We start from the raw sequence: 95,698 nt of genomic DNA, 5'->3' as shown, positions 1-95,698 counted from the left end.
CCAGTGGCTCCAGTGGCTCCAGTAGCGCCGGTGGCTCCAGTAGCTCCAGTAGCTCCAGTGGCTCCAGTGGCTCCAGTCGCTCCAGTGGCTCCAGTGGCTCCAGTAGCGCCCGTGGCTCCAGTAGCGCCCGTGGCCCCAGTCGCCCCAGTGGCTCCAGTCGCTCCAGTGGCTCCAGTGGCTCCAGTGGCTCCAGTCGCTCCAGTGGCTCCAGTCGCCCCAGTGGCTCCAGTGGCTCCAGTCGCTCCGAAAGGAGTAGCTCTGATCAAAGAAATTTCGTCCACAACCACACTTGCCGAGCCGGCAAGAGGAGACTTATCAATGGTCAAAAGTGCAAATGCTGCACCGGCAGGCACTGGGGCAGTCACTTCAAGAATGCTCTGCCACGTACCGTTCGCTGCATTAGGCAGCGTTCCGGGAGCGAGGAAGGTTGTAAGCCCAGTGGAAATGAAAGTGAATGAAGCATCGAAATAGTTTACAAAAATATTTACCTGCGGATTCGTTCCTGCCCCGATTGCTGCGAAAGAGGCGGAAAGGGTGTAACTTTCGCCCGGGATCGCTGCTACTGCCTGCAGAATGGCTGAATCTGTGGCTGCAGATTGAAGAATCGCAGCGAAGAAGTTTGTTTTTTTGGCAGACAAGTTCGTGACGATCGTATTTACTCCAGCCCATGGAGCAAGAGAACCTGTTTCAAAATCCCCGTTGATAATCAGGTTAGTGAATAATACGGTCATTGTGCCTCACCTCCTTTCGATACTCCTATTAAATGCAGTTGGTGAGGAACATGGAACGTACAATTGAAGGAGGGAAATAGTGTAAAATTTCAGTTCACATTTTGGACACATTTTTTTAAGCTTCTATTAAAGGGACTTTAAGCTTGGTTTATACCTGCAGAACTACGATAAATTCATACTGAGTTAAAGGGAACTTTATTTTGACGAACTGGCGTCAGGCTGACAGCCATGATGCCGCATATTGCACAGAAAGGATGGGGTGAATGCTTGAAGTAAATCAATTAAGCAAAAGGTTTGAAGGGGGACGCGGTGTCGGAGAACTGAACTTCTCCATGCAGCGGGGAGAGATCGTCGGTTTTCTCGGGCCGAACGGAGCAGGTAAAACGACCTCCATGCGATTGATTACAGGTTATTTGCAGCCGACCAAGGGGCAGGTTTTGCTCGACAGCCTATCGGTTCACGACCAGGGACGCAGGGCGCGCTCGCGCATCGGTTATTTGCCGGAAAATCCGCCGCTCTATCATGACATGACCGTTTTCGGCTATTTGAGCTTTGTAGCAAGATTGCGGGATGTGCCGGCCAGGGAGCAGAAGGCCAGAATCAGCGAAATGATCAGCAGGCTCGGATTAAACGAACGGGAGCGCCAGCTGGTACGCAGCCTGTCCAAAGGCTACAAGCAGAGGCTGGGACTGGCTGGAGCCATTATTCACAAGCCTGATCTGCTCGTACTGGATGAGCCTACTTCCGGTCTGGACCCCAATCAGATTCTGGAAATCCGTCAGCTGATCCGTGAGCTTGGAGAGCAGCATACGGTGCTGCTCAGCACACATATCCTGCCGGAGGTGAGCACACTGTGCAGCCGGGTACTCATTATTAATCAGGGCAAGCTTGTTTTGGATGGCGCACCTGATTCCATCGGCAGCAGAGGAGATGAGCCGTTTAAAGTGGCCGTTGAGCTGAAGGGTGAAGAAAGCCGTATTAAAAGCGTGTTGGATGAGTGGGAGCATGCCAGCGCGGAAGTGTTGAAAGATAACCCGGAAACGGATGTTCAAGGAACAGTCCGTCTTCGTTTGACCGGGCGCTCAACCGAGGATTTCCGTGAGCCGCTTTTTTATCTGCTGTCAGAGGCCGGCATTCCTGTATTGGAAATGAAGAAAGAGAATATGAGTCTGGAGCAGATTTTCCAAAAGCTGACCACCAGCGAAGCATCAGCCGAGCTTGCGGCGGTTGACGGGAAGGAGGCGCAGGATGAAGAGAATGCTGGCCATTTGTCGTAAGGAGCTGCATGCTTATTTTTGGACCCCGGCCTCTTATTTTATACTGGCCGTGTACATGCTCATTTCCGGCTTGTTTTTTTATACTGGCTTTGTGTTTTATCAGCCCAGCATCGTAGACTACAGACTTGTGCTTGGAGATACACTTTCGCTGCTCATGTTTGTCATTCCGCTGCTTACGATGAGGCTCATGGCAGAGGAATTCCGCCAGGGAACGGACGAGCTGCTGCTGACATCGCCGGCCAGTGCCGCGGAAATTATTTTTGGCAAGTATCTGGCTTCTTTGATCATGATGGCTGCGCTTGTTTTGCTGAGCCTGCTCTACCCGGTCATTATGTCCTTTTTTGGCAAGCTTGATTACAATACCGTGTTTACTTCGGCACTGGGCTTGTTTCTGCTCGGCGCAGGCATGATGGCCGTCGGGCTGTTTGCCTCCACGCTGTCCCAGCACCAGATGGTGGCTGCCGTTTCAGGTATTATTCTGCTGGTGGGCCTTTGGATGCTGGATTCCTTCGGAAGCGGGGACAAACTGCGGGAATGGCTTGAGCCGTTTTCGCTGTCTGCACGTTTTGACGGTTTTATCAAAGGGCTTATCAATGGCTCGGATGTTCTATTTTATATTACGCTTGCCGTTCTGTTCCTGCTGCTCAGCATACAGGTTGTCGAGCGGAAAAGGTGGAGGTGATCGGCATGAAAAAATGGTTAAGCCGGACCAACAGCCTGATCCTGTCGGCGGCTCTCATCGGCATCTTCATTTTGCTGACACTGTTTCTGCGTTCTGTGAGCGGCTTTCAGCTGGATTTGTCGGCAGGCAAGCAATATACATTGTCAGACCAGACACTGACTGCGTTGAAGAACCTTGGCAGCGATGTACGCATCATTGCTTTTACGGTAGGCTCATCGGCTAATCAGCGCTTGAATCAGGACGTTTCGGATATGCTGGATGAATATAAAAAGCACAGCAGCAAGCTGAAAATCGAACAGTATGATTTGAACCAGGAGCCGGCGCTGGCGCAGCAGTACGGAGTTTCTTCCGCATCCATTGTGCTGGAGCAGGGGGAACAGCGGCGGACGATTGATATCGGAACGCTTTTCCGGGCTGTCGATCAGGAAGGCAACTATGAATTTTCCGGCGAGGAACAGCTGACCTCGGCTTTGATGACCTTATCCTCCGACGAGAAGCACAAGGTGGCTTTCCTTACAGGGCACGAAGAAATTCCGCTGACGAGCCTGACGAGCCTGAGTTCCTCACTTCAGCAAAGCAATGTCACCGCGGAGGAGATACAGCTTAACCGTGACGGCGCAGTGCCTAAGGATGCGGAAGTGCTGGCAATTATAGGGCCGCAGCGCGACATCAGCGCGACAGAGCTAAAGGCAATTCGTACCTATCTCGGCAACGGGGGCAAGCTGCTGTTAGCGCTCGGTTTTAATCAGGATATGTCTTCTGCTTGGAAAAACCTTGATGCGCTTGCTTCCGACTATGGGGTGACCGATCTTCATGCCGTAACCGTGGACAACAAGCAGACCAGCACCCTTGGTCCGCTGTGGGTCGTCCCCAGCTTTGGCGACCATGATATTACACGCAAGCTGGCTGAGTCCAATCTGTTTCCCATGCTGTCGCTATCCATCGGGGTTAAAGCGGAGGAGCAGTCCAAATGGCAGCTGACGTCGCTGCTGCAGTCCTCGGATGACAGCTATGCGGAGACCAACATTCAAGGTCTGATCAATAACGAAACCAAGTATAACGAAGGGCAGGACACGAAGGGACCCGTCGATTTGGGTTTTGCGGCAGATACGAAGGAAGGAAAACCGAAAGCGGTCGTTTTGGGCACTTCCTCGCTGTTTAGCGATACGGAATTTATGAATGGCGGGAACCGGGATTTTGCGCTGAATACCTTCAATTATTTGCGGGAACAATCGAATGATCTCACCATTCGGCCCCGTCAGCAGCAAAATTACGAATATGCCTACTTGACGCCTGTTCAGGCGAGAAGTGTTTTCATAATCGCGGTTGCTGTTATACCTCTGCTGTTTGCCGCAGTGGGCCTGCTTCTGTGGTGGAGGAGACGTAAAGCATGAGAAAATGGATGCCTACGCTGGTGCTGGTGCTCATTTTTGCTGCTGGTGTCGTGTATGCGAGCAGCCATAATTTCTTTCGCGAATCTGCTCCGGCACCGCAAAAGCTGGTGGCGGTCGGACGCGATGCCGTAACCGGGATCAGGATCGATAAGACGGGAAGTGAGCCCGTAGAATTGGTCATGCAAAACGGCAAGTGGGTTATGAAGCTGCCTCAAACGTACCCGTTAAACAGCTATGCTGTTGATAACTGGTTGAACGCGCTTGAAGCAGCGACGGCCGGTGATGTCATAGAGGGGCAGCCCAAGGATCCAGCGAAATACGGTATTGGCGGCGGGAATGGCTGGAACATTACTGTAACAGATAGTGACGGTAACGCTCATAAACTGGCGGTGGGAAGCACACTGCCAGCAGGCGGCTCATCTTATGTCCAACTGGAGAGCGGGGCGGTCATTTCCGTTGCGCAGGATAGTTTGTCGGGGCTATTGTTAAGCGTAACCGAATTTACCGATACCACTCCTTTTGAATGGGACAAGGATCATTTGTCGTCGTTGGAGTGGGAAGGCGCATCATCCTCCTGGGTGCTGAAACGCGGGGAGTCCGGTTCAGACTGGAAACTTAATGGAAAGAAAGTCAAGGAGGAGGACGTCTCATCATTATCAGACAAGCTTATTAATATCGCCACGTCTGAACAGCTTCGCAGCACATCTGAGCTCAAAAATGAATCCCACCGTTTTACATTGACCGTAACTTTGAACGACGATAAGGCCCCAAAGGTTTATCAGGGCTGGACAACGCCAGATCAGACGGACACGGTATGGATTATACCGCCTGACAGCAATTGGGCTTATGCGGTTTCTGCAGCCAATGTTGAAGAAATAGAGCAGACAGCCAAATCTATCAAACCCGCCGAGCCCGAGTCAGGGTCGGATTCAGGCCAGTAATAATATTTTTGCTGTAGCATTTGGTGTTACTATCTGTCAACTGATGAAACGATGTTGTCTTATAAACTTCGAAGCACATGCTTCTAAAACCGTAAGAAAAACTTACGCTATACGCTGTCTGCCTTCTTTGAAAGTCGATACGTATTACAAAAGCCGAGAACGGGAATTAACTGTTCTCGGCCTTTTTTTAAACCTATAAGCCCCCTTCCGGACGGCGATTTCTTTTTTTGCATTAAGGTGGGGGTTTGCACGCAGCAGCGGAGAGAACGAAGCAATTCCGGATAAAGCGTCAGCGTCCGCCTTTGTCCCCAAATTTCTTCCCCTAAAAATAAATCCATAGAAAATTTGGGGACAACAGCCGGTTGGAGGAATGCTTCGTTCTCGGAGCGTCATGAGAAAATCCCCCTTATGCACGAGAAAAATCGCCGTCTTCCCATCCAGAACATCTCAGGATAATCCCCAATTCCGACGCGCATCCTATAGCCTGTCTTCACATACTAACTTCATGGAGGATGAACTGATGCCTGGAGCAAAAAAAGTAATCACATTGTCCGTGTCGGCGGCTTTGATTGCCAGTATGTTCGGGATTGCAGGCTGCGGCTACCGTGATAACGGCAACGGCGTCCGTACCCAAAGCACCCGTTATGGCGTGACGGATACCAACCGAATCAACCGGTTTGGCGTCAATTCCACCGATATGAGGAACAATCTGGCCCCAAACGCAGTTGGTAATCGGAATTTGGACAACATGCGGTATAGTGCAGAGCTGTCCCGGCGTATTTCGGAAATGAAAGGCATCCGCAACGCCACCGTGCTGGTGAACGATCACAGTGCCTATGTAGCCGTTTCCCAGGAAGGGCAGCGCGGTACAAACACATCGATGCGGACACGCGCGACGGATATGGGGAATATGGGCGTTCGCGGTATAACTGGCACAGGTACAACAGGTACAAGAGCTCCATATACCACGAGCGGCACAGCCCCGGGTTTGACGGGCAATAACTATGGCCCCGCTCCGCGCCGCTCTGTAGCTGACGACAACGGATTATACGGAACTTCCGGAACAGGCACTCTCGGTCTTATGCGTGGAATGGTAAATAATACGAACCGAAACGGTTACAATGGTATAATGAATGGAACGGATACAGGTGCTTATACTGGAAGAAATACTACAGGATTAAGACCTTATAGTACTGGGATTGGTACAGATGGTACGGGCTTGGGCCCAGCAACAGGAAGAGGCACAACAATGGGTACAGGCACAACAGCTTTGCCAAGCAGCATCCGCAACAAAGTGGCTAACAAAATTAAACAGTACGCTCCGCATATTCAGAATGTCTATGTTTCCAATGACCCTGATTTTGTGACCCGTATGGGCGGTTACGCCCGTGATTTGGGGAATGGGCATCCTTTTAGCAGAATGAGTAATGATTTCCGGACGTTGACAGATCGTCTTTTCCCGACGGGAACAACCGGTATGGATGGATTTGGTCCTAGACCGGGTACCATCAACCGTGGAAATTCCACACTTGGCGGCAATCGGTAACTTCTTTGCAACGCATCTGAACTAACAAGCCGCGTTCCATGAAAGGGCGCGGCTTGCCTGCGCTCCTTAAAAGTCAAAAATGATTGTATAGAAAATGTTGAGCAATAACAGCTACAATATATTTCGTTGTTATTATATCTGATAACATATGGGGAATATACAAACACATACAAGAAAACGGCGATTTTGATACATGAAGGAGGCTTTAAAATATGCGCAAACTGCTGCCATATCTGCTCATCCTGCTAGGAGGACTGATCATCATCACTCCCAAGCTGCTCGAGTGGAAGGAAGATCATGAGCAGAATGAATTAATGCAGATGACTAAGCAATGGGAAGCCAAGCAGCAAAACGCCGGGCAGAATTCATCCTTAACTGTTGAATTCCAGCGGGCATCCCGCCTTCTGGCCGAAGCGGAAACAGATGAATCCGTTCCCGCTCTTCAGCCCGAGCTGATGAGCAGCGTAGACGGGGAGACACCCATTGCGGTCATTGAGATTCCCGTTATCGGAGTCAAGCTTCCCGTGCTGGAAGGGGCTACCCAGGAGAACATGCGTCATGCTGCCGTACATATGTCCGGAACCGCAGCGCCTGGAGCTGCAGGGAATGCGGCAATCGCAGCTCATCGGGCAAGAACGGAAGGACGTCTTTTCAACAGGCTGGATAAAGTGAAAAATGGTGATACCATTTCGATCACCACCCCGTCAGGCAAGTTTGTTTACGCCATCGATGGGATCAAAATCGTGGAACCGACCGATCTATCCGTCCTGTCCAACCGAGGGGAGGAGTCGATTTTGACGCTGATTACCTGCACGCCCGGAGGTAAACAGCGCCTGATCGTTCAAGCCAAATTACAGCCCTGAACATATTTTTACCGATTAGCTCACAATAATACAGGGTGCCTGCAAACCATTATGGCCACAGGCACCCTGCTCTTTTTTAAGATTCCAGACTTTCATGCCGCTTCGCAGCACCACTGATGAATTGAAGTCATCAATCCCGCTGCTGATCAAAAATTATATGCCTTGCGGCGCTAGCGGCTTGCCCTGGATCCAGACAGATTTCAGATCCAGATCAGGTCCCAGAAAAAGAACGTCAGCCTGCTTGCCCGCCTCAAGCGACCCTGTCCGCTTGTCGATTCCGATGGACATCGCCGGGTTCAAGCTTGCGGCAAGGGACGCTTCGGTAATGCTCAGACCAACCTTCTGCACAAGAAAGCGGAAACCTTCAATCATCGTTAAAGTGCTGCCAGCAAGCGTGACTCCATCCTCCAGACGCGCAACCCCTCCCTGTACGACAACAGGAAGATCACCGAGCGTGTAGTTTCCATCCTCAAGACCGACGGCGGACATCGCATCAGTAATGAGGATCAGGTTATGATCCCGCTTTAGTCGGGTCAATACTGCAACGGCTGCAGGATGCACATGAATGCCGTCCGCGATGACTTCCGCTTCGATGCGCTGGTCATACATGACGGCTCCAACCACGCCCGGTTTGCGGTGATGAAGAGGCGTCATCGCGTTAAAGGTATGAACGGCATGGCGCAGCCCTGCTTCCACTGCGGCTTCCACATCTTCAAAGGATGCATCGGTATGTCCCAACGCAGGAGTAATATCATGATCCCTGAGCCAGGAAATGAGTTCCAAAGCCCCCTCACGTTCCGGGGCGAGCGTAAGCTGTTTGATCAAGCCTGGATAGCTGTTGTGCCATTCCTGAACCCAGCTTACATTGGGAGCCGCGATATGCTCCGGGTTTTGCGCTCCAGGCCATTTGGGGCTGATAAACGGCCCTTCGAGGTGAACCCCTGCAAGCTGTGCAAAATCCGAGCCTTTGGAGATGTATGCGTTCACTTCAGCCAAAACATGTTCAATACGGTCTTTAGGAGCGGTCATCGTTGTTGCCAGCATGGAAGTGGTCCCTTGCGAAGCATGAAAGGAAGTGATCCGATCCAGCGTACCCTGGCTTGCGTCCATAAAATCTGCGCCGTTTCCGCCATGTACATGGATATCGATAAATCCGGGCAGCAGGTAGCCGCTTCGTGTCTCACGCTGTCTGGCTTCCTTTTTCAGCGCTGCCGGGATGTCTGCGGCGGTTCCCACATACTGCAGGATGCCGTCCTGCATCACAAGCGCTCCATCTTCGATGATTCCTGCAGGCGTAACGACAGACCCGTATAATAGTTCGGGTTGATTGTTGTTCGTGGTACTCATGACATCAATCCTCCTGCTTCACGGTCGAGCAGAACGACCACATTCGGGTGGCATTGCAGCAGAGAAGCGGGACATTCGGTCGTAATAGGGCCCGTTAGCGCACGATGAATAATCTCCGCTTTTTCCGCCCCGCGTGCTACCAGCAGGATCTGCTTGGCCTTCAGTATGGATGCGACACCCATCGTAATGGCTTGAGCCGGGACTTCATCTATAGACGAGAAAAAGCGGGCGTTCGCCTGGCGAGTCCGTTCCACCAGATCCACAACATGTGTGCCTCCAACCAGACGTGGCCCAGGCTCATTAAAACCGATATGCCCGTTATGCCCGATGCCGAGAAGCTGCAGGTCCACAGGACCGATTTCGTCAATCAGCCGATCATAAGCCGCGCATTCTGCTTTAAGATCAGCCGCATTGCCGTCAGGCACATGGGTATTGGCGGGATTGATATCCACATGGTTAAACAGATGATGATTCATAAAGGTGCGGTAGCTTTCGGGATGGCCTTCCGGAAGACCTACATATTCATCGAGATTGACGGTTGACGCCTGCGCAAAGCTTACAAGACCGCGCCGGTGCATATCTGTCAAATGACGGTAAATGCCGACAGGCGAGCTGCCCGTGGCAAGCCCGAGCACTGAGCGTGGTTTGCTTTGCAGCAGACTGGCGATAATGCCGGCCCCCGTGGAATTCAGGTCGTTTTCATGATCAAAAGTGCAGATGTTCATTACATATTCTCCTCCTTTTTTTTGCGGATAGTGCGGACGTTGCGGTAGGACTGTTCAAGCTTTGGAATATAGCGGTTAAAACCTGCGCTTACCATTCCGGTGAACAATATATCAATGACATGAAGCTGGGCGATGCGGGACGCCATATCTCCCCTGCGCATGCCTTCTTCCAGGGAAGAGGAGAACAGCGGGATATCAGCGATGCCAGCCAGTGTATTGCTGCCATAAGAAGTGAGCGACATGGTATGGGCACCGTTTGCTTTGGCGAGCCGCAGCGCATCGATCGTCTCGGGTGTTTCACCGGAGTAGGATACGGCAAGGGCCACATCCCCGGGACCGAGCGAGGAAGCGGATGTAATTTGCATATGGGAGTCGGGAAATGCCGTGCTGTTGGCTCCGATCCGGATCAGCTTCTGGTAGAAATCCTGCGCCACAATGGAGGAGGTCGCCATGCCGTAAAGGTCGATTCTGCCTGCACTGCAGAGCAGCTGTACCGCCTGCTCCAGCCGTTCCAAATCAAGCAGGCGGGTCGTGTCGGTGATGGAAGCGATATGATTGGCCTCAATCGCCTGCACGATCATCGAAAGCGGATTGCCCGCCACAATATCCTGATAGGTCGCCTCTCCCGCCGGCTGGCTGATCTCGGCGGCCAGCTTCATTTTAAAATCGGGATAACCCTTAAAATGAAGGGATTTGCAAAAACGGGTTACCGTCGCAGGGCTGACACCGCCTTCTTCGGCCAGCTCTTTGATGCCAAGCCTTAAGACCGCACCAGGAGAAGCCAAAATCGTTTCGGCAAGCCTGCGCTCCTGCAGAGGAAGGGCGGCCAGCTCTCTTTGCAGCGTCTTCAAAATGGCGGACATGGGATGATCACCTCCTTATTCCGTGAAAAACATTTTAGTATAAAACTGTACTTATGAGAAAAATATTTTCATAACCATCATAAGAAATTACAGTGTTAAAATCAACAGGGGGAGCAAGAAATGATGAACTTCTGTTTTGTGTGACAAATTATTACATTTTACGCTATTGACGAATGCCCTTTGGGAGGAGCTATAATTGTATATAGTTCCATGTATGGAATTAGAAGGAGAATTTCGCCTGTTTTATTGCTGTAATTGTATCTTTGCCATGCTTATGACTTGCCGGGCGGATCATCCAGAGAAGCTCGCCTGCGCCCCGCCCCTCGCTTGCCGGCCGTTCGGCCGCCAAAGAAAAGGAGGAGGAATCGAAATGCAGAGCCAAGTAATCCGCATGATCAGTGAAGTGAAGGAAGACCCGGAACTCGCCGGGAAGCTGGACGGCACCTCGGATATTATTCATGACGCAGGCCTGGATTCCCTGCAGCTGGTGCACTTTATGCTGAAGATTGAAGATGAATTTGACGTGGAAATCGATTTTGACGATTTTGAACTGGAATACTTGAGTTCGATTGATACCTTCTGCGGTTATATCCGGGAAATGAAGGAAAACTCCGGATTTGCGGAGACAACGGAGATCGGGACAGTATGACGGCATGACGCGTTAAAGCTCCATCAAATCGATAAGCGAGGTGCAAAACGATGCAGCCCAAAAGCCATGTATTGATTGACGAAAAGGCGTTCAAGCTGATCAAAAGAAATTTGAAAAACGCTTCCGTTTCCTACCGCAACTCCGTAAAGGATCCTTCCTTCAGGACGGACATGCCCCATACGATCGGCATCAAGCTGACCAACCGCTGTAATCTCCGCTGTACCCACTGCTTTGAATGGAATGAAGAAGGCTACCACCATCAGATGGACAAGGAAGAACAGAATATGGATTTGGATCCCGCGCTGCTCAGACAAATATTACAGGAGACCAAAGAGGTCAAATCCCGTTTGTATATGTGGGGCGGAGAACCGATGTTCCACCGCCGCTTTGATGAAATTTTGGACGTGCTGGCCGAAGATCGGCGGGAGATGACGTTTTGCACGAATGGCCTGCTGATCGACAAACATCTGGACCGTATTCTGGACTTATCGGAAAATCTGGAACTGCTGATCGCCGTCGAGGGCTTTGAGCGGGAGCATGATCTGATCCGCGGCAAAGGCACCTTCAAAAAAACGATGGCGCAAATGCAGCGGTTGATCGAGCTTCGCGACCAAGGCCTGTATAAAGGCAGAGTAACCGTGCATGCGGTCATTAACGATAACATGATCGGACGGATGTTCGAATTCCTCGAAATGTTTGAAAGCATGAAGCTGGATCTCGTTCTGCTTACTTTCCCATGGTATATCTCCAAAGAAACCTCACTCAAAATGGACGACTATTTTTCCCGTAACTTCTCCTGGCTGCGCGAGCTTGAGGAAAACAATATCAGCAGCTGGCATGCCTTTAAGTACAAAATTAATCCTGACAATATCGAGCCGCTTATGCAGGAGCTTCGCCGCATCAATGAGCGTGTATGGAATATCCGTGTCCGCTATCAGCCAGGTCTCGATTTCGAGGAAATCGGCAAATTCATTCATGGTGAAGAAATGGTCAGCCGCTGCTCATCACGCTGTCTTGCCCTGAATTCACGCACAGACATTTTGCCGGATGGTAAAGTCATGCCCTGCAAGTTTTTCAGCGAGTTCACGATCGGCAGCCTGCGGGAGCACAGCCTGAAGGAAATCTGGGAATCCGACAAATATGAAAAGACCCGCTCCATCATCAACGAAAACGGGCTGACGCCTGTATGCTCCAAATGCAGCGTGCTTTATCTCCATGGAGCCGGATCGCTGAAATATATTTGAGCGGCGGCCGAACCGGCAGAGCAGCTTTTAAAAGGAGATGCACAGGATGGATCTTGCTTCGGATGTGAATTTGTTGAGTGCGCTTTCAAGAGACCGCAGTCAGCATGTGTTCGTCTGGCTGTTCAATATTGGCGCCGAAGAAGTATGGCATCCCGGTTCACGGGCAATTGCCGATCCGGCGGAGCAGACCGTGGTGAACCGGATGGAGGAAATGAATCTGCTGCTTTGCCGCAGGCAGGATATTCTCGTGCTGCGGGAGCAGCCGCAGCCGCATTTTCTGGAGATGCTGCAGCAAATGGGATTCGCCATTCCCCGGATCGAGGTGCCGGAGTCTTCCGACCCGCTGACGCCCATTACCGAGCTGGTGCTTGCCGATGAAGGGCTGCTGCAGCGTCTGCGGACCGAATCAGAGGCAGCGGGTGGCGCTTATCTGGTGCCATATGCCGTCACGTGGAAGGAAGAAGAGGTTGCGGCACGCTGCTCCCTGACCTTGCTCGGAGCGGACTCGGATTTGTGCGCACGTGTGAATGACAAGATTTTCAGCCGCCGCATGGCCGAAGATCTCGGCTTTCCGGTGACGGAGGGTGCCGTGTGCAGGAATGAAACGGAGGTTCAGGAAGCGTGCGGCCGCATCGCAGCCGCCGCCGTAAGCCCCGTCCGTTTTATTATCAAGCAGCCGCACGGAGCCTCCGGCAAAGGCATGCTTCTTGTCGAGGACTTGTCCCGGCTGAATGCCGTTTTGAATGTCATGAAGCGCTTTGCCGGACGCAATTCTCTTGCAGATGGTTGGCTGGTGGAACGGTGGTATGGCAAACAGCTGGATTTGAACTACCAGATTTATATCAGCCCTGAAGGAGAAGTGACCATGTTCTCGCTGAAGGTGCAGCAGCTTGCCGGAACGGTGTATACCGGCTCCCGTATGCCTGCAGAGCTGGAAAAGGGGCTGGAGGAGGAGGTCCGCGGCTGTGCGGAACAGCTCGGCGTCTCCCTGTTTGCCGCCGGATATTCCGGGATTGCATCCATTGACGGTTTTGTGGATGAGGATGGCCAGCTCTTTCCGGTGATTGAGATCAACGGCAGGTTTACACTATCGACCTATATATCGTTTGTATCCGCCGTGCTTGGAGAACGCAGGTTTTTGTCCCGTTATTACCGGGTTGTCTCTGTTGAGCCGCTTACGTATGAAGCCCTGTGCGCCCTGCTCCGGGAGAACGGGCTGCTGTACGGCCCCGAACACCGGGAAGGGGTGATTGTGTATACGGCGGGCACCCTTTCCGCAGCACGTCTGAAGCAGGGCTTCATCAACCGCATTTTTACGCTGATCGCCGCGGACAACTGGGAGGAGGCCGAGGATTACGCACGCCGGCTGGAGTGGTTGTTCGCCGTTCAGCAGCAGGTACAGGCCCGGAACTCAATATGAAAATAAACAGTCTTCATTAAGAAGGCTCTGAACATACCAAAGAATGGAGGAGTATGAATGGAGACAGGTGTAAGCATCGTGCTGCCTTTACTGGAAAGGGTGCTGAAGCTGCCTGCAGGCGAGCTGGCCGGAATGGAAGCGGACCGGGATTTGCGGAGCCTGGGATTGAATTCGCTGTCCGCCGTGGAATTGATTGTGGAATTGGAGAACGAGCTCAACATTATCATCGATGACGATGATCTGCTGCTGGATAATTTGTCTACTCTGAACGAGATTGAACAGCTGCTGGGCAGATATGTATAAGGCCGGGGCAGCTTTGCACGGGCAATCCGTGCCGGGAACAGGGCGGGTAGGCAAGCATTGCCTTTATTCTTCACTGTGCGGCTTGCTGCTGCGTCGAGGCATTGCAGCCGCCGAGGCCGATTTGTTCCTATTGGCGGGCAGCATGAACGCGGAATATGAGGGCGAGCTGCGTCCGTTTGGTCCGGGAACCTTCGGGAATCAGCTGCGCAGAATCACGGCTTCCGGAGGTCCTGCCATCCGGGTCGAAGCCTGGGACCCGCAGGACCGTGATCCGTACAAGCTGTTGAAGGTACTGCACAACGGGTATGGCACGATGCTGCACGTATCCAGCGCGGCCCTGACGTATCACCAGATTTACGTCATCAATCGCGCACGCGGACATGTGATCGAGCTGCATGGTTTGGATGAAAAATCACGGACTGCCCATGTATCGGACAGCTTCCTGCTGGACTCATCAGGCCAGGCATTTCAATACACGGGGGCTGCCCGCCTTGACGACATATTGGGCGGAGTGCTGGATTATGCCTGGCTGGCGCTCCCGCCAGCCGCGCTTTCGCCAGCGAGGATGTATCAAGCGTGTGCCCGGCATATCCGGGATTATTTGACAGGCCGGAGCGACGAGCCCCGGTTCCGAAAAGGGGATGCGGCTTATCGCGCCTTTATCGCGGATTTTCAGCTGCTGACCGATATGAACGACCAGGAATTCCGGTACCATTGTGGAGAGATTTATTATCAGCTGCGGATCGGCACTGCGCTTACCCTGGCGGACTATCTCCAGGATTATGCGCTGCTCCATCAGGACACGCTGGGAGCGGAAGCGCGTTTAATTGCTAACGGGGCCGCAGAGCTTTATGCCGGCTGGCATCGCCTGAATCTGCAAATTTACAAGACAGGCCTGCAGCTTGGCAGACACCGTGTGCAGACACTGATCAGCCGCGCGAACGAGCTGGCCGATCAGCAGTATCGGCTGCTTGAACAGCTTCTGCCGCTTGTGGAAGCCGCTGCACAAGATTAAGGAGGGAATCGTTTTGCCGGTGATTACACTGAACCGATTGTCGAAAACATTTACGTACTACAAAAAAGAACCGGGCGTGCGCAAATCGCTGCAAAACCTGTTCCGCAGGGAAAAGCTGGCCAAGGAAGCCGTCAAGGACGTCAGCTTTTCCGTCAGGGAAGGCGAAATGGTCGGTTTTCTCGGACCGAACGGGGCGGGCAAAACGACGACTCTGAAAATGCTGTCAGGCATTCTGCATCCGAGCAGCGGCGAAGCTTCCGTACTGGGATTCACACCCTGGAAGCGGCAGAAGGAATTCAAACGGCAGTTCTCCATCGTCATGGGCCAGAAAAACCAGCTGTGGTGGGATCTGCCTGCAAGCGAATCCTTTGCGCTGAACAAGCTGATTTACGAAATCGGCGACCATGAATTCCGCGCTTCACTGGATGAACTGGTCACGCTGCTTGGTGTGGAGGAGCAGCTGCATGTGCAGGTGCGGCGGCTGTCGCTCGGGGAGCGCATGAAAATGGAGCTCATTGCCGCGCTGCTGCATCGGCCCAAGGTGATTTTGCTGGATGAGCCGACGATCGGTCTGGATATGGTATCCCAGCGCCGGATCCGGGAATTCTTTAAGGCGTACAACCGGCAGCACCGGACAACGGTGCTGCTGACCAGCCATTACATGAAGGATATTGAGGATTTATGCTCACGAGCAATTATCATCAGCGGCGGAACACTTGTCTATGACGGGGACCTGAAGAGCGTCAACGAACGGCTTGGGGCACGCAAGCTGCTTAAAGTCAGGCTGGCCGAGCCTGTCGCCCAGAAGCAGCTCGCGGGTCTCGGCAGCGTCCGGTCGAGCAGCCAAGTGGAGGCTGTTTTTGAGGTGGATGCGGAAGACACGCTCGGATGGTCGAAAAAAGTGCTTGATGCGCTGCCTGTCACGGATTTTACCATTGAGGATGTCCCGCTGGAGGAAGGTATTGAAAATCTGTACAACGAAGGCAGATGGGCTGATGCGAAATAATCCGCTCGAACATAACAAATATGTCAAAGTGTTTCTGCTCGGCATGCAGAACGAGATGGAGTACAGGACGAACTATTGGCTGCAGCTGTTTTCGTTCATCCTGCCCTTGATGACGCAGGTTTTTCTCTGGCTTGCCGTCTTCGGCTCTTCGGGAGAACGAAGGCTGCTTGGCTATTCCCTGGAGGAAATGCTTGTTTATGCCGTGATGGCAGCAGTGACCGGCAGGCTGATTGCGGCCGGTTTTGAATACGAGATTGCGGCGGATATCAAGGAGGGCGGGCTTGGCAAATTCCTTGTGCAGCCTGTTCATTATTTTGCCTACCGCTTTTTCCGGTTTGCCGGCGCCAAAGCTGTGCAGAGCGCCGTGATTTGGATGGGCGCTGTCTGTATGCTGGCCGGGCTCAGCCTGTGGGGCGGCACCGGCTTTTCAATGACGCATCTTTTACTGTATATGCTGACCCTTCCCGGGGCGCTGCTGCTAAATTTTCTAGTCTATTATACCCTTAGCGGCATGGCTTTCTGGATTACGGAAGCCACGGGGCTGTTCTATACATTGTCCCTCGTCATCTACGTTGCGAGCGGAACCGTCTTTCCGCTGACTATTTTCGGGGAGGCGGTGGGCAGGCTGCTGAGCCTGCTGCCGTTTGCTTATACAGTGTTTTTTCCCGTGAACGCGGTCACCGGAAAACTGAACGGCTCCCTCATTGCGGCAGGCATCGGGCTGCAGGCTTTCTGGATTGCCGTACTCCTGATTCTTTCGAGGGTGGTATGGCGCGCGGGTGTCAGACGTTTTGTGTCAGTTGGAGGATAAAACATGAGCAATTTGCTTCGGACCTGCATCCGCTATGCCAGGCTGTATGCGCGGTTCGTCAAATTTTCCGTCATATCGCAAATGGAATACCGGATTAATTTCATCACCGCTTTTCTGGTGGAGACGGCATACCTGCTGATCAAGCTGCTCTATGCTTCAGTCCCTTACCGGACAGGCACGGACATCAACGGATGGTCCCCGGATGCGGTGCTCCTGTATATCGGGGTATTCACGATCATGAGCGGCCTGTACAGCGGGCTTTTTTACAGCAATTTTACCGGGCTGCCGGCCAAAATCCGCACAGGCTCACTGGATGTGCTGATGACCCAGCCGGTCTCCCTGCAGTTTATTGTCACCCTGCGGCAGTTCGATCTCGGCTATACCATCCCCAATGTTGTTGGGGGCGGCATTATGGCAGGCATCGGCTGGCATCGTCTGCAGCTGCCGTTCACCTGGGAAGCGATTGGCGGTTTTGCCCTGCTGCTGGCAGCCGGTGTGTTTACCGCTTATTCTGTCTTTCTGCTGCCGCAAATGCTGGGCTTCTGGACCATCCGCACGAACGGGGTGACGGAATTATCGAACAGCCTGTTTGACACGAATACCGTGCCGATGTCGGTTTACAGCAATCTCATTCAGAGGATCGGCATTTTTGTGCTGCCGGTATTCGTTATCTGCAATTTTCCGCCCATGTTTGTGCTGGGCATGATGAATGGCAGCCTGCTGTTGTGGGCTGTATTGGCACCGCTTTGGCTTCTGCTGGTCGTGCGATTGCTCTGGCAGTTTGCGCTGCGTGGTTATACGAGCGCCAGTCAATGACCGGAGCGGGAAAAGAGCTGCATTCTATTTTTCGGGGAGGAAGAGTGAATGGCATCGGATGTACCTGCGCTGAAGCGCATTTATATGGGAACCTTTGAGGCTGAAGCTTATTGGAAAGATCCGGATACGGCATCCCTGCCCGCTCTGCCGGACCGGTCCGGCGCGTCGATTGTCGCCGCGATGGATGAGCTGCTGTTTTGCTTCTGCGGACAGGGGGATGTGCTGCTTACACGTTATGCCATGTCCCATGTACACAGGCAGTATATATCCGGATTCGGCTTCAGGCCCGTTGTTAATGAGCATGATCTGTCCAGTGATGAAACCGCTGTGCCGGACTCTTCTGCTTCTGTCTTCGAGCTGCTCTGCAGGCGCCGGGAAGACGGTTGGCCGGGGCTTCCGGAATTGCAGGATGGCCTGCTCGCCCCGTTTGCATATCTTCCGTACACGGAGCAGGCGGCAAAAGCCTGGGGCATCCGCCTTCATCAGCCGTCACTTGAGACGGTCCGCCAAGTGAATGCCAAGACCTACTCGTCCAAGTTAAAAAGAAGCCTCGGATTGGCTAATCCCGGCCAGATCGTTACGAGCGCAGCTGCATTGGAGCAGGAAGGGCGGAAGCTGCTGATCGAAGGCACTTTTCTGGTAAAGGATGATTTTGGCGTGTCCGGCAAAGGCAATCTGCACATCACTTCCCTGCAAATGCTGGAGCGGATCGTGGCGTATCTGGGGCAGCAGGAGCGGAAGGGAAAGAGGGTTTGTTTTATATTGGAGCCTTTCCTGGAGAAAGAGCAGGATTTTTCCTGCCAATTTGTCATTTCCGAAGCAGGGGAAGTGGAGATTGTGTCCGTGCAGCTGCTGGCCAATTCGAGCTTTTCCTATAGGGAGTCGCTGCTGCCTGATCCGGGATTCATGGAGATGCTTGAAGAAAAGGGTTATTTTTCGCTGATGAAGGCAGTCGGAAGGCAGCTGTGGGCGGATGGTTATTTCGGGGATGTGTGTGTCGATTCAATGACCCTCAGGGACGGAAGTCTTGAAGAAATTGTGGAGATCAACGCGCGGCGTTCCATGAGTCTGATCAAGCACCGCATTGATTTGCTTCTGGCGGAACGGTCGCTGCGCGGCAGCATGACCAATTATACGCTGTCCCATCAGGGGATGCTGCCGTATGAGGTTCTGCTGGACAAGCTGGAGCGGGCGGAGCTGCTATTCACGGAGAGCCGTGAAGAAGGTGTGATGCCTCTTTCGGCCAATACGCTTTATGTGAATACAGGAGGAAGGGATGTGCCCAATCCTGCCAACGATGTGAATGGAGACGCAGGCACGGGACGAAAAGGAAAAGGGCGGCTCTACCTGGCGATGATCGCTGAGAATCAGGACAGAAAGGTGCAATTGACACAGCGGCTGGAGCGTTTTTTTGCTGAGAACCGGTTTGCTGTACTAAATTAGCTGACATGGGTGACAGGTAATTTATTTTTTGAAAAGCTGGGGGGAAGGGAAATGAAGGTTACGATATTATGCTCCGGTTTCGGGTTGGGATTCTATACGCCCGGATTGCTGATTGAAGCGGGACTGCACAGACTTGGCATCGGGACAGCCGTTCATGTATTCGAGAATGTGCTGCCGGAATCCGCCCGTACCAAGGTGGATCAGAATCGTAAAGCCTATCATGACAACTTCAAGATTGCGCTGATGTCACAAAAAATCCCGCAGGATATGAGCGAATCCATCGATCCGGAAGCGCTGGAGCAGCTTCTGACCCTATGGTGCGAGGAGGATCGCCGCCATTTTATCTGTCTGTCAGGCCATTGGTTGTACGTCCTGGAGCAATACCGGTCCCGTCGGAACGGGGTTCCCCTTCACATCGAACTGCTGTACATGGATTCTACGCCGTCCCCTTCCTGGAAGAATATTGAGCGGTATCGGCCGCAATTTGCCGAAGGCTGCGGTCAGCTTACTCTGTTTGACCGCGCCACAGGCAGCATAAGCTGCTATATCGACGTGCCTGTTCCACTTGTGCCCTATGAGGAGCGGGAGCATCGGCTGTTCATTCACGGCGGCGGCTGGGGCATGGGCACCTATCGCGACAAGCTGGACGAGCTGGAAGCCGCCGGTTATGGGCTGGATATCATGCTGTATAACGATGATGCTCCTGACGCACAGGCAGGCAGCCGCAGATATTACCGGATGGATCCGCATTGGCGGACATGGCAGACGGGAGTGGACGGAAGGCACATCTTCCCTCCGTTTGCCGAGGTCCACTCGGACGAAGAAACCCTGTACCGCAATCAGGAAGAATATCACCTCTTGTATGTACGGCAGCGCCGGATGAAGGCCATTGTCAGCAAGCCCGGAGGGGGCACCATGACGGATTCGTTTGCATCCGCGACGCCGCTGATCATGCTGGAGCCTTTCGGTGCACATGAGAAGGATAATGCGGATCTGTGGGAGGAGCTTGGATTCGGCATCCGTTACGAGCGCTGGGTTTCGGAATACGGGGGCGGTGCGGATATTCTGGAGAAGATGCATACGGACTTGCTTGAGGCGAAAAAGCGGACTCCGGAATGCTCGCGGCTGATCGCTCAGCGCCTTGGCCTGTACTCCACTCAGACCGTTCCCGGTGTGAAGGAGGGGAGCCGATGAACGCTGCCGCCGCATTTGCGCCGCCTTCCCCGGTTGGAAAGCCTGTCCGGTTTGGCGTCATTGGCTGCTCGTCCATCGTGCCGCGCGCCCTGCTAGAGCCTGCCCGTTATGTTGAGCATTCGGCTGTTGTGGCTGTCGCGAACCGGACTGCCGCCAAAGCCGAGTTGATGGCGGAGCAGTACGGCATCGGCACGGTGCACCGGACTCCTGCAGAGTTATTAAACGACAGTGAGGTGGATGCCGTATATATCGCGCTCAGCAATGATCTGCATGCCGAGTGGATTGCAAGGGCGATGAAGGCCGGCAAGCACGTGCTGGTCGAAAAGCCGCTGTGCCTGCACACAGAGGAATTGGACCTGATTGAGTCGGCTCTGCAGGAGGACGGGCCATCTCTGCTGGAAGGGGTGATGGTCAGACATCATCCCTGGCAGGACAAGCTCCGTACCATGATCACCGATCACAGCTTCGGCAGGTTGCGATCGGTGGAAACCAGTCTGTGCATTCCGGCCAAAAACGGGCACAAGGACAATTACCGCAGCCGCCCGGAGCAGGGAGGGGGCTGCTTCAGAGATCTTGGTGTTTACTGGCTGCAGTTTCTGCAGACGCTGCTTGGACTGGAAGGGGCCGACTTTCAGGGGCAATCCTCCTTCGATGGGCCTGGAGGCTGCGACTGGACCTTTCAGGCGCAGGCGAAATACCCGGACGGCTTGAGGGCGGCAGTCCTTTGCTCATTCGAGCGGCCTTACCGCTGCTCCCACACCCTGACCTTCGACGATGCGGTTGTTTCTTTGAATGATTGCTTCCGCTCAAATCTTGGATTTTATAAAATGACGCTGCGTATCCGCCGGTCCGGCGGGCTGCCCGCCAAAGCCGAATTCCGGCCCATGAATTATTATGTGAATCAGCTCGACTACTTTTGCCGGATCGTGCGCGGGATGGCCGTGCCTGTCCCTTTCCGGGAATCGGCGGAACGGATCAGGCTGCTGGATTCTATTTATCAATCGGCCCGCCAGAGCAGGGTGAAGTGAAGGGAGAGAATTTCGTGAATTTAACGGATGATCAGCTGTTGTCCTTAATCCGGAGCCACAGGACCCCGTTCTTTCTGTATGACGGAGATGCCCTGTGCTCCCATGTGAGCAGCATACTCGCCCGCCTGCATCCGGCCGTCAAGCTGCATTATGCGCTGAAAGCGAACGGGAATGTCAGCATTGCTGCGCTGCTCCGCTCCCTTGGCTGCGGGGCGGAGATTGCCTCGTCAGGAGAGCTGTATACAGCGCTTAAAGCAGGTTATGAGCCGGAGGATATTATTTTTGCCGGGCCGGGGAAAACGGAATCCGAGCTGAATGAAGCTGCAGAGACGGGAATCGGGTGTATCAATGTTGAATCGGTCCGCGAGCTGAGGCTGCTGGAAAAAGCGGCGGAGCGCAGCGGTGTCCGTGTACGGGCAGCCGTCCGTATTAATCCTGATGCGGATGTATCCGGGGCCACGATTAAAATGGGTGGGGCAGCCCGCCCGTTTGGTGTGGATGAATCCCAGCTGGACGTTTTCTTTGCAGCTTTGCGGGAATGTGGGCATATTCAATTTCAGGGCATCCAGATCTATACGGGCACCCAGATGCTGAAGGCGGAGGAGATTATCGGATCGTTTGCGAATACCATCAGGCTTGCCGGAGAAATTGGCGAGAAATACAGCCTGCCTATTCATAGCATTAATCTGGGCGGCGGCTTTGGCATTCCTTATTTTGCTCATGAACAGCCGCTCGATATGGATCAGGTGCTCCAGCACCTCAACAGACTGGCGGCAGAGGCGGTGCAGCGTATGCCCGGCGTTCGTCTGATCATCGAGAGCGGAAGGTATCTGGTCGCTTGTTCCGGAATGTATATGACAAAGGTGCTGTATACCAAAACGTCCAAGGGAGAAAGGTTTGCCGTCACGGACGGAGGCATGAACCATTACGCTTCGGCAGCTTTCCGGGGCCGCAGGCTGCGCGACAATTTTCCGGTGAAGGTCTTCAGTGCACACAAGAAGCAGCAGGACGTGGATCATGCCGAAGAGGCCGGGCAGCAGGAAGAGGAGGTCACCGTAGTCGGCCCGCTGTGCACACCCGAGGATTGTCTTGTACGGAAAGCAAAGCTGCCGCTTATCAGGGAGGATGACTACATCGGTATTCCCAATGCGGGTGCATACGGCCTCAGTTACAGTCCAGTTGATTTTCTCGGCCATCCGGCTCCGGCAGAGCTGCTTGCGGCAGGCGGGCAGGTATATGTGATCCGGGAACACGGCAACCGGACGGATGCTCTGCGCCATCAGCGTCTGATCGTGCCTAAGACGCTCCAACAGATATAAATAAGAATGTATATTCTTTATTTAGGGTTATCATCCATATGTGTTTTTTTTGCAAGCCCATTAAATCCCTTTTTTTCAGCCCGCGCCGGCATGGCAGCGGGTTTTTTGCGCATAGGCATCCTCCCTTGCCCATTTTTCTTCTCATACAGAACCAACCCTGTCATCTTTACATAAAATATGTTGACTGTATCCCTTAACCTTGTTACACCACATAAACCCGGGCAAGGAGGGGTGAACTTGAAGGGTAGCGACCATAAGAGCAAATTTTTGTTAACTCACCGTGAACGTGAAGTATTTGAACTGCTGGTGCAGGACAAGACGACACGTGACATAGCTGGCCAGCTATTCATTAGCGAGAAGACGGTGCGTAATCATATCTCCAATGTCATGCAGAAGTTGAATGTTAAGGGTCGTTCACAAGCGGTCGTAGAGCTGATTAAGCTCGGAGAGCTTAAAATCTAGATACTTACGCCTCAAGTAGAGGCATAGCCCTCTCTCACTATCCTTCCGGCAGGATAGTGGAGAGGGTTTTTGTTGCGTCAATCTCTAAATCTATTAAAAATGTGCAATCTTCCAACGGCATTCAACGATGCATTCATAGATTGTGAACATAGAATATACTATCCGATGCAGAAAGGAGGTATACAACAATGGCCATCCTGTTACCGCAACAATCTTTCATTCTCGCTGCCGGTGTGGGTCAATCCTACTTTGAGGATCTCAGAGGAGGAGACAACGCAAGCGTTACTGTTCAGAATAACAGTACCTTCCCCGTAAACCTCGTGCTCACTGCTGTAAACGCACCAGTTACTACGTACACCATTTCACCAGGCAACTCCCGTACAATCGCCGTTAACCTTCTGCTTGTCGCCGCGTTGCAGGCTACTGCCGCTGGTGCCGCTTTCGGATTCATCCAAGTAGCCCTTGCAGACTTCTAAAGAGCCATGTTCTCGCATCAGCCGTTCTCCGGATTTACGGGGAACGGCTTGTTTTTTTGTTGTAAAGAAAAAAATGTATTTCCGAATAATCCGAGATTAGGATATAATAACGTAAGTGCTTTGTTTCCATGGGAATATATCCCTCAAGCCCTTATAAATAGGGGAACTCATTGATGTTTTTTCACGTTTGTAGTACATTAGCAGAGAATCCAAAGGAGGCTTCTAATGTACGGTAATAGACAAGAGGATACATTATACATCATGACATACACCTTGAACAGTGGCATCAAGGGCACTGTGCCTTTGTCTAATCAACAGATCCGGGAATGGATGGATTGTTACCGAAACGGGCGCAAGTTCGTCACCGAGATCGGTAAAGAATTCTTCGGTCTGCATTCGGAGCTGGTTGCCGATTTTAAGGTGCATAATGCCCATTCGAGCTATCAGGAAGTACTTGCTCCTGTACAGCAGCAGCACGATCACAGTATGAAGCAATTATCGAACGCTTATAAAGCTTCGGAGATTCTCATCAAAATCGACTGCAAATGCGGAACGGCCTACGTTACGGAATCACCCTTCAAGAGAACGAAATGGTACTGCACGAAATGCAGGGAAATCGTATTCCTGGACAGCAAAAAGGGAATGGTTGAGACATCCAGGGGCGAAGCTTACTACATGACGAATAAATACTTTGTGGAACGGGGAACAACTGGCTGAGCCGGTTGTTTTTTGTTTGTGAATCTTTGTCAGCATTTTGGAGATACTATGATTCCCCAAGCAGCCGAAATTCTTAGGTGACAATGAAGACCTTTTTGTGATTAAATGTTTCTAAAACCGATTTTAAACAGATAACAAATGACTTCTCTCCGAAGTCGGAATGTAGGGTGCATAGCGGTGGAGAAATGGTGGAAAAGGAAAAAAAACAATAAAGGCAATAAAATCAGATATGCGGGTTCAAGGTATGTTTACGACTGGAACGATGTTAAAGAGGTGCTGAGCCTCGCCCTTCTTTTGGGAGCGTTAATCGGCTGGCCTGTTTTCAGTCTCATTTTTTGGATGCTTGGTCATTCTTTTTTAGGCCCGGTATCGCTGATTTGTTCGATCTTGGGGGCATACATCCTGTACAGGGGCCTCACTAAATGAAAAATACGTTATCTCCAGCCAAAATGTGAAAGGCATCCCACAGCACATCATGCTCAGGGATGCCTTATTTGTACCGGGATTACAGCGCTTTTAAATACTCTACAATCGTCAGCAGGCCTTTATCGAAGTTTTCCAGATGAAAATGCTCGTTTGGCGCATGAAGGTTCTCTTCCGGCAGGCCGAAGCCCATAAGTACGACCGGAGCTGTCAGCACGCGGGAGAAAGTCTCGACAATCGGAATGGAGCCTCCATCTTTGGTGAAGACGGCCCGCGTTCCATATACGCGTTCAAAAGCGTCAGCCGCAGATTGCAGCAGCGGATGGGATGGATCGATGTTAAACGCGTTCGCCTTTTCACCCTGAATCACTTCAAGACGGGCTCCAGGCTGGATATGCTCATGCAGGTGACGCTCGATTTTATCCAGAATATCCTGCGGATTTTGATTGGCTACAAGACGGCATGTAATTTTCGCATGAGCTTCCTTCGGGATGACAGTTTTCGTGCCTTCCCCCTGGAAGCCGCCGTATACACCGTTCAGCTCAAGCGTAGGCCGTGCCCCTACACGTTCCACGAAGCTGTAGTCTCCTTCGCCATAAAGGGTATCAAGCCCGAGATCGGTCCGCAGTTTTTCCTCATTAAGCCCCTGCTTGGTAAATTCCGCCTTCATGGCAGGAGAGAGCGGTTCAACATCATCATAAAAACCCGCTACACTGACCTCTCCTTTGTCATTATGAAGGGAAGCGAGCAGGGACACCATGGCATGCAGCGCGTTGGGCACACCACCTCCGAAGGACCCTGAATGCAAGTCGGTATTTGCCGTATGTACTGCCACTTCAAGCGAGCATAGGCCGCGCAGCCCCGTGCAGATGGCAGGTTTGCCTTTTTCAATCAAGGCGGTATCCGAAATCAGTACCGCATCCGCAGTCAAACGTTCTGCATCGTTAGAAAGGTATGCAAGCAGGTTGGGGCTGGAAATTTCCTCTTCCCCTTCAATGAAGAATTTGATGTTGACCGGAAGCTGCCCCTCCTGGCGCAAAATAGCCTCAACTGCCTTGATATGCATGAAGACCTGACCTTTGTCATCGGTTGCCCCGCGCGCATAAATTTTGTTGTCACGGATCGAAGGCTCGAACGGAGGCGTCTCCCATAGATGAAGCGGGTCCACGGGCTGCACGTCGTAATGTCCGTATACGAGCAGCGTCGGCTTGCCCGGAGCATGCAGATGATCGGCATAAACGAGCGGATGCCCTTTTGTCGGAATAATCTCAACATTCTCCAGACCTGCCTGTGTCAATTTGTCAGCCAGCCAGGAAGCGGCATGGTTAACATCCTCTTTATGCTCCGACAGGGCGGAAATGCTGGGAATGGAAAGCCATTGCTTCAGCTCATCCAGATGTTTTTCCCTGTTTTGTTCAAAATAAACGGAGTAATTCATCGTCGTTATCCTCCTAATATAGTAGTTAAATTATATAGTACTACGTTTTGCGCGGATCGCAAAAACAGGTTACGGAAAATTGGTGCGGGAACATTGGAAAAAGGGGCGGTCCCGGGTTAATAAGATTTTTTGGGACGCCCCTTTGTTCAGGTCATACGGTTTGTTGATCAGACGCGGATGTCCAGCTTGCCGCCCAAATTCGGCTGCACGCTCTTTTCCATCATTTGAATCATGGCCTGTCCCTGGGCTTCAGCCATATCTTTGGACATGCTTAATACCTTGAAGCCTGCATTCAGTTTCAGGCTGCTCTGACTGAGCGCCATAGATGCGGATCCGATATCCATATTCTCCCCTCCTTGGACCGTTCTCATTTTTAATATCGGCAGAAGGGCGGAATTAGAATAATTCAAGCTGCTCCGGGTCCTCGTCAGTGTCCCGGTCCAGACGGGCGGGAAAGGGCTTGGGGTCCATGCCCATCAGCGTCATCAGCTGCTTCGCATTGGCTGCCGCGTCTCCGCCCGAGTTGTTGTTGAAAATGACGCACACCTCTTGGCTCTGGCGGGCAAGCTCTGAAATGATGTCCTTCCACTCCAGCAGCTCCTGCTCGTTATAGCGGTAAAGGTAGCGGATTTCCCGCCAGTTGGGCGCACCGCTCTGATTCCAGCCTTCAAGGTTGCGGCCGTGCATTCTTACAAGGGTCAGGCCTTCATCCGTCGCATGAGGAACGGTTGGCACGGAACCAACACCGGCCTGAGGCTCATCGCATACGCTGTGGATCCAGCCCTCCCGACGCATGAAGCTGAGCGTCCGCTCCCTGAATTCAGGAGCGAACCAGCTTTGATGGCGGAATTCCAGAATGCAGGGAAGCTCCTTCATTCTCTGTTTGGCCGAGCGAAGAATCTGTACATTTTCCCTCGTACAATCAAACCAGGGCGGGAACTGGAACAGAATTCCCTTCAGCTTGCCGGCCCGGGTCAAGGGTTCGACGGAGCCCAGAAACGCGTCGTACATATCCTCCTCAGTCGCAAAAAAGGGGATTTTTCCCCGTGTATGTCCTGTCATGCCCTGATACGCCTTCACGATAAAGGAAAAGTGCTCTGGAGTCTCCTCAGCCCAGCGTTCCATTCGCTCGGCTGGCTGTACCGCGTAAAAAGAGCTGTCCATTTCCACGACGGAAAAGTGGGAGGCATATACGTGCAGCTTGCCCGCAGGTTTGGTGCCGTATGGATACAAATCGTCATGATCTCCCCAGCCCGTAAGTCCGATTCGGATCATTAGCGGATCACTTCCTTCCTGCTGTTCAGGTATACAGTTGGTGCCCAGTCTCTGCTGTCTGCAGTCCAATTGTAGCATGAAAAGGATTGAAATGATGAGCAAAGGCCTTTATCATGAGCGTGTGCACGACTGGCGGAAGGAAATTGCTGTAACTGCGAGAAATACATTGCAGAAAGTTTTCGATATACGATGAGAACCCGATCGTTTTAGGAGGAGAAGATTGATGAAGCTGCCCGAATGGACCCGCTTTGAAGAGGAAGGAATTATTCAGGTGAAAATTACGATGGCCTTTCCGCTGCGGTGGGTTAACAGCTATATTGTGCCCGGGGATGATGGTATAACGGTCGTGGATGCCGGACCGCATTCGCCAGTGGCTGTGGAGAACTGGGAACATGTGCTGAAGGAGCTGAACTGGTCAGCCAAGGATATTACCCGCATCATGATCACCCATCATCATCCTGATCATTATGGATTGGCGGGATGGCTTCAGGAGCGAAGCGGGGCGCCGGTGCTGATGTCAACCAGAAGCCTGCAGGAAGCCCGCTTTATGTGGGGAGAGGAAGGCGGGACAGAGGAAAGGTTTGTCCGTTTTTTTCAAGCCCATGGACTGCCCCGGGAGCTGTCGGAGCCGATGCGTGAGCATCTGCTCGGAGCGTACAGAGATGTTCTGCCCCAGCCGGCAGTTACCTGTGTGAATGAAGGGGACAGCTTCGAAATGGGAGGCAGGGCGTGGGAGCTGATCATGACAGGCGGCCATGCGCCTGGCCATCTGTCGCTGTATCAGTGTGACAGGGAGATTATATTGTGCGGTGACGCCGTGCTGCCGCAAATTTCTCCCAATGTAAGCCTGCTGCCGGGCAGCGACGCGCACCCCCTTGCAGCTTACATGGACGGTTTGCAGAAGCTTGGACAATATGAGGTGCGTCAAGCCTTCCCAGGGCACCGTCATCCGTTCGGCCATTTCAGGGACCGTACTGTTCATCTGCTTGAGCATCATGAAGAAAGGCTGAACCGGTTTGCACAGCTGCTGGATGAAAAGCCGCGCAGCGCTTATGAGCTGTGCCTTGCCATGTTCGGGGACAAGCTTACGGTCCATCAGCTGCGTTTTGCGCTCTCTGAAACGCTGGCTCACCTTGACGAACTGATGGCAAGGGGGCAGGTTGAAGAGCAGGCAGGCACACTAACCACAGCATATGCTGCCATTTCTAACCGATAGAGCTAGGTTAAAGTGCAACGGAAGCAGAAGAGGCTCAAGCCAATTGTGCAGGATTGACTTGAGCTGAGGCTCTCACTGTATGATTTTCCGCTTAAGCCTATACGGACTTCGAGTAGACATAAAAGCCGCTGCGCTGCTCCCAGCCATTTGCTGACCAGAAGCGCTTGCCCGTTTCATTGTCGCTGATGACGAAAATGTGGCACTTATCTATTCCTTCCTGCCTCAGGGCCTCCAGCGCATATTCAACAAGCTGGCTTGCAATGCCGCGGCCGCGGTAAGCCGGGTCCACCGCCAGGTGGTACATATATCCCCTGCGGCCGTCATGGCCGGACAGAAGTGTGCCTGCAATGCGTCCCTCCATAGCGCATACGAAGCTGAGTCCGCGGTTCCGCTCCAGGTACCGCCCGAGCTGCTCGGGGGAATCCGCTTCGCTGACAGCCAGGCCCTCCACGCTGTGCCAGAGCTCCAGCGCCTCTTCATAATCATCCATGGACATGCTGCGAATTTGAATTTCCTCTCCCATCGGTTTCCTCCTCAATCGGGGGCACTGCCGTCCCCGACGCTTTCTTCTCCCAAAGCCTTCTCCCTTTCAGCCTGCTTGCGGTGGGCAATACGGCTGCTGGCGGAGGCGGCGACTGCACCTACGATATCGTCCAGGAAGGTATGGATCGGTTCGTCGTTCTTGTCGTTCAGCCTTTCAAGCACACCCGGCTTCAACTTATCCACATAGCCGTAGTTGGTAAAACCGATACTCCCGTAAACGTTCACGATTGAGAAAGCCAGGATTTCATCAACCCCGTACAAGCTCTCATCATTCTCTATCATTTCCTGCAGCGGTGAAATCAGCGCGCCCTGCTCAGCAAGAATATCCAGCTGAATTCCGGTAAGGACCGCATTTTGCACCTCCCGCTTGCTGAGCACCTTCTCAACGTTATGGACACACTCTTCCATCGTGAGGTCCGGGTAATATTTCTTCTGCAGCAGCATGACCAGCTCTGCGATCTCGTCAACGGTTACGCCGCGTTTATGCAGCCACTCTTTAGTAGCGTCCGCGACTTTTTTGCTGTTCAGGCTATAGGGGATTTTCTCGGGATTCAACTTTATCACCTCTCGCTATGATGTCTTGTACAGTATAACCAATCCTCCCATGATTCCCTTGCCGCTGATCCGGTACAGTCAAATTTCTTCCTTGAATGTACACCGATAGATATTTTTCTTACGCATGTTTTGCGGAGGGGCTCGTATACATATTAGTACAAACTGAACAAAATTGTTAGGAAGGAGCTTCAACGATGAGGGGTAAACCATCATGGCGGACAGGATCCGCCGTCTGTATCCTGTCGTCTGTGCTGCTGCTGAGCGCTTGCGGGGATTGGAGCACAGGTGCGGAGCCTATCGATCCGCCTCCTGCTGCCGTGGAAGAGGCCATGCTCGCAGCGGCGGAATCCCACGGGAAAGAGGCTGTTGCAGGAACAAAGCTTGAGGAAGTTTACCTTCAGGACAACAATGGATTCCTGGTGCCGGTGTCGCTCCCTGTTCCGGGAGGCACGGCTGAGGTCAACGCCAAAGCGTCTCTTGAAATGCTGGTTAACGGCGGACCCTATGCAGGAACCCTTCCCGACGGTTTTGCGGGCGTTCTTCCACAGGGGACCGAAGTGCAGAGCGTAACCATTGACAAGAATGGAAAGCTGGCCGTCGTCGAATTTACAAAGCCTTTTACGGAATATAAGAAAGCGGATGAACGAAAAATTGTAGAGGCCGTGACATGGACGCTGACGGAACAGCCCGATATACAAAATGTGCAAATTTGGGTGGACGGACAGAAGCTGAGCGAGATGCCGAAGGGCGGAATGCCGCTGGACCATCTCCTGACGCGGGGAATTGGTATTAACCTGCAACTGGGACAGGGGGCTTCCTATACATCCTCCAGGCCTGTTACGGTATATTTCTCGGCCTCTTCTCCCGCTGGCATTCAGTATTACGTTCCTGTGACGAGACTTGTCCCGCCTGGCGAGGATAAGATGAAGGCCTCTCTGGAAGAACTGATCCGCGGCCCGCGGCCGGAGGATGGTCTGAATCAGGTGATGACTTCGGAGACGGTGCTTAAATCCGTGGAGCAATCTCCGGAAGGTATTGTAAAAGTATCTATGGATGATAATATGTTCGCCCAAGGCGAGGTGGTGCCTGCCGAATTTTTACAGTCTGTCGTCCTGACGGCCTCCGAAAATGCGGGCAATAGCTCCGCCAAAGTACAAATTGTGCTGAACGGAGAAACCAACGTGCTGGGCGAGGACAATATAAACTATGGCAAACCAGCGGCCAAACCGCAGCATCTCAACGAAATTCCCATTTGATCGCACCGCATATTCATCATCCAGTGGCATTTGTTTTTGGATTTTTCAAAACTCCTCTGGTAAAATAGGGTGAACATACAGGACGCATTTACGTAGGAGGCACTTACATGAGAGCTAACGGCCGGAACGGCGATGAGCTGCGCCCGATGAATTTGACAACGGGTGTTAATAAATATGCGGAAGGCTCCGTCTTCATTGAAGTCGGGGACACCAAGGTAATCTGCACCGCGAGTGTGGAAGAAAGGGTCCCGCCCTTCATGAAAGGCCAGGGCAGGGGCTGGGTAACCGCAGAGTATTCCATGCTGCCGCGGGCGACCCATACCCGCAACCAGAGAGAAGCGGCCCGCGGCAAGCTGGGTGGCCGAACGATGGAAATCCAGCGGCTGATCGGCAGAGCGCTCCGTTCGGTGGTTGATCTGCATGCGCTGGGTGAGCGGACGGTCACCCTGGATTGTGACGTGATTCAGGCGGACGGTGGAACACGGACCACTTCGATCACTGGCTCATTTGTAGCCATGGCGATCGCCATCAATAAAATTGCCGAGCAGCACAAGCTGCAGCGCTTCCCCATCACGGATTTTCTGGCGTCCGTCAGTGTGGGCGTGGTAGGCGGGCAGCCGCTGCTTGATTTGAACTATGAAGAGGATTCAAAAGCCAAGGTAGATATGAATTTGGTCATGACAGGCGGCGGAAAATTTGTCGAGCTTCAGGGGACCGGAGAGGAAAGTCCTTTTGACCGCAAGGAGCTTGACCTGATGCTTTCGCTTGGCGAGCAGGGTATCCTGCAAATGATTGAGCGGCAAAAGGAAGTGCTTGGACCGATCGCGCTCAAGATTGGCACAGGCCAGGCGGGGGTGCGGGCCTGATGCGGCTTGAGCAGTCGGTGATCGTAGTAGCCACCAAAAATAAAGGCAAAATCCGTGAATTCGCACATGCTTTTGCACCCTTTGGCAAGCAGGTCAAAAGCATGTACGACTATCCGGAGCTGCCGGATATTGTTGAAGACGGGAAAACCTTTGCGGAGAATGCTTTCAAGAAGGCCAAGGCTGTTGGAGATGCGCTCAGGCTGCCTGTGCTTGCGGACGATTCGGGCCTGTGCGTGGACGCGCTGAACGGGGAGCCTGGCGTCTATTCGGCACGCTTTGCCGGCGAAGGCGCCAGCGACCAGGAAAACAACCTCAAGCTGCTGGATATGCTTGAATCCAGGCAGCTCGGGGATGATACGGAGCAGCCGCTGCTGAGTCCCGCCCGTTTTGTGTGCGCCTTGATATTGTACGATCCTGCGTCAGGAGAGACTCTTGAAGCGGAAGGCAGCGTCGAAGGGTGGATCACCTCGGACACCGCCGGCAGCGGCGGTTTTGGCTACGATCCGCTGTTCTATTTGGCGGAGTATGGTAAAACGATGGCAGAGCTGACGCTGGAGGAGAAGCAGGCGATCAGCCATCGCGGAGCGGCGCTGCGGCAGCTGGCTGCCAAGCTTGAGAAGCAGTTGTAGCTTTGAATACACGAGTGTAACCCGGCTCCATGAACAGGAGCCGGGTTTTTCGCATGTAAATCAGCGGATCGCCACACGATAGGTTTTCAGCCAATGATTCACCTGCACGAGATAGGCGAACAGCTGCGGACCTGACATCAGCTGACCGAACCACGGCAGATTCGAAGAAGCGTCAGGCGAGTCGGCAATCTCCCGGATGCGCTTGGCATCAATCAAGGAGAGGATGGGGGAGGAGGAATCGGCAAGCATGTCGAGCGCCTGCTGCCTCACGGTATGAAGATAAGCCGGATTATGGGTTTTCGGATAAGGGCTCTTTTTGCGGTAAAGCACGTCATCCGGCAAAACACCTTCCAGCGCCTTGCGCAGGAGGCCCTTCTCACGTCCTCCGGTGATTTTGATTTCCCACGGAATGTTCCATACATATTGCACGAGGCGGTGATCACAGTACGGAACTCGGACTTCCAGTCCCACGCCCATGCTCATTCGGTCTTTGCGGTCAAGCAGTGTAGGCATGAATCGTGTGATGTTCAGATATGACATGACTCTCATTTGGGCCGCCTTGCCCGTTTCACCCGCCAATTTCGGCACCTCGCCGACAGCTTCGGCATAGCGGTCATTCAGGTACTCGATCGGCCTGATCCATTCCCTGACTTCAGGATTCAGCAGGCTTGCGCGCAGCTCCGGTGCCACAGCCCATGGAAAAGTTCCGGAGTCCAGCATTTCGTCCCGGTGGAACCATGGATATCCCCCGAACACCTCGTCGGCTGCTTCCCCGGAGATCGCGACGGTTGCATGTTTTTTAATCTCCTGGCAGAACAGATAGAGCGAGGAATCCACATCCGTCATTCCCGGCAGATCACGCGCTTCGGTCGATGCATTAAGTGCTTCAACCACTTCGTGCGTATCAAACTCGATCCAATGGTGGTTGGTGCCAAGCTCATCCACCATGCGTCTGATCCACGGTCCGTCAGCTCCAGGCTGGAAGGAGTGCTCCTTGAAATGCTTGTCATTATCGACATAGTCCACAGAGAATGTATCGATGATCCCTTGCTCTGTCCTTGTATAGTAGCTGACGGCAAGGGCGGATAATGCGCTCGAATCAAGCCCGCCTGACAGCAGGGAGCACACGGGCACGTCGGAGGCGAGCTGGCGCTCAAGCGTATCCTGCAGCAGCTCTCGTACCCGGAGAGCGGTCTGTTCGGTATCATCTTCATGCGGGATGCTTTCCAGCTTCCAGAAGGCGCGGATTTTCGTTCCGCTTCGGTCATGAATCAGCGTATGCCCAGGACGAAGCTCACGGATGGAGGCGTAAACTCCGTGCCCGGGAGTACGCGCCGGCCCGATGATGAAGATCTCGGCAAGGCCGTCCGCATGCACGACAGGCTCAACTTCGGGATGCTTGAGCAGCGCTTTGGGCTCGGAGCCAAAGATGAGTCCGTCCTGGATTTCACTGTAAAAAAGCGGCTTGACCCCCAGACGGTCTCTTGCCATGAAAACATGCTGCCTTTTTTCATCCCACACCGCAAAAGCAAAAATGCCGTTCAGCCTGTCGACACAATCCGGGCCCCATTCGATATAGGAAGCAAGCAGCACCTCCGTGTCGCATTTGGTTAAAAAGACGTGTCCCCGCTGCTGAAGCTCTGTTTTCAGCTCGGGAGCATTGTACAGCTCCCCGTTATATACCAGCGTATAAGTATAGTCATCCCGATGGCGGATCATGGGCTGAGCCCCATTCTCGGGATCCATGACACTGAGACGGCGATGTCCAAAGGCGCACGGATTGGATATCCACGTTCCCGCCGCATCCGGCCCCCGATGGGACAACGTACGCGTCATGTCGGACAGCAGCTCCGATTGTACCGTTAAATCCTTATTCCACTGTATAAATCCAGTAATTCCGCACATGTAGGTTCATCCCTTCCTTGTCTTCCTGCTCTCGCTAGGGAGTTCATCCCCGGCCGTAAAAGTATAAACAAACATATGCCGGATGAGGGCATAAAATGTCTGTCCTTACCGAAAACTACGAACATAGAAAGGCTGGCGGCTGACACGGACGAGCCCATGCTTCCGAAGTGAGTTTTGTACGAAGTCGATTTAAGAAGTAACGCTCACAAAACTTTTAGGAGGATGTGTATGTATACGATTAAAGATGTAAAAATCCGGAGATTTACTGAGATTGACGGTGTGCGCTGCGCGGAAATCGAGGTGAATTCGGCAAGTGTGGATGATACAGGGCTGCTTGTATATCTTGCTCCTGCCGAAGGAGAGCATGGCTACAGGATGCTGCGCATGATCCGCAATGACGCGGATATGGAGCTCGACTGGTACGACAACAATCTTCATTCCGCTTTCGAGGAAGTGACGGATGTCGTATTCCGCGATGCTAACGGGAAGGATTTGCACGAGAAGCGGGGACGATTCACACGCGAGCTGCTATCCCATGGCAAGGTGGACAGCGAGCTGGCGGCAGAGTTTGCGAAATGAAGCTGCCATGCTGCAGTATGCTTCGACTGGTGATTCTGATCCGCCGCAATCCGCTGCGGTTCATGAAGGGCGGATCCCGTGATTCGGGCGGGAGTGCAGGGTAAAAAGCAAAATGCCCCAAAAGCAGCGGTTTGATGGCCCGGTTTTGGGGCATTTTCCATAAAATCAAGCATATTCACGCAATGACTGAATGCCCTTGTAGATGTTGTATACAAACACCACAAGATAGACTATGCCAAACAGAAGGAGAAAGGTGACAAATAACCCCGGCCTTTGTGAAACAAGCGAGTAAAGCAGCGGGATGACGGTCAGCACGGGAAAGAAATGCGAGAGAAGCGCGCGCTTGGCGTGACTTTGCACGTAGCTATCCCTGACCGCGATCCATACGATGACCGGAAACAGGAAGGGGGCGAAAAAAATGCTGAAATAACAGAGCGAGGATAAAAGGTTCCTCATGGCAGACACTCCTTTCGTTTCCATACTTACGATATAACCAGGTGTAGTGTTGCAGAATCCCGGCGAAAGATTAATTTCAAAAAAACTCTTCCCATACCACCATAAAATATGTTATACTCATTAATGCGCTGTCATACATAACCTTTAAGTCCCAGTAGCTCAGCTGGATAGAGCAACGGCCTTCTAAGCCGTCGGTCGGGGGTTCGAATCCCTCCTGGGACGTAAAAAAAAGAGGAACTTCCATCAGGAAGTTTCTCTTTTTACGTCCGGGGATGAGAACCCCCAGGGGTTCGTCGGAGCATAAGCATCGGTAGGAATACATCGCAGTCGGCCCTGAAAGGGCCGTACCCCGACTGGGACGCAAGAAGCTTCCCTCCGGGGAGTTTTTTTACGTCTAGGGGATGAGAACCCCCTCAGGGTTCGTCGGAGCATAAGCATCGGATGATTCGGACCGTTGACTCTTTCGTAAGACAACTTGTAGCTCCGATCCTTTCGGATTTCCACAAAGGCTCCGGTTTTCGAGCAGATTTTGCGCCTGCAGGAAACCTAACGGGTGCAGCAGCTGCTATTTTACAAAAAAAGACCTTTTCAAACTTCTTACGGTTGTGACCGACGTTATTTGCCTAAATCCAAGCGAAAATGCCCCGATCAAGTGAAATAAGCGACATGGCAACCGCTAGAATTTGAAATCAACGTTTTTGGAACCAATAGCGGCTGTGGCAACCGTTAGAATAGTTTAGAAATATGCCTTGCTAAAAAAGCCACGGCTCTGCTGTTTCAGCAGCACCGTGGCTTTGCTCATTTTTTGCCGTATATCGGCTGTATCCCTTGTCAAATCATACCTTGAATTTGCCGATGATTTCCTGCAGCTCCTGCGCCATCTTGCTGAGCGCTTCTGCGGACGCTGACACCTCTTCCATGGAGGCGCTCTGCTGCTCCGTTGAAGCCGCTACATTTTGCGTATTTCCGGCGGACTGCTGCGCAATGCTGGCTACGTCCTCAGCCAGATTGCTCATATTCTGGGTGCTTGCATTCACCTGCTCCACGATGGAGGATACATCCAGGGACTCCGCGGCTACCTGCTCAATGGAAGACACGATATCATTGAAGGCTATGCCGGTCAAGCTAACCATATCAATCCCTTTTTGCACAACATCAGTTCCCTCGTTCATGGATTGAACCGCTTTTTCAGCCTCGGATTGGACCTCTTGAATCAGGCCGCGGATTTGGCCTGCCGCCGTTCCGGTTTGTTCTGCAAGCTTTCTGACTTCATCGGCAACGACTGCAAAGCCTTTGCCATTCTCCCCGGCTCTTGCGGCTTCAATGGCTGCGTTCAAAGCCAGGAGGTTCGTTTGGCTCGCAATCTCCGTAATCAGGCCTACAATATTGCCGATTTCCTGCGTTTTGTCTCCCAGGGCATGAACGACGCCGGCTGTATGGCTGACGGTATTGTGGATCGTATTCATTTGTTCAACGGTTTGAATGACTACGTTGTTGCCGTTCAGAGCCTTTTTATTCGCCTCGACAGTTAATTGGGAAACCGATTGAATCGATTCGGAGGCCCGTTCCATACCGCTGGATATTTCGGAAGCGGCCTGGGCGAAATCAAGCGCGCTTTTCACCTGATTTTCAGCACCAGAGGCAATTTCCTGTATAGATGCGGAAATATGCTCAGCGGTGACACGGGTCTGCTCGGAGCTGGCCGACAGTTCCTCGGAAGTCTGCGTTACCTGCTCGGTATTTACGCTCACCTGTTTGATCAGATGACGCAGATTGGCAGTCATCTGGTTCACAGAGGAAGAGAGATGGCCAAGCTCGTCTTTTGACAGGATGGAAACTTCCTCCGTCAAATCACCGTCGGCAATTTTCTTCGTCACATGCATCAGTTTTTTCAACGGCGAATTAATGGAACGGATGACCCACCAGACAATCAGCATGCCCAGAAGTACGGCCACAACAATTACGATGGTGGTTGTAATCAGGATGCCCCGGCTGGCCTTTAATACCTCATCCAGATCAATCGTTCCGACAATGGTCCAGCCTGTTTGTTCATTGGTTGAGTATACTGCGATTTTTTGCTTGCCGCCGGCTTCGTAATTACTGGTCCCCGCGGGCTGTTTTCCAAGATCAGCAACAAAAGCTGCCGTTTCTTCCGTTCCCGCCGCAGCTGTCGGATGTGTCAAATATTTATGCTCCTGGTCCAGGATAGCGACATAACCGGTTTCCCCGACCTTAATGGCGTTAACCTCTTTAGCAAGATTGCTCAGGCTCAGTACAACGCTGACCACTCCTGATCCGTCCTCAGTCGCTTTGGAGGGAACGACGATAACCTTGCCGTCCTGGCTGATAATCGGGCTGTTTACGAATGATTGTCCTTTATTTTGAATAGCGTTGCTGTACCACGCGCGTTCCCTCGGGTCAAAGCCTTCCGCGAAGGTCTGCTGGGGAGAATTCAGAAGCACGCCGTCCGTTGTTGCAAACTGGACATGGTCGTACTCCGCTTTCACCGCTTTAATAGGATCCAGAATACGTCTCAGCTCAGGGCTTTCCGGACCGTCAACCATGCCGGCATTTACAGTGGCTGCGAGATAGTCCAAATCATTAAAGCTTGTTGTAATCAAACCGGAAACCTGCTTGTTTACAGATTCAACCGTTTGCTGGGTATTGCTCAAAATTTGTGCTGTTATATCGTCTTTGGCCGTTTGATAAGATAACCAGCCCAGAATTGCGGGTGGCAGAAGCAGAATAGCCACAAATGCTATGCGCAGACGGCCATTAATGGTCAAGTGCGTAAAATTTTTTAGCTGTATTGACGGTTTATTAGGCAGTTTTAACTTCGCTTTCATTTCATTTCCCCCTGCATTTTGATCTTCCCTCTCTGCTGTGTCCGTTAACATCGGATAAATGCCGAAATTGCCAACCTTGTTTATTTGTCGGATGACACCCGTCAATATTTTAGCTTTTTCGACAAAAAAATATATATAAAGTCCTACTCTTTAGAGATTCAGTGTGAAAAAGATATAGTTACAAAGGCGTGACAAAAGGTTTTTTTTACTCTTTAACCTAGTTATACATAGGCCTATAGATATATTTTGAAATTGACAGAGTGCATATTTATGGTATATTGGTTGGATACGGATTATCACATTACGACTTAGGGGTGTTAGACTGCATGAAGAATTTCTTACGAACTGGGAAAAAAACGTCCCGAGCACTGCTCAGCCTGCTTGCTGTTCAGGTATTGACTGCAGCCATCAGTGCGGAAGCCTTAGCTGCCAAGCCGGAGTCTGTATCGCCTAATGGGGTAAAAACATTGTCTCCGGAAGGTGGCATTCAATCGACAGGCCCTTGGGATTTGGGAACTCGTGCCGGTGATTATGTTTATGTGGCGGGGATGCGGGGAATCGATCCTGCTACGAATAAACTGGTCGCAGACGAGGAAGGACGAATCCGTCAGGCCTTCATGAACATGAAGCTGGTGGCGGAGTCGGAAGGAGCTTCATTGCAGGATGCTACCCGTCTGGTTGTATACGTAACGGATATGTACAGATATCGTCCCATCGTGAACAAGGTCCAGGAAGAGCTGTGGGGAGAAGGGCCATACCCGCCGCGTACGATCATCGAAGTGGATCGCCTGAACCAGGATGATATCGTGGAGGTGGAAGGCACCTTCTATGCGCCGAAGAATAAAGCTGCCGCTACCAAAAAAGACAGCAATGTGTCTCCAAACGGGGTGAAAACATTGTCTCCTGAGGGAGGCATCCAATCGACCGGACCATGGGATTTGGGAACTCGTGCAGGTGACAATATTTATGTGGCGGGTATGCGGGGAATCGATCCTGCTACGAATAAACTGGTGGCAGATGAGGAAGGACGAATCCGTCAGGCCTTCATGAACATGAAGCTGGTGGCGGAGTCGGAAGGAGCTTCATTGCAGGATGCCACCCGTCTGGTTGTATACGTAACGGATATGTACAGATATCGTCCCATCGTGAACAAGGTCCAGGAAGAGCTGTGGGGAGAAGGGCCATACCCGCCGCGTACGATCATCGAAGTGGATCGCCTGAACCAGGATGATATCGTGGAGGTGGAAGGCACCTTCTATGCGCCGAAGAATAAAGCTGCCGCTACCAAAAAAGACAGCAATGTGTCTCCAAACGGGGTGAAAACATTGTCTCCTGAGGGAGGCATCCAATCGACCGGACCATGGGATTTGGGAACTCGTGCAGGTGACAATATTTATGTGGCGGGGATGCGGGGAATCGATCCTGCAACCAACACGCTTGTTGCCGATGAAGAAGGGCGAATCCGCCAGGCCTTCATGAACATGAAGCTGGTGGCGGAGTCGGAAGGAGCTTCATTGCAAGATGCTACTCGTCTGGTTGTCTATGTAACGGATATGTACAGATATCGTCCCATCGTGAACAAAGTTCAGGAAGAGCTGTGGGGAGAAGGGCCATACCCGCCGCGTACGATTATCGAAGTGGATCGTCTGAACCAGGATGATATTGTGGAGGTGGAAGGCACTTTCCATGCGGCAGTAAAAGGGAATAAATAATTAACCCATTGAAATCTAGGAACAAGCAGGAGCTCTCGACAGAGGGCTCTTTTTTAGGGCTTTTTAGGCGGGCGACTAACTCCCCTATAGATATATCCTATCGAGTTTATTTATTTTATATATTTTTGCAATCAAAAGAAGCATGACATAATTAAGGATAGCAGGACACTTATGGAGGAGGGTTTTGGATGACATCGAATGTGTGGCAGCCGGATTTTTACGATACTAAGCTTGGATTTGTGGCCCAATACGGAAAAGAGGTTGTGAAGCTGCTTGCTTCCGAGCCGGGAGAGCGAATTTTGGATCTGGGCTGCGGAACCGGGGAGCTGAGCAATGAAATTGCCGGTCGAGGAGTGAAGGTCATTGGACTGGATTATTCATCAGAAATGATTGCTAAGGCGAAGGCCAAATACCCTGCATTGGACTTTGTCGTGGGTCATGCGCAAAATTTTACATTTGATGAACCGTTTGATGCGGTATTTTCCAATGCTGCTCTGCATTGGGTGCCGGAGGCGGAGGAGACGGCGGCATGTATATGGAATGCGTTAAAGCCGGGCGGGCGGTTTGTGGCTGAATTTGGTGGCAAGGGGAATGTTGGAGAAATTGTAAAAGCGATATCCGAGGTAATCACCGATGATTTCGGCAGGGACGCTGACAAACTTAACCCCTGGTACTTCCCCACCATCGGCGAGTATGCCTCTTTGCTGGAGCGCCAGGGCTTCCGTGTACTGTTTGCTTCGCATTTTGATCGCCCGACTCCGTTAGCGGATGGGGAACACGGGATTTTTCACTGGCTGGCCGGATTTGCCGGAAACTCGTTTCTAGCTTCTTTCGGGGAAGACGAAAAACAGCATATCTATGAAAAGATCGCTGAACGTGCCAAACAGAGCCTGTTTCAGGAGGGTGTATGGATCGCAGACTACAAACGAATCAGAATAGCCGCAGTAAAGCCAGCCTAATTTGCCCAAAAGCCGGATGTTTGGTTAATATGGAGTTGAAATACATATCTGAAAGGAGTGCATATCGGTGAAATTCAGAAAGTTAGGGAGAACCGGGCTGGAAGTGTCGGTCGTCGGTGTAGGGACCTGGCAGTTCGGGGGAGAATGGGGCCTGAATTATACCCAGGCTGAAGCTGATGCGATCTTGGATAAGGCGGCTGAACTTCATATCAATCTGATCGACACGGCGGAATGTTACGGGGATCATTTGTCGGAATCGTTTATCGGGGATTACCTCAGCAGACGCAAACGGGAAGACTGGATTGTGGCGACCAAGTTTGGGCACCAATTTCACGACCTGTTCTCTCGGACGGATGCCTTTAAGCCGGAGGAAGTACTGGCTCAACTGGACGCATCGCTGAAAGCGCTCCGTACGGATTATGTGGATCTGTATCAGTTTCACTCGGGTCCCGACCAGGTTTTCGATAATGATGACTTGTGGACGCTGCTGGATAAGCAGGTTCAGGCCGGGAAAATCAGACATCTGGGCATTTCCATTGGAAGCAACGACAATCTCCATCAGACAGCGCAGGCGACCAAGGTCAATGCGGACGTGATCCAGGTGGTGTACAACCGATTGGACCGGGTACCGGAGCAGCGGGTTTTTCCTTCCTGTGAGGAGCAAAATCTCGGTGTCCTGGCACGTGTGCCGCTTGCGAGCGGATACTTAAGCGGAAAATACAAGCCAGGCGCTGAGTTTCAGCAAAATGATGTGCGGAACAATCATGATGCGGAGCAGCGTAATGAAAAGCTGAAACTCGTGGAGGAGATCCGGCGGAACGAGGTACCGGAAGGCGTGCCGATGGCCGAGTGGGCCTTGGCCTGGTGTCTGCAGCACCCTGCCGTTACGAGTGTTATCCCGGGATGCAAAACTCCCGAGCAGGTTGAATCGAATGCACGAGCGGCTGACCTGGAGCTGTCGGTTGAAAAGGCTTGACAATGTGATGCGGTCTAATGTAATTTTATAGAAAATTATGAAGAAAAGATATCCAAAGGTGTTGAACGGGACCATATGCTCCGATTCGGCTGCCGGCAGAGAAGAAACCCTTGGCTGTAAGGTTTCGCGGCACGGTCGTACGCATCCTATCCCGCTAGCCGCTCACTTGCCGGGTCGTTCCGTTATCAACATGAGAAGAGAAGCGCATGTTTTATGTAAAATCTGAAGCCTGCGCCGAATAAGGGTGGTACCACGACGCATTCGTCCCTTGACGAATGCGTCTTTTTGCGTTTGGGCAGGGAGCGGGGTTTCCTGTAACTCAAGCATACAAAAAACGCCCATGGCTCACGGATTTCATTCCGTTTTGTACCCTGGGCGAAGCGAAAGGAATGGGGATAAGGATGAGACAGACTCAGATTGCTGTTCCTACATGGAGAGAAGCAACTGCGGATACGGAATCTGCAGGACATCGTTATCTGCTGCGAAGCGGTATGATCCGGCAGCTGGCGGCAGGGGTGTACACCTATCTGCCATTGGGCTTCCGCGTATTGTCTAAAATATCCGCCATTATTCGTCAAGAGCTTAGTCATGCAGGAGCACAGGAGATGCTGATGCCCTGCACTGCAGCCCGCGGAGCTTTGGAAAACTTCTGGGAGATACGAAGTGTACGGACCTGAGTTAATCCGCCTTAAAGACAGGCATCATCGCGAGTTTGTGCTTGGACCAACTCATGAGGAAGTGATCACCTCGCTGATCAAGCAGGAGATTTCATCCTACAGACAGCTGCCTGTGGCGTTTTTTCAAATTCAAACCAAATTCCGTGACGAGCCTCGTCCACGGTCTGGGCTGCTGCGGAGCCGGGAATTTTTGATGATGGATGCCTACTCTTTTCACAACGATTATGAGAGTCTTGATGCTTTCTACGAAGTGATGCATGCAGCCTATGAGCGCATTCTCAGCCGCTGCGGCCTGGAATACCGGGGAGTGGAGGCAGATGCCGGGGCGATAGGCGGAGAGGGCGGCTCCCATGAATTTATGGCCTTCTCGGGCATCGGTGAGGATACGATTGCAGTCTGCGGCAGCTGCGGATACGCGGCCAATTTGGAAAAGGCGGAGGTACGCTTGCGCTTAACCCAAAACGGAACCGAACCTGCCGGGATTAATTCCGGGACTAATGAGGAGAATGCTGTGCTGGAGAGATTCTACACGCCAGGCTTGCGCACGATTGAAGAGCTTTCGGCTGTCTGCAACGAGCCGGCTTCTTCATTTGTAAAAACCATTCTGTTTAACGCAGATGGGGCAGCGGTTGCCGTGCTGGTCAGGGGAGATCGGGAGGTCAACGAGATTAAGGTTAAGCAAGCCTTGGGGGTACAGGAGCTTCGGTTGGCCGAGGGTGGGGAGATCGTGGACTGGACCGGAGCATCATCCGGCTTTTCAGGGCCTGTCGGCCTCACGCTGCCGCTTCTTGTTGATCAGGAAGTGGCGCTGATGAGCGAGGGGATCGTCGGAGCCAACGAGACGGATTACCACCTGCGCGGTGTCCGGCCGGGGAGGGACTTCAGTCTGGAGCGGACGGGCGATTTCCGCAATGCGGCTGAAGGAGATGCATGTCCTCGCTGTAACGGCGAATTGTCGATGCAGCGCGGGATTGAGGTGGGGCATATCTTTAAGCTGGGGGAAAAATATACTGCTCCATTTAACGTGCAAGTGCTGCAGGCGGACGGACAAAGCCTGACTCCTGTTGCGGGCTGCTACGGCATTGGTGTGTCGAGGCTCATGGCTGCGGTGGCGGAGCAGTGCCATGACGAGCACGGCCTGATCTGGCCGGAGAAAATTGCTCCTTTCCAGGTTCATCTTATCCCTGTTTCAGCAAAGGATGTGATACAGATGCAGGCAGCGGAAAAGCTGTATCAAGATTTAATTGGCTTAGGCGTCGAGGTACTGCTGGATGACCGCGAAGAGCGTCCGGGGGTCAAGTTCAATGATGCCGATCTGATTGGGATTCCTTGGCGGATTATAGTGGGCAAAAGGGCTGGCGAAGGTTATGTTGAAGTGAAGCGGCGGGGGATACAGGAGTCTACTATGGTGTCGTTAGAAGAAGCAGTAAAGCGGGTTGCCCGAGGAGCATAGGAACATTGAAGGGAGACAGGAGATTTGAGGTAAATGGGGAGGTTGCCGGTTAAGAGTTATGAACCTGGGATGGAGACGGATTAGCCAGGACTAACCGGACTGATCTGGACTAGTCAGGAAAACGCGATTAACCAGGATGAAGCGTAGCTGCCTTTAAAATTGATGTTGAAATAACTCCTCACCCGTGGCTCTGATCCTCACCAGATTTCCCACAAAAGTTCAGATTTTCGAGCCGATATTGGCCCGATGGAGATCTAACGGTTGTAGGAGTTGCTATCTTACTGAAAAAGCCCTTTTCTAAATTCTAGCGGTTGTGAGCGCCGTTATTCACCTTAATCCAAGGGAAAACATGCGTGTTATATGAAATAAGCGCCATGGTACCCGTTAGGCTTTAAAATCAACGTTTTTGGAACCAATAGTGGTTGTGGCAACTGTTAGAATAGTTTTGAGGTTAACCTCCAGACGTAAAAAACTCCCCGAAGGGAGAGTTCTTATGTACGTCCCAGTCGGGGTACGGCCCTTGCAGGGCCGACTGCGAAGTAGCGCTTACGAAGCGAATGCTCCGACGAACCCAATGGGTTCTTATCCCCGGACGTAAAAAAGCTCCCCGTGGGAGTTCTTATGTACGTCCCAGTCGGGGTACGGCCCTTGCAGGGCCGACTGCGAAGTAGCGCTTACGAAGCGTATGCTCCGACGAACCCGATGGGTTCTCATCCCCAGACGTAAAAAAGCTCCCCTAACGGGGAGCATTTATATACGTCCCAGGAGGGATTCGAACCCCCGACCGACGGCTTAGAAGGCCGTTGCTCTATCCAGCTGAGCTACTGGGACATAAAATTCAAGCGAAAATTAATATACCATATTAATCGGAGGTTTGCAACTGTTAATTTTGGTCATAAAACCGTCACCTGCCCGGTTCATGATACATAGTAGGCTATGTACGTTTTTTTGCTTCTATAAAAGGGTATGTTAGAATAACGGCAAATATGTTAGGCGGACAAAGTTGGACATAAGCTTCCGTTTCTCATATAATCTAACATCATTTATGCTTTCGGTTGAAAGGGGGTGCCTTTATAAAGGACTCCAGTGCTGCCAAACCGGCAAATAACATTGTATTGTTTCCCCGAACGCTGGATTATTACCAGATTCAGCTTACGGTGATGCTCGAAAATGAACGTTATGGGGAAGCCATGCGGCTGCTGCAATTTTTGCTGCAATGTCAGGGTCAGGAACAAAAGAATTACGACGAGTGGGCCGCCCTTTTGCAGTGGCTCGAAGCAGCCTTTCCTCAATATACGAATCTGGATATGAATCAGGGGTCCGAGACGGTAGAGCCCGATGAAGAAGACATCAGCGAGGACGAAATCGCAAGAAGGCATCTTCGCTCCAAGCTCGAACAGGACGCAGGCTACGGAGAGAAGCTTCTCCGCATGGCTATGAACGAGCCTTTATCGGAGCAAACCATGCTTGCTCTTGAACAGCTGTCCTATCTCGACCAGCCGGAGATCGACGAAGCGCTCATCCGCTGGCTGAAGGAGGCCAAATTGCATCCTTTGCTGCAGTTCCGGGTAGTTCAGACACTGCGAAAGCGGGGGCACGAGGGCACCATCACCTTTAGCAGGGGAGATATGAAGGCAGAGATCGAAGTGGAGAGCGTGCCTCTTCAGCCGAGTGAATTCCCGGAGCCCATTATCCGCATTCTGGAACGGGTGGCGGATCAGACCGAAGTGCACGAGCCCGCGCTTTTCTACTTTGCCCAGGAATTGTGGTCCCAGTTTGTGATGGCCGTGTATGGAACGGACGACTACCGGTCAATGCTTACAGATGACGACAGCTTGTTGGACATTTGGGCGGCTGCTCTTCATCAGGCCGTTGCGGAGACGCTGTCCGGCGGAGACGAGGAAGAGGAAATAAGGGCCATGTACGGCATTACGGATACGATGCGTTTCCGTTACGAGCAGGCATACCGGTCCGTGAAACAGTTTGTTGCTGCAGGCATGAGCGGCCCGTGACAGGCCGGGAACGTTTTCCTTATTCAGGCTCAAGGGTTTCCCCTTGAAAAAGATAGTAATGTTGTTTATACTAGAATGGTTATTTTGTGCGTGTTTTTAAGCGTGACTATAAGTGAGATTTTGTTGGAGGGGAAAGCATAAAATGAAAGCAACTTGGGAGAAAATAGAGAAGAACCTCGGGGTTCTTGAAGTTGAAGTGGATGCAGAACGCGTATCCGCTGCGCTTGACAAAGCTTTTAATAAAGTGGTTAAACAAATTAACGTTCCAGGCTTCCGCAAAGGCAAAGTGCCGCGGCCGATTTTCGAAGCACGCTTTGGTGTAGAGAGCCTGTATCAGGATGCCATCGATATTCTCCTTCCTGAAGCTTACGGTGAAGCGGTTGACCAAACCGACATCTTCCCTGTGGACCGTCCGGATGTGGAAATCGATCAATTTTCCAAAGGCCAGTCCTTTAAATTCAAAGCGAAAGTAACGGTTAAACCGGAAGCCGAGCTTGGCGAATACAAAGGCCTCGAAATACCGGCAGTCAAGGTTGAAGTTACCGACGAGGAAGTAGCGGCAGAACTGGAGCGTCTGCAGCAGCGTCATGCCGAACTGATTGTCGTGGAAGACGGAGCGGCACAATCCGGCGACATCGCAGTGATCGATTTCGACGGCTACGTGGACGGCGAGCAATTTGAAGGCGGACAGGCTGAGCGCTACTCACTGGAGCTGGGTTCCAACACATTCATTCCTGGTTTTGAGGAACAGGTTGTTGGCATGAGCACAGGTGATTTCAAGGACGTGGAAGTCACTTTCCCTGAAAGCTACCATTCTGCAGAGCTGGCCGGTAAAAAAGCCGTTTTCAAAGTGAAAGTTCATGAGATCAAGCGCAAGCAGCTTCCAGAGCTGGATGACGAGTTTGCCAAAGATGTGAGCGAATTCGACACGCTTGACGAATATAAGGAAGATCTGAAAAAACAGCTTCAAGCCCGCAAGGAGAATGAAGCGAAAGCTGCCCGCGAGAACGCAGTGGTAGAAAAAGCAGCCGAGAACGCAACGGTTGACATCCCGGAAGCCATGATCAATAACGAAGTTGAAAACATGGTTCGTGATTTCGACAACCGTCTGCGCAGCCAGGGCATGAACATGGAGATGTTCCTCAGTTTCTCCGGCCAGACCAAAGAAGATCTGGAAAGCCAAATGAAGGGTGACGCCGAGAAGCGCGTTCGCAACAACCTGGTGCTTGAGCAAATTGCCAAAGCTGAGAACATCGAGGTTTCCGAAGAGGAAATCAACGACGAGCTGAAGGTGATGGCTGATAGCTACAAGCGTTCTGTTGAGGAAATCCGCAGCATCCTTGAAAGCAACGGTTCCCTTGGAAACCTGCGTGAGGAAATTGCGTTGCGCAAAACAATCAGCTTGCTCGTGGAGAACAGCAAGGAAGTTGAGGCTCCTGCAGCGGAGTAATCTTTTTAAAAGGCAGATCGAGCATACACTTCTGTGAATATATTATAAGGCACGCGGTTACCCATACTCGTGCCTTATTTTTTCCCTACACAACCCATTTTTAGGGGATATAAGTAACAAAATGGCTCGGTTTGGCGTGTACTGAAAAATAGATGTATTAAGTTTTTGCAACATTACATATATTATTAAAATTATCAGCATACAGAAGGCGTCATGCCCGAAGTGTCTGAAAATTTGCACATACATAAGAAACATGTTTAAATATGATAAGGTTCGGCGGAAATGACATCGGACCCGCAACATGCTAGAATATTTTCTAGGTATATCCGTTTCAAAACCGGTTCTTCCGTGTTAATTGGCATTAAGTTAACTTACTTTATTTACCAAAGGAAAAGAGGTTGGTCACGATGAGTCTCGTACCTATGGTTGTGGAACAAACAAGTCGGGGGGAACGTTCCTACGACATTTACTCGCGTCTGCTTAAGGACCGCATTATTTTCCTCGGCGGACCGATCGATGACGATGTCGCCAATCTCGTCATTGCGCAGCTTCTGTTTCTGGCTGCAGAGGATCCGGAGAAGGATATTCATTTGTACATCAATTCCCCAGGCGGTTCTGTGACTGCCGGCATGGGTATATATGATACAATGCAATTTATTAAGCCGGACGTATCGACGATTTGCGTGGGAATGGCGGCAAGTATGGGTTCACTTCTGCTTACCGCGGGTGCTCCGGGCAAGAGATATGCCCTCAGCAACAGTGAGGTTATGATTCATCAGCCGCTTGGAGGAATTCAGGGCCAGGCCTCAGATATTCAGATTCATGCGGATTGGATCATCAGAACCCGTCAGAAGCTCAACCAGATTTATGTGAAAACGACGGGTCAGCCTCTCGAAAAAATCGAACGAGATACTGACCGTGACTTCTTTATGGATGCGGAAGAGACAAAGGCTTACGGCATCATTGACCAAATTCTCACGAAGCCGATCAATTTGTAAAGGGGTGGCCCCATGTTTAAATTTAATGATGAAAAAGGCCAGCTGAAATGCTCATTCTGCGGCAAGTCTCAGGAGCAGGTGCGCAAGCTGGTAGCCGGTCCAGGCGTATATATATGTGATGAGTGCATCGAGCTATGTACTGAAATTGTGGAAGAGGAACTGGGTCATGAGGAAGAACTGGACCTGAAGGATATTCCGAAGCCAAAAGAAATCCGTGATATTCTCGACCAATACGTTATCGGACAGGATCAAGCCAAAAAGTCGCTTTCCGTAGCGGTTTACAACCATTACAAGCGCATCAATACCCAGAGCAAAATCGAAGATGTTGAATTGACGAAGAGCAATATTATGCTGCTCGGACCTACAGGCTCGGGTAAAACCCTGCTGGCGCAAACGATGGCCAAAATTCTTAACGTGCCGTTTGCCATTGCCGACGCTACGTCCTTGACGGAAGCTGGCTATGTTGGTGAAGACGTGGAGAACATTCTCCTGAAGCTGATCCAGGCAGCTGATTATGATGTGGAAAAAGCTGAACGCGGAATTATCTACATTGATGAAATCGACAAGGTTGCACGCAAATCCGAGAACCCTTCGATCACACGCGATGTTTCCGGAGAAGGCGTTCAGCAGGCCCTGCTTAAAATTTTGGAGGGAACGGTTGCATCCGTACCGCCGCAAGGCGGGCGCAAGCATCCGCATCAGGAATTCATCCAAATTGATACAACAAACATCCTGTTTATCGTGGGCGGCGCCTTCGACGGACTGGAGCAAATGATCAAACGCCGGATCGGCAAAAAGGTCATTGGCTTCAACGCCTCCTCAGAGCAAAAAGATCTCAAGCCTGGTGAGTACCTGCAGCTCGTGCTTCCTGAGGATCTGCTGAAATTCGGACTGATTCCGGAGTTTGTAGGGCGTTTGCCTGTCATCTCCACATTGGAGCCGCTTGATGAGGCAACTCTGGTAAGAATTCTGTCCGAACCGAAGAATGCACTGACAAAACAGTATCAAAAGCTGCTTGAAATGGATAATGTTAAACTGGAATTCACGCAGGATGCGCTTCAGGCCATTGCCCGCGAGGCGATCAAACGCAACACCGGTGCCCGCGGTCTGCGAGCGATCATTGAAGGCATCATGCTGGATGTGATGTACGAGGTGCCTTCACGTGACGATATCACCTCCTGCATCATCAATGAGCAGGTTGTGCAGGAGAAGGTTGCTCCTGAACTGCACAGCAATAACGACAAGAACAAGAAACAAGAAGAGAGCGCCTGAGCATTAAATCTTCGCGATCTCTAATACATGAACTGCCAGCCTCCACTTCCCACTCTTCCGCAAGGACGGTGCGGGGGTGGAGCTTTGGCATTATGGGAGAGATATGACCATGTTTTTAAGACAAGACACACGTCCCGTTAAAGTTGGAAATTTGACCATCGGCGGAAGCAACGAAGTCATCATTCAAAGCATGTGTACGACCAAGACGGCGGATGTGAAGGCCACCGTAGCGGAAATCTTGCGTCTGGAAGAGGCTGGCTGCCAAATCGTCAGAGTGACGGTCAATAATGAAGAGGCCGCAGCCGCGATCAAAGAAATCAAAAAGCAAATTCATATCCCGCTCGTTGCGGATATTCATTTCAACTACAAACTCGCACTGATGGCGATCGAAAACGGTATCGATAAAGTCCGTATTAATCCTGGCAATATCGGCCGGCGCGAGAAGGTCGAGGCGGTCGTTAAAGCCTGCAAGGAAAAGGGGATCCCCATCCGGATCGGCGTCAACGCCGGCTCTCTGGAGCAGCATCTGCTCGATAAATACGGTTATCCTACGCCGGATGCCATGGTGGAGAGCGCTCTGTACCATATCGGCATTCTGGAGGAGCTGGATTTCCACGATATTATCGTGTCTCTCAAAGCTTCTGATGTTCCAATGGCCATCTCGGCTTACATGAAAGCGGCAGAGATCATCAAGTATCCTCTGCATCTTGGCATTACTGAGGCGGGCACGCTGTTCAGCGGTACGGTAAAAAGTGCCGCCGGCATGGGTGCGCTTCTCTCGGCCGGCATCGGTTCGACCATGCGTATCTCCCTGAGTGCTGATCCTGTGGAAGAAGTGAAGGTTGCGCGTGAGCTGCTGAAAACCTTTGGTTTGATTACGAATGCGGCCACGCTGATTTCCTGCCCGACCTGCGGACGTCTGGATATCGACCTGTTCTCCATTGCGAATGAGGTCGAGGAATACATTGCGAAGGTAAAGGTGCCGATTAAGGTTTCCGTGCTTGGCTGTGCCGTTAACGGTCCGGGAGAGGCAAAAGAAGCGGATATCGGTATTGCCGGTGCGCGCGGTGAAGGCCTTCTGTTCCGTTATGGACAGATGATTCGCAAGGTGCCGGAAGCGGAAATGGTTGCCGAGCTGAAGAAGGAAATTGACAACATTGTAAAAGCTTACGAAGAAACCGGGGAAATACCGGGCCGCAAGGAGCGTCATGCTCCGACCGTGTAATTGATATAGGTGTTGGAATTTACATCAATAAATGTTTTTATGATGCGCCGGGCAGGTGATTTTGATATCATCGCCCGGTTTTTGTATTTTCGTTCTGCCTCTTTTGTGAATTCTTTCGTCCATATCCGTTTAGCAGCCCCCGAAAAGGAAATACTGAGTTGCATAGAACCCCGCCGCTTGTGCGGTGAAGGGAGAAACGGAGGCTTAAAAATGGATTGGACGATGATGGTAATTATTGTACAGCTTTTCTTTGGAATTGTAATCGGGCTGTACTTCCTGAATCTGCTGCGCAGCCAGAAAACGAACCGCAGCGCTGTAGACAGGGAATCGCGCAAGGAGTTGGATAAGTTAAGAAAGCTGAGATCGGTGACACTGACCAAGCCGCTGGCGGAGAAGACACGTCCCGCGTCAATAGAGGATATCGTGGGGCAGAAGGACGGATTGCGTGCGCTCAAGGCGGCGCTGTGCAGCGCCAACCCGCAGCATGTTATTATTTATGGTCCGCCCGGTGTCGGCAAAACAGCTGCGGCGCGTGTAGTGCTTGAAGAAGCGAAGAAAAACCCGCTGTCCCCTTTTAAGGGTGACGCCAAGTTCACCGAGATCGACGCAACGACGGCCCGTTTTGACGAACGGGGCATTGCCGATCCCCTGATCGGCTCTGTGCATGATCCGATTTACCAAGGAGCAGGAGCGATGGGCGTGGCAGGTATTCCGCAGCCCAAACCGGGTGCTGTTACGAAAGCGCATGGAGGCATTCTGTTTATTGATGAGATCGGCGAGCTGCATCCGACGCAAATGAACAAGCTGCTGAAAGTGCTTGAGGACCGTAAAGTATTTTTGGAAAGTGCGTACTATAATTCGGAGGATACTCATACACCTGCATATATCCACGATATTTTCCAGAACGGGCTGCCGGCTGATTTCCGTATGGTGGGTGCTACGACACGCTCACCTCACGAGCTGCCGCCTGCGCTGCGTTCAAGATGCATGGAAATCTATTTTCGTTCGCTGCTGCCTGAAGAGATCGGGCGAATTGCGGAAGATGCGATCAGCAAGCTGGGCTTCGCAGACTGTCCGGAAGCGGTGCAGGCCGTACAGCGATATGCAACAAACGGCAGGGAGGCCGTCAATATGATTCAGCTGGCAGCAGGGCTGGCCTTGACGGAGAAAAGAGACAGGCTGGAGGCGGAGGATGTGGAATGGGTTGCCAACAGCAGCCAGCTTCAGCCTCGTCCGGAGCGTAAAGTTCCAAACGGCCCGCAGGTTGGCTTCGTAAACGGTCTGGCAGTATACGGGCCCAATCTGGGCATGCTGCTGGAAATTGAGGTGACGGCTGTACCATCTGCCAAAGGGCAGGGCGCCTTTAATATTACCGGGGTCGTAGAAGAAGAGGAAATCGGCGGAGGCTCCAGGACGCTTAAGCGTAAGAGCATGGCCAAAGGCTCGGTAGAAAATGTGCTGACTGTTTTGCGCTCCTGCGGTCTGCGGCCACAGGACTATGATCTCCATATTAACTTTCCAGGGGGGACGCCTGTGGATGGACCTTCGGCCGGCATGGCGATGGCTGTGGCGGTTGCATCGGCCATTCGCGGCATTCCCGTTGATCATGAGCTTGCAATGACGGGTGAAGTCAGCATTCACGGACGCATCAAGCCCATCGGAGGTGTTCTGGCCAAGGTGGAAGCTGCTCTGCAGGCCGGTGCCAAGCGGGTGCTCATCCCAGCCGATAACTGGCAGAACGGCTTTGATAAATTGGAGGATATTGAAGTCATTCCCGTGCAGTCCATTCATGAGGCTTTCAGACGGATCTTCGGGGAAGAATGGGAGGAAACAGCGGAGGTTCGTATTTCTCCTGATATGTTTACCCCGGCTCAATCGCCTTATTTGCAGGCAGATGGATCCGGTCAGGGAAGCACCGTGTAAAATGGGCTCGCGGAATAAAGCACCTTCATTGGTTTTTCCATGGAACATTTGATAAAATATGAACTATCCCTATCAGAGTAAGCTATGTAAGCGGAACCGCTATAAGAGGTTGTTCAAAAAGTCATCTTTTGATCACGAAGTTAATCAGGAAGCGGAACTCGACATCGAATCTTGAATTCAGCCGGGACTTCCGGTGCTCACGTACCCCCAAGTACGCTCCGCTCCTCAGTCCCAGCTTCATCCAACCTTCTCGGTGCTGAAAACCTGACTTTTTGAACACGCACTATAATTATAACCGGTGCATGCAACTTGCTGAACCTGTGAACCATTTGGAGGTGCGAAAGCGATGGGACCAAGCAAAGTGAAAGGCCGTCGTTTTCCATTGCTGCCTTTAAGAGGACTTCTTGTCTACCCGAGTATGGTTCTGCATCTCGATGTGGGCCGGGACAAATCGGTCAAGGCTTTGGAAAAAGCGATGGTTGAAGACAACTTGATTCTTCTGTGTTCCCAATCGGAAGTGAACATTGAGGAACCTACACAAGAGGATATATTCAGAATAGGCACGATTGCCAAGGTGCGGCAGATGCTAAAGCTGCCCAACGGTACAATACGTGTGCTCGTCGAGGGGCTCGAACGGGCTGAAATTATTCAGTACACGGACAACGAGGAATATTATGAGGTTCATGCCCGTGAGCTGCCTGAGGACGAAACGCTGCATCCGGAGACGGACGCTCTGATGCGGACCGTCCTGAATCAGTTCGAGCATTATATTAATCTGTCCAAGAAGGTGACACCCGAGACGCTTGCCGCGGTCTCTGATATTGAGGAGCCGGGAAGATTGGCCGATGTCATCACAAGCCATCTTTCCCTCAAAATCAAAGACAAGCAAGAAATTCTGGAAACCGTCGACGTGCGCAAGCGCCTTGAAAAGCTGCTCGATATTTTGAATAATGAGCGCGAGGTGCTTGAGCTGGAGCGCAAGATCAGCCAGCGGGTCAAAAAGCAAATGGAGAAGACCCAGAAGGAATACTACCTGCGCGAGCAAATGAAGGCGATCCAGAAGGAATTGGGCGAGAAGGAAGGGCGTGCCGGAGAGGTCGAGGAGCTTCGCAGTCAGATGGAAGGGCTGGAGCTTCCGGAAAAGGTACGAGAGAAGGTTGAAAAAGAGATCGACCGGCTCGAAAAAACACCGGCAAGCTCGGCGGAGGGGGGAGTCATTCGCAACTATGTGGATTGGCTGCTCAGTCTGCCGTGGAGCAAAGGGACGGACGATGACCTGGATATCGCCAAGGCAGAAGAAATTTTGGACGCCGATCACTACGGTCTGGAGAAGCCGAAGGAGCGGGTGCTCGAATATTTGGCGGTGCGCAAGCTTGTGAAAACGATGAAGGGTCCCATTCTTTGTCTTGTCGGACCGCCGGGTGTCGGCAAGACTTCGCTGGTCCGTTCCATTGCCAAAGCGCTGGGGCGCGAATTTGTCCGCATCTCGCTCGGCGGCGTCCGCGACGAAGCGGAGATCCGCGGGCACAGACGCACCTACGTAGGAGCCATGCCTGGCCGGATCATTCAGGGCATGAAAACGGCAGGAACGATCAATCCAGTCTTTTTGCTGGATGAAATCGATAAAATGGCATCCGATTTCCGCGGTGATCCATCCGCGGCTCTGCTGGAGGTGCTGGATCCGGAGCAGAACAATACGTTCAGCGATCATTTTGTAGAGCTGCCGTTTGACCTGTCCAACGTGATGTTTGTCACGACAGCCAACGCAGTTCATAACATCCCGCGCCCGCTGCTGGACCGGATGGAATTGCTGAATATTCCGGGGTACACTGAGCTGGAGAAGCTGCAGATTGCCGGACGTTACCTGTTGCCGAAGCAGAAGCGTGAGCATGGCCTGACAGACGAGCAGCTTACGGTGGAAGAAGATACTCTGCTTAAAGTCATCCGCGAGTATACGCGCGAATCAGGGGTTCGGAATCTGGAGCAGCAGATGGCTTCCCTGTGCCGCAAGGCGGCAAAATCGGTAGTATCAGGCACGGGAGAACATATTGTCATCACCCCGGATACTCTGAAGGACTACCTTGGCATTCCGCGTTTCCGCTATGGCATTGCTGAACTGGAGGATCAGGTCGGAACCGTTACGGGACTGGCGTGGACGGAGGTTGGCGGGGAGACGCTCACGATCGAGGTTACGGTGGTGCCGGGAACAGGCAAGCTGATTTTGACAGGCAAACTGGGTGACGTGATGAAAGAATCCGCGCAGGCGGCTTTCAGCTATACACGCTCGAAAGCGTCCGAGCTTGGCATCAAGCCGGATTTTTATGAAAAGAATGATATCCACATTCATATCCCTGAAGGGGCGATTCCCAAAGACGGCCCTTCGGCGGGAATTACGATCGCCACGGCCCTTGTATCTGCCCTGACCAACCGGCATGTATCCAAAAGCGTTGCGATGACCGGCGAAATCACGTTGCGGGGAAGAGTGCTGCCGATTGGCGGACTCAAGGAAAAATCACTGGCGGCACACCGTGCCGGCTACAAAAAAATACTGCTCCCCAAGGATAATGAACGCGACCTGCGGGACATTCCCGACAGCATCAAGGAAGAAGTTGAATTTGTGCCTGTAGCGCATATGGATCAGGTGCTGCGGCATGCGCTGGTGGAGCAGACCGGGTTGCAATAGAGAGGAAACGCTAAATATGAAAGTAACAAAATCCGAATTTATTATCAGTGCTGTCAGGCCGGACCAATATCCTGCCGACGGTCTGCCGGAGGTTGCTCTGGCAGGCCGCTCTAACGTAGGGAAGTCCTCCTTGATCAACAGGATGATCAACCGCAAAAATCTGGCCAGAACGAGCTCTACACCGGGCAAAACCCAGCAGCTTAATTACTACCGCATCAATGACGAGCTGTATTTTGTGGATTTTCCGGGCTACGGGTTTGCGAAGGTGTCCAAATCATTGCGGCAGGCCTTCGGGGAGATGATTGAAACCTACCTGACGAAGCGTGAGACGTTAAAGCTGGTGCTGCAAATGGTGGATCTTCGCCACCCACCCTCGAAGGACGACCGGTTGATGAATGAATGGCTGAAGCATTACAATTTGCCTTTATGTGTTGTCGGCACCAAAGCGGACAAAATTCCGCGGACCCGGAGAGATAAGCATATTAAGGTGATCAAGCAGGAGCTCGGCATCGGCCCTGGTGACTTATTTATTCCGTTTTCATCCGAGGAAGGCTTGGGCAGGGAAGAATTATGGACAGTCATCTCCCAATACACGGGAGTAGGACAAGATTCGAATAAAGCAGCAGACATGAAATAATAAGGAGCGCCCGCGGGTGCTTCTTTTTTTGCAGAGATTCCGTTAGCGATCTGACCTGCTGACTTTAATGTGAAGCGGTGCGGGATTTCGGGAAAATGAAGGCGGAAAAGTGAGTAATCCGGGGGAAATACGGGGATGAATGACGGCTCAATACGGTTTATTCTCATTTTTGCAGGTATTTCATATTTGAATCGCAGAGAAAACTGAAGGAGGGATGGTGTATAATATTCGTGTAAAGTTGTAAAGCATGTATCGCCGTATGAACCCGCAGGGTGTGCGGCAGTCGGCCTGAAGAGCATTCGCGCCCTTGTGCATGGGGAGTCGAAAAGGCTGTCAGGAAAGAATTGAGGAGATTTTTATGGCTCAGCGGTTAGCCACAGAGTATGTTAACGCCGTTTTAACATTGTCGGAAGTTCAAATGGATCAATTTTTGCGTGCAGCGGAGGACCCTCTTGTAAACAGCCGGATCAGAGTGTTGGATAATGGCGGGCAGGAAATTGTGCTGGAGGATGCTGCGGGAGAAGAAGTTCATTTGCCTTTTGACCTGAAAAAAGGCTTGTATGTCTGTGAATTGACTTGCCGCTTGGTGAACCAGCCTTTGACGAATGTGATCAGAAAGCTGTTTGTGCGGTTTAAGGGCGAAGGCATCGTAAACCGGGTGTATCATGGCTTTACGATGATTTACACCTATCATCAGGGTTCTGTCCGCCGAATTGTGGAAAAGACAGACAGCGGCTGCAGACTGGTTTATGAGTATAAAAATACACTGCAGGAGCTGCAGAACAAATTTCTGACCCGGGACATTGAACGTGAAATCAGCAGAGTCTACGATGAAATAAACGGTTTACTGGATGTGCGCATTCAGACCCGGGACCAGGAGCGGATCGGGGAAATTGATAAAAGGCTGCGCATTCTCAGCACTGCGTTGTTTACACTTGAGGCATAATCTGACTATGATCGAAAGACAAGAGCTTTCCTTCTGAAACCATAGAAGGCAGGCTCTTTTTTTGTATATATTTTTAGGGCTTTGCATGTTTATTTAGAGGCTTGTTTGGTGACGGCGGAAGCGCAAATTTCAAAGTGTAAACTTTTTGGAAAAACTATTGCATTTGCTCAGTTTAGATGTTATTTTTATTCTCGTTGAAAACGAATATAGGAACCAGGATTCACTCAGGACATTTCATGTTGCGAGAGTTTATTCCCTCGGGAAGTGAATGACGTAGGTCCTAGCGGATGAAATTTTTGTGAACATTTTATTCCTAGGAAGGGGGAACCGAAAGATGGAATATTCAACTTTCGGAAGACACGTTGCTGTTGACGCTTGGGGAGTCGGCTTTGAGCTGCTGAATAATGCGGAATTCCTGCAGACGCAGCTGGTGGAAGCTGCCGAGGCCTGCGGAGCAACAGTGCTGTCTGTGCAATCGAAGCAGTTTGAACCACAAGGTGCAACAGTGCTGGTGATGCTGTCGGAAAGTCATCTCTCCATTCACACCTATCCTGAGAGAGGCTTTGCGGCGATTGATTGTTACACATGCGGTGAGACCGTGGATCCGCAATTGGCCATTGATTACCTGGTATCCGTATTAAAGCCGACGAAGACCTATGCCAAGAAGCTGGTCCGTGGACTTGGGGAGCTGAAAGTTGAAACCCCGGAAATCCAGCGCGCTGAATTGGTGTAACTATAAATTACATTATGCATATATCAATAACCATGGATGAGCTCTGTGGTTATTTTTGTTTGGCGGATAAGAAAATTAAGGAATAGCCAATACCGGACATGCTTACACTAATCCAGGACAGACGGGATCTTCATAAAGATTTCATATTAAACCCTCTTTGCAGGGGATTCTCTGTGATATAATTAACATAGTTTGAAGCAGGATAGGATGTTATCATTTTAGGATTAGAAGGCAGGTGAACTTGCAATGCACATCCTCGTTGTAGGGCTAAACTATCGCACGGCGCCGGTGGAGATTCGTGAACGTTTTACATTTGCGGAGAAGGATTTGCCGGAGGCGCTGAAACAGCTGAAGCTAACCAAGAGTGTATTGGAAGGCGTTATAGTCGCAACCTGCAATAGAACCGAGATCTATGTCGTTGTAGACCGTCTGCATATGTGCGGATTTTATATACGGAATTTCATGGAGCAATGGTTCGGAATACCCAGGGACGACTTCACACAGTATCTATATATTTATGAAGATGAGCAGGCCGTCCGGCACCTGTTTCGGGTAGCCTGCGGCCTTGATTCCATGGTGATCGGAGAGACGCAAATTCTGGGGCAGGTCAAGCAGGCGTTCCTTCAGGCCCAGGAGCAGAAGGCAACCGCCACCTGGTTTAATATGCTGTTCAAGCAGGCGGTTACGCTTGGCAAAAGGGCTCATTCCGAAACTTCGATCGGTGAGAGCGCCGTGTCCGTAAGCTATGCCGCCGTGGAGCTGGGCAAACGGATATTCGGTAATTTTGCCGGTAAAAAAGTGCTGATTCTCGGCGCGGGCAAAATGAGCGAGCTGACCGTAAAGCATCTGTACGCAGGCGGAGCGGCCGAGGTCATTGTCGCTAACCGGACATTGGAGAAGGCTCAGGAGCTTGCCGCCCAGTTTAGCGGCACGCCGTGCACGCTGGAGCAGGCTTCTGAACGGCTTGCCGATGTGGACATCGTGATCAGCTCCACGGGAGCGAAGAGTTATGTGCTGAACAGCGAAACGGTGCGCGGACAGATGAAGCGCCGCCAGTCACGGCCGCTCTTTATGATCGATATTGCCGTGCCAAGGGATATTGATCCGGCCGTCGGCGAAGTGGACAACGTGTTTTTGTATGATATCGACGACCTGGAAGGTATTGTCGAAACCAACTTGGAAATGCGCCGTGCGGAAGCAGCCAAAATTGAAGTCATGATGGAGTCGGAGATGGAGCAGTTCTATCAATGGCTGAAAACCCTGGGAGTCCGTCCGGTGATCCGCGCGCTGCAGGAGAAGGCTTCTTCCATTCATGAAGAGACACTGACCAGCCTGTTCAACAGGCTGCCTGATCTAGACGAGCATCAGCGGAAAGTGATCAGCAAGCTGACCAAAAGCATGCTGAATCAAATGGTGCATGATCCCATTAACCGGATCAAGGAAATGGCCGTAGAAAAGCAGGGCAACGAAGCTTTGGAGATTTTCGCGGAAATCTTCGCCCTGGAGGATCGACTGGAGGAAGCAGCCCAGAAGGTGGAGCAGAGCCATGAACAAGCTTTGCGCAAGCCTGAAGCTGCCGCAAAGAGAGGCTCCAAATCATCCGATTCCATACCGGTGTCTTACGCGCCGGTCGGTCTGTGAGGCAGGTGATCGGCTGTGCTGCCGGGCAGCGGTGTCTATGACGCCTTGATTTATACTTACGCCCTGAGCCTACTGTTCGTATTCTCGGATTGCATTCGACGCAATGCGAGCGCCAAACGGATAGGCACAGGGCTTCTTGTCGTCGTGCTGGTCTTTCAGGTCGTATTTATGGGAATCAGAACCTGGGTTGAGGGGCATCTTCCTTTTCTGATCACCTATGATTTTTTGTTTTTGTTTGCCTTTATCCTTGTCATCATATCCTTGATCATGAGCAGGTATCAGCGTCTGGAATTTACGGTCTTCCTGCTGAATCTGATCGGCTTTAGCGTCATCGTGCTGAACAAGCTGTGGTTTCAGCTGGCCGACAACCCGCTGGCCAGCTGGCAGACGGTGCATGGGCTGCTGATTCTGCATATTGCACTGGCTAACCTGGGCTTTGCGGCTTTGACGGTGGCCGCGGTTTTTTCTTTGATGTATCTGTTTCTCCATCGCAGATTGAAAGCCAAAAAATGGACTGAAACGACACGCAGGCTGCCAAGCCTGGAGGTGCTGGACCGTTATACGCATAAAGCGATGCTTATTGGAGCGCCGCTGCTGGCCGTTTCTGTGCTCATTGCCGTGATATCGATCATTGCCGAGGGAAGATGGGTATTGCTGCTCGATTTGAAGGTGCTGGCTACAGCCGCGTCCATGTGCGTATATGTCATTTATCTGGTCAGCAAGCGTTCCAACCAGCATTCCGGTCTGGTTATGGCCCGATGGGCGCTTGTAGGATATGCTTTTCTGATCATGAATTTTCTTGCGAATTCGTGGTCTGTATTTCATCAATGGACGGGGGAGTGAGAGAGCATGGGACGGTATTTGGTCCCTGTTATGCTGCGGTGTGAGGGGAAAAGCTGCTGTATCGTAGGCGGTGGTCCGGTGTCAGAACGGAAGGCAGCAGGGCTCCTGCACAGCGGCGCCGTGATTACGGTCATCAGTCCCTCTATAACCCACGGCCTGCAGGCCATGCTGGAAAACAATCAGCTCCGCTGGATCAAACGCCCTTATTGCGAGGGGGATCTTCAGGGAGCATTTCTTGTATATGCAGCTACGGATGATCCGGAAGTGAACAAAGCGGTGATGCGTGAAGCGCGCGGCAGGGGTATACTGGTAAATGTGGCAGATCATTCGGAACAGGGAGATTTTATTACGCCAGGTGTGGTCAGGCGGGGCAGACTCGTTTTGAGCGTTTCAACCTCAGGGGCGGGTCCCTCCGTGTCTGCGGCGATCACCTCAAAGCTTGAAGAGATCTTCGGCTTAGAATATGAGGCTTTTTTGGATTTTATGTTTGAAATGAGGAAACGCATCAAAGGCAGAGTGCCTGACCCTGCTGTCCGGGCACGTCTGCTCGGAAGGCTGGCGCACAGCGGTGTATTGGAACAGATCCGCGAGGGCCGGTTCATGGAGTGGACGGAGACTGAGATGGACAGATGGATTGCCGAGAACCAGGAGGAATAGACATGCGAACGATAGTGATAGGCAGCAGACAAAGCGCGCTTGCGCTTAAACAGACCGGTTACGTTATAGATGACCTGAAGGCGCTTTGCGCCCGGCATGGGATCGATATGGACTTTGAAATTCGAAAAATTGTAACGAAAGGCGACCGGATTCTTGACGTAACCCTGTCCAAGGTTGGCGGCAAGGGGCTGTTTGTGAAAGAGATCGAACAGGCGATGCTGGACCGCGAAATCGATATGGCTGTCCACAGTATGAAGGATATGCCTTCCGAACTCCCCGAAGGATTAGTGAACGGCGCCGTGCCGCGCAGAGTCGATCACCGCGATTGCCTGGTATCGAAGTCTGGAAAAGGACTCATGGAGCTTCCGCATGGCTCGAAGGTTGGCACAAGCAGCCTGCGCCGTTCCAGCCAGCTTCAGTCGCTTCGCCCTGACCTGGTTCTTGAGCCGGTGCGCGGCAACATCGACTCCAGGCTCCGCAAGCTGGAGACGGAAGGGTTTGACGCGATCATTCTGGCCGCAGCGGGGCTACATCGGATGGGCTGGCAGGACCGGATTACGGAATACATAGCGGAGGATATCTGCCTGCCTGCGGTCGGGCAGGGGGCGCTTGGTATTGAATGCCGTGGGGATGACCAGGAGCTGCTGAAGCTGCTTTCTTTATATAATGACGAAGCTACTGCAGCTACGGTAGCAGCGGAGCGGCGTTTTCTGGGCGAATTGAACGGAGGCTGTCAGGTTCCTATTGGTGCCCATGCTGTGCTGGAGGAATCCGGGGTCATCCGGCTGACAGGCATGGTTGGCTCCCCGGACGGGACGGTTATTCTTAAAGACACGCTTGCAGGCAAGGATCCGCAGCAGCTGGGAGAGCAGGTTGCGGCAAGCCTGAAAGCCATGGGAGCAGAACAGATTCTGTCAGAAGTAAGGGGATGACGTGATGGCGGGGAAGGTTTATTTAGTGGGGGCAGGACCCGGTGATGCGCGGTTGATTACGGTAAAGGGCTGGCAGTGCATACAGAAGGGCGATGTTGTCGTTTATGACCGTCTCGCCAGCCCGCGGCTGCTGGGGTTGATGAAGCCTGGGGCCGAGAAGATTTATGTCGGCAAGCTTCCGGACCGCCATACCATGAAGCAGGAGGATATCAACCGCCTGCTGGTCGATTTGGCGCTGGAAGGCAAAACGGTCGTTCGCCTCAAGGGCGGCGATCCTACCATTTTCGGCAGAGTCGGTGAGGAAGCGGAACTGCTGAGACAGCATGGCATTCCTTATGAAATCGTACCAGGCATCACTTCTGCCATCAGTGTGCCGGCTTATGCCGGTATCCCGGTTACCCATCGGGACATGGCCTCATCGCTATCGATTATTACCGGGCATGAGAGTCCCGACAAACTGGATCGGAGCATTCATTGGGACAAGGTGACAAATGCGACCGGCACGCTGATTTTCCTGATGGGAGTGGCGAAGATCGGATATATCAGCGAACAGCTCATCAGGCATGGCCGCTCTCCTGAAACGCCGATCGCTCTTATCCGCTGGGGAACTCGCGCCGAGCAGGAGACGCTGGTGGGCACGCTGGCGGATATTGAAGCCAGGGTGCAGGAAGCGGGCTTTGAGCCTCCGGCGGTGATTGTAGTCGGCGAGGTGGTTCGCCAGCGTGAGCAGCTGAAGTGGGCAGAAGACATGCCGCTCTTCGGCAAACGCATTCTTGTTACCCGCGCCCGCAGCCAGGCGAGCTCTCTGGTGCAGCGTATTGAGGATCTGGGCGGAGAGCCGTATGAATTTCCGGTGCTGGAGACGCGCCTGCCGCAGGCGAAAGAACAGTACGGGCAAATACGTGAGGCATTGACCCGTCTGCATGAGTTTGACTGGGTTTTCTTTACGAGCGTAAACGGAGTTGAGTATTTCTTTCAGCATCTGGAGCGGGAAGGGAAGGATATTCGTTCTTTGTATAAGGCGCGCATCTCGGCAGTCGGTCCTGCTACCTATAAGGCGCTTCGCAGCCGCGGTGTGGCGGCTGAACAGCTGACAGGCAATTTTCAGGCTGAAGGGCTGCTGGAGTCGTATGGCCAGGAATTAAAGGCAGGCCAGAAGGTATTGCTGCCGCGCGGCAATCTGGCGCGCGCCTGGCTTCCCGACCAGCTGCGTGAGTTGGGCCTGGAGGTAACCGAAGCGAGCCTGTATGAAACGGTGCCGGCCGATGTGCGGGACGATGAACTGATCTCCCTGCTGGAGCAGGGGGCTGTGCATGCCATTACGTTTACGAGTTCCTCGACCGTCACCTATTTTATCAATGCACTGCGGCAGATGGGCATCGAGAATCCGTCTGATTTGCTGAAAGACGTCATGATAGCCGTCATTGGTCCTGTCACCGGGAAGACGGTGGAAGAAGAAGGGCTGAAGGTCGGGCTCATGGCGGAGGAAGCAACGATAGACAGCCTGGTCAATGCGCTTTGCACCTGGAATAGACGGTCAGAATAAAAAGGCGGAGACAGGAATATGGCTTTCAAATCCGCCTTTGGCCGATATTAAATTGGGGAGTGTATATACATGAGTTTATCTTTTACAAGACATCGCCGTCTTCGCCAATCCGCAGCCATCCGCAGCATGGTACGGGAAACGGTACTGACGCCGGCTGATTTCATTCAGCCAATTTACGTCACTTATGGCGAGGGAGTCAAGCATGAAATCAAATCCATGCCCGGAGTGTACCGCTTCTCGCTCGACATGCTCGAGGAGGAGCTGCAGGAGATCGTGTCGCTGAACATTCCGGCTATTATCCTGTTCGGCATCCCTGAGACGAAGGACAGCGTGGGATCTTCCGCCTATGCGGAGAACGGCATCGTACAGGAAGCCACTCGGCTGATCAAGTCGCGGTATCCGGATTTGGTGGTGGTCGCTGACACGTGCCTGTGCGAGTTCACAGATCACGGCCATTGCGGCATGGTGCATACCTACGAGCGGGACGGGGAACTGTGCGGCGATGTATTGAACGACGAATCGCTGGAGCTGCTAGTGAAAACGGCAGTATCCCAGGCGCAGGCAGGTGCGGATATTATCGCTCCTTCCAATATGATGGACGGCTTTGTGCAGGCGATCCGCGGCGGGCTGGATGAAGCGGGCTTCAGTCACATTCCCATTATGTCCTATTCCGTAAAATACGCGTCAGCCTTTTACGGGCCATTCCGTGAAGCGGCTGATTCCGCTCCACAGTTCGGAGACCGGAAGACTTACCAAATGGACCCTGCCAACGCCCGTGAGGCGCTGCGCGAAGCGGAGTCGGATGTGTTGGAAGGCGCGGACATGCTGATGGTCAAGCCGTCGCTTTCCTACCTTGATGTGATGCGTACCCTCAAGGACCAGTTCGATCTTCCGCTTGTCGCTTACAATGTCAGCGGCGAATATGCGATGGTCAAAGCGGCTGCCCTGAACGGATGGATCGACGAAAAGGCGATGGTGTTGGAAATTCTGACAAGCATGAAACGTGCGGGCGCGGACATGATTATTACGTATTCGGGAAAGGATGCGGCAAAATGGCTGCAGGAGGGGAGACGATAAGATGAGCGAGCAAGCCAAGGTTCAGGCGGACGAGCGGTCACGGACCGCTTTTGAAGAAGCGAAGCAGTATATCCCCGGCGGGGTGAACAGTCCTGTGCGTGCGTTCAAGTCTGTCGGAATTACACCGATCTACATTGAACGTGGAGAAGGCTCCCGTGTTTACGATATTGACGGCAATTCCTTTATCGATTATGTCGGTTCATGGGGACCACTTATTATGGGGCATGCGCATCCTGACGTAATCAGCGCTCTGCAGGAGGCTGTCGTAAAAGGGACGAGCTTTGGCGCTCCGACGCTGATCGAGACGGAAATGGCAAAGCTTGTCTGCGAACGCGTTCCTTCCATCGACATTGTGCGCATGGTGAATTCGGGGACGGAAGCAACCATGAGCGCCATTCGCCTCGCACGCGGGTATACGGGGCGCAGCAAAATTTTGAAATTCGAAGGCTCATATCACGGGCACGCCGACAGCCTGCTGATCAAGGCCGGCTCCGGCGTAGCCACCCTTGGACTTCCGGACAGCCCGGGTGTGCCGGAGGGGGTTGCGAGCAACACGATTACCGTACCGTACAACGACCTGGAGTCTGTTCAGCTTGCCTTCGAGAAATTCGGCGAAGAAATCGCCGCTGTCATCGTGGAGCCCGTGGCCGGCAATATGGGCGTCGTTCCGCCGCAGCCGGGATTCCTGGAAGGACTGCGCAAAGTAACAAAGGAGCACGGCAGCCTGCTCATTTTTGATGAGGTGATGACCGGCTTCCGGGTAGGACTTCACTCAGCACAGGGGCGCTTCGGCGTGACGCCGGATCTGACCTGCCTCGGCAAAGTTATTGGAGGAGGACTTCCTGTGGGAGCGTACGGCGGACGCAGAGATATCATGGAGCAGGTAGCTCCTACCGGTCCGGTGTATCAGGCGGGCACGCTCAGCGGGAACCCGCTGGCCATGACTGCCGGCTACACGACGCTTAAGCTGCTGACACCGGAGGTGTATGACCGGCTTGAACAGCTGGCAGCAAGACTGCAGGCCGGTTTTGAACGCAATGCCAAAGAAACGGGAATCCCTGTAACGATTAACAGGATCGGATCGATGGTGTGCCCGTTCTTCACAGACCGTCAGGTCGTGAACTATGATATGGCGAAGACTAGCAATCTTGATCATTTCCGCCGTTACTTCGCAGGCATGGTCAATCACGGGGTCAGTGTGGCGCCGTCGCAGTATGAAGGCATGTTTGTTTCAGGCGTGCACACCAACGAAGATATTGATGCGACAATTGAAGCAAACTATTATGCTTTAAAGCAGCTATGAGCTGGCGTGGCGACTGGACCAGGAGAGGCGTCTGGCTTGAGGTTGCTCCGGGTAAAGAAGTGACAGGCAGCGAGCAGAAGGAAGAGGCCGCCGACCGGTGGCTGCTGGAGGTGTTCGGCCTGCCGGAGAAGCTGTGGCGAAGAATGCGGCATGAGAAGCAAATCCGGCTGGCCGGGCACCGGCTAAGGCTCGCTCTTTTTCCGGCAAGGGAGCTTGGCATCGAACCAAGGTGGCATGAGCTGACTGTTTTGTATGAGGATGATTTTTGTCTTGTGGTGCACAAGCCGGCCGGCATGGCCGTCCACCCTGACTCCTCCGCTTCCGGCGGGCCCCTTACGCTGAACCATGCCGTGGCGGCTTATTATGAAATGAACGGCATCGAAGCGGCGGTCAGGCATGTGCACCGTCTGGATAATGACACGACAGGTCCCGTATTGTATGCCAAAAATGAATTTGCCCTGCTTAAGCTGGACGAACAGATGAGAGACAAGCAGATCGGGCGCCGTTATGCTGCGATTGTGGCCGGCAGAGTGTCTCCGGAGCTGCACACGATTGATCTGCCGATCGGGAAGGACCGGCATGACAAGCAGCGGAGGCGCGTATCGCCATCCGGCCAGGCGGCTGTAACCCATGTGGAGCTTGGAGAGCATCTGGGTACAGCGAGTCTTGTGTATTTAACGCTTGAGACCGGGCGCACTCACCAAATTCGCGTGCATCTCAGCCATGAAGGGCATCCTCTGCTCGGCGACGTGCTGTACGGGGGGCGCAGAAGCGATTTTGCCAGACAAGCGCTGCATGGGGAGTCGCTGTCTTTCAGGCATCCCTTGACGAAGGAAAGAATTCGGGTCGCCGATCCGTGGCCGGAAGATTTCCAGGTGTTGTATGACCGGCTGAAAAATAAATAACTGCGTTTAATCTCAAAGAAGCATGCTTTCTTAACAGTGCCGGACAGCGCTGGAGGAGAGCGTGCTTTTTCTATTTGCTGATTGCCTGTTTTTAAAGTGCAAGTTCAAAAAGTCAGGTTTTCAGCACCGAAGCTTATGCTTCCGAAGTGCGTTTTTTCAAAACGCTTGAGTTGGATGAAGCTAGGGACTAAGGAGCGGAGCGAACTTGGGGTACGTGAGCACCTGAAATGTTTCCGCAGGAAACATGCTTCGGAAGCATCCGCTTAGGCCCGGCTGAATTCAAGATTCGATGTCGAGTACGCTTCCTGACTTCCTTCGTGATCAAAAGATGACTTTTTGAACTACCTCTTAAATGTAGGCATGCCATCTTTTTTGGCGCATATACATAACCCGAGAAGAGGAGCATGGAGTCTCCGTGCCGCAATAGCGGAAGCGGAAGCTGCCGAAAGGAGGATGCCGTCTATGGATAACCGGTCCTACGGTTTGCGTTTTGATATTTATGAACGTGTCCATTTAACGGAGGATGTTGCAGGGATTGCCGAGCTTGAAGAAATTGAACTGGTTCCGCGCATTCAGGTGGTGACTCAGGAGGAGCATGCCGCACTGCGCGGTCATTTACAGCTGCAAGGCATATACAGGGGAGAGGAAAATGAAATCAGGGAGCTGTACCACCAGATCCCGGTTGAAATCACCATCCCGATGAACCGTGTCACCAGGCTTGAAGATATTTCGATGGAAATAGAAAACTTTGATGTGGATCTGCTGTCCTTGCGGAGCTTGAATATCACGGGTGTATTGACGCTGTACGGGGTTGACGGCACACAGACGGAGGAAGCGCCGGGATGGGGAGATGACAGCTACACGGCTGTTCATACTCCAGCATCGGTGGAGGTGCACGAGGAGCGTACCGAGGAGGAATTTGAGCAGGAACAGCAATATGAGCAGCAGTATCAGCAACAACAGTACTCACAGCAGTACCAGCAGCATTACCAACAACAGCAACAGTACCAACAGCAGTATCAGCAACAGGATGAGCATCAGTCTGAACTGCAGCGGGAGCAAGAGCAGGCCGTCAATGAAGAGCCGATGCAGACATTCTGGAATCCCCCGCCGGACCCAGCGCAGCCGCAGACAGCCGAGGATCATACCCTTGCAGATGTCATTCGCAATGAGGACCAGGAAATTGCGGATTATACCAGCGGCAATCCTGTAGTCTGGGAACTGGAACCTGAGCGGGAAGAAACGGTGAAGGCAGTGGCCCGGGAGCCGGAGTCTGTCCCTGAACAAGAACCTGTTGAAGTGTTCAAGCAAGAAATCCCCGTCGAGGATGAACGTCCGGAAGAGCCGGTTTCTTTTGCGGAACCCTCTGTTACAACGTCATCAGACACATCGGCTGAGGAGAAGAAAGAGCCGAAGGTGGCATTTGGCAGCAAAAAGGAAACGGGGGCTATAGAGGCCGAAGCTGTACCTTTTTCTTCGTTGCTTCCTCAGCGTCCTGCCAGGGAAGCCGAGCTTGCATATGATGAAAGCACGGATCTGTCTATCTCCGGTGAAGGCGATGAACCGCGGACGGAAAACGGAAAATGGAAAACTCTTTTTCAGCATGGATTCCAGGAGGAAAACCAGTTCCGCAAGGTCAGACTGTGCATTGTTCAGCGTGAGGAGACACTGGAAACGATTGCGGAACGGTACGAGCTGAGCGCACGGGAGCTGCAAATGCATAACAGGCTAAGTGAACAGAGTGTAGAAGAAGGCCAGGTATTGTATATTCCATGAATTACCATCGCCTGTCTTTAGGTCAGCCAGAAGTTTCTGGCTGGCCTATTTTTTTGGGGTCAACAGCGGTTATAGGATTGGTTCGTTCCCGGAGCCTCTCACAGCACATGGAGGTATGCTCCCTGGTCAATGGGCCTTTGGAGCAGCACCATGGGTATGCAAAGGGGAGTTCAGGGTTATGCTAAGGAATATATGCAGATTGTGCGCTTCGACGGTTGACTAAGAAGGTCAGGCAAGTTATTATGTGGTATATCAGTTTAGGGAACCATAGAGTTTATATGAGAGACATTGAACGGGAAGAGTAGGCAGTATGTCCTTCAGAGAGCGGAATTGCAGCGCTGGGAGATTCCGCAGGAACCAGCTGGCTGAAGTCGCCCGGGAGTCGCCTGTTTGAACATGCCCATTGCGGGGGCCATTAGTAGAACAAGGCCGGTGAGCGGCCGTTATCCGCATGAGTGTCACAGTCTGTGCCGTGTTCGAGCGGCATATGAGCGTGAAACAAAGGTGGTACCGCGAAAGAACAGCCTTTCGTCCTTTGAGGATGACGGGCTTTTTTTATGTCCAAAAAAATGACCAATACCAAAACCAATCATGGAGGTAAGGGAGCATGACAGAACAAACGAACAAAGCAACCCTGGAAATGCCGACGACGTACGATCCGAAGGCAGCGGAGCAGAAATGGTATAAAACCTGGATTGAGAAAGGATATTTCCGCGCAGGCCGTGTTCCGGAAGCGGAGCCTTTTACAATCGTTATCCCTCCCCCAAACGTAACCGGAATGCTGCATATGGGACATGCGCTGGATTTTACGCTGCAGGATATTATTATCCGGGTGAAGCGGATGCAGGGCTACGACGCACTGTGGCTTCCAGGTGCCGACCATGCCGGCATTGCTACACAGACCAAGGTCGAGCAGAAGCTGCGTGAAGAAGGGATCACCCGCTATGATCTTGGCAGGGAGAAATTCCTGGAAAAAGTATGGGAATGGAAGGACCACTATCTCGATAACATTCATAATCAATGGGAGAAGATGGGCTTTTCTTTGGATTACTCCCGCGAGCGGTTTACCTTGGACGAGGGGCTGTCCAAAGCGGTACGGGCCGTTTTCGTCAAGCTGTATGAAAAGGGTCTGATCTACCGGGGCAAGCGCATTATCAACTGGGACCCGGTTGCCCGCACAGCGCTTTCCGATATTGAGGTGGAACATAAGGAAGTCAACGGCCACCTGTATCATTTGCAGTACCCGTTGAAAGACGGAAGGGGCCATATCACCGTAGCGACTACCCGCCCGGAAACGATGCTCGGGGATACGGCGGTTGCTGTTCATCCCAAAGATGAACGCTATAAAGACATGATTGGCAAAACACTGCTCCTGCCGATCATTGGCCGCGAGATTCCTGTTATTGCCGATGACTACGTAGATAAAGAATTCGGCAGCGGTGCCGTTAAAATTACTCCTGCGCATGATCCGAACGATTTCGAAATGGGACAGCGCCATAACCTGCCTCAGATTACCGTTATGGACGAGGACGGCAAAATGAACGCGGAAGCCGGGAAATATCAGGGTCTTGACCGCAGCGACTGCCGCAAGCAGATCGTAGCGGATCTGAAGGAGCTGGGCGTGCTTATCCGCATTGAAGACCATGTGCATCAGGTAGGGCACAGCGAGCGGACCAACGCGGTTGTCGAGCCGTATCTGTCCACGCAATGGTTCGTTAAAATGCAGCCGCTGGCCGATACGGCCATTGCATCGCAAAAAAGCGGAAAGGGCGTCAACTTTATTCCGGACCGTTTTGAAAAAATTTATATGCACTGGATTGAAAATGTACGTGACTGGTGTATTTCACGCCAGCTGTGGTGGGGACACCGCATTCCGGCATGGTATGACGAGGATACCGGCGAAGTGATTGTATCCGCTGAGGACCCAACCACTCTGCCTGAGTATGCAGGCAGAAACCTCAAACAGGATGAGGATGTGCTCGATACCTGGTTCAGCTCAGCCCTGTGGCCATTTTCCACGCTGGGCTGGCCTGAGCAGACGGAAGACCTGCAGCGCTACTATCCTACCAATGTGCTGGTAACTGGCTATGATATTATCGGCTTCTGGGTATCCCGTATGATATTCACGGCCCTTGAATTTACGGGAGAGATTCCTTTCAAGGATGTCCTCATCCACGGGCTGATCCGTGCCGCTGACGGCCGCAAAATGTCCAAATCACTCGGCAACGGGGTCGACCCGCTTGAAGTGATCGACAACTATGGCGCCGATGCCATGCGTTACATGGTAGCTACGGGCAGCACACCGGGACAGGATCTCCGTTTCCGCGAGGAACGTGTCGAACAAGCGCGGAATTTCGCGAACAAAATTTGGAACGCTTCCCGCTTTGCCCTGATGAACCTGGATGGATTTACCGCTTCCGATATCGATATCACAGGTGAGCTTAGCACGGCGGACCGCTGGATTCTTCATCGTCTGAACGAAACTTCGCGTGATATCACGCGTCTAATAGATGCCTATGAATTTGGCGAAACAGGTCGATTGCTGTATAACTTCATCTGGGACGATCTTTGCGACTGGTACATTGAGTTTGCCAAGCTGTCCCTCTATGGCGAAGATGCTGCTGCCAAGAAGAAGACGCAGTCCGTGCTTTCCTACGTGCTGGACCGCACGCTTCGCATGATCCATCCGTTCATGCCTTTCATTTCTGAGGAAATCTGGCAGCATTTGCCGCATGAAGGGGAGACGATCACGCTTGCTTCATGGCCGGTCTATGACCCTGCATTTGAAAACAGCGGGGCTGTAGCGGAAATGAACCTGCTGATGGATGTTATCCGGGCTGTACGCAATATCCGTGCGGAAGTCAACGTACCCATGAGCAAAAAAGTAGAGCTTCTGATCAAAGCGGGCGATCAGTCGTATCTTGATATCCTGACCCGCAACAGCGACTATGTGCGCCGCTTCTGCAACACGTCTGAGTTCGAGGCCGGGCTGGACATCACTGTGCCGGAAAAGGCGATGACGGCTGTAGTTACAGGTGCCGAGCTGTACCTTCCGCTGGCAGGGCTGCTGGATATTGACCAGGAAATCGCCAGACTTGAGAAGGAGCTGCAGCATCTGAACAGTGAAGTGCAGCGGGTGGAGAAGAAGCTGGCCAATGAAGGCTTCGTGGCGAAAGCGCCTGCCAAGGTCATTGAGGAGGAACGTGCGAAGCAGGCTGACTACACGGAAAAACGCGATAAGGTGATTGCCCGGATTCAAGAGCTTAAGGGCTAATATGAAATCTATCGACATGAAGGTGAAGAAGATGCCGGATTTGCCCGGGGCCGCTGCCGCGGCTCCCTTACAAACATACAATGAAGCGGTGGAATGGATTAACGGACTGATTCCTTTCGGGATTCGGCCGGGTTTGGAACGGATTGAACGTCTGATGACCCTGCTGGGCGAGCCGCACCGCCATCTGAAATTTGTGCATATCGCGGGGACGAACGGAAAGGGCTCAACCTGCGCCATGCTGACGTCGGTTCTGCTGCAGTCCGGGTATGATGTAGGGACGTTTACGTCCCCTTATATCACCAAATTTACGAACCGTTTTCAATTTAACGGCGAGGATATTCCGGAGGAAACACTGCTTGAACTGGCTAACCGTCTTCATCCCCTGGTTGAGGAGATTGCGGCGACAGAGCTGGGTTCGCCTACAATGTTCGAGGTGTCGACAGCCCTTGCGATCCTCTATTACGCCACCGTTGCTTTTCCCGATGTTGTGGTATGGGAGACCGGCCTTGGGGGAAGGATGGATGTTACCAATATCGTAACTCCGATCGTGTCGGTCATCACGAATGTCGGATACGATCACACCGATATTCTGGGAGATACGCTGGAACAGATCGCGGCGGAGAAAGCGGGCATTATCAAGCCCGGTGTGCCTGTAGTCAGCTGTGTAACCCAGCCTGAGGCGGCGGAGGTTATCAGAAAGACCGCGGCGGATAAGCGGGCATCGCTATATCTGGTCAATGAGCAGTTTGCCTATGAGCCCTCCGGCGGAGATGAGAACGGACAAACTTTTGTCTTCCGGGGGCCTTTCAGGGAACTGCAAATCAGCATCGGACTGCTTGGTGAGCACCAGTGCGCCAATGCTGCGGGAGCCATGATGACGCTGGAAGTGATGCGCCAGTATTTGGCGTTTGTCCTGGATGACGAGGATTTGCTGGCCGGATTCAGGAATGCCCGCTGGGCAGGCCGTCTGGAGCAAGTGTCCGGCAATCCGCGGATCGTCATTGACGGTGCGCATAATCCTGAAGGGGCGGAGTCGCTTGCCAAGAGCCTGTCATCAATCTATCGTTACCGGAAACTGATTTTAATGATGGGCATGCTTGCAAACAAGCATCACGAAGCATACTTGAAGCATATACTGCCACTAGTGGATACGCTTATCCTGACCGAACCCGATTTCCGTCGCAAAATGGATGCAGCCGAAATGGCAGGGATCGTGGAGAAGCTCCGGCCGTCCTATGCTAAAGAACATGTGGAAGTCATCGTGGAACAGGACTGGAGAAAGGCTCTGGCGCTGCTGAAGTCCCGCACGGAAGCGGAGGATCTGGGGGTAGTCTCTGGCACATTGTATTTGATATCCGATGTGCGCGCGGCCCTTTTGCATCAAAGCGATTCGGAAAAAGGTTGGTGAGATCTTGTTAAATACTACGGAACATGTACATTTTATCGGTATCGGCGGTTACGGGATGAGTGCCATTGCACGCGTTATGCTGGAAATGGGCTATACTGTAACGGGATCGGATGTGGCTTCACAGGAATTGACGGAAAAACTGGCGGCAAAGGGTGCCAAAATATATATCGGCCATACGGCGGAGCATGTTCGGGGGGCGGACCTGGTCGTTTATTCCACGGCTTTGTCCAAGGACAATGTGGAACGTGTGACGGCAGAGCAGCTGAATATTCCTACATTGCACCGTTCGCAAATGCTGGCAAGGCTGCTGAATGAACGCAAAGGGGTAGCAGTAGCCGGCGCGCACGGCAAAACAACAACCTCGTCCATGACCGCCCTCGTGATGGAGAAATGTGGGGCTGACCCTACATACATCATCGGTGGGGAAATTATGAATGTGGGGACGAATGCCAAGGCAGGCGAAGGTGAATGCGTGGTTGCGGAAGCGGATGAGAGCGACGGTTCATTTCTGCAGTATCACCCATGGATCGGTATCGTAACCAACATTGAGGCGGATCACCTTGAGAATTACGATGGGGATTTTAACCGTTTGAAGAGCGCGTATGTTCAGTTTTTGAACCAGGTCCGGCCGGATGGTACGGCGGTCATTTGTGCCGATGACCAGAATATTCAGGAGATTCTCCCCAAGCTGTCCTGCAAAGTGACAACCTTCGGAATTGATCAGCCTGCGGATTATACGGCATCGGATATTCAACTGGGGGATCGCCAGTCTTCGTATACCCTGAACAAGGGCGGTGTTCCTTTGGGCGTAATCCGTTTGGCCGTTCCGGGTAAACACAATATTTACAACTCCATGGCCACGGTCATTGCATGCATGGAGGCGGGGCTGGAATTTGATAAAATTGCTGCGGCCATTTTTGAATTCAGCGGTGCCAAACGCCGCTTCCAGGTGCTTGGGGAGACGAACGGCATTCTGGTGATCGACGATTATGCCCACCACCCTACGGAAATTGAAGCCACCATCAGCGCTGCCAAGGCGACCGGGAAGCGGATTATTGCGGTATTCCAGCCTCAACGCTACACGCGGACCTTCTTTTTGCTGGATGCCTTCAGCCGTGCCTTCAGTGAAGCGGATGAAGTTGTTATTACGGACATCTATTCGCCTGCGGGTGAACAGGAGATTGAAGGAGTGCATTCCTCCAAGCTCGTCGAATTGATCGTCCAGAACAGCAACGCCAACACGGCATATGTTCCGACCAAAGAAGCCGTTATCGAACGGCTCAGCGAGCGCCTTCAACCCGGAGACCTTGTCCTTACCATGGGGGCGGGGGATATCTGGAAGGCCGGTGCGGCCCTTGCGCGCAAATTGAAGGAAAAGAACGCCTGATCTATAGAACGGGGATGTCTCACGAGTAATTCTTCTGCGGAGGGATGAGAGACATCCCCGTTTTTTCTTATCTGCAAGACATTTTTGGAAAAGCCCCTGCATAAAGGCCGTTCCTTCTTCATACACCTGAAATATAGGCAGTAAGGGACAAGGGGAGTGTGCGGAGTGAACAAGGCGAAAATGACATTCCGGTTCGATCAGGAAGGCAGAGAAGTCAACCAAGGCCTCAATGAGGAACGAAAACCTCCTCATGCGGAACGATCCGTTTCCGATGATGTTCCTTCCGAGGCGTCCCGGACATTCTCTGCAAGCAGCAGCGAGCAGCGGAAGCCGGCCGATGCCGTAGAAGATTACTATTTTGCTGAGGAATGGCAGGATCCGTTTGGCACCTCCGCGGCGTCATGGTCCGCACCGGGGTATTGGAATACAGGAGCGGGGACCGTCCCCTCCCCTCCTCCGAAGCGCAGCGGCGCCTCTGGCTGGAAGCTGTTCGGGTCCGTGGCCAGCGCGCTCATGACCGGGGGACTCTTTGGATATATTGTTCTGTATTTGTTTCAGTCGCCGGGCAATGTGGATGCTCCTTCCCTGCCTGTATGGTCCCAGACGGCAGAAGGGAACGGAGCGCAAGCGAACGGAGCCGCATCCGTTTCCTTAATCACGGCGGATATTCCTGCACAAAGCTTCTATATGCTGCAATATGGGGTGTTCAGTACGGCGGAGGGAGCCGAGCAGGCCAAGTCGGAGCTGCTGCAGGCGGGAACGGCCGCGGGAACGGACCCTTCGGACAGCTATCGTGTATATGCCGGAATATCGACGGACAGGGAGGAGGCCAAGCTGCTGGGCAGCCGCCTGCAGGGCAGCGGAATCGATCTATACGTGCGGGAGCTGCAGCTGCCCTCTCTCGACCAGGCATTTTATAACGGCAGCGGAGATACGCTGCTTTCCTATTTCACCACGAGCACCGAGCTCATCCAGCAGCTATGTCATGTGTCCGCCTCCATGCTGAGCGATGAGCAGCTTCAGTCCGTGCCTCAATCGGACATGGCGACGTTGAGCAAGCTTCATCAGCAGTGGATGCAGGAACTTTCGGCATTAACGCAGGGTCTCCCACCGGAAGGGAAAACGCTGTCTTCCGGACTCGACAAGTCCATGAACGGAGCCATAACGGCTCTTTCCGAATTCAATAAAAACAGCTCAAAAGGGCATCTGTGGGAGATTCAATCCATGATGATGGAGTATGTCCGCCTGCAGAAGCAGCTGCTTGAATTCCTGAAACAATAAGCATTCGCCAGCCATCCGGCAGGGAACTGGAAATAGTTCCCCCTGCCGGATTTCTGTTTGTATTGAAAAGAAAATCACCGTATAATATGAGGGTGTCAAAAAATGGCGAGGTAGGTCAAGATGAAGAAGAATGCGGGAATGTTTACATTGTTCATATTACTTGGCTGGCTTGTTGGAGCATGGATTGCCAAGGCTCTGCAGTCTGTCAGCGTATTGGCCTTTCTTACCAAAGCCACCAGCATATCCTGGTCCCCCAAGGCTGACCTGGATATTATAAGCTATAACATAACCATTCAATTGCAGATGAGCCTGCTGAGCCTGATCGGCATCATTGCCGCTGTCTGGCTGTACCGCAGGCTCTAATTACTGAAAAAGGAGCCTTACTCTTGGAAGAGACACGAACGCCCAAGCTTATCCTGGCATCGACCTCTCCGCGGAGAAGGGAACTGCTTGCTTCCTTGCAGCTTCCGTTTGAGGTACTGCCAAGCCATGCCGATGAATCCGTACAGGCGGGCTTGAGTCCTGAGAAGATTGTGGAGACACTGGCCTTGCGCAAGGCCGGGGCTGTTGTGCAGACGGTCAGGGAGCAGTATGACAACGCTTTGATCATCGGCAGCGATACAATTGTGGTATTGGACGGTGAAATATTGGGAAAACCGGTCGACGAAACGGATGCGGTGAGAATGATCACTTCGCTTCAGGGCAGAATGCACCGGGTATTTACGGGAGTGGCTTGCATACATACAGGGACCGGCGAGCAGAACGTCGGCTACCGGGAAACTTCCGTGACCATGAAACCGCTTGATGCAAAGACGATTGCCGCATATGTCCAGACAGGAGAGCCTGCCGACAAAGCGGGCGCGTATGCCATTCAGGGGCTCGGCGCTACATTGATCGAAGGTATTCAGGGTTGTTATTTTAATGTGGTGGGGCTGCCGCTTTCGTTGCTCTCGGACATGCTGTCCGGCTTCGGAATCAGCGTGCTGCGCCCGTAAAGGGGAAGAAATAATGGAGTCGCAAACGTTCATGCTTCGCGACATCCCCCATGAGGACAGACCACGAGAACGAATGCTTCAGTATGGGCCGGAAGCCGTAAGCAATGCTGAACTGCTGGCTATTTTACTGCGTACGGGAACCCGCAGCGAATCTGCGCTGCATGTGGCCCACAGGGTTCTTCAGACCGCTGGCAGCCTGCGTCAGCTTGTAGATCTGAGTGTATCGGAGTTTACGCAAATCAAGGGGATCGGCTTGGCCAAGGCGATCCAGCTAAAGGCAGGCATGGAGCTGGGACGGAGGCTTGTTCTGGCGCGCCATATGGAATCGCCTGTCATCAAAAGTCCGCGTGATGTGTCCGACATGTTGTCCGAGCAGCTTCGCTATTTGCAGAAGGAGCATTTTGTATGCCTCTTTTTGAATACGAAAAACCATGTTATTGCCCGGGAAACGTTGTCCATCGGCAGCCTGAATGCGGCTGTGGTGCACCCCAGGGAAGTATTCAGGGCCGCCATCAAGTGCAGCAGCGCTTCCATCATATGCGCCCACAATCACCCGAGCGGTGATCCGACACCAAGCACCGAAGATATCCAGCTCACCCGCCGTTTGGTTGAAGCAGGGAATATCGTTGGGATTGACGTACTGGATCACATTATCATCGGTGACGGGAAATATGTAAGTTTGAAGGAGCAGGGGCTTATATAATATAATGTGTTGAGGATTTTGTTGAAATCCGGCGAATTTGGCGAATTTATGGTTTGTTTGTTTTTTTAAATTGATGATGACAATGATGGCCGTACGGCGTGACACAGCAAAAGAGAATTTCAGGGAATAGTAAAGGAGATTACAGCATGTTTGGTGGATTTACTAAAGATTTGGGAATCGATCTGGGGACAGCGAATACACTGGTATATGTACGCGGCAGAGGCATTGTGGTAAGAGAGCCGTCGGTGGTTGCGCTTCGTACGGACACAAAGAGCATTGAAGCGGTAGGTGAATCCGCCAAGAAGATGATCGGCCGGACACCGGGGAATATCCGTGCCATCCGCCCCATGAAGGACGGTGTTATTGCGGATTTCGACACGACCGCTACGATGATCAAGTATTTTATCCGCCAGGCTCAGAAACAGCGCTCATTCTTCCCGCGCCACCCCAATGTTATGGTATGCGTGCCTTCCGGCATTACCGCAGTGGAACAGCGTGCGGTCGAGGACGCTACCAAGCAGGCCGGCGCCCGCGAAGCTTATACGATTGAGGAGCCGTTCGCGGCAGCCATCGGTGCGGATCTCCCTGTATGGGAGCCGACAGGCAGCATGGTTGTGGATATCGGCGGAGGAACGACCGAGGTAGCTGTCATCTCTCTCGGGGGTATTGTAACAAGCCGCTCTGTACGTGTTGCAGGGGATGAAATGGACGAATCCATCATTCAATATATTAAACGCCAGTATAATCTGATGATCGGTGAGCGTACTTCGGAGCAGCTCAAAATGGAAATCGGCTCGGCAATGCCGCTGGAGCAGGTGGAAACGATGGAAATCCGCGGCCGCGACCTCGTTACCGGCTTGCCGAAAACCATTACGATTACATCAGATGAGATTAGTGAAGCGCTGTCCGACACCGTGAATGCAATCGTTGATGCGGTAAAAGTTACACTTGAGAAATGTCCTCCTGAACTCGCTGCTGACATTATGGACAGAGGGATTGTGCTGACAGGCGGAGGAGCGCTGCTGCGCAATCTAGACAAACTGCTTGCCGACGAAACGGGAATGCCGGTCATTGTTGCCGAGAATCCACTGGATTGCGTAGCGATCGGTACGGGCAAAGCGCTGGAAAACATTCATCTGTTCAAATCGCGCAGCAGCTCAGCAGTCCGCTCCAAACGTTGAGACGGGGGTGTAACAACTGTTTAAGCTGCTAAGCAACAAACGGCTTTTCGTATTGTTAATCGGAATCGTGTTGTTCATAGCCTTGATGGGACTTACGCTTGCACAGAGGCAATCCCTTTCCTGGCCCGAGAAATTTGTGAGAGATACGACCGGTTTTGTACAGAGTATTTTTTACAAGCCCGCTGCATTTATAGCGGGCTTCTTTGAAGATATCGGCAATATGAAGGCAATCTATGAGGAAAATGAGCAACTGAAGTTAACTGCAGCCCAGTATCAAACGGATAAGGTCCGCTTCAGCGGCATGGAGGAGGAGAACAAGCGGCTCCAGGAGGCCCTGAACTTTACGAAGACTCAGCTTGATAAGTACAACTATGAGAACCGGATTGCGCAGGTCATAAGTGTGAGCAGTGATCCGACAGATAAAACACTGGTCATCGATATCGGCTCTAAAGACGGGGTCAAGCCGGGGATGGCGGTCAGATCCATAGATGGACTTGTGGGAACCATCAGCAATACAAGCAATTTCAGCTCGACAGTCAAACTTTTGACATCCTTGGACGCAAAAGACCCAACCTCCAATGCCATTGCAGTTACGGTTGTGGGTAAAGAAGACTCCTTTGGTGTGTTGGAGAACTACAATCCGGTAAACGGGACCTTTGAAATGACCAAGATCGGGGAGGAAGATCCGATCAAAAAGGGTGATCAGGTCATGACCTCCGGCACCGGTGGCAAGTTTCCGAAATATTTGCTTGTTGGGAAAGTAAAGGATATTCGGGTGAGTGAATTCGGCCAGACGCGAACGGCTATTATTGAGCCTGCAGCAAACTTTGTGGACTGGAAGGAACTGTTTGTTGTGTTTACTCCTGAGGTACAGGAATGATGGTGAGACGCGGACAAATTCTGATTCTGCTGCTGTTTGCTTTGTTCATTGCAGAGGACACAATTCTTCCCTGGCTTATTCCGGATGCCTGGCAGTTCCGATTTTCACCGAATCTTACCTTTGTCGTCATCCTTTTTGTAGCGGTTTATTACAGCAGGCATACCGCCCTGGTGCTGGGTTTGGTATTCGGAATGCTGCATGATATCATTTTTTACGGCTCCATGATCGGGGCTTACTCTTTTGCCATGGGGCTGTCCGCTTATGTGATGGGACTTGTTTTCCATTCACCGCGCGCGTTGATGCCGGTTATGATGAGTGTTGTTCTGCTGGGAAGCCTGCTGCTTGACTCCATCATCTTCAGCATTTATCAGCTTTTTCAGCTGAACCATCAGTCTTTTGACTGGGCGCTTGTGGAATATATGGTTCCTGACTTGTTTTTGCACTTTGTGTTTGCGCTTATTATTTACGTTCCTATACGAAAACAGCTTGAACGGCTCCAAAAACGGGTGAAAAAGGAAGAAATTGCCTGAAACTGTCCATTCGGGCCGTGCAAGGATGATTTTTCCGCGGTTTAGCAGGATTTTGGCGTTCCGACACGAAATGATTGGGATAGGAGGTACAGGCTAATGGCAGTAAAATCGAATCTTGTTACGATTAAAGGAATCAAAGACGGCCTGGTATTCCTGCTGGACGATCAGTGTGAATTTGAGGAACTGCTCGAAGAACTGCGCTATAAACTGGAACATACCCACCAAAATATTTTGACCGGACCGATCGTGCACGTGGATATTAAGCTGGGAAGCCGCGAAATAGGCAGCGAGCAGAATGAGCTTCTGCTTGATACATTAAAGCAAAAAGGAAATTTGCTCATTCGTTCCGTCGAACCGCCTGTACATAAACCTGATCCTGAGGAGAAAAAAGAAAGCATTCATACGATAACGGGAATGGTCCGGTCGGGACAGGTGCTTCATCATGACGGAAATCTGCTTTTTCTGGGAGATGTCAATCCCGGCGGAGCGATAACTTGTACAGGTGATATATTTATTCTGGGCGCATTGCGCGGAATAGCTCATGCGGGTAATGAAGGCAACAGGAACGCCATTATAGCCGCTTCCTACTTCTCACCGACACAGCTCCGGATATCCGATGTGATCAGCCGCCCTCCGGACGAATGGGAAACACGCGAGGCCGGTATAGAATTTGCGTATCTGCATGAGGGCATCATGCAGATCGACAAGATGAGCAATATAGGCCGACTTCGCCGGGAATTTAATGTGTTTAAAGGAGTGTAGCACATGGGAGAGGCTATAGTCGTCACTTCAGGAAAAGGCGGCGTCGGCAAAACGACGACGTCAGCCAATATTGGAACCGCCCTTGCGCTGCTCGGTAAAAAAGTATGTCTGGTCGATACCGACATCGGGCTGCGTAATTTGGACGTTGTGATGGGGCTGGAAAACCGGATTATATATGATTTGGTCGACGTCGCGGAAGGACGCTGCCGTTTGAACCAGGCTTTGGTGAAGGATAAGCGTTTTGACGAGCTTTACATGCTGCCTGCTGCGCAGACCAAAGACAAAAACGCCGTCACGCCTGATCAGGTGAAGGACATTATCCTTGAATTGAAAAAGGATTTTGAATATATCATTATCGACTGTCCGGCCGGCATCGAGCAGGGGTTCAAGAATGCCATTGCAGGCGCGGATCAGGCCATCGTCATTACTACACCGGAGAACGCCGCCGTGAGGGATGCCGACCGTGTGATCGGTTTGCTGGAGAGCTCTCATGTTGCTTCGCCGAAGCTGATTGTGAACCGTATTCGCAACAGCATGGTTAAATCAGGGGACATGCTGGATATCGACGGTATACTCCAAGTGCTTAATATTGATCTGATCGGTATTGTTCCGGACGATGAGCTGGTGATCAAGGCGGCCAACACAGGGGAGCCCACGGTCATGAATCCCGACTCCCAGGCTGCGATCGCATACCGCAATATTGCCAGACGCATTCTGGGGGATACAGTGCCACTGATGCAGCTTGACCAAAAGCAGGGTGTACTGACACGCTTCAAAAAATTTCTCGGCATAAGCTGATGTCTTCACGATGCCGGACACTCTTTAGTTATCATACTTTCGTTTTCCTCCGGGGCCTCATGGCACCGGTTTTCTTATTTATATATGGAAGATAAGTTCAACATAAGCCAATGCCCGTCCTCATATACATAGTAGCAAAGAACCTCATTGGGGGGCTGGATATGGACAAGAAATCGGGAATTAAACAGCGCAGGGAGGAACGAATCCAGCGGCTGATTGAAATGGGGGGAGCTTCGGCGCCGGCTGCTGAACGCCACTGGACCGGGAAAACACCAGAACCGCCGGGGTACATCAATTTACCGCAGAGTGCCGAGCAGGACCCGGAACTGGTCTGGAAAAAAGAACGAGAGCGTATGCACTCGGCATTCAGAGATGAGCGGGGCCCTTCCTTCTTTACTGCATTAAGGTGGCGTGTCGTGATCAGCTGCATGCTGTTTGGAGCCGTTTGGGCCGTGTTCCGCTGGGATATCCCCTATACGACCGAATCCCGGCTCTTTATTGCGGATGTGCTCAGCCGTGATATGGATATGACTGCAGCCGCGAAGTGGTATACAGAGCATTTTGGAGGGGCTCCGTCCTTTCTGCCAACGTTTGGGGAAGAGGAGACAAGCTCGCAGGAGGCAAGCGCATCCGGCCACCCTGAAGCTCCGCTGGCGGGTACGGTTGTCCAGAGCTTTGCGGTAAGCCTCAAGGGGATTGAAATCGTTCCGGAACGGGATGGCACCAATCCGGTACAGGTGAAAAGCATTGACGCGGGACGTGTGCTGGAGGTGACGCATCATCCGCAGAACGGAACGACCGTGGTGATCAGGCATACAGGGGGCCTCACAGCCGTATACGGCAAGGTAACGGGTACACAGCTTCAAGTGGATGATTGGGTTCAGAAGGGGGAAGCCATTGGACTCATTCCCGTACGGGAAGACGGAGAGCCTGCCACTCTGTATTTTGCCGTCAAGCAGGATGACCGTTATATTGACCCTGCGGATGTGGTAACCTTTGATTAACATCCACGGCGTAAAGCTTGTTCTTCATCCCCTCTTTGTGCTGATTATGCTGGCATCTGTGTTCACCGGACATTTTATTGAGCTGATTACGCTGTTTGCTATCGTATTGATTCATGAGCTTGGACATGCTGCGGCAGCAGCTTTGCTTGGCGTCAGGGTGGTTTCCATTCAGCTGCTGCCGTTCGGAGGCGTGGCGGAAGTGGAGGACAGGGGATGCTTGCCGGCCTGGAAGGAAATCATTATCGCGCTTGCCGGTCCTCTGCAAAATGGATTGATGATTCTGGCCCTTCTGCTTCTTAAAAGCTTTTATTGGGTAAATAATGACTTTGCAGCATATGCGATCCACGGCAATATTATCATCGCTCTATTCAACCTGCTTCCCATTTTACCTCTGGACGGTGGGAAAATTGTACAGGCTTTGCTGAGCCTGCGGCTGCCTTATCATTTGACCTTGCTGTGGACGCTGCGGACAAGTATTTTGTTCAGTGCTTTATTTTGTGTGTATGCGGCTCTTCCGCTGTGGCTGAATACCGGAGGGCTGCAGCTGAATATGCTGGCTGTCGGCATTTTTCTCCTATATTCCAATCTGGTGGATTACCGCAATATTCCATATCGGTTTGTCCGTTTTTTGCTGGGGCGGGATGCTCTGTTTTACCAGCAGGCAGCACAGGGGAATTTTGCCGTTCCGATATTCTCGCTTCCGGTGAAACATTTGGATTCCATATTGCGTCTCTTTAGAAGAGACAGGTATCATATTATATATGTTATGAATGAGCACGGCAAAATCATTGCCGTTCTGCCGGAGCAGCGAATTATCCGGTCCTACTTCAGCACACACGGAGGGAGAACGTGATCGTGCAGCGGCCAAGGGCCGAAAGCCGCAGCTTCTATTCTGCAGTGTATTTTTTTTAAGATCCAGAAAGTATTAACTCCTTGGTATAAGTTTCCCGGAATCGCAAGAAAAACTACTGCTAAACGAGGTCTGTCTTCTGTGAATGTGCGTTGATAGACGTTTTTCTTGTACCCAGGATATCACTCTACAGTTATATAGAAGCAGCTGAAGCTGCCTTGAATAAATGGGGTAGTGCACATTTTTCAAGATAGGAGAAACCATGAAACAAATGATTGTACACTGCAAGCAGAATACAACACAAATGGCTCTTTTGGAGAACGGAAGGCTTGTAGAATATGCGGCGGAGCGTGCCCGTAATCAGGGGACAGTGGGGTCGCTTTTTAAGGCGCGGGTTGTCAATGTCGTTCCCGGTATGCAGGCAGCGTTTGTAGACATAGGGCAAAAGAAAAACGCCTTTTTATATGTGGATGATGTTCTTCACGCCCATCTGGATAAGCAGCCTTCCGTGAAGCCGGCTATTACGGAGCTGCTCAAGCCCGGCCAGGAACTGATCGTGCAGGTGTTCAAAGAAGCGGTTGGGAGCAAGGGGGCACGGGTTACAACCCATTACTCGCTTCCAGGCCGCTGGATCGTATATATGCCTGACGCCGATTACGTGGCTGTTTCCAAGAAAATCGAGCGTGAAGCCGAGCGCACCAGGCTTAAGGGAATCGGTGAAGAGATTCGGCAGGGAGAGGAAGGGCTCATTATCCGGACGGTATCCGAGGACGAGAGTCGCGAAGCGCTGAAAAGGGATTTGGAGCAGCTGAGAAAGCAGTGGCATTCGATCTTGAAGAAAGCGGAGCGGCAGACTGCGCCCTGCCTTCTGCACCGTGATTTGAGCATTGTCCAGCGGTTCATCCGGGATACGTTTACTCCGGAGCAGGATGAGCTGATTATTGACCATGAGGGGCAGGCACAGGACGCGCTTTCCTTTTTGCACGATATGGGCATCTTTGAAGCAAAGGTCCGTGTGCATGACCGGGAAGAACCGATTTTTCAGAAATTTGGCGTTCAGGAACAGCTGGACCGTGACTTTGCACGCAAGATATGGCTTAAGGGCGGGGGTTATATTGTTATCGATCATACAGAGGCCCTCACCGTCATTGATGTAAATACCGGAAAATATACCGGCGGCAGCAATCTGGAGGAAACCGTGACCCGCACCAATCTTGAGGCGGCGGCGGAAATTGCGCGGCTGATGAGAGTTCGGGATGTCGGCGGTATTATTATTATTGATTTTATCGATATGGAGCGTGAAGAGCACCGCAAGGAGGTATTCACCATTCTTGAAGAGGGCCTGAAGCAGGACCGGACAAAATCGTTTGTTGTTGGCTGGACCAAACTGGGATTGCTGGAGATGACCCGGAAGAAGGTGCGTGCAGAAAGTGTGCCGGAGGAGTGGAACAGGTAAAATCTTAAGGGCTTGAAACCTATCAAGTCTTATGTTATACTCAGTGGGTATGTGTACGGCGCTGAGGTTTAGTATGCTGCACATGCTGTAACCGCTCCGATCTGGTTGAAGTGTGTTTCCCCAGGGGAATGCCACCTGCATCAGGCGAGTCTGAGACATAAGGAGGTGCAGACAATGTACGCAATTATCGAAACAGGTGGTAAACAATACAAGGTTCAAGAGGGCGACGTATTGTACATCGAGAAACTGAACGCTAACGATGGTGAAACTGTAACGTTTGATCGTGTCCTGGCAGTGTCCAGCGACAAAGGTTTTACAGCAGGCACACCACTCGTATCCGGCGCTTCTGTAACGGCTACTGTGGAGAAGCATGGCAAAGGTCAAAAGGTTGTTGTTTATAAATACAAGCCGAAAAAGAACTACCATGTGAAACAAGGCCACCGTCAACCGTACACAAAAGTGACGATCGGAAAAATCCAGGCATAAGAGGGTCCGATAAGTGATTATCGTACAGATTAAACGCATGGAAGACGGTAGCATTCGGGGCTTTTCAGTGAAAGGCCATGCGAATTATGCCAAGCGTGGGGAGGACATTGTCTGCGCAGGCGTGTCCGCCGTAACGGTCGGCACTGTCAATTCCATTGAAGCATTGGCCGGAGTGGTGCTTGATGCGAAGATGAGGAACGGCTTTTTGAGCGCTGATATTCCTGATCTTCCGGATGAGGCGGTTCGTTCCAAGGTTCAGCTGCTGATGGAGTCCATGGAGCTTATGCTGCAAGGTATTGCTGAGTCATACGGTGAGTATATTCAAATACAAAATAAATAATAAAGAAGGAGGGGACATTCATGTTGAAATTGGATCTTCAGTTGTTCGCATCGAAGAAAGGTGTAGGTTCCACAAAGAACGGTCGTGACAGTAAAGCGAAGCGTCTGGGCGTAAAACGCGCTGACGGTCAGCTCGTGACTGGTGGAAGCATCCTGGTTCGTCAACGCGGAACGAAAATTCATCCGGGTACGAACGTAGGAATCGGTAAAGACGATACTTTGTTTGCGAAAGTGGACGGCGTTGTGAAATTCGAACGTTGGGGCCGTGACCGCAAAAAAGTAAGCATCTATCCGGTTGATGTCGCTCCGGTAGCGGCTGCAGTAGAAGCTTAAACAGCGGTGTGATTCCGTGACAAAGCCTCCGGCATTTCTGCCGGGGGCTTTTTTAAGATTCCAGACAGTATATACTGCCTGGGACAAGCCTCCTGAAATCACAAGAAAAACTTCCGCTAAATGAGGCCTGTCTTCTGTGAATGTACATCGATAGATGTTTTTTTTACAGTAATCTAACAAGCCCGGGCAGTGTTTTGTGCAGATGGTAATGAACTGGAAAGTAAGTCATGCTATACTTGAAAAGACTGATTAGCCATTTCAAGATCCAGAACGGAGAGAAAACCATGTTATCGCGGAAAAGCTTACCTCTGCTAGCGGTATGCTCAGTTCTAGCTCCCTTGATTCTTGCTCTGCTGGTTCCAGGCCCCGTAACGGTCATCATTCTGGGTGTCTGGGGTGCGGCGGCTGCCACAGCTGGGGTTGAAATGACCCGGCGTCACGCCGAGAAGGAAAATGCAGCGATGAGACGTGCGCTGGAAGAGACAGCGAACACGGCATTCAATCATCACAGGCATGATTGGATGAATGATTTACAGGTGCTGTATGGTTATATCCGGATGGGAAAGCATGATAAATCGGCGGAATATGTGGAAAGAATAAAGGAGCGTGCCGTTCAGGACAGCAGGATATCCAAGCTTGGGATTCCTGCGCTTATATTTTATCTGCACTCCTTCCGGGTAAACTCGCATAGCCTGCGGCTTGAGGTATCTGTTGAAGACCAGCTGCAGCTGGGGGCTGTCATGTCTCCCGAAGACGGCGAGTCGCTCGCTTTGGCAGTAAGGGATACGGTACAGGCATATCAATGTGGCGTGGGCCGGTCGTCCTGGGGAGAAGTGCGCAGTTTGAATCTATATTTCGGCATGGATCAGGGAGATGTCATCGTCCGGTTTGAGGGCAGTGACCTGCCAGCCGATTCGGAAATGCTGATGCAGGTACGGGCCAGGCTGGAGAATCAAAGCTTGCGGATGGAGCAGCTTCCATCCGGACAGACCTTCCAGATTCGGGTGCCGTGCCAAACATAAGGATGGTGTACACATGTTTGTTGATAAAGCGAAGATTTATGTGAAGGGCGGCGACGGAGGCGATGGCCTTGTGGCTTACCGCCGCGAAAAATATGTTCCTAACGGCGGCCCGGCCGGCGGTGACGGCGGCAAGGGCGGGGACGTGATATTCCGGGTGGATGAAGGGCTGCGTACGCTGATGGATTTCCGCTACCAGCGGCATTTCAAGGCAAAACGCGGTGAGAAGGGACGCAACAAAAGCCAGCACGGGGCCAATGCGGAAAATATGATTGTGCGGATTCCGCCGGGGACGGTCGTCATCGACGATGATACCGGAGAGGTCGTGGCCGATCTGACCCGTCACGGACAGCAGGTGGTCGTGGCCAGGGGCGGCCGTGGAGGCAGGGGAAATATCCGCTTTGCTACTCCGGCGAATCCCGCACCGGAGCTTGCCGAGAACGGTGAGGAAGGACAGGAGCGTTACGTTACTCTTGAACTTAAGGTGATGGCTGATGTAGGTCTTGTAGGTTTTCCAAGTGTGGGCAAGTCGACGCTTCTGTCCGTAGTCTCTGCTGCTCAGCCTAAAATCGGAGCCTATCATTTTACCACCATCGCGCCTAATCTGGGAGTGGTCGAGGTAGAGGAAGGCCGCAGCTTTGTGATGGCTGATCTCCCCGGGCTTATTGAAGGGGCTCATACCGGTATTGGTTTGGGGCATGAGTTTTTGAGACATGTTGAACGGACTCGCATTATCATTCATGTCGTGGATATGGCCGGCTCAGAGGGACGCGACCCGTTTGACGACTGGGTGAAGATCAATGAAGAACTGAAGCTGTACAATGCTGGACTGGCCGAACGGCCGCAGATTGTGGCGGCGAATAAGATGGACATGCCGGAAGCCGCGGAGAACTTGGAAAAGTTTAAGGAACAGGTGGCTGCCGTTCGCCCGGACCTTGAGATTATGCCTATTTCTTCGTTGACCCGCCAAGGCGTTAAGGAGCTGCTCTACCGCGCGGCGGATTTGCTGGACCAAATACCGGAAGAGCCTGATGTGGAAGAGATTGCGGAAGTGCAGGAGCGGAAAGTCTACAAGCTGGAAAAGGAAGAGGACGAGGGCTTTCGGATTGTGCGTGAAAACGAGACCTTTATCGTTGAAAGTCCGAAAATTGAGCGCATGATGAAGCGGATGCAGCTCAATTCCCATGATGCGATTCTCAAGCTGGCAAGAACCCTCCGGCATATGGGAGTGGATGACGAGCTGCGCAAGAGAGGCGCCGTGGACGGTACCATTGTCCGCATTGGCGACTTTGAATTCGAGTTCGTGGAAGGAAGCAGTTATTATTAATGCGGGTGGCTCAGACTGGGTCAATTTCTATAAAGAATTATATAGCTGCAAGAAGGTGTCCCTTGTCGGGCACCTTTTTTTCAAATAGGGTAATTACAATAGTCTATTGCCCTCCCTCGTCAGATTGGTTATAATGTCCTCTATATGTATACATAAGTCTCTGAGGAGAGGACGAATGTGAAGGAACGCTATTATCTGGTGCGGGAAGACATCCTGCCTGAGGCTATTGTCAAAACGATTCAGGTAAAACAGCTTCTTGCTTCCGGTGACGTGAAGACGGTACATGAAGCCGCTGAACAGATTGGCTTAAGCCGAAGCGCTTTTTATAAATATAAAGACGGCATTCATCTAATTAATCAGCTGGAACGGGATCGGATCGTAAATATTTCCCTGGATCTGGACCATCAATCGGGGATGCTTTCCAAGGTTCTAGCCATGATTGCGGACTATGGCGGAAATGTGCTGACCATTCAGCAGAGTATCCCCCTGCAGGGGAGGGCCAATGTCGTCATCTCTGTTGAAATGTCCAGACTCAGTGAAGAGCTGGGCAGCCTACTGACAGGATTGCAGGCATTGTCCGGAGTCAAGCGCGTCCGTTTGATCGGTCAGGGATAGGCCGTGATTTTATAAATACAGGGGGAATCAGTGGATGAAACCGGTAAAGGTAGGATTGTTGGGATTGGGGACGGTTGGAACAGGCGTGGTCCGCATTGTGGAGGGTAATCAGGAGGATTTGCGCAGCCAGGTGGGTTCCACGATCTCAGTTGAGAAAATAGCCGTCAAAAATCCGGAGAAGGCGCGTAACGTTGTAGTGGAGCAATCCAAGCTTACGGGAGACCCCTGGGATGTGATCAACGATCCGGAAATCGATGTGATCATTGAAGTGATGGGCGGGGTGGAGAAGACCAAGGAGTATCTCCTTGAGGCGCTCGAGAACGGAAAACATATCGTTACCGCCAATAAAGATTTGATGGCCCTGCATGGAGCTGAAATCTTGGCCAAAGCGCAGGAGAAGCAGTGCGACGTATTTTATGAGGCCAGTGTGGCCGGAGGCATTCCCATTATTCGGACACTGATCGAGGGATTCTCGTCCGATCGCATTATCCGGATTATGGGCATCGTAAACGGAACAACGAACTATATTTTGACTAAAATGAGTCAAGAAGGCGCTTCTTACGAAGAAGTTCTCAAGGAGGCTCAGGAGTTAGGCTACGCCGAGTCCGATCCGACTTCGGACGTCGAAGGTCTGGATGCTGCACGCAAAATGGCCATTCTGGCCACGCTTGGCTTCCGTTCCAATGTGGAGCTTGGGGATGTCAGCGTTAAAGGCATTTCGCAAATTTCCAGCGAGGATATTGCATTTGCCAAAAAGCTTGGCTATGAAATGAAGCTGCTTGGCATCGCGGAAAGAAACGGCGACCAGTTTAACATCAGCGTACAGCCTACGATGGTCAGCCAGAGCCATCCTCTTGCTTCGGTGAACGGGGTATTCAATGCCGTTTACGTTCACGGTGAGGCGGTCGGTGAAACGATGTTCTACGGCGCAGGCGCAGGTGAAATGCCGACGGCAACCTCTGTTGTGGCCGACCTGGTCGCTGTCGTTAAAAATCTGAAGCTCGGCGTCAATGGGTTGAAGGCGATCACTCCGTATAAGCCGAAGCTTCTCACCAGCGATGAAGAGGTGTTCAGCAAAAACTTTATCCTGCTCCATGTGGACGACAAGGCAGGGGTTCTTGCGCAAATTACCCAGGTATTTGCCGAATTCGGCGTCAGTCTGGCATCGGTGGTTCAGCAGCCGAACGAGCACAACCCGAATGCGGAAATTATCATCATCACACACAGCGCCAGCAAGGCAAGCATGCAGAAGGTGCTGAATCACTTTGAGTCGCTGGAGGTCATCCGCAGAATTAAGAGTGTATACCGGGTTGAGGGTTAAAATCCTGATTGTGTTTTTTTATAAGCATTTGGATTTACATTATTTAATGTGATGGTTTGCAAGGCATCGAAGTGGAGGCGGAAGGAATGTTTGATTTACCGGTTATTCGGGCCCGGGTTCCGGCGAGTACGGCCAATCTGGGGCCGGGGTTTGATACGCTGGGGATGGCTCTTAACCTGTACGCATGGATTGAAATGAAGCAATCCGACGAAACTCGGTTTTATTTGCACGGGGATCAGCTTAAGGGTGTCCCTGGAGATAAATCCAATCTGATTTACGAAGTGGCGCAGATGGTTTTTGAGGAAGCGGGAGTATCGGTGCCAGAGCTGGAAGTATCCATGTACTCCGATATTCCCTTGACCCGCGGGTTGGGCAGCAGCGCATCCGCCATCGTCGGAGCGCTGGCTGCGGCGAATGCCCTGATCGGTTCCCCGCTGTCCGAAGCCAGGCTCTTTGATATGGCCACGGCTATAGAGAAGCATCCGGACAATGTAGGTGCGTCCTTGTTCGGGGGAATTATTACAGCGGTTTGGGATGGCATTCATGCCCAGTGCATAAGGCTGGATCCGAATGATCATCTGGAAGTTTTGGTTGTCATTCCGGAGTTTGAGCTTTCCACCACCAAGGCAAGGGGAGTGCTGCCGGCGGAGATCGTGCTGCAGGATGCTGTATACAACATCAGCCGTTCTTCTCTTCTGGTGGGCGCATTAGCCACGGGGAATTTTGATGTGATTGCGGAGGCCATGAAAGATCGGGTTCACCAGCCATACCGGGCCGCTCTCATTCCAGGCATGGCGGAAATATTGCAGGAAGCACCGCGCCATGGGGCGCTTGGAGCCGCCTTGAGCGGGGCGGGGCCGACTCTGCTGGCGTTAGTGGACGGGCGTGCGCAGCGGAAGGCGGAGCTGGAGCGTTATTTGAAGGAAACGATGCAACGCGAGTCCGTCCCAATCCGTATGATGTGGCTTAAGCCTGAAGCGCAAGGGGTGAGAGTGTACACAGGCGGAGAGAGTCAGCATTCGTTTTTGGATATCATAAAGGGGGAAAGCGTGCTGTGACACGTATTGCAGTTTTGCCGGAGGGCTCGGTGTCTCATGAGGCGGTGGATTTCCTGCTGGGCGATCAGCCCTGCGAACTGGTTCACTATCAGCAAATCACGGAGGTTTTCCGTTCCACAGACAGCGGGAATACCGATTACAGTGTCATACCGATTGAGAATACGATCGACGGATCAGTAAGCCTGCATATGGATTGGCTTGTTCATGAAGTGGATATTGCCATGCAGGCGGAATGGGTTTATCCGTCCATTCAGAATTTGATCGGGCATCGAAAGGAATTTCTGGATCAGACAGGGCAGTTGGATTTGAGCAGGATTACCAAGGTTATGTCACATCCGGTCGCCCTGCCGCAGTGTCAGCAGTTCATACGGGAGCATATGCCTCACGCCGAGCTGGAGAGCACAGGCAGTACGGCGGAGGCTGTGAAAATCGTTAAACGGAATCCCGGCAATGGCTGGGCGGCGATCGGAACCCGCTTGGGCGCGGCTACACATCATTTGGACATTTTGGCTGAGCGGGTAACGGATCATCATAACAATTTCACCAGATTTGTGTTGATTGGACATGACCCGATAAAACTGCAGCGCAAGCCGAACGAATACAGGACCAGCGTTCTGATTACGCTGCCTGAGGATTTTCCGGGGGCTTTGCACCAGGTGCTGTCGGCCTTTGCCTGGCGCCGGTTGAATCTGTCGCGGATCGAGTCGCGTCCGACCAAGAAGCAGCTGGGCAGCTATTATTTTTACATTGAAGTGATGGAATCGTTAGAGTCGGTGCTGCTTACGGCGGCTTTTGCGGAAATTGAGGCATTGGAATGCCAGGTCAGAATTCTCGGTTCTTATCCAAGCTATGCGTATGATAAAACATTGAACTCTTGTGAAGAAGCAGGAAAAAGCGGAGGTGTCCTTAATGGCTGAGCAGTGGATTTATTTGGACGGGGAATATGTAACAAAAGAAAATGCGAAAGTATCGGTCTATGACCACGGATTCTTGTACGGTGACGGTATATTTGAAGGCATCCGTATATACAACGGCAACATTTTTAAATGCAAAGAGCACTTGGATCGGCTTTATGATTCGGCTCACTCCATCCAGCTTCATATCCCGCTTTCCCGGGAGGAAATGCTTGAGGCCATGGCGGAAACGATCCGCCGCAACGATATGCGCAGCGGTTATATCCGGCTGGTTGTGTCACGTGGTCCCGGCAACCTTGGTCTGGATCCGCTCCGCTGCCCGAAAGCCAGCGTCATTATCATTGTGGAAGAGCTGTCGATCTATCCGGAGGAAGCCTATCTTAGCGGCCTGAAAACAATATCGGTATCCCAGCGCCGCAATATTCCGGATGCGCTGAATCCAAAGATCAAATCGCTTAACTATTTGAATAACATTTTGGTTAAAATTCAATCCAACTACGCCGGTGTGGGTGAGGCGATCATGCTGAACTCCCAGGGGTATGTAACGGAAGGGTCCGCGGATAACATTTTTATCGTTAAAAACGGGACGGTTTTCACACCTCCATGCTACTTGGGCGCGTTGGAAGGCATTACCCGCAACGCCATTATCGACATTTGCAGCGAGCTTGGTTATCCGCTTAAGGAACAGCCGTTCACCCTGCATGATGTCTATGTGGCCGACGAGGTATTCTTTACCGGTACGGCTGCGGAAGTAATCGCCGCAAACGAGGTGGACGGAAGAACGATTGGAACGGGTGCCGCGGGTCCAATCACTCTGAAGCTGCTGGAGGAATTCCGTAAAATTGTGAATGTGGATGGTTATAAGGTTTGGGAATCCTGATTCCATCGTATGCTGCCTCAGGAGCGGGCATTCTCGCTCCGGGGGCAGCTTTTTTTAGATTGCAGAATCTATACGTTCTCAGCGAAGCTGAACAATTCTGTCATCGCAAGAAAAACTTCCGCTAAATGCGGTCTGTCTTCTTTGGATGTACGTCGATAATGTTTTTCGTATATTTTTTCTGAATAGGGATGTCATTCGCCTACTGCGTGCATAAGATGTTATTAACGATGAGCGGGCACAGGTCAGCCCGTAAACGAAAGTTTAGGAGGTTTTGACACCGTGAAAATACACATCCTCAAAAAAGGGGAAACTTTGTACGAACTCTCGAAAAAATATAAAATTCCCCTTGAGCAGTTGATCAGTGCCAATCCGCATATTACAAATCCGGATGCAGTCGTGGCAGGCACCAAAATCAAAATTCCGTCCCCGGCGTCAGCTGCTGTGCCTGCACCTTCCGTAGAGGTGGCTTATCAGCATAAGGTAAAACAAGGAGACACCCTTTGGAAGCTTGGGAAGGCATGGGGGATCCCGCTGAAGGACATGATTGACGCTAATCCCCAGCTTAAAAATCCTAATGCTCTCATGACCGGCGAGATTGTTAATATTCCAAAAGTTAAAGGCACACAGGCAAATCCCGGACATACCAATGTCTCCGCAAATCAGGCAGGCGAAAATGTGAAGCTGCCGACCAATAAAAAATTTACCGGAGTTAAAGAGGAAAATGCCCCCGACGTGGAAATGCCTTATGAGATGTTCGAAATGCCGGAGATTCCCGAGATGCCGAATATTCCGCAAAAGCTTCCTGAGAATGCAAATGTGATGGGGGAAACAGAAAACAAAGCGAAGGAAAACGAAGCGGCGGAAAATATAAACATCGAAAATATACCCAATATAGAAAACATCTCTAATATAGAAAATATCTCGAATGTAGAGAACTTACCGAAATTAGAGAACATTAAGAAAATAGAAAATGTCGAAAATACAAATGTGGCTATCTCTCCTGAAAATATTTATCAAAGTCCAGGGGCAAATAAGCAGTACGAAATGCCGATTCACCAGGCGTATTCCCCTCCCTATATGGCTCAATCAGAGGTTAATAATATGTATCCCGGAATCATGGCTGAGCATGTCAATCCAAACATGCCTGCGCCAACTGCAGTAAATCCGGCTTACTATAATCCTTATGGTGAAGAAAATAAACCTTATAGTGCCAACATGATGTATTCGAACTATCCCTGTGGAGAAAATTCAGCATTCAAACCGAAGTGGGAAGCTGGCATGGCAGCGCCGGTGAATGCACAATTCGGTGAGCATCCTTATTACACTTATCCAAGTCCCGGTTATATGCCTCCAGCGAATCCTTACACGGCGGGGGAATCCTTTGTCCCTCCAGCTTACCCCAACCCGAGCTATCCGACCTTGCATACAGCTGCTTCCAATATTCCTACGAACACCGATCCATATGTACCTATGACTTATTCGCCATATTCAACCGTTCCATCTTCGCCATATACAGGTGCTCCGTCTTCGCCATATACTGGCGCTTCACCATTTCCGCCGGCTTATCCGCCCGGGTACCCCCAACCGTATGGATATCGTACGGAGCTAAATCAAGCTTCTCCATGGATGGCCCCGCCGCAGGAGGAGCAAATTCAAACCACAGGGTTGGAAAACGAAATTGCATCTGAGCCGGAGCAATCTTCATCGGTTTCTAATGAAAGTACTGCCAAGGCAAAGATCTCGAATAAAAGCAGCAGTTCAGGAAAAAGATTTAATGAGCGAAAAACAGGAAATCAACGAAAACGCTCCGCAAAGCCCAAACGCAAAAACCCTTGGATTAAGGGATAAATACAGTCCTCTAAAAGAACGGAATGCTCCCTTCCGTTCTTTTTATGTTGTTGCATATGTACGACTGAAACGTTAGAGTATCGAAGTTGATCATTTTTGTGGTGAATAAAAGCTTGCAATAGATTGGTAGAGTGTGATATATTCTAATTCCGGCTAAAATGAGTTGATGAGAAATTGTTTGGTAAAACTTTTTTTAAAAAAGTGCTTGCCAAAATGGTCGGAAGATGATAAGATATAAGAGTTGCTGATGCGATGAGCTGAAGCGACGACGAAGTTTGATCTTTGAAAACTGAACAACGAGTGAGAGGATTTCGCGAAACAAAATCCACCGCGAAGGTTTTTGGTACATGTCTATGACTGTATGAAAACCAGAGCGAACATTGAGATATGATATCTCGTCAGATTCAAATGAGCTTAATCGCTCTTTCGATATACTCACCGAATTTGATTCACT

The 95,698-nt window shown here is 51.9% G+C and carries 87 protein-coding genes, 2 tRNA genes, 1 pseudogene and 2 other annotated features; of the genes and pseudogenes, 77 read left to right on the top strand and 13 right to left on the bottom strand.

Annotation, left to right across the window (positions count from 1 at the left end; translation table 11 throughout):
* Positions 1-731, bottom strand: a 731-nt coding sequence (locus ACE5KN_RS27335) for an NTTRR-F1 domain (RefSeq protein WP_375533200.1), incomplete at its 3' end; no start/stop codon positions are given.
* A 263-nt stretch (positions 732-994) separates the two neighbouring features.
* Between ACE5KN_RS27335 and ACE5KN_RS27330 the strand changes: the two genes are divergently transcribed.
* The 6 genes from ACE5KN_RS27330 to ACE5KN_RS27305 all read left to right on the top strand — a co-directional run bounded on the left by ACE5KN_RS27330 (position 995) and on the right by ACE5KN_RS27305 (position 7,434).
* Complete coding sequence (locus ACE5KN_RS27330; RefSeq protein WP_375524387.1) at positions 995-2,008, top strand: ABC transporter ATP-binding protein; 1,014 nt, start codon at positions 995-997, stop codon at positions 2,006-2,008.
* The gene (locus tag ACE5KN_RS27325; protein ID WP_375524388.1) at positions 1,980-2,690 is read left to right on the top strand and encodes an ABC transporter permease; all 711 of its coding nucleotides are present in this window, start codon (positions 1,980-1,982) and stop codon (positions 2,688-2,690) included. The genes ACE5KN_RS27330 and ACE5KN_RS27325 overlap by 29 nt, the downstream gene beginning before the upstream one ends.
* A gap of 5 nt (positions 2,691-2,695) precedes the next feature.
* Positions 2,696-4,084, top strand: coding sequence for a GldG family protein (locus ACE5KN_RS27320; protein WP_375524389.1), 1,389 nt, complete (start codon positions 2,696-2,698; stop codon positions 4,082-4,084).
* Positions 4,081-5,025 (top strand): DUF4340 domain-containing protein, encoded by a 945-nt coding sequence (locus ACE5KN_RS27315; protein WP_375524390.1) that lies wholly within the window; start codon positions 4,081-4,083, stop codon positions 5,023-5,025. The genes ACE5KN_RS27320 and ACE5KN_RS27315 overlap by 4 nt, the downstream gene beginning before the upstream one ends.
* 520 nt (positions 5,026-5,545) lie before the next feature.
* A complete protein-coding gene (locus ACE5KN_RS27310; protein ID WP_375524391.1) occupies positions 5,546-6,571 on the top strand; it encodes a YhcN/YlaJ family sporulation lipoprotein in 1,026 nt (341 codons plus the stop codon).
* Positions 6,572-6,783: 212 nt separating this feature from the next.
* Positions 6,784-7,434 carry a sortase gene (locus ACE5KN_RS27305; RefSeq protein ID WP_375524392.1) on the top strand — a complete coding sequence of 217 codons (651 nt, stop codon included), beginning with the start codon at positions 6,784-6,786 and terminating at the stop codon, positions 7,432-7,434.
* 153 nt (positions 7,435-7,587) lie between these two features.
* On the opposite strand, the gene nagA is transcribed toward ACE5KN_RS27305, so the two are convergent.
* From nagA to ACE5KN_RS27290, 3 genes are read right to left on the bottom strand one after another with little or no spacing between them, the layout of a single operon-like run.
* The gene (gene nagA, locus ACE5KN_RS27300; RefSeq protein ID WP_375524393.1) at positions 7,588-8,781 is read right to left on the bottom strand and encodes an N-acetylglucosamine-6-phosphate deacetylase; all 1,194 of its coding nucleotides are present in this window, start codon (positions 8,779-8,781) and stop codon (positions 7,588-7,590) included.
* Complete coding sequence (gene nagB, locus ACE5KN_RS27295; RefSeq protein WP_375524394.1) at positions 8,778-9,506, bottom strand: glucosamine-6-phosphate deaminase; 729 nt, start codon at positions 9,504-9,506, stop codon at positions 8,778-8,780. The genes nagA and nagB overlap by 4 nt, the downstream gene beginning before the upstream one ends.
* Positions 9,506-10,369 (bottom strand): MurR/RpiR family transcriptional regulator, encoded by an 864-nt coding sequence (locus ACE5KN_RS27290; protein WP_375524395.1) that lies wholly within the window; start codon positions 10,367-10,369, stop codon positions 9,506-9,508. Before ACE5KN_RS27290 ends, nagB begins: the two co-directional genes overlap by 1 nt.
* Before the next feature lie 370 nt (positions 10,370-10,739).
* Here ACE5KN_RS27290 and ACE5KN_RS27285 point away from each other — a divergent pair, with 370 nt between their 5' ends.
* From ACE5KN_RS27285 to ACE5KN_RS27210, 16 genes are all read left to right on the top strand, one after another.
* Entirely contained in the window at positions 10,740-11,018 is a 279-nt protein-coding gene (locus ACE5KN_RS27285) for an acyl carrier protein (RefSeq protein ID WP_375524396.1), read from the top strand.
* A 50-nt stretch (positions 11,019-11,068) separates the two neighbouring features.
* Positions 11,069-12,262 (top strand): radical SAM protein, encoded by a 1,194-nt coding sequence (locus ACE5KN_RS27280; protein ID WP_375524397.1) that lies wholly within the window; start codon positions 11,069-11,071, stop codon positions 12,260-12,262.
* Between the two features lie 46 nt (positions 12,263-12,308).
* Positions 12,309-13,682, top strand: coding sequence for a peptide ligase PGM1-related protein (locus ACE5KN_RS27275; RefSeq protein ID WP_375524398.1), 1,374 nt, complete (start codon positions 12,309-12,311; stop codon positions 13,680-13,682).
* 57 nt (positions 13,683-13,739) lie between these two features.
* On the top strand, positions 13,740-13,985 hold the full coding sequence (locus ACE5KN_RS27270; protein WP_375524399.1) for an acyl carrier protein: 246 nt from the start codon (positions 13,740-13,742) through the stop codon (positions 13,983-13,985).
* The gene (locus tag ACE5KN_RS27265; RefSeq protein ID WP_375533199.1) at positions 13,978-15,000 is read left to right on the top strand and encodes a cysteine peptidase family C39 domain-containing protein; all 1,023 of its coding nucleotides are present in this window, start codon (positions 13,978-13,980) and stop codon (positions 14,998-15,000) included. Before ACE5KN_RS27270 ends, ACE5KN_RS27265 begins: the two co-directional genes overlap by 8 nt.
* A 13-nt stretch (positions 15,001-15,013) precedes the next feature.
* Positions 15,014-16,006, top strand: coding sequence for an ABC transporter ATP-binding protein (locus ACE5KN_RS27260; RefSeq protein WP_375524401.1), 993 nt, complete (start codon positions 15,014-15,016; stop codon positions 16,004-16,006).
* Positions 15,963-16,817 carry an ABC transporter permease gene (locus tag ACE5KN_RS27255; protein ID WP_375533198.1) on the top strand — a complete coding sequence of 285 codons (855 nt, stop codon included), beginning with the start codon at positions 15,963-15,965 and terminating at the stop codon, positions 16,815-16,817. The genes ACE5KN_RS27260 and ACE5KN_RS27255 overlap by 44 nt, the downstream gene beginning before the upstream one ends.
* A 3-nt stretch (positions 16,818-16,820) precedes the next feature.
* Positions 16,821-17,633: an ABC transporter permease gene (locus ACE5KN_RS27250; protein WP_375524403.1), complete on the top strand. Its 813-nt coding sequence runs from the start codon at positions 16,821-16,823 to the stop codon at positions 17,631-17,633.
* Positions 17,634-17,681: 48 nt separating this feature from the next.
* Positions 17,682-19,076, top strand: coding sequence for a hypothetical protein (locus ACE5KN_RS27245; protein WP_375524404.1), 1,395 nt, complete (start codon positions 17,682-17,684; stop codon positions 19,074-19,076).
* 51 nt (positions 19,077-19,127) lie between these two features.
* Entirely contained in the window at positions 19,128-20,270 is a 1,143-nt protein-coding gene (locus tag ACE5KN_RS27240) for a UDP-glucuronosyltransferase (protein ID WP_375524405.1), read from the top strand.
* On the top strand, positions 20,267-21,298 hold the full coding sequence (locus ACE5KN_RS27235) for a Gfo/Idh/MocA family protein (protein WP_375524406.1): 1,032 nt from the start codon (positions 20,267-20,269) through the stop codon (positions 21,296-21,298). The genes ACE5KN_RS27240 and ACE5KN_RS27235 overlap by 4 nt, the downstream gene beginning before the upstream one ends.
* 14 nt (positions 21,299-21,312) lie before the next feature.
* Complete coding sequence (locus ACE5KN_RS27230; RefSeq protein WP_375524407.1) at positions 21,313-22,617, top strand: type III PLP-dependent enzyme; 1,305 nt, start codon at positions 21,313-21,315, stop codon at positions 22,615-22,617.
* Between the two features lie 237 nt (positions 22,618-22,854).
* Positions 22,855-23,079, top strand: coding sequence for a helix-turn-helix domain-containing protein (locus ACE5KN_RS27225; RefSeq protein ID WP_018885466.1), 225 nt, complete (start codon positions 22,855-22,857; stop codon positions 23,077-23,079).
* A 188-nt stretch (positions 23,080-23,267) separates the two neighbouring features.
* The gene (locus tag ACE5KN_RS27220) at positions 23,268-23,555 is read left to right on the top strand and encodes a hypothetical protein (protein WP_375524409.1); all 288 of its coding nucleotides are present in this window, start codon (positions 23,268-23,270) and stop codon (positions 23,553-23,555) included.
* 225 nt (positions 23,556-23,780) lie between these two features.
* Positions 23,781-24,272, top strand: coding sequence for a hypothetical protein (locus ACE5KN_RS27215; protein ID WP_355321521.1), 492 nt, complete (start codon positions 23,781-23,783; stop codon positions 24,270-24,272).
* A 177-nt stretch (positions 24,273-24,449) separates the two neighbouring features.
* Complete coding sequence (locus ACE5KN_RS27210) at positions 24,450-24,698, top strand: hypothetical protein (RefSeq protein WP_375524410.1); 249 nt, start codon at positions 24,450-24,452, stop codon at positions 24,696-24,698.
* Positions 24,699-24,777: 79 nt separating this feature from the next.
* Here ACE5KN_RS27210 and ACE5KN_RS27205 read toward each other — a convergent pair whose 3' ends face one another.
* The 3 genes from ACE5KN_RS27205 to ACE5KN_RS27195 form a co-directional block, all read right to left on the bottom strand.
* Positions 24,778-26,133, bottom strand: a complete 1,356-nt coding sequence (locus ACE5KN_RS27205; RefSeq protein WP_375524411.1) for a dipeptidase — start codon at positions 26,131-26,133, stop codon at positions 24,778-24,780.
* A gap of 167 nt (positions 26,134-26,300) precedes the next feature.
* Positions 26,301-26,477, bottom strand: coding sequence for a YjfB family protein (locus ACE5KN_RS27200; protein WP_375524412.1), 177 nt, complete (start codon positions 26,475-26,477; stop codon positions 26,301-26,303).
* A gap of 52 nt (positions 26,478-26,529) precedes the next feature.
* A complete protein-coding gene (locus ACE5KN_RS27195; protein ID WP_375524432.1) occupies positions 26,530-27,408 on the bottom strand; it encodes a DUF72 domain-containing protein in 879 nt (292 codons plus the stop codon).
* 223 nt (positions 27,409-27,631) lie between these two features.
* On the opposite strand from ACE5KN_RS27195, the gene ACE5KN_RS27190 reads away from it, so the two are divergent.
* Positions 27,632-28,624 (top strand): MBL fold metallo-hydrolase, encoded by a 993-nt coding sequence (locus ACE5KN_RS27190; protein ID WP_375524413.1) that lies wholly within the window; start codon positions 27,632-27,634, stop codon positions 28,622-28,624.
* A gap of 97 nt (positions 28,625-28,721) precedes the next feature.
* Here ACE5KN_RS27190 and ACE5KN_RS27185 read toward each other — a convergent pair whose 3' ends face one another.
* Together ACE5KN_RS27185 and ACE5KN_RS27180 are read right to left on the bottom strand one after the other, a co-directional pair.
* Positions 28,722-29,147: a GNAT family N-acetyltransferase gene (locus tag ACE5KN_RS27185; protein WP_375524414.1), complete on the bottom strand. Its 426-nt coding sequence runs from the start codon at positions 29,145-29,147 to the stop codon at positions 28,722-28,724.
* An 11-nt stretch (positions 29,148-29,158) separates the two neighbouring features.
* Positions 29,159-29,722 carry a phosphatidylglycerophosphatase A family protein gene (locus tag ACE5KN_RS27180; RefSeq protein ID WP_375524415.1) on the bottom strand — a complete coding sequence of 188 codons (564 nt, stop codon included), beginning with the start codon at positions 29,720-29,722 and terminating at the stop codon, positions 29,159-29,161.
* 194 nt (positions 29,723-29,916) lie between these two features.
* On the opposite strand from ACE5KN_RS27180, the gene ACE5KN_RS27175 reads away from it, so the two are divergent.
* From ACE5KN_RS27175 to ACE5KN_RS27165, 3 genes are all read left to right on the top strand, one after another.
* On the top strand, positions 29,917-30,978 hold the full coding sequence (locus ACE5KN_RS27175; protein WP_375524416.1) for a GerMN domain-containing protein: 1,062 nt from the start codon (positions 29,917-29,919) through the stop codon (positions 30,976-30,978).
* A 107-nt stretch (positions 30,979-31,085) separates the two neighbouring features.
* Complete coding sequence (gene rph / locus ACE5KN_RS27170; RefSeq protein WP_375524417.1) at positions 31,086-31,844, top strand: ribonuclease PH; 759 nt, start codon at positions 31,086-31,088, stop codon at positions 31,842-31,844.
* On the top strand, positions 31,844-32,473 hold the full coding sequence (locus ACE5KN_RS27165) for an XTP/dITP diphosphatase (protein WP_375524418.1): 630 nt from the start codon (positions 31,844-31,846) through the stop codon (positions 32,471-32,473). Before rph ends, ACE5KN_RS27165 begins: the two co-directional genes overlap by 1 nt.
* A 60-nt stretch (positions 32,474-32,533) precedes the next feature.
* Here ACE5KN_RS27165 and asnB read toward each other — a convergent pair whose 3' ends face one another.
* Positions 32,534-34,378 carry an asparagine synthase (glutamine-hydrolyzing) gene (asnB, locus tag ACE5KN_RS27160; RefSeq protein WP_375524419.1) on the bottom strand — a complete coding sequence of 615 codons (1,845 nt, stop codon included), beginning with the start codon at positions 34,376-34,378 and terminating at the stop codon, positions 32,534-32,536.
* 228 nt (positions 34,379-34,606) lie between these two features.
* Here asnB and ACE5KN_RS27155 point away from each other — a divergent pair, with 228 nt between their 5' ends.
* Positions 34,607-34,957, top strand: a complete 351-nt coding sequence (locus ACE5KN_RS27155) for a hypothetical protein (RefSeq protein WP_375524420.1) — start codon at positions 34,607-34,609, stop codon at positions 34,955-34,957.
* A gap of 165 nt (positions 34,958-35,122) precedes the next feature.
* Here the strand turns inward: ACE5KN_RS27155 and ACE5KN_RS27150 are convergent, their stop codons facing one another.
* Positions 35,123-35,413 carry a magnetosome magnetite crystal formation protein family gene (locus tag ACE5KN_RS27150; RefSeq protein WP_375524421.1) on the bottom strand — a complete coding sequence of 97 codons (291 nt, stop codon included), beginning with the start codon at positions 35,411-35,413 and terminating at the stop codon, positions 35,123-35,125.
* A gap of 148 nt (positions 35,414-35,561) precedes the next feature.
* Here ACE5KN_RS27150 and ACE5KN_RS27145 point away from each other — a divergent pair.
* Positions 35,562-35,635 (top strand) — tRNA-Arg (locus ACE5KN_RS27145).
* Positions 35,636-36,249: 614 nt separating this feature from the next.
* Here the strand turns inward: ACE5KN_RS27145 and ACE5KN_RS27140 are convergent.
* Complete coding sequence (locus tag ACE5KN_RS27140; RefSeq protein ID WP_375524422.1) at positions 36,250-38,259, bottom strand: methyl-accepting chemotaxis protein; 2,010 nt, start codon at positions 38,257-38,259, stop codon at positions 36,250-36,252.
* Positions 38,260-38,585: 326 nt separating this feature from the next.
* On the opposite strand from ACE5KN_RS27140, the gene ACE5KN_RS27135 reads away from it, so the two are divergent.
* The 4 genes and pseudogenes from ACE5KN_RS27135 (at position 38,586) to ACE5KN_RS27120 (ending at position 44,036) form a co-directional block, all read left to right on the top strand.
* Positions 38,586-39,971 carry a RidA family protein gene (locus ACE5KN_RS27135; RefSeq protein ID WP_375533197.1) on the top strand — a complete coding sequence of 462 codons (1,386 nt, stop codon included), beginning with the start codon at positions 38,586-38,588 and terminating at the stop codon, positions 39,969-39,971.
* Between the two features lie 188 nt (positions 39,972-40,159).
* A complete protein-coding gene (locus tag ACE5KN_RS27130; protein WP_375528349.1) occupies positions 40,160-40,930 on the top strand; it encodes a class I SAM-dependent methyltransferase in 771 nt (256 codons plus the stop codon).
* A gap of 67 nt (positions 40,931-40,997) precedes the next feature.
* On the top strand, positions 40,998-41,906 hold the full coding sequence (locus tag ACE5KN_RS27125) for an aldo/keto reductase (RefSeq protein ID WP_375528348.1): 909 nt from the start codon (positions 40,998-41,000) through the stop codon (positions 41,904-41,906).
* A 401-nt stretch (positions 41,907-42,307) separates the two neighbouring features.
* Positions 42,308-44,036 (top strand): annotated as a pseudogene (locus ACE5KN_RS27120) (proline--tRNA ligase).
* 757 nt (positions 44,037-44,793) lie between these two features.
* Here ACE5KN_RS27120 and ACE5KN_RS27115 read toward each other — a convergent pair.
* Positions 44,794-44,867 (bottom strand) — tRNA-Arg (locus ACE5KN_RS27115).
* Between the two features lie 329 nt (positions 44,868-45,196).
* On the opposite strand from ACE5KN_RS27115, the gene ACE5KN_RS27110 reads away from it, so the two are divergent.
* The 45 genes from ACE5KN_RS27110 to ACE5KN_RS26890 all read left to right on the top strand — a co-directional run bounded on the left by ACE5KN_RS27110 (position 45,197) and on the right by ACE5KN_RS26890 (position 95,244).
* The gene (locus ACE5KN_RS27110) at positions 45,197-46,048 is read left to right on the top strand and encodes a hypothetical protein (protein WP_375528354.1); all 852 of its coding nucleotides are present in this window, start codon (positions 45,197-45,199) and stop codon (positions 46,046-46,048) included.
* A 142-nt stretch (positions 46,049-46,190) separates the two neighbouring features.
* Entirely contained in the window at positions 46,191-47,498 is a 1,308-nt protein-coding gene (gene tig / locus ACE5KN_RS27105; RefSeq protein ID WP_375528347.1) for a trigger factor, read from the top strand.
* Positions 47,499-47,905: 407 nt separating this feature from the next.
* The gene (clpP, locus tag ACE5KN_RS27100) at positions 47,906-48,496 is read left to right on the top strand and encodes an ATP-dependent Clp endopeptidase proteolytic subunit ClpP (protein ID WP_375528346.1); all 591 of its coding nucleotides are present in this window, start codon (positions 47,906-47,908) and stop codon (positions 48,494-48,496) included.
* 12 nt (positions 48,497-48,508) lie between these two features.
* Positions 48,509-49,768: an ATP-dependent protease ATP-binding subunit ClpX gene (gene clpX, locus ACE5KN_RS27095; RefSeq protein WP_375528345.1), complete on the top strand. Its 1,260-nt coding sequence runs from the start codon at positions 48,509-48,511 to the stop codon at positions 49,766-49,768.
* 109 nt (positions 49,769-49,877) lie between these two features.
* Positions 49,878-50,993, top strand: coding sequence for a flavodoxin-dependent (E)-4-hydroxy-3-methylbut-2-enyl-diphosphate synthase (gene ispG / locus ACE5KN_RS27090; protein WP_375528344.1), 1,116 nt, complete (start codon positions 49,878-49,880; stop codon positions 50,991-50,993).
* A 210-nt stretch (positions 50,994-51,203) separates the two neighbouring features.
* Entirely contained in the window at positions 51,204-52,916 is a 1,713-nt protein-coding gene (gene lonB, locus ACE5KN_RS27085) for an ATP-dependent protease LonB (RefSeq protein WP_375528343.1), read from the top strand.
* Between the two features lie 346 nt (positions 52,917-53,262).
* Positions 53,263-55,599 (top strand): endopeptidase La, encoded by a 2,337-nt coding sequence (gene lon / locus ACE5KN_RS27080; protein WP_375528342.1) that lies wholly within the window; start codon positions 53,263-53,265, stop codon positions 55,597-55,599.
* Positions 55,600-55,615: 16 nt separating this feature from the next.
* Positions 55,616-56,236 carry a ribosome biogenesis GTP-binding protein YihA/YsxC gene (yihA, locus tag ACE5KN_RS27075; protein ID WP_375528341.1) on the top strand — a complete coding sequence of 207 codons (621 nt, stop codon included), beginning with the start codon at positions 55,616-55,618 and terminating at the stop codon, positions 56,234-56,236.
* A gap of 358 nt (positions 56,237-56,594) precedes the next feature.
* On the top strand, positions 56,595-57,182 hold the full coding sequence (locus tag ACE5KN_RS27070) for a non-ribosomal peptide synthetase module (RefSeq protein WP_375528340.1): 588 nt from the start codon (positions 56,595-56,597) through the stop codon (positions 57,180-57,182).
* Between the two features lie 334 nt (positions 57,183-57,516).
* Entirely contained in the window at positions 57,517-57,915 is a 399-nt protein-coding gene (speD, locus tag ACE5KN_RS27065) for an adenosylmethionine decarboxylase (protein WP_375528339.1), read from the top strand.
* Between the two features lie 246 nt (positions 57,916-58,161).
* A complete protein-coding gene (gene hemA / locus ACE5KN_RS27060; protein ID WP_375528338.1) occupies positions 58,162-59,556 on the top strand; it encodes a glutamyl-tRNA reductase in 1,395 nt (464 codons plus the stop codon).
* Positions 59,557-59,571: 15 nt separating this feature from the next.
* The gene (ccsA, locus tag ACE5KN_RS27055; RefSeq protein WP_375528337.1) at positions 59,572-60,399 is read left to right on the top strand and encodes a cytochrome c biogenesis protein CcsA; all 828 of its coding nucleotides are present in this window, start codon (positions 59,572-59,574) and stop codon (positions 60,397-60,399) included.
* A 6-nt stretch (positions 60,400-60,405) separates the two neighbouring features.
* Entirely contained in the window at positions 60,406-61,056 is a 651-nt protein-coding gene (locus ACE5KN_RS27050) for a precorrin-2 dehydrogenase/sirohydrochlorin ferrochelatase family protein (protein WP_375528336.1), read from the top strand.
* Between the two features lie 2 nt (positions 61,057-61,058).
* Entirely contained in the window at positions 61,059-61,988 is a 930-nt protein-coding gene (gene hemC, locus ACE5KN_RS27045) for a hydroxymethylbilane synthase (protein WP_375528335.1), read from the top strand.
* A 4-nt stretch (positions 61,989-61,992) separates the two neighbouring features.
* Positions 61,993-63,534: a uroporphyrinogen-III C-methyltransferase gene (cobA, locus tag ACE5KN_RS27040; RefSeq protein ID WP_375528334.1), complete on the top strand. Its 1,542-nt coding sequence runs from the start codon at positions 61,993-61,995 to the stop codon at positions 63,532-63,534.
* 69 nt (positions 63,535-63,603) lie between these two features.
* Positions 63,604-64,611 (top strand): porphobilinogen synthase, encoded by a 1,008-nt coding sequence (gene hemB, locus ACE5KN_RS27035; protein WP_375528333.1) that lies wholly within the window; start codon positions 63,604-63,606, stop codon positions 64,609-64,611.
* Position 64,612: 1 nt separating this feature from the next.
* Positions 64,613-65,914, top strand: a complete 1,302-nt coding sequence (hemL, locus tag ACE5KN_RS27030) for a glutamate-1-semialdehyde 2,1-aminomutase (RefSeq protein ID WP_375528332.1) — start codon at positions 64,613-64,615, stop codon at positions 65,912-65,914.
* On the top strand, positions 65,911-66,819 hold the full coding sequence (locus tag ACE5KN_RS27025; RefSeq protein ID WP_375528331.1) for an RluA family pseudouridine synthase: 909 nt from the start codon (positions 65,911-65,913) through the stop codon (positions 66,817-66,819). Before hemL ends, ACE5KN_RS27025 begins: the two co-directional genes overlap by 4 nt.
* A 462-nt stretch (positions 66,820-67,281) precedes the next feature.
* Complete coding sequence (locus tag ACE5KN_RS27020) at positions 67,282-68,595, top strand: LysM peptidoglycan-binding domain-containing protein (RefSeq protein ID WP_375528330.1); 1,314 nt, start codon at positions 67,282-67,284, stop codon at positions 68,593-68,595.
* 279 nt (positions 68,596-68,874) lie between these two features.
* Positions 68,875-69,134, top strand: a binding site (T-box leader).
* Positions 69,135-69,202: 68 nt separating this feature from the next.
* Positions 69,203-71,869, top strand: a complete 2,667-nt coding sequence (locus ACE5KN_RS27015) for a valine--tRNA ligase (protein ID WP_375528329.1) — start codon at positions 69,203-69,205, stop codon at positions 71,867-71,869.
* Positions 71,870-71,900: 31 nt separating this feature from the next.
* Positions 71,901-73,277: a bifunctional folylpolyglutamate synthase/dihydrofolate synthase gene (locus tag ACE5KN_RS27010; protein WP_375528353.1), complete on the top strand. Its 1,377-nt coding sequence runs from the start codon at positions 71,901-71,903 to the stop codon at positions 73,275-73,277.
* 4 nt (positions 73,278-73,281) lie between these two features.
* Positions 73,282-74,664, top strand: coding sequence for a UDP-N-acetylmuramate--L-alanine ligase (murC, locus tag ACE5KN_RS27005; protein ID WP_375528328.1), 1,383 nt, complete (start codon positions 73,282-73,284; stop codon positions 74,662-74,664).
* A 165-nt stretch (positions 74,665-74,829) separates the two neighbouring features.
* On the top strand, positions 74,830-75,945 hold the full coding sequence (locus ACE5KN_RS27000; protein WP_375528327.1) for an SPOR domain-containing protein: 1,116 nt from the start codon (positions 74,830-74,832) through the stop codon (positions 75,943-75,945).
* A gap of 120 nt (positions 75,946-76,065) precedes the next feature.
* Positions 76,066-76,308 carry a DUF4321 domain-containing protein gene (locus ACE5KN_RS26995; RefSeq protein WP_375528326.1) on the top strand — a complete coding sequence of 81 codons (243 nt, stop codon included), beginning with the start codon at positions 76,066-76,068 and terminating at the stop codon, positions 76,306-76,308.
* A gap of 23 nt (positions 76,309-76,331) precedes the next feature.
* A complete protein-coding gene (locus ACE5KN_RS26990; RefSeq protein WP_375528325.1) occupies positions 76,332-76,940 on the top strand; it encodes a Maf family protein in 609 nt (202 codons plus the stop codon).
* A 13-nt stretch (positions 76,941-76,953) separates the two neighbouring features.
* Positions 76,954-77,643, top strand: coding sequence for a RadC family protein (gene radC, locus ACE5KN_RS26985; RefSeq protein ID WP_375528324.1), 690 nt, complete (start codon positions 76,954-76,956; stop codon positions 77,641-77,643).
* 146 nt (positions 77,644-77,789) lie between these two features.
* A complete protein-coding gene (locus tag ACE5KN_RS26980; RefSeq protein WP_355321601.1) occupies positions 77,790-78,824 on the top strand; it encodes a rod shape-determining protein in 1,035 nt (344 codons plus the stop codon).
* A gap of 16 nt (positions 78,825-78,840) precedes the next feature.
* Complete coding sequence (gene mreC, locus ACE5KN_RS26975; RefSeq protein WP_375528352.1) at positions 78,841-79,704, top strand: rod shape-determining protein MreC; 864 nt, start codon at positions 78,841-78,843, stop codon at positions 79,702-79,704.
* Positions 79,704-80,234, top strand: coding sequence for a rod shape-determining protein MreD (mreD, locus tag ACE5KN_RS26970; protein WP_375528351.1), 531 nt, complete (start codon positions 79,704-79,706; stop codon positions 80,232-80,234). Before mreC ends, mreD begins: the two co-directional genes overlap by 1 nt.
* Positions 80,235-80,330: 96 nt before the next feature.
* The gene (locus ACE5KN_RS26965) at positions 80,331-80,996 is read left to right on the top strand and encodes a septum site-determining protein MinC (RefSeq protein ID WP_375528323.1); all 666 of its coding nucleotides are present in this window, start codon (positions 80,331-80,333) and stop codon (positions 80,994-80,996) included.
* Positions 80,997-80,999: 3 nt separating this feature from the next.
* A complete protein-coding gene (gene minD, locus ACE5KN_RS26960) occupies positions 81,000-81,794 on the top strand; it encodes a septum site-determining protein MinD (RefSeq protein WP_375528322.1) in 795 nt (264 codons plus the stop codon).
* A gap of 161 nt (positions 81,795-81,955) precedes the next feature.
* A complete protein-coding gene (locus ACE5KN_RS26955; protein ID WP_375528321.1) occupies positions 81,956-82,798 on the top strand; it encodes a peptidoglycan DD-metalloendopeptidase family protein in 843 nt (280 codons plus the stop codon).
* Entirely contained in the window at positions 82,791-83,651 is an 861-nt protein-coding gene (locus ACE5KN_RS26950; protein ID WP_375528320.1) for a M50 family metallopeptidase, read from the top strand. The genes ACE5KN_RS26955 and ACE5KN_RS26950 overlap by 8 nt, the downstream gene beginning before the upstream one ends.
* Positions 83,652-83,910: 259 nt before the next feature.
* Positions 83,911-85,104, top strand: a complete 1,194-nt coding sequence (locus ACE5KN_RS26945) for an Rne/Rng family ribonuclease (RefSeq protein WP_375528319.1) — start codon at positions 83,911-83,913, stop codon at positions 85,102-85,104.
* A 79-nt stretch (positions 85,105-85,183) separates the two neighbouring features.
* Positions 85,184-85,266 (top strand) — a sequence feature (ribosomal protein L21 leader region).
* A gap of 12 nt (positions 85,267-85,278) precedes the next feature.
* Complete coding sequence (gene rplU / locus ACE5KN_RS26940) at positions 85,279-85,590, top strand: 50S ribosomal protein L21 (RefSeq protein WP_355321613.1); 312 nt, start codon at positions 85,279-85,281, stop codon at positions 85,588-85,590.
* Between the two features lie 13 nt (positions 85,591-85,603).
* Complete coding sequence (locus ACE5KN_RS26935; protein ID WP_375528318.1) at positions 85,604-85,930, top strand: ribosomal-processing cysteine protease Prp; 327 nt, start codon at positions 85,604-85,606, stop codon at positions 85,928-85,930.
* 20 nt (positions 85,931-85,950) lie between these two features.
* Positions 85,951-86,262 (top strand): 50S ribosomal protein L27, encoded by a 312-nt coding sequence (gene rpmA / locus ACE5KN_RS26930; protein ID WP_305753298.1) that lies wholly within the window; start codon positions 85,951-85,953, stop codon positions 86,260-86,262.
* Between the two features lie 236 nt (positions 86,263-86,498).
* The gene (locus ACE5KN_RS26925; RefSeq protein WP_375533196.1) at positions 86,499-87,284 is read left to right on the top strand and encodes a Spo0B domain-containing protein; all 786 of its coding nucleotides are present in this window, start codon (positions 86,499-86,501) and stop codon (positions 87,282-87,284) included.
* Positions 87,285-87,297: 13 nt separating this feature from the next.
* Positions 87,298-88,608, top strand: coding sequence for a GTPase ObgE (obgE, locus tag ACE5KN_RS26920; RefSeq protein WP_375528316.1), 1,311 nt, complete (start codon positions 87,298-87,300; stop codon positions 88,606-88,608).
* A 177-nt stretch (positions 88,609-88,785) separates the two neighbouring features.
* Positions 88,786-89,223, top strand: coding sequence for an ACT domain-containing protein (locus ACE5KN_RS26915; RefSeq protein ID WP_375528315.1), 438 nt, complete (start codon positions 88,786-88,788; stop codon positions 89,221-89,223).
* A gap of 34 nt (positions 89,224-89,257) precedes the next feature.
* Positions 89,258-90,544 (top strand): homoserine dehydrogenase, encoded by a 1,287-nt coding sequence (locus ACE5KN_RS26910; RefSeq protein WP_375528314.1) that lies wholly within the window; start codon positions 89,258-89,260, stop codon positions 90,542-90,544.
* Between the two features lie 86 nt (positions 90,545-90,630).
* A complete protein-coding gene (thrB, locus tag ACE5KN_RS26905; RefSeq protein WP_375528313.1) occupies positions 90,631-91,602 on the top strand; it encodes a homoserine kinase in 972 nt (323 codons plus the stop codon).
* Positions 91,599-92,519, top strand: a complete 921-nt coding sequence (gene pheA / locus ACE5KN_RS26900) for a prephenate dehydratase (RefSeq protein WP_375528312.1) — start codon at positions 91,599-91,601, stop codon at positions 92,517-92,519. The genes thrB and pheA overlap by 4 nt, the downstream gene beginning before the upstream one ends.
* Positions 92,512-93,396, top strand: coding sequence for a branched-chain-amino-acid transaminase (ilvE, locus tag ACE5KN_RS26895; protein ID WP_375528311.1), 885 nt, complete (start codon positions 92,512-92,514; stop codon positions 93,394-93,396). Before pheA ends, ilvE begins: the two co-directional genes overlap by 8 nt.
* A gap of 279 nt (positions 93,397-93,675) precedes the next feature.
* Positions 93,676-95,244 (top strand): LysM peptidoglycan-binding domain-containing protein, encoded by a 1,569-nt coding sequence (locus ACE5KN_RS26890; protein ID WP_375528310.1) that lies wholly within the window; start codon positions 93,676-93,678, stop codon positions 95,242-95,244.
* The last annotated feature ends 454 nt before the right edge of the window (positions 95,245-95,698 follow it).

Origin of the sequence: Paenibacillus terreus, assembly GCF_042138595.1 — a bacterium.
GTDB classification, from domain to species: domain Bacteria; phylum Bacillota; class Bacilli; order Paenibacillales; family Paenibacillaceae; genus Paenibacillus; species Paenibacillus terreus.
Note: the sequence above shows the minus strand (reverse complement) of the source record. Positions and strands in the feature narration are given on the sequence as shown.

Bases quoted from the DNA above. Each gene is read 5' to 3' on its own strand.
- ACE5KN_RS27320 (WP_375524389.1), top strand. From the start codon at position 2,696: ATGAAAAAATGGTTAAGCCGGACCAACAGCCTGATCCTGTCGGCGGCT.
- ACE5KN_RS27185 (WP_375524414.1), bottom strand. From the start codon at position 29,147: ATGGGAGAGGAAATTCAAATTCGCAGCATGTCCATGGATGATTATGAA.
- ACE5KN_RS27270 (WP_375524399.1), top strand. From the start codon at position 13,740: ATGGAGACAGGTGTAAGCATCGTGCTGCCTTTACTGGAAAGGGTGCTG.
- ACE5KN_RS27245 (WP_375524404.1), top strand. From the start codon at position 17,682: ATGGCATCGGATGTACCTGCGCTGAAGCGCATTTATATGGGAACCTTT.
- ACE5KN_RS27155 (WP_375524420.1), top strand. From the start codon at position 34,607: ATGTATACGATTAAAGATGTAAAAATCCGGAGATTTACTGAGATTGAC.
- ACE5KN_RS26980 (WP_355321601.1), top strand. From the start codon at position 77,790: ATGTTTGGTGGATTTACTAAAGATTTGGGAATCGATCTGGGGACAGCG.
- tig (WP_375528347.1), top strand. From the start codon at position 46,191: ATGAAAGCAACTTGGGAGAAAATAGAGAAGAACCTCGGGGTTCTTGAA.
- ACE5KN_RS26910 (WP_375528314.1), top strand. From the start codon at position 89,258: ATGAAACCGGTAAAGGTAGGATTGTTGGGATTGGGGACGGTTGGAACA.
- ACE5KN_RS27050 (WP_375528336.1), top strand. From the start codon at position 60,406: ATGGGACGGTATTTGGTCCCTGTTATGCTGCGGTGTGAGGGGAAAAGC.
- hemC (WP_375528335.1), top strand. From the start codon at position 61,059: ATGCGAACGATAGTGATAGGCAGCAGACAAAGCGCGCTTGCGCTTAAA.
- cobA (WP_375528334.1), top strand. From the start codon at position 61,993: ATGGCGGGGAAGGTTTATTTAGTGGGGGCAGGACCCGGTGATGCGCGG.
- ACE5KN_RS26965 (WP_375528323.1), top strand. From the start codon at position 80,331: ATGGCAGTAAAATCGAATCTTGTTACGATTAAAGGAATCAAAGACGGC.
- ACE5KN_RS27310 (WP_375524391.1), top strand. From the start codon at position 5,546: ATGCCTGGAGCAAAAAAAGTAATCACATTGTCCGTGTCGGCGGCTTTG.
- hemB (WP_375528333.1), top strand. From the start codon at position 63,604: ATGAGTTTATCTTTTACAAGACATCGCCGTCTTCGCCAATCCGCAGCC.
- ACE5KN_RS27140 (WP_375524422.1), bottom strand. From the start codon at position 38,259: ATGAAAGCGAAGTTAAAACTGCCTAATAAACCGTCAATACAGCTAAAA.
- ACE5KN_RS27250 (WP_375524403.1), top strand. From the start codon at position 16,821: ATGAGCAATTTGCTTCGGACCTGCATCCGCTATGCCAGGCTGTATGCG.
- ACE5KN_RS27330 (WP_375524387.1), top strand. From the start codon at position 995: ATGCTTGAAGTAAATCAATTAAGCAAAAGGTTTGAAGGGGGACGCGGT.
- radC (WP_375528324.1), top strand. From the start codon at position 76,954: ATGGAGTCGCAAACGTTCATGCTTCGCGACATCCCCCATGAGGACAGA.
- ispG (WP_375528344.1), top strand. From the start codon at position 49,878: ATGTTTTTAAGACAAGACACACGTCCCGTTAAAGTTGGAAATTTGACC.
- ACE5KN_RS27305 (WP_375524392.1), top strand. From the start codon at position 6,784: ATGCGCAAACTGCTGCCATATCTGCTCATCCTGCTAGGAGGACTGATC.
- ACE5KN_RS27265 (WP_375533199.1), top strand. From the start codon at position 13,978: ATGTATAAGGCCGGGGCAGCTTTGCACGGGCAATCCGTGCCGGGAACA.
- ACE5KN_RS27220 (WP_375524409.1), top strand. From the start codon at position 23,268: ATGGCCATCCTGTTACCGCAACAATCTTTCATTCTCGCTGCCGGTGTG.
- thrB (WP_375528313.1), top strand. From the start codon at position 90,631: ATGTTTGATTTACCGGTTATTCGGGCCCGGGTTCCGGCGAGTACGGCC.
- ACE5KN_RS27215 (WP_355321521.1), top strand. From the start codon at position 23,781: ATGTACGGTAATAGACAAGAGGATACATTATACATCATGACATACACC.
- minD (WP_375528322.1), top strand. From the start codon at position 81,000: ATGGGAGAGGCTATAGTCGTCACTTCAGGAAAAGGCGGCGTCGGCAAA.
- ACE5KN_RS27070 (WP_375528340.1), top strand. From the start codon at position 56,595: ATGGCTCAGCGGTTAGCCACAGAGTATGTTAACGCCGTTTTAACATTG.
- ACE5KN_RS26955 (WP_375528321.1), top strand. From the start codon at position 81,956: ATGGACAAGAAATCGGGAATTAAACAGCGCAGGGAGGAACGAATCCAG.
- ACE5KN_RS27325 (WP_375524388.1), top strand. From the start codon at position 1,980: ATGAAGAGAATGCTGGCCATTTGTCGTAAGGAGCTGCATGCTTATTTT.
- ACE5KN_RS27190 (WP_375524413.1), top strand. From the start codon at position 27,632: ATGAAGCTGCCCGAATGGACCCGCTTTGAAGAGGAAGGAATTATTCAG.
- asnB (WP_375524419.1), bottom strand. From the start codon at position 34,378: ATGTGCGGAATTACTGGATTTATACAGTGGAATAAGGATTTAACGGTA.
- obgE (WP_375528316.1), top strand. From the start codon at position 87,298: ATGTTTGTTGATAAAGCGAAGATTTATGTGAAGGGCGGCGACGGAGGC.
- ACE5KN_RS27110 (WP_375528354.1), top strand. From the start codon at position 45,197: ATGCTCGAAAATGAACGTTATGGGGAAGCCATGCGGCTGCTGCAATTT.
- ACE5KN_RS27285 (WP_375524396.1), top strand. From the start codon at position 10,740: ATGCAGAGCCAAGTAATCCGCATGATCAGTGAAGTGAAGGAAGACCCG.
- rpmA (WP_305753298.1), top strand. From the start codon at position 85,951: ATGTTGAAATTGGATCTTCAGTTGTTCGCATCGAAGAAAGGTGTAGGT.
- hemL (WP_375528332.1), top strand. From the start codon at position 64,613: ATGAGCGAGCAAGCCAAGGTTCAGGCGGACGAGCGGTCACGGACCGCT.
- nagB (WP_375524394.1), bottom strand. From the start codon at position 9,506: ATGAACATCTGCACTTTTGATCATGAAAACGACCTGAATTCCACGGGG.
- ACE5KN_RS26995 (WP_375528326.1), top strand. From the start codon at position 76,066: ATGAAGAAGAATGCGGGAATGTTTACATTGTTCATATTACTTGGCTGG.
- ACE5KN_RS27150 (WP_375524421.1), bottom strand. From the start codon at position 35,413: ATGAGGAACCTTTTATCCTCGCTCTGTTATTTCAGCATTTTTTTCGCC.
- mreD (WP_375528351.1), top strand. From the start codon at position 79,704: ATGGTGAGACGCGGACAAATTCTGATTCTGCTGCTGTTTGCTTTGTTC.
- lonB (WP_375528343.1), top strand. From the start codon at position 51,204: ATGGATTGGACGATGATGGTAATTATTGTACAGCTTTTCTTTGGAATT.
- ACE5KN_RS27275 (WP_375524398.1), top strand. From the start codon at position 12,309: ATGGATCTTGCTTCGGATGTGAATTTGTTGAGTGCGCTTTCAAGAGAC.
- ACE5KN_RS27280 (WP_375524397.1), top strand. From the start codon at position 11,069: ATGCAGCCCAAAAGCCATGTATTGATTGACGAAAAGGCGTTCAAGCTG.
- ACE5KN_RS27195 (WP_375524432.1), bottom strand. From the start codon at position 27,408: ATGATCCGAATCGGACTTACGGGCTGGGGAGATCATGACGATTTGTAT.
- yihA (WP_375528341.1), top strand. From the start codon at position 55,616: ATGAAAGTAACAAAATCCGAATTTATTATCAGTGCTGTCAGGCCGGAC.
- hemA (WP_375528338.1), top strand. From the start codon at position 58,162: ATGCACATCCTCGTTGTAGGGCTAAACTATCGCACGGCGCCGGTGGAG.
- speD (WP_375528339.1), top strand. From the start codon at position 57,517: ATGGAATATTCAACTTTCGGAAGACACGTTGCTGTTGACGCTTGGGGA.
- lon (WP_375528342.1), top strand. From the start codon at position 53,263: ATGGGACCAAGCAAAGTGAAAGGCCGTCGTTTTCCATTGCTGCCTTTA.
- ACE5KN_RS27290 (WP_375524395.1), bottom strand. From the start codon at position 10,369: ATGTCCGCCATTTTGAAGACGCTGCAAAGAGAGCTGGCCGCCCTTCCT.
- rph (WP_375524417.1), top strand. From the start codon at position 31,086: ATGAGAGCTAACGGCCGGAACGGCGATGAGCTGCGCCCGATGAATTTG.
- ACE5KN_RS27020 (WP_375528330.1), top strand. From the start codon at position 67,282: ATGGATAACCGGTCCTACGGTTTGCGTTTTGATATTTATGAACGTGTC.
- ACE5KN_RS27015 (WP_375528329.1), top strand. From the start codon at position 69,203: ATGACAGAACAAACGAACAAAGCAACCCTGGAAATGCCGACGACGTAC.
- ACE5KN_RS27200 (WP_375524412.1), bottom strand. From the start codon at position 26,477: ATGGATATCGGATCCGCATCTATGGCGCTCAGTCAGAGCAGCCTGAAA.
- ilvE (WP_375528311.1), top strand. From the start codon at position 92,512: ATGGCTGAGCAGTGGATTTATTTGGACGGGGAATATGTAACAAAAGAA.
- ACE5KN_RS27235 (WP_375524406.1), top strand. From the start codon at position 20,267: ATGAACGCTGCCGCCGCATTTGCGCCGCCTTCCCCGGTTGGAAAGCCT.
- ACE5KN_RS27025 (WP_375528331.1), top strand. From the start codon at position 65,911: ATGAGCTGGCGTGGCGACTGGACCAGGAGAGGCGTCTGGCTTGAGGTT.
- clpX (WP_375528345.1), top strand. From the start codon at position 48,509: ATGTTTAAATTTAATGATGAAAAAGGCCAGCTGAAATGCTCATTCTGC.
- ACE5KN_RS27205 (WP_375524411.1), bottom strand. From the start codon at position 26,133: ATGAATTACTCCGTTTATTTTGAACAAAACAGGGAAAAACATCTGGAT.
- ACE5KN_RS27175 (WP_375524416.1), top strand. From the start codon at position 29,917: ATGAGGGGTAAACCATCATGGCGGACAGGATCCGCCGTCTGTATCCTG.
- rplU (WP_355321613.1), top strand. From the start codon at position 85,279: ATGTACGCAATTATCGAAACAGGTGGTAAACAATACAAGGTTCAAGAG.
- ACE5KN_RS26945 (WP_375528319.1), top strand. From the start codon at position 83,911: ATGAAACAAATGATTGTACACTGCAAGCAGAATACAACACAAATGGCT.
- clpP (WP_375528346.1), top strand. From the start codon at position 47,906: ATGAGTCTCGTACCTATGGTTGTGGAACAAACAAGTCGGGGGGAACGT.
- ACE5KN_RS27010 (WP_375528353.1), top strand. From the start codon at position 71,901: ATGCCGGATTTGCCCGGGGCCGCTGCCGCGGCTCCCTTACAAACATAC.
- ACE5KN_RS27165 (WP_375524418.1), top strand. From the start codon at position 31,844: ATGCGGCTTGAGCAGTCGGTGATCGTAGTAGCCACCAAAAATAAAGGC.
- ACE5KN_RS27240 (WP_375524405.1), top strand. From the start codon at position 19,128: ATGAAGGTTACGATATTATGCTCCGGTTTCGGGTTGGGATTCTATACG.
- ACE5KN_RS27315 (WP_375524390.1), top strand. From the start codon at position 4,081: ATGAGAAAATGGATGCCTACGCTGGTGCTGGTGCTCATTTTTGCTGCT.
- ACE5KN_RS27130 (WP_375528349.1), top strand. From the start codon at position 40,160: ATGACATCGAATGTGTGGCAGCCGGATTTTTACGATACTAAGCTTGGA.
- ACE5KN_RS27135 (WP_375533197.1), top strand. From the start codon at position 38,586: ATGAAGAATTTCTTACGAACTGGGAAAAAAACGTCCCGAGCACTGCTC.
- nagA (WP_375524393.1), bottom strand. From the start codon at position 8,781: ATGAGTACCACGAACAACAATCAACCCGAACTATTATACGGGTCTGTC.